Here is a 115,343-nt window from a genome sequence, read left to right as displayed (position 1 = left end):
TGTTTCCTCCATTTTTGGTCGCCGATTCACCGGAGGGCCAGCGACCTTGCCCCTACCCACGCAACGCAATGAACTTGTTGTTCATGCGCCGCGCCTGACTTCGACTAGCGTTTCGTGAAAGCAACCGCGGCCACGATGATCGCGCCCTTGATCACGAGCTGCATCGGCGAGCTCACGCCGAGCAGAACAAGGCCGTTGTTGAGCGTGCCAATGATCAAGCTGCCGAACAGCGTCCCCAGGATGTAGCCGCGCCCGCCGAACAGGCTGCAGCCGCCGAGGATGACCGCGGCGATGACGTCGAGCTCCATGCCCTGCACGACATCCGGCCGCGCGGCATGTGAACGCGCCGACAGCACCAGCGCCGCCAATCCGGCCAGCGTGCCGGTCAGGACAAAGGCCGCAGTCGTGATCCGTTTGGTGTTGATGCCGGAATAGAGCGCCGCGGTCGGGTTGCCGCCGACCGCATAGATGCGCCGGCCGAACACGTTATAGTGCAGCAGCAGGATGCCGACGATCATCGCCGCCAAAGTCCAGGCGATCGGAACCGGTATACCGAGGAACGTGCCTTCGCCAAATATCGCGAAATAGGTCTCGTTGGTGATGATCACCGGCTTGGTGTTGGTCACCATCATCGCGAGTCCCCGCGCCATGCTCAGCGAGCCCAGCGTCACCAGAAACGACGGGATCGATAGCTGCGTGGTCAGGATGCCATTGAGCAGCCCGACCAGCGCACCGGTGCCGAGCCCAGCCACGGCACCCACGACCCAGCTGTTGTTGATCTGGCTCATCGCGAGAGCGGCCGCCATGCCCGACAGCGCCAGCGTCGAGGCAACCGACAGATCGATCTGACGCGCGATGATAACGAAGGTCATGCCGACTGCGATGATCGACACCAGCGTGGTCTGGCGCCCGATGTTCAGGAAATTGTCGACCGAGAGAAACCAGGGCGAAGACAGGCTGAACACGACCAGCAGGATCACGAAGGCGATGTACAGCATGTACGGCCGCTCGCCCCGCAGCAAATTCTGGAGAATCTGGCGGCGGCGATCAGATCGGGTCGACGCGGCGACCACGTTGGGAGCAGTCAGTTCGGTCATGCGGGAAGCTCTTGCAAGTGGCCCGGCCCGGAGGCCTGGTACATCTGGAGGAGATGATGCAGCTCTTCGGCATCATCGATCTCGCCCCGCGACAGCGTACGAGCCACACGCCCGTTGACGATCACGGAGATGCGGTCGCAGAGCTCGATCAATTCGACGAGATCGGACGAGACGACCAGGACCCCGCTGCCGTCGCGGACGGCATTCCGGATCACGGCATAGATTTCCTCGCGTGCGCCCACGTCGACGCCGACCGTCGGTTCATCCAGGAGCAGCACGCGCGGCCGCGGATCATTCCATTTTCCGAATACGACCTTCTGCTGGTTGCCGCCGGAGAGCGTCCTGACCAGGCTGAACGCGTCCGGCGCTTTCACCGAAAGCCTGGCGACCGCGGTTTCCGCACGCCTGGCGGCGGCGCGTTGCTGCATCCAGCCCCAGCGCGAGAAATGGGGAATTCGCGGCAAGGTGACGTTTCGCTCGATCGAATGGTCCAGGACCAGACCCTGCACATGCCGGTCTTCCGGCACCAGCGCGATACCCTGCTCGATCGCATCGGCAGGCCCTCTCGGCAGCCATCGCCGGCCCTCGATCTGGATTGCGCCGCTGTCGAGCGGCCGGAGGCCAAACACCGTCTCCAAAATCTCCGTGCGGCCGCTGCCGATCAATCCGGCGAGGCCGTGGATCTCACCCTTCAGCACGGACAGATCGACGGCGCGAAGCCGGTCGTTGGACACATCGGACAGCGACAGAACCGGCGACGGATCCAATTCACGCTTCGCGGCAGGTTCGGTGCGCGGGCCCGTGGGCGCCGATCGATCGGTTCCGACGATCGCGTTCACCAGCCGCTTCATGTCGGTCTCGGCGGTGACAAACGTGCCTGCGTTAGCGCCATCGCGCAGCACCGTGACGCGCTGCGAGATCTCGAACACCTCATTGAGCCGATGGGTCACATAGATCACGCCGACTCCGCGGCGCGTCGCCTTCCCGATCGCATCGAACAGGATCCGGACCTCATCCGATGTCAGCGAGGAGGTCGGCTCATCGAGGATCAGAAGCCGGACCTCGCCCATCAGCGCCTTGGCGATCTCCGTCATCTGACGATAGGCGAAAGGCAGCGAGCCGACAGCCGCTCTCGTATCCAGGGGAATGCCGAGCTCGTTCAGGAACGCCTCGGCCTTGGCTATAAGCTCGCGCTGCCGGACGAAGCCGAAACGCGCACGCGGCTCACGGCCGAGCAACAGATTGTCCGCAACGCTCAAGGATTCGACGAGGCTGAGATCCTGATAAACGACGGCGATCCCCGCCTCGCGCGACTTCGCCGGGCTGTCGAATTCCACTGGCCTGCCGACGATCTCGATCGTGCCGCTGTCGAGGGCATGAACACCACTGAGAATCTTGATCAGGGTAGATTTTCCCGCGCCGTTCTCGCCCAGTAGCGCATGGACCTCGCCGGCACGAACCTCGAGGTTGACGTCACGCAGCGCTCGCACGCCGCCGAAGCGCTTGTTGATGCCACTGACCATCACAAGCGAGGTCGACGACCGAGGTTCTGCTGCAACCGAACCGGACAGATCCAAACTTTCCTCCCGTCGCCCCGCAAGACGCTGGTACGATGGTGACATGTTGTTATTTTTGCAACTTATCCTGTTATAATTCTATCATCTCCGCCGGCCTGTCAATGGCGGATCACGTCGCGGGACCGGATCTAACCTAGCCCTATCTCGATTTGTGCGGTTGCGAACGGCAGTACAGACAGCCGGGCTTCCCGGCGCGGATCTGTTCAACATCAGGAACGGACCAAAGCTTCACGACGCGCTCCATTCGGTCCTGGCGGCAAGCACCCGATCATCAAGCGACCTTCGGCTAAAGGCCAAGAAGAGAAGCGCGATCTAGCCGCTCGTCGCAGCGCGATAGAGGGCTTCTACCTTGCCCGGGTCTTTTGAGTGAGTGCCCTCTCGGCGGGCGTGGTGTCAGCGAGTGCCGGCAGGATCCGCACAAGCAACGATATCGCGGGGAGATTTTCGAGCCGCTACCTCCGGCGGAGAGAATACTGCCAGGTACCCTCCGTCCCCTGCGAGCTTGTATGTGGCGACCTCGCGATAGCCGACGGCGGTCAATTCGCAGCGCAAGAGCTCAATTGGCGTGCCATGCTTCGGCGTCGGAAGCTCAAGATCGACAATTCCGACCCGCGCGCCCTGCTTCAAGGCGGGCGCGAGATTGTAGAGGAAGGCATAGGGTTGGGCTATCTCGTGATACATGTGCACGAGGATTGCAGCATCCAGCGAGGAAGCGGGCAGACGAGGGTCGTGTGGTTCGCCGAGGGCGAATTGCACGTTCGTCAACTTCAGACGTTCTGTTCGCCTGGCGAGCTCGATGAGGTAATCCCGCGTGACGTCCTGGGCAACGACAGAGCCGGCGGGTCCGACGAGGTACGAGAGTCTGACCGTGTGGTAGCCACTGCCTGCACCAATGTCGCCGACTGTCATGCCAGGTTTCAGTTCAAGAACACGTGCGATCTGGCCGGCCTCATTGAGAGCGTCGCGATGCTCTTCGGCGGCGCGGCGCGGGCTGACGATCCGTGCAACAGGGCGCTGTGGTGAGGGAAACTCGTTTGCAGCGACTCCGGGGGGAGCCAGATAACCTATATCAGCGGCGTATGCGCGAGTTACGGCAAACGCCACGAGTAGCGTCGCTGCATAAACCAGCGCCGTCACGCGCCTACCAAGCTTTCTCAGCCGGTCCAAGCGCAGTCGCTCAGGCTTTGTGAGCTCTAGATGTGCGCCCACCGTCAAGTCAACGAGGTTCAGTGTAGCGGGCAACTCCATCCGTGCGCCTCGCGCTTACGCCCACCTATCGCACCTGAGAGCAAATCCTATCAACCCCAAATCCTGTCAACCCAATCGATCTGCATTGGGTCAAGCCATTAATGTCCGTTGCGGATCAAACTCGGAAGTCGGCGGGTCCATGGTAGATGGTCTGCTCTGCCACTGTGAGCGGACATCGACGGATCCGCGGTTTAGGTCCGCGAAGGGCAGAAGCGGAAGTCGCCGCAAACAAATCAGCGAAAGTGATGGTTCGACCCGACGCGCACGATACGGCCCGGAATTGTCGTCAGTTGAGCTGCGCAAAACAATTGGCACGGCGCGGCTGCGGCGCGATCAAGGGAGACGGGAGGAGTTCGCGACGCCGCAAGTGGAAATAGCGCCCGCTTGCTCATTTCGTAAACGGGCGCTGGCTTCTACTACAACGATGCTAGTTCTTTGCTTCTTTGGGTGCTGGCGGATTCTGCGGAACAAAGGTGTGGGCCTTTGGTCTTCCAGTTCCCGTCAGCTTGTTTAAGCAGGACGCGCAACGTGTGCCCGCTCATCGTCCTTACCTCGCCCCCGCTCTTGACTTGATTCACAGTCCAACTCGACAGGAGGTACGCGAGATTTCCATCGGCGCGGGTCTCAATTATCTCGAAGGTGTGATCCTTGAAGCCCGCTTTGATGGCCCCCTCCCAAAATTGCTTGATTGCCTCAGGCCCAATTGCGACAGGGGAGCCTCCTGGTACCAAGATAGCATCGTCAGTGTACATGGCTGGAAATGCCGCGGTATTTGGAGTGTTAAATGCGTTCAGCCATTGTTGGTTGGAAACTTCCATCGCTGTACGAAGATCATCCGCCCTTGCAGATGAGCCCCACATTAGAAGCGGGAGAAGCAATGCGAAGACCAATGATTTCGCGCTCATTTTCCTCTCCTATTGTCTGCCATTGAGAAAATGAAGTCAGGAAAACAGACAGAGGTTATCCCATGCCGTTGGTTCGCGAAATGCCAGAAATGCGCGGAAGACTCACCCGGTGAAGCTAGTTTATCAGGTGGCGACTTACCGCCCTTGCGACGCTTGTTCAGAACGACGGAGGGCTCGATCTTGCCCGCCATTCTTGATTTTCTAGACCGTGAATATTCCCGCGCGCGCCTCGTCGAGATGTGCAGAAACAGCTGAAATCCGGAAGCCGATGGCAACGTCAGCAGTTCTGACGGAGCTGGTACTCTTACCGGCTTGCTATGTGTCTGCCTGACGGGATTTGCCGTAAGTTCTCCCGCCGCGACCGTCGGGCCGGGAGCGCGTGACTACAGCGATTGCCACAAGCTAATCGTTTTTCTGAATTCGGCGGAGATCGCCACGCGAAGAGCACGTTCCCCCGCTTCGGACACGCGATCTGCAGGACGACGGCGACTTCGGCGGTCGGCCGACGACTTATCCGCCAAATCGCTTGACCAGCTTTGAGCCTTTGGCTGCATCGATCTGCTGGCCAGTCAAGTCGGAGCCGGCGCTCAATCCTATCGTCATGAGGTTCTTGACGCGTTGCGCAGCCTGCTTCTCATTGGAATAGTCGATCTCGACGTGATCGAGGCTCATCAGATGGCCAAGCTCATGAGCCCAGGCGCGTCCGTTGGCGTGGTCATTGCCATACCACTGGACGAAGCTTGCTGGCTCGGGTTGGCTATTGGGGTATGAGCTTCCGCCGGCGGATAGATTTTCAATCGAATTGACGAGGTAGATGTGGATGGCATTATCCGGATCGTGCCGAGAGGCAAGAACACCCAGCAATCGCTGATCATTGCTGCGCGCGCTCTTTGCCATGTCGAGCGGCTTCTCCATCAAGCAATCGCTGATCACGAACGCGATCTTGGCCTTTGACCAGATCGTATTGACCACGTCGAGCGCCTTCTTGGCGGTGTCGCTGCTCCATTGCCCGGGCTCTACGACCCCCCTGTCGGCAAATGGCGTGATGTAGATCCTCAACGGAATGGGCATCAACTCCTCCGAAGTTCGAAATTGCAATCGTATCTCTCTGCGCCGTCTTTCGAAGATGGTCACAGCCGGAAAGACGCTGTCCGGTCCTCAGCTACGGCAACAGCTGCCGGCCAGAGGGCAATCACATATGCGCACTTCGCGTTCCTATGCGCTTTCGCGGCTGCAATCGCGTGAGCGGTCTGTTTGACCCCTTGTTAGCCACAACGGCGACTAACGAGCCACGTTTCGCCCGCCTCGTCGACTGAACGTGGAATCGGGTCAGACGAGCATGTGCCCCTGGTGCGCGGGTCGGCCAATCCGGCTGTAAAATGTATCGCGAAGACCCGTAAATCTCCGCAAGGAGACATTTATCTAGACCCGGGCTTACGCTCAGAATGGCCGATGCAGACTCGAACGGCATGCTTCAGGGCAGGAAGAACATGAATGGCATTCCGCCGCCTTCCGGCTTGTTGCTTGCGCTGGCCTCGGGTCTTGCGGGTCTTGCAGGAGCAGCCTCCCTCTCCCTTCGTTCAACTCTTGCGGACGGGGCCTGACGGACCTTGCGCTTCTCGCATTCATTGCTGTCATTCAGAGAGTAACCCGCAGCGCAGGTAATCTTGACACAGTGATCGCCGTCGCGCTTGAGGCCAGATCCGCAAATCAAAGGACAAACCCGCGCCGACTTGAGCTTGATCGCATCGAGCGCATCGGCGCTCGCGGTCTTGGTATCGAACTTGGTGCCGGCGCTTTGATTGAACAGTTCAAGCGAGCGCCGCGACGCCGCATCCCACTCCCCACTGGCCGATCCCGTCAGGCAGCCGACCCGACGCAATTCGGTTTGAACCGATTTTGCCAGCTCGGCTGGCGAAGGTGGCGGCGCGGGAGCCTGTGGATTGGGGAGCGCTGCCACTTTTGTGTCCGTGTTTGCCTTCGCCTCTTGCGGCTGACTTGTTGCTGATGGTGCAGCGTTCTTCGCGGCAGCTGCCGTTTCAGCCGCGACACGCCTTTGTTCGGCTTGAGCAGCCTGATGCTGCGCGGTTTCCTTGGCGGCCTCGGCGGCGGTCCGAGCCTCCTGCGCTGCTTTCAGATCCGACGCAGCCTTGGCAAGTTGCATCTGCTGTGCGCCCTCGTTGACGAGCCGCGCCTGCTCCTGCTCGGCTTGACGCGCCTTTTCGGCCGCAGCAACACGCTTCTCCTCCGCATCGATTTTGGCGGGCTGAAGCTTTGCGAGACTTGCGTAGTAACCATCCGGATACTGGACGATGAAGAAGTTAAGCGCGTCCTTGTTGCCAACCTGCAGCGCGAGCTCGTAGTCGCGCCGTATTTCGGATCGCAGCGTTGGCGATGGGGCAGCTTCCTTCGCGGCCGCCTTGGCTGGTTCTCCGGCTGGTTCCTTGGTTGGCTCCTTGGCTGTTTCCTTGGCGGGCACCAGCGGCACATCGTCGCCGCCAAGCGTGCCGTAAACATAGGGCTCCTGCCGATTGCCCGTCGCTTTCATGACGTCGTCGCGAACGAAACCGAACACTCTGCGCAAATCCAGACCCGGAGTCCCGATGTACTTGACCAATGCGGCAGCGTAGGGACTGTTCTTGCTGTTGCCGTCCGACGCGGTCGAGCCAGCCTTGGCGGCAAAGGCAACCAGAGTATTCGCCGTCGCCGGCTCAATTCGGGCAAGGCCCCGGCTGATGGACCGCGAGCCGACCGTCCGTTTCATCTTTTCGGAGAAAGGATTGTTGCGGCAAGCATCGAGGATCACAAGTCGCAGCTGCCTTGCCGGTTCGATGGCCAGCATGACGCGATCGAGCGAAAACGCCTCATCGTACACATCCGTATCGCGCTCGAGGGTGGCGTCGACCGGGATCAGATAGTTCGTACCTTCGATCTCCATACCATGACCGGCGTAGTAGATGACGGCCACATCTGCGTCGCGAGCCTGATCGGCAAAATCGCGCAGCGTTCGCCGCATCTCGATCGCCTGAAGATCCCGGCGGGTTTGCACAACGTCAAAACCTGCGTTCGTTAGTGTTGCCTCGACAATCGCAGCGTCATTGACGGGATTCGAAAGTGGCGCCGCGTTTTTGTAGGCAGAATTGCCAATGACGAGTGCGACGCGATTCCCCGCCGATGCCGGCTGACAGAAGAAGAGCAGCAGCACAGGAAGAAGGAACAAGATTCGGCGCAAATTCACGAATCCGTGCAAATCCATGGCAGTACTACTGTTTAATTATGCGCTTTATGATTCGTGTCGCCGCGACAGAATCGGTTCAATGACAACTCGACGATCCGGAAGGTCCGCGGAATGTGGAACCGCATGGGACTGGCTGATGTGGCCGCGCTCGGAGATGTGGCCAGCCAATTGACCTCTCCGGAGGCCTGGCGTCTAGTGAGGCAGATTTTGAGCGAGCGAGATCACTGCTGTGACTGACGCGAAGGTCGGCCAGGAGGCGACAGCCAGGAACCGGATCGCCGGCGGCGTCAATCCCTGGCTGGACTGGACCTCCAGGGTGGCCATCGTGATCGTCTATGGCGGGTCTGCTCTCATTGGCGCCGCCAGCATCCATCGCCTTCCGTTGGGCAGCGTGGACAACCTGCTGATGATCGCAGCCAGTATTGCCAACGTCCTGTTCCTCGGACTCGTTGCACTGACAACCATGACCCGGCTGGTCCCGACAATGAAGTCGAAGGGCGTTGAGATGCGGGTCTCGGCCTTGCTGGGCGCATTTCCGACCGTCGCACTCGCTTTTCTTCCGAAGGCAGAGCTCGGCCCGATCTGGTCAGCTCTGTCCACGACGTTGATCCTGGTGGGGATCTCGCTTTCTATCGTGGTACTCCGCTGGTTGGGCAAATCCTTTAGCATTCTACCGGAGGCGAGGCGCCTTGTGACGGACGGGCCTTATCGAGTCGTCCGGCATCCCCTCTACCTATGTGAGGGGATTGCGCTGGTCGGTGTCACACTTCAGGTCCTTTCACCACTTGCCGTGCTCATCGCCATCGTGGTTGCGATGATTCAGTGCCGACGAATGATCAACGAAGAGCGGATTCTAAGGCTGGCCTTCCCTGAATATGACGTCTATGCCGCGGCAACTCCTTTTCTGATCCCTGCAGGTCTGATCCCCGCGAGACTCGGGCGGCGAGCTCATCAGGCCGGGCCGGAGCTCTCGACCAAGGCGATCGATCCGCACGCCTGACACCGCGCTTCACGTCTCCTCGATGTGCGGCTCAGCGGAACTCAGGTTTGAACCACGCCAGAGGTCTTGTGTTGCGCTGCCACGAGCAGCTCCCAAAAAAAATAAACGTTCTATATCAATATCTTATATTACGATCGCGCCCTCAGCAAAGCACTGGCGTGCGCCTATCATCCACATGAATCGGCGCACAACGCCCGGCGCAATATCTTCCATGCCTTTTGAACGCGTCCGCATTTCGAAACAACACATAGGAATGGATCGGGCTCGAGATTGGTACTGTATGCAGATAGGCAGCCGCCGGTAGCGTACGAACTTCGCGACGTCACCATTCTACGGGCATAGGTTGGGTGTTAGCCATGAGAGTGTACAGACACTTTCGAGTTTTGCTTCTTCTCGCCGCTTCGCTGTTCCTGGCCTCTCAGCCAGCCTGGGCGACAAAGCGCGTGGCTTTGGTGGTCGGCAATGCCAACTATCAAAACGCCCCTCTGCTCCCAAACCCGGCCAACGACGCTGCGGCTATCACCGCGACCTTGAAGGGAGCAGGTTTCGATGTGGTTGACTCGAGACTTAACCTCGCCGCGACCGATATGCGGCGGGCCTTGAGAGAATTCGCCGATCAGGCCCGCAATGCCGACATAGCCCTGGTGTACTACGCTGGCCACGGTATCGAGATCGACGGGACAAACTATCTGATCCCGACCGACGCCAGACTCGAACGTGACACGGACATCTATGACGAAGCATTCTCGCTCGACCGCGTCCTGCTGGCGATTGAGCCTGCGAGGCAACTACGCGTGGTGATCGTCGACGCGTGCCGCAACAATCCGTTTGCCGACTCGATGAAACGTACAGTTGCCTCGCGATCGATCAGCCGCGGGCTGGCCAGGGTCGAACCCACCGTCTCCAACACGCTGATCGCGTTTGCCGCCAAAGCGGGACTGACCGCACTCGATGGCAACAGCCAGAATAGTCCGTACGCGACGGCTCTCGTGAAGTACATCGCAAAGCCGGGGCTCGACCTGCGAAGGGCTTTCGGCTTCGTCCGCGACGATGTCTTGCAAGCCACGGGCAACCGACAGGAGCCCTATGTCTACGGCTCGCTCGGCGGCGAAGACGTTGCGCTTGTTCCGGCTACCAAGGCTGAGGAGCCGATACAGGCGGCCAACCCCCAGTCGGAAATTCGACGTGATTACGAATTGGCCTTGCAGCTCCGCAACAAGCCTGCTCTGAACGCGTTCCTGACCCAACATCCGGACGGATACTACTCAAATCTGGCCAAGCTGCAGCTCAATCAACTCGACGCCGAGGACGCACGCGTCGCGGCCACGGCGAAAGCGCAGGAGGCCGAGCAGCAGCGAGCTCGCCTGATGTCCCAGGGCGCCCAGCGTGCCGACCAGGAGAAGGCGGCCGCGGAACTGAAGGCTGCGGAAGAGGCCCGGATTGCGGCCGAGAAGACGAAGCAAGCGGCGCAGGAGCAGGCCGCAGAGGCGGAACGGAAACGTATTGCATCCGAATCTACAATCGTCGCTGCACTCTCCGGGAATAAGCCGGCTGCTGAGAGTACCGTCGCGGATAACCCCGCGGCCGCTACGCCCGCCGAGGACAGCAAGACGCCCAAGCTTGCCGCGCTGAGCGACGAGCCGCGCCAGACCGATATCGCAAAGGCCGATCTCTCCAAGTCCGTAGATATCGCCAAGTCTGTACAAGGCGAATTGAGCCGCGTCGGCTGCTTCACCGGCGCCGTCAATGGCCAATGGAATGCGGCCTCACAGCGCTCGCTGGCTCTCTTCAACCAGCACGCGGGAACCAAATTCGACGCCAAGCTCGCAAGTCTCGACGCGCTTGACGCAATCAAGCTCAAGCCTTCCCGGGTCTGTCCCCTGATCTGTGATCATGGCTACAAGGCTGACGGTGACCAGTGCAGCAGGATTACCTGTGCCGAGGGTTCGTTCCTCAACGACGACAATGAATGCGAGAAGCGACGCGAGAAGAAACCGGTTGCAAAGCGCAACACCGACGAGCGTCCGTCACGTGCGGATCGTTCGGCACGCGAGAGGCCGGCGCCGGCAGCCGACGTTCCGCGGCGACAAGCAACTGCGAGGTCCGGCGGCGGCGGTGGTCAGGTCGTTTGCGATCAATCTCTGTGCCGTCAGGTTAGAAGCGGCTGCCACCTCGAATACCGTGGCGGCGGCGGCCCCGGGGGCAACGTGGGTAATGTCGAGTCCTGCAACTAGCAACGCGCAAGGCTGCCACGGCGTCATGGAAGGCCAGGAGGCCGCGCGGATCTTGGTGTCGAGAAGGTGTGACGGGCGGCAGAGCTTAACACTGGGTCATCCAGGTCCGTGCCTGGATTGGCCGAAGCGGAGCGACCTGCGTGGTTGCGTGTGAGCTTGAGCAAAAGGACGCCAACGCCTTTCCCGGGCTGACGCTCTTCACGAAGCGACAGGCACCCGGCATGAAGCCGACGGCGGTTTATCTTCCGCCAAAGCACCCAACAGCTGCCACCAAGTTCGATGTCGTGATCTGGCTTCACGGCTTCTATGTCAAAAACCATGAATTCCTCTTCCACAGCGATCCAGCGCGGCTGCGCGAACAGGTCCGGGATTCCGGCAAGGACGTAGTGCTTATCGCGCCGTTCCTGGGCTACGAATATGCCGTTGGCGACACCTTTGCCGGAAACTACAGCGTGTCTGACCTGGCAACCGCGAACTGGGGCGAACGCTATCTCGAGGAGATCCTTGGAGCTCTTGCCAGGTTCCTGGGTCTCTCCTCGACGTCCATTCCTCAGCTCCAGATCGGCAAGCTCATCATCGCATGCCACTCCGGCGGCGGTAACGGCATGCGCAATCTCGTCGGAAGCCTTGGAAAGTATCAGGGCAAGCTGACGTCCTGTTGGGGATTTGACTGCCTCTACGGTGCCAATGCGCGGCCCGACGATGCGACCTTCTGGTACCAATGGCTGTCCGGACAGAGCGGCCGGGCGCTCGAGATCGTGTATGGTCCATCAACTCTGCCGCAATCGGTGAAGCTGGACCTGATCGGGCGTGGGCTGGCGACGACCGATGGCAATCAAACTCAGCCTCAGCGCCCTGCCCTCAAGAACCTCAGCGTAAGCTTGGGTCATTACGACCTATTCCCGGCATTTGGCCAGATGGTCAGGGTCAACGATCTTGACCCGGCTTTCGTGGATCGCTTCATGATACCGCAGGTCGCGGACCAGCCGCGGCATAAGCCAGCGCCGCAGCGCGGGGAATTCCTCCAGCACGCAATTTCCAACGTTCGCAGCGCTTTTCCCTTTCCAAAGGACATTCATTACATGATCGCCCGGGGTGGCTTCTTCAGCCGACTGAGCAAGCTATGACCCAAGCTTCACAGGACTCACTTGATTGAATAAGATTTGACGTCGAACGACCAATTGTTCGTCACGAGCTTTCCGCTGCTGTTGTCCGGCACGCGCAGCTCGCTGGTCCAGGCCGATAGATAGCTCAACGCGTCGTCCTGACCTTCCAGCTTGCGGGGCATGTCCGGCAGATCGAGCAATTGCACGCGTCGCTCGCTCAGGATGGCTATCATCACTGCGGACCCCGTCGGCGGTGCGACGACATATTCAAAACCACGCTGTCGCGCCGCCGGGGCAGGAACAACAAATTCGACACCCGGCTTGACGCGATTGATGTCGCGGTCGTTCGACTGCGCCAATAGCTCGGGGGTTGGAAAGATCTGGGACATCCGCCCTTCCGCGTCGACGTCAACCAAAATGAGATATCCAGTCTTCCTGGCGGTGACGCCGAACGAGACCTTGCCTCCGACGTTGACGGTCTGGCTCGGCAGGATCTGAAGGGACACACTCGCGGTATTGGTCTGCCCGCGCACCGCTTGTGCAGGCCAAAGCCAGCGTGCGTACGTCGTGCCGACATGCAACGACGCCGTCGGCAATGGTGCTGCGGACGCAGCTCCGCTACCCGCCAGTAGCAGCAGGAATGCGAGCCATGGTCGCGCCTGGCGGATCGGCCGGGATGACGGCATGGCCTGCTCCCCCTAGGAGTCAGGGGGCACTGAAGAAGCCGATCGAGGCGATTCGCGCGTCTGCGGGCAAGTAACGCTCGAGACTTTTGATCACTTGCCCCGAGGCGCGACGCCGGTTGAACTGCATCAGGGCTGTTTCGAGATCTACCATGCGTTGCTGCGAGGTCACCGCAACGATCTGCTCCGCACCGAACGGCTCACCGACCCTGAGCGGTAGGCGCAAGCTCGCCGATCGGGCCAGCGCCGCATCAGAACCCACCGGATACAACAATTGGATGGTGCCATCGCCGGACACATTGAACAGCAGCACCGCTCTTGACCCCACATCAGACAGATCAACTTCGACAGTCTGGCCGGCACGCTGTTGGCGATCGTCTGGCCAGATGCGCATGATCTGCGGCGACCGGGTCGCAATGCGTTTCAGTTCACGAATTGCCGCTGTCCGGTCGACTACGGTCGGCAAGTTTGCAACGTCGATCCCATAGGCGACCACGTCGCCCCACGCGATCACGTCGTGCGACACGGGATCCCATATCAGGTCGGGATTGTCCGTCGGTTGAACCGCCTGCACGGGAACATCTTTCGGCTTCACGCTTGCAAAATAGCTCGTCTTGCCGTCGAGCGCCGCCAGCCGGATCGGTGCCGCGAGGCGGAGAGGCCCCGGCGCGTCGCCGGTCGGAAGTTCCTTGGTCGCCGCGGCGGCAAGGGTCGGAACGGTTGGTGCCTTGGCCGTGACAGCCGGCGGAGCGGGCGCCTGTCCCTCGATGGCCCCGGATCCGGCCGGCCCAGAGGCCGCTCTCGCGGCCGGCCCCTGAATCAGCACGACACCCCGCGTCAATCCGAAGGCGAGGTCGGTATCCGGCGTCTGAGCTGGCGATGATATGGTGACGATGTTCTGGCGCTGGTCCGAGAGCTGATAGACCACCTGTCGAACATTGCTGAAAAGCTCCTTCAGCGTCACCTTCCCATCGTGATTGATGTCCGCGCTCCCCTCCACCGCCCGCGCGACCGCATAGCTGAGAGCCCCGCGCAGGCCATCGATGCCAGGGATGCGGACTTCCGGCGCCTTGGTGTAGCGGTCCACCGCAGCCAGGAACGCCGTGTGGTCAAGATCGAGTTCTGACTTCGGATCGTTGCTGTCCGACACCGGCTTCAGTTCGTCGACCAGCAACGTGTAGCGCGGGACCTGCCGGAAGCTCATCTCAGCGGCACGCGGATCGATGTCGCGCACCATACCGCCGCCGTGGCAGGTATCAGCCACGAAGATCACCCTCGCCCCGCGCAGCTCGAACTGCCGGATGAAATGGTTGAACTCACTGCCTAGAACACGTTCAACCGACCCGGTTGGCGTAGTTTCAAAGCCTGGCAGCAAGAACACGTTTTCCATTCCGTCCGGCTCCGAGCCCTTGACACGCTCCGGTTCCTGGGTGCCATGACCGGCGATCGACAGAAAGATGAGGTCGTTGTTCTTGGTCCGCTCCACCAGTGCACTGATCTCGCGCAGGACGCTTGCCCTGTCGGCCTGGGCGTTCGTCAGCTCGACGACGTCGGCAACCCCCATGGACTTCAAGCTGGTCACGATGTCCGTAGCATCAGCGACCGCGCCCTTCAATTTGCGCACGCGCTGGTAGTCGTCGATCCCGATCACGAGCGCGCGCACCGCCGCCCCGTCCGGATTGCTGATCGACAATCCTCCCGCCGCATATGCGTGAGGGGTTATCAGTCCGATCAACGCAGCGAGCCCGATGGTGGCGCTTAGCCGCCTGATCCCGCAATCAAATCCTCTGGGCATCCGCATCGTGATCCACCTCGACATCATGCCTACCCATTTTGTAGCTCCGGCGACACACCGGGTTCAGCGCCTTTTGCTTGCCGTTTTGCGGCCCGCCGGCGATTGTTCGGTCTCCTGATAGGCGCTCGCGGAAACTGCCGCCTGATCGTCCGCGAAGGCTCGAAAACGGACCGGAACGTAGCCGCGCGAAAGCAGGCTCGCCAACGGATAGACGTTGCGGCAGACGCGGCCGTTGCAGCCACCGGTCGAGGATTCCATCACCTCGGCCTTGCGATCAGGCGTGAACCGCAGGAACAACATCACGTGCGAGCCCGGCTTGTTCAGCGCATCGCCGGGCCTCAGGTCCCAGGGATTTGCCACGGGGGCTGCGATCGCGGGGATAGCGGCAGTCGTGTAGTGGACGGAGAGCCCCCACGCGGCGCTGACGAATGCCGAACAGTCGACGCCAGCCACATCCGGCCGTGGCGCATTGCGAGTGCACACATTGCCGGCCAGCGTTCCGCTCTCGATCCGCTGCCGGAAGTTCGCGAGCGAACCGTGGCAGCCCCAGCAATAGGGTACGCCGCGCACCTCCTGGTTCACCTTTCCCTGCAGATACCACGGCCGACGAACACGGCTGAAGCCACTGCATTGGCTGTCGGGATCGTTGCCGTAATTCGCCTGCGTCAGCTTCCACTGGATGCCCTCGAACGCAAACGCTGTCTCGATCGCCTGCTGGCGATTGGACGGTCTCACGGCGGCCGACGCGTCAAATTTGACGTCGGATTGCGGTGCCGGCGCGGCTGCCGTTCGCGACGGTCGCACGTCGATAATCGAAGCGTTGGTCAGAGGCCTGAAGCCCACGCCAACCACTTCAATACCGTCCGGCTTGGTCCGCAGGAAATAGACATCGCCATCGCCCGAGACCGTGACGAACCGCCGGGTCAGCGGCGTATTTTCCAAAGGAAGCTCATAGATTCCTTCGAGACGCCCGTTCGCGGCATAGCGTGCGACGAACGTGGAGGCATTCTTTCCCGATGGCGGAACGTCCTCCGCCAACACATAGAAGCGGTCACTGTTGTCAATCTCGAGAAACTCTACCGTGCCGAGCTGGTTGCGCACCCGCAGGCCGAGCTGGCCGATCGTCTCGTTGGTGACCATGGTCTGGATTTCGACCCGTACGCTGGCATTGCCCTTGTCCGGAATGATGTCGGCGATCACCGAGCCCTTGCTTCGAGTAGCAACATATTGCCGGTCGGGCTGCCGGGTCGTCTTGATGATGGCCGCGCGGGTGTTCTGGTCGAGCAAGTCGGTCGCGCTGCCTGGCGCCTGTGATCCCATCTGGGCAAAAGCCGAGACGGCGACCTGGTCGTCCGCGCCGCGGCTCGAGACCTCTTCAAGTTGGATCACATCACCACCGAGGCCGCGCGTGGATTGCCCCGGCGCCGCCTTCAGCGTCCGTACGCCGCCGTCCCAAACCATGATGTCGTCGTTGTGGACGACGAGATCGGTCGGCTGGACGTCTTTCGGCATCTTGAGGACGTCAGGATCGGAATTTGCCTGTTTCGGGTCAAACTGGAGGATGCGACCGTTGATCTGATCGAGCACAAACAGGTTGCCCTGCCCGTCGGCGCTGAGTGCTTGCGGTCCCGCGAGTTCCACGTCCTCGCTGGCCGGAACGATGCCGACCATGGAAGCAGCCGAACCGCCGGCAAAGCTGCGTACGACAGTATCGTCGGCATACGCCTTGGTTCCAAGAATGCCAGCGCCAACGATGAAGACCCAGATCCAACGATTTGGACGAAGCATGTTCGCCTCAATGTACCCCGAACCGATCGCCGCGTCGGATCGACTAATCCGAGATGCCGTTGATGCGGCGCGTCAATTAGTGGTGAGCAATCTCAATCACGTTCAATCTATCACTGGACGGTGATAGTCCGAAATGTCTTCAGCTTGCGGTGCAAAACATGGCCCGGAATAGATTTGAGCAGGTGAGCGAAGTCCAGCCCGACGCGATCACGCTTGTCCTGAAACGCGACAATGACGGCATCTCCGGATCGATCGTACTGCCGGCCGCCGCGAGCGGGGGACGGCTGACCACCGACCAGGTCAGCGCGCAGTTGCCGGCTCAGGATGCTTTTCGCGGCGCGATCCGGCTGGCAAACGACGTAAAGCTCGCGCTCGTAGTGTGCGATCCAGACGGGGTCTGGAAGTCCGAGTGGGGTGATCTTTATCAGCCGATCGATTGACCCGCATCGGATGGAACCAGCATATGCTGCGACGCCGCATCGAGACCAGCTTGCCGAACGGACCCTCCCCCCGGATACGGGCCTTGATGATCGCGCTGCTGGTTGCGACGGGCTCGCCGGCACGCGCCAACGACTCGGCTGCGGAATTGTCGATCGGTGGGCTCCAGTTCGTACGCACCAATGACGTGGCCATGGAGAGCGAGAACCTTCGTATCGCGCTCGACAGGATTAGCGTTCGCTACCAATTCGCCAACGTCACCGCCAAGCCGGTCACGCTTACAGTTGCCTTTCCGCTGCCCGACATCGACCTGTCGGAGGCTGAGAACATCGCACTGCCGTCAGATGATCCGATCAACTTCGTCGACTTCGAGACCAAGGTCGATGGCAGCCCGGCGCCGCTGACCGTCGATCAGCGCGCCATGGTCGGCAGCAGGGATGTCAGTGCCCTGCTCCGCGAACTCAAATTGCCGCTGCTGCCGATTGGTAGCCGCGAGATCCGGGTGACCGACCTGCCTGAGGCGACCCGGGCCCGGCTCGTGGACGACGGACTTCTGATGCCTGCCGGAATGAGCGACAACGGTCGGAAGCAGTATGCGCCGGGTTGGGTTATCAAGACCTCGGCTGTGCGCCAGCAGGTGTTTCCGCCAATGCGCACCGTCTTGGTCGAACACCAGTACCGGCCGAGCGTAGGCTCCAGTCCCGACACCATCCTGCGCTCCAGCCTGCGCCGCAGCGGCGCACTCGCTCAGGAAGTCGCGCGTTACCGGAAAGAGTATTGCGTCCAGGATACGTTCCTCGCCGAACTCGACAAGCGCGCGGGCAGTAACCAGACCAACAGCGCGAATCTGCAGGAGCGGCGGATATCGTATGTGCTCAAGACTGGCGCGAATTGGGCCGGGCCGATCCGCTCATTCAAACTGACTATCGACCCAGGCGGCAGCGACCGTTTGGTGAGCTTCTGTCCTGGGCGGCTAAAGGCATCGTCTGCTACTGGAAACATGCTTGAATATACGGCAAGCGACTTCAAGCCGGACGCCGACCTGAAAATCCTGGTGATCGGAACATTCTGAGCGTGCCGGTCAATTGGTGAGCAGCACGTAGCGTGCGGCCGCGATGACAGTCACCTTGTTGCGCTGAGCCTCGCTTAGCGCCTGCAGAAAGAACGTGTCGGCAGCCATCGGTCGCGGCTGGCGCAATGAGTCCAGAACCTGCGGAACCGCCACGACCAACAGCAATTGCGGACCGCTCGCGCGCGCTGTCGGGAGCGTAAACGAAAGTGAGTCGATGCCCGGCTTCAGAAGGTAAGAGAGGCTCTGGACTTCGCCGCGGTCCGACACCATGAGCAGCTCGACCACGCGGTTGGCAAAGTTCTCAATGGTCCCATTGAGGGTTTCACCGCCCTTCAGCTCTGTCGCCGACAGGGTGATGCGCGGCATTCGCGCCTGATCGCTCCCGACCTGACTCAAGAACTTGACGGCTGGGCATTGCGCCTGGGTCACTTGCCTGACGCCGACCGAAGCTTCGAAACCCTGCTCACGCCGAAACGCTTTGTCGAAGGTGTCGAATGGGGCGGTCGAGGCACCGAACCCTTCGATGACAGCCGCATTTGGGCTCACAGCAATCGGCAAGACAAAGAAGCAGTCACCGCCAGAATATTGGGCCACGTATTTGCGGATGCGCTCAGCTCGCCCCGGCCCATCGAGTGTCGGAGACGGCGTTGCCGTCGGCTGCGCGGACAACTTCTCTGTCTCTTGGCGTCCGGGCTGTGGTCCAGCGGGCTCGACCTTCGGCGGCACCATTGTTCCAGCGAGTTTCGGAGGTGGCGGCAAGACCGCGGTGCCGGGCGCTGACCAGACCAGCTTGTAGAAGGCATATCCACCACCGCCGACCAGCAGCAACAATGCCGCCACGCCCGCCCCCAGCCAGAGGCCGCGCGCGCTCCGCGCGGTCGACGGCATCCTGTCCTGCGACGCCGGCGCCGCGCCTTCCGGCCGCCGTAGCGGATCGAAGCCATATAACGGCGCGGCCGGTGTCTGGGCCGAACCGGTTGGCGTCCAGCTGGCGACCTCCCCCATGGTCGGGCGCAACGCCGGATCAGGCTGCAGCATCCGCTCCAGCAAAGGCCGGATTCGCATATCAACCGCACCGAGATCGGGCACACGCCGGCGCTTCTCCACCAGCTGAAACTGGCTGCCGCCCATGTCGAGTTTCTGTCCGGTCAGCGCATGGAACAGCACAAGACCGAAGCTGTAGACATCGGATTTCGCTGTCACGTCATTGCCGTACAACCCAACCTGTTCCGGCGATGCGTAATTGTCCTTGCCGGCGAAGCCCGAGCCGATGATGGTCTTGTCACCCATCTGGGTCGACCGCGCGATGCCGAAGTCGATGATCTTGGCCCGCCTGACATCGTCGAGCGGAACGATGATGTTGTCCGGAGAAACGTCGCGATGGATGATGCCGTGCTCATGGGCGGCCTCCAGTCCCGATGCGACGCGCTGCATCAGCCTGATCAGCGCTTCGAAGGCCAACGGCCCATCGTCGAGCATGTTCGAGAGCGAGCGGCCATTCACGAATTCCATCGCGAGATAAGGTCGCTGCAGCACCGGCTCCACGGTAAACAGGAAGTAGCGAACGATCGCGTCATGCGGAAGATTGTGGAGTGCCGCGGCCTCTCGACGGAACAGCGCGAGCGCCGCCTCGTTGTCAACCATGTCGGGCAGCAGCATTTTCACCGCAACGGGCGATCCAGTCTGGATCTCACGGCATTTGTAGACCTCACCCATGCCGCCCGCGCCGATCACCGCTTCGATCTCGTAAATGCCGTTGAGACGGGTGCCGGGCGGCACGCCGTGATAGGACGATCGGAACGGATCGTTCGGGGTCATGGTTGCGGCTCCCGATTGAGCGGAGATCTTGTCGCCTCCTGAGATCGTGGCGTCAGCAGTCGCACGATCACAATCGTCACGTTGTCAAGCCCGCCACGATCAAGAGCCAGCGCGAGCATGTCATCGCAAGCCGCCTGGGCGCGTCGCGTAGCCGCGTGCTGCAGGATCTCGTCGTCCTGCACGTGCCTGGTCAGGCCATCGCTGCAGATCACGAAGATATCCTCCGGCTCGGCCGGGCCTGTCACCACCTCAAATTCCGGATCATCGGCGACACCGACGGCACGAGTAATGGCATTGCTCGGCCAATCGTTCACGTCTTCGCGCGACAACGCGCCTTCGGCGATCAGTTCCTCCAGTTCGCTGTGATCATGCGACACTTGGCTAATTGCGCCACGACTGATCAGGTAGACCCGGCTGTCACCCGCCCATATGCAGGCATAGTAGCTATCGCGAACGAGCAGAACCGCCGCTGTGGTCCCGACGGTGGCACCCTGTCGTTCATGACTTAGCGCCAGTATCTGCTGGTTTGCGCTGAACAGCCGCTCCTCGCATTCCGCCAGCAGGTCTGCGGCTGATTCTGGCGTGCCGATCGCGTCAAGCGACTGCACGACAATGCGGCTGGCGAGATCGCCGGCCTCGTGACCACCCATACCGTCGGCGACCGCCCAAAGGCCGACGTCGGTTCGTACCAAACATGAATCCTCGTTCCGCTCCCGCACCCGTCCGGCATGGGTGACGCTACCAACATCGAACAAGGATGGAATATGCACCATCGCGTGTCACCCATTCCCGGATGCCGCGTGGCCGAGATCACCGGTCAGCAGCGTGATGTAGTGAAACGGATCTGGTAATCCGCGGCAACTCAGCGCCATTGGCGGAAAGCCTTCCCCTCCGGCGGTCCACCAGAAGCTAGCCGCGGCGTAGACCTGTGGGTTGGCGGTGCAAAGTGCTGCAAACGACCCCGCGAAGGCGTCGACCGCCGAAGCCCTGCCCATTGCCGCAGTACCAAGCGACGTGATCGGCGGGCCGCCGGCGATGGTCTCCTGCAGTCGTGGCACCGCAAGCCGATCCAATGCATCGGAGATCTGCTCGAAGGTTGCGGCCCGATCCAGCGTCGAAAGCATGAACGCTTCCACTTGCCCGAACCATTCGTCCTGCGGATCAATGCTCGGCGGCGGCAGCGAGACGGCCTCGCCGGTCACCGCATGCAGGGTCAAGGGATAGTATCGCCCCACCCCGTCGAGCGAGGGCATGATGGCACCCGCCACTGTCGTGCCGCAGATCGCGGCGCCGAGCCAAAACCGCCAGACCGGCGCGGTCAGAAAGGCCTGCTGCCATCCTGGGCCAAGCTGGTGGCGACTTGCTGACAGCGCGGCCTGTACCCACGGCTCCCAGGCTTCCAGGAAGCTGCGCGGGGTCGCGATCGCGATGAAATCGCGCTTGGCGCCGATTTTGCCGAATAGCCCGCAACGCATGGTCATATCCCGGTCGGGCAACGAAACTCGCGCAGCACTGACAGGTTCAGCGGGTTGCGCAACGACCCAGTCGAAATTTGATAGTTGAGCTCGCGCCCCGCGACGATGAAAGTCGCGCTGGCCGTTTCCGCTTTCACAACCAACGAGCCCGCCTCCAGCATCCGAAATAACGACCAGGGACCAATGCGCTCGAGCACGGATGGCGCGCCGGTGTCGTTACTGACTGAAATCGCCGTTCGCGGCGCCGGGCCCGGCCATAGGACGGTCGTTGGCGAGTTGCTCTGTGGCGGTGGTGGCGGTGGCGTCGGTTGCGGACCGCCGAACAAGGACGAAGTGGCCGGTCCGGGAATGGTTGGGCTCGCAATCGTGGTGCCGCCGATCTCGGTCTTGACGGTCACGCCTGGCCCCGGTGCCCCAGGAGGCCGGATCGCGAAAGAAACGGCGGGCACACCGCCGCCCGTCTGGAAGAACGCATCCCGGATATAAGCCGCATTCTGGAATTGTTTGAGCGTGTCGGGCGAGAACGACCGACCAACGGGGCTCTCCTTGCGCCAAGCCCAGTCCGACCGCGACGTGTCGGCATAAGGTGCCAGGTACTGGGTGAAGAACTTGTCCATAACGCCATTCGGACTGAACAATTTGGCAAAATCCGCCAGCGGGACTTCCTGGCCGCTGCTGCGGACAAACGGGTAGCGGTTGGTCACGGTCTGTTGGCAGACCGGCGTGACCTGATCGCGCAACGTTTGCAGGATTTGCCCGGCGGTTGAAGCCGCGATGCTGCCTTCGAACTCCGCGGCTGCTGCGCGCAGCATGTCGGAGAATGGCGGCGGCATGCGCGAGGCATTGTTGCGGAGCGCTGCGACCTGGGTCTGAAGCGCAGCCGTGGCCTGTGCCGTCAGTTGGGGATTCTCGATGATCAACGTCAAGTTCTGCGAGATGTCGTTCAGGTTCGCGATGGTCGAGTCGATCGGCCGGCGGGTGCTCTCGCCTTCGAGCGCCGCGTGGTAAGGTTTGAACTGCGCCTCGATCGTCGCGCCAGGCGGTCCATCCTGGGCATTCGTGAAGAGTGCCGGAGCCGGTGCGGCAGCTGGCGCCGAAGCGTTCGCCGGCTTCGCCCGTTCCTTGGTCAGCATCGTCTCGTCGCGCACCGATTCCAGAATTTGCCGCATCGGCGAGGTCGGCGCCGAAAGCGCCCGCAGCACCTCGTATTTCGGCTTGTCGGCGAGCAACTTCTTCAGGCGCAGGCTCCCGAGCGCCGTTCGCCAGGTCGTCACGAAATCGTTGGAATAGATGTTGAGCAGATCGCCGGCCAGATTGTCGTACTGCTGGTCGATGGCCGACTGCTGGCCTGCATCACCCAAAACCCATCGCTCCCGCTTCATCCGCCCAGACAATCCGGACAGCCGGGCGACGAACTTCTGCTGGAAGCCGTTATACGTGAAGAACTCAGGTACCCGCACCGCATCCAAAGGCTGCCCCGTCGTGGTTTCGAACACGACACCCATGTCGGGTCCGCCATGGCGGCTAGCGATCCAGTCGCCAGCGGTCGATGCGCGAGCCTCCGATTTCAGAAACTCGTAGGCACGTTGCGACACGCTCAGGCGCGCCAGGGAGCTCTGGGCCTGCTTGATCAATCGGCCGTCGAGTTCGACCAGCGGCTGCTGCTCGGTCTCGAGGTCGAACATTGCCACGAGGTTCTCGTCGAGCAGACGCCGCCCTTCCGCGTTGGTGGCGCCAGGATAGAGGTTGTCCGCCCAGTCACGTTGCATCCAGGAGCGGATCAGCTCGCGGTCCGGCGACTGCAGGCCGCCGACCATCAGATAGACCTTGAGCGCCTCGTAGACGAAGGCAGGTTCGTTGATGCGCGCATTGAGCTGCTCCTCGAGGCGATACAGCAGGCGCGGCCGGAACATGCGCTCAAGCGCCGTATGATAGGCCGCCTTCGAGGGCGACAGCAGGCGGGCGTGCTGACTGAGCCCGTAGCGAGCCGACAGCGGCACCGACTCGCCGCGCGATCCGTAGCCTGCCGGGGCGTTGCGCAGCCGGTAGAGTAGCGGCAGCACCTTGTCGAGATCATGATCGGCAATCAGCGTCTGCTTGATAAGTGGTGCGCCGGCGGCCGCATACTCGCTATCCGCTTGCAGGCTTTGCTCGATCAAATCGGAGTTCCGCTTGTAGCTCATCAGCCAAGCTGCGATCAGTCCGATCGAGACCAGGCCGATCAATGACAGGGCCGCGGTTTTCAGGATCAGCGCGCGGCGCACCGCGGCACGGTCGGTCGAGACCCAGTCGGCCTCGCCGATGATGACCTTGGAAATCAGATCGGCGAGGAAGAAGCTCTTGCCCGTGCCCGAATAGGATCCGGAACCGACCTCCTCAGCGCCGAACGTACGTGCCAGCGACCCGATCAATTGATCGATCGGCGTGCCCTGCTGCGTACCCGAGGTAAAGTAGAAGCCGCGCAGGTTCGCGTTCACGTGATAGCGCGTCGGCTCGAAGATCTGGTTGAGGAAGTCGTGGATCTGGGGCTTGAGCCGCGCCATCTGTGCCGGAAAGCCGAACAATTGCACGCGGTGCTGGGGCGTCGGCTCGTCCTGCAGACGGTCGAGCGTCTCCTCGCTCAGGCGCTCCAGCAGACGGTCGAACTCGACCGGGATCTGCCCCACCAGATTCTGGGTCTTGTCTGCGGTCTGGAACGTGGCACCCCAAACCTGGCGGCGGCCGGCCTCCCCGAGATAGGCGAAATACTCGGTGAAGCCGGCAACGAGATCGGCTTTGGTAAATAGCGCGTAGACCGGGAAGCTGACCTTGAGCCTCTGATGCAACTCGAGCAGGCGCATCCTGATGGCATCGGCGTGAAGTGCGAGTTCCTGCTTCGGCAGCGTCAGGATGTCTTCGATGCTGATGGCGACAAGGACGCCGTTGATCGGCTGGCGCGACCGGCTTTTCTTCAGGATGTCCAGGAACGCCAGCCAGCTGTCCTTGTCGGCCTTGCTGTTGGAGTCCTGGGTCGTGTAGCGGCCGGCGGTATCGATCAGCACCGCCTCCTCGGTAAACCACCAATCGCAGTAGCGCGTACCGCCGACCCCCGCGATCGCTGCGGGCGTCGCCCCGCGCGCGAGCGGAAATTTGAGCCCGGAATTGACCAGCGCCGTGGTCTTGCCGGCGCCGGGCGGACCGATGATGACGTACCACGGCAGATCGTAGAGATAGCCCGACTTGTTGCCGCTGGCGGTCTTCAGCGTCGCGAGCGCATCCTTCATGCGCTCCTTGAGCACCGGTTCATCGCTGACGGGCTGGTCGGCACCAGCGATGCCATCGGCAATCTCCTTGGCACTCTTGCGCCGCTTGAACAGATTGAGGCCAACGATGCCTGCCACGACCGTGGTGAGCAGCAGAATAGCGATCTGCCGGACGATATGGTTCTCCAGCGGCCGCCAGTCGCCGAACGCGATGAAGGGACCGGCGAGATAGATCACCGCTCCGAGCGAGCTGAGCCCTACTCCGTAGAGAACGATGCGAAGGATGTCCTTGGCAAGCATCTAACCGTACCTGTCGCAAACCACCTGACCCGGCGGTATCTGCCTATTCGCTGCGTTCGATAAAGATCTCGACGCGCCGGTTCTTGGCGCGTCCCTCGGGTGTCGTGTTGCTGGCGATTGGCGCATCTGCTCCTTTGCCCTCGACGTCGACGCGCGAACCATCGGTCAAGCCAGGCTTCAGTGCCGCGGCAACCGCCTTGGCGCGCTCGACCGACAACTCGAAATTTGTCGGGAAGCGGACTGTGCGGATCGGCGAGCTGTCGGTATGGCCAACGACCCGGATCCGACCCGGCTCCTTGTCGAGGGTTGCTGCGACGCGGAGTGCGATCGGCTTGAAACCGTCGAGGATGGTCGCCTGGCCCGATGCAAACAAGGCCAGATCGCAGACTCTGATCACGATGAAGCTCGGGGTCTGGTCCGCCGTCATGGCACAGGCGGTGTTCTCCTTCGCGAGCGCATTGCGGATGCGTTGCAACTGGGTGATGCGATCCGGCGGTGGTGGAGGCGGCGGCGGCGGGGGTGGTGCAACGACCTGGCGCTTGAGCTCGATCGGGCCGGCTGGATGGAGCGCGAGCGCCACCTCGGCAGCATTCTCTGCCCGGCCGGCGAGGAGCGTCCGCAGGAGGAAATAGGACCCGGTCAGCAACGCGGCGACGACGGCCGCGACGAGCCAGACCGGAACGCGCAGACGCTGCCGGCGCCCCGCCAGCGCCTGCCCGCGCCAGTTGGGCGACAGGTCGCTCATCGTCTTCGGCCGGACCCGGCGCAGCAATTCATAGAGGTTACGCTGGATCAGCTGCAGGTTCGCAAGTCCGCCCCCTGACGTCCGGTGAATGCCCTGAAAACCAAGCGCAAGGCAGGCGTGCTGAAGTTCGAGGACCGGATAGTTGACCAGTGGATCGACCTTCAAATGGTCGAGAATCTCGAAGAAACGGACGCCGCCGACACGCTCGCCGAAGAACCGGCTCAGCATCGAATATTGCGTCCAGACGTGGCGCTCCTCGGTCGGGATGTGCTGCACGATATCGTCGGCGGTGGCACACAGGATGTATTTCGCTGTGTTGGCCTGGTGCTCGGATATGCCCGCGGAACGGATGTCCTTCTCGAAGAACTTGATCGCGTCTGCAACCTGCTCCATCAAACTCGCGAATGACGCGCGCATGAGCGCCACCCGCAGCCGACCAAGCAGCTGCAGCAACGGGCCAGCAGCGCGCATCACTGGATTGGCATTTGGCGCGACGAGATCGTCGACGCGCAACGGCGGTCCGGGCGGTAGCATGGGCTGCTGCGCCTGGGCTTGCGCGGGTGTCGATATCCATTCCTCAGCGGGATGGCTGGCCGGCGCGGAGGCGTAGTTCGAGCCCTGCGGGACAGGAGAAAATGATGGCGGTGGCGCCGGCGCGCCGGGAGAGGGTACCGGTGATGGCGAATAGCCTGGACGTGCCGCAGGGCCCTCGCCCGGCGGAGGCTGAGAGGTCGGCGCCGGCGGCAACTTCCCGCCGGGGTTGGGACGGATGATCGTCCGTTCACCCCGACCGAAAGGATTAACCGGCTTGTCCCTGTCGCTCATGGCCTGTCTTCCAGGATAGCCCAAAGGTACAGCTCAAGCTCCGGCCAGTCGCCGGAGAAGTGCATTCCGATCGAGGCCGCCGTGCTGAACTCGGGCCACAGCGGCGACTTGCGGTCGAGATAGAAATAGACGTGATCCGTGATCGCCCGGATATGCGGGGGCGGCGTCGGCAAATGCGCCAAGGTCAGGCCCGGCAAGTTTGCGTGCACGATCTCGTTCATCTTGGTGTTCGGCCCGACCTTGAACAGGTGCGGGAAATCGTTCTGGATCTCCACGAGCGGCCGCCGTGCGGCAACCTCCAGCACCAGGGTCGCATTTCGGAATAGCGCGCGATCGCGGATCGGCGACACGAACGCATTCTGTGCGCGCTCGATGATCTCCAGGCGGATCGCCCGCCGGCCCAATCGCGCGCTCAAGAAGTCCTGGATGTCGCTCACCAAGGGTGTGAAGACGTTCTCGAGATCGTCGTGATCGTAAGCTGGATAGTTGCGCGCCCTCCGTTCCGCCGTAGAAAATGTCGCAAGTTCACCCGCGAATCTCAGCAATTCCTCGTACAGGCGCTCGGGGTGCACGCTGCCGGAGCGCTGGAAATGAGTCAGGACGGGAATGGTACGGTTCAGCACTTGCAGGACCAGATAGTCGACGCTCTGCAACCCCCCGCCGGATGACGGATCGACCGCGTAACGCGCCAGCTCGTCGAGTTTGGTCTCAACCCAGCCGATGATGCGGTTGAGCCAGCCATCGATGATCGGATGCGCGGCGCAGATCAGGATCGGCGGCACGAATTTATCGTCGAACAGGATGTTCTTGTCGCGCACCTCGAGAATGCGCGCGATGCCGAGGCCCATGTATCCGGGCTTGCTGCTCTTGCGCAGTTCGAACGACAGGCGCGGATAAGCGATGTCGATCTCTTCCTCGATGCGTAGCGCAGAGGTCGAGTCAATGAAGGTTTCCGAAGTACGAACATAACGACTGGCGCTGTCGGTGCGATCCTCGTCGACCTCGCGGGTGTTTGGCGCCGCGACCGGCATCATCAGCCAGACGATCTGGCCTGCGGCCGTCTCCGGCACATCGATCGCTTCGGGAATTTGGCTGTCCGCAGGGATATCGAACGGCGTGCCGTCCGGCATGACGCCGGACGCATTGCGCACCGCGAACTTGCTCTGTTCGGTAAGATCCTTGTCGATCTCTAGCTGGGCAAAGCCCCACGGGTATGGTGTCGTGTAGCGAACGCGCTTTTCCAGCAAGTGTTCGATGTAGCGATCGTTCTGCTGCAGATGATGCGGCCGCAGAAACAGACCTTCCGACCAGAAAACTTTGCTGTACCAAGACATTCCTACATCCACTTAGAAATTGTCGGCAGCCGCCTGGTCGCCGATAGTTTACTTTGAACCGGGCTTGTCACCGCGGTCGTAATAGTCCGAGAAATACAACATGAAGGTTTCGATCGGCGCGCTGTTGTCGCGGCCAAGATGCGCCTTCCAGCGCGTCAAGAACTCGTCCCAGAGTTTGCCCTTGTTCGTGCCGAGCCAGGAGCTTGCTCCACGCTGAAGCTCGAGCTCGCGCGCCATCAGCGTCGGATCTATGCCCGCAATCAGCTCATGGACAGCGTGCTGCATCGCCATGTAGGTCTTCAACTGATGTGACTTGAGATCACTGAAGCCCTGTGCAAAGGCGCGCTGTGCGTCGAGGTAGCTGCGCGTCGGCGGCCCAAAGAGAATGCGCATCGCTTCTTCCGAGGTCGGCGAGAACTTCAGCGGATTATTTTCGACGGCTTGGACGGTGGTTTGGCTGGTGCTACGGGTCAGCTGCTTGGCTTGGGTGCGCGCCTGCAGCAGCGCCATCAGACTATCCACGGTCATACGCAAGATGATGCCAAGCTGTTCGGCGAGTTCGGCATCGGACTTGCTGGCAAAGAAATTGTCCGGCAATCCTGCAGCGCGCGCCACCAGTCGCGCGAACTCAGTCTCGCCGACTGGCTTGGCCGTGACAGGTCCCGCGTCTGCCGCTTGCGCCGGACGCGATGGCGATGCTGGCGGCTGGGCAGCAGCTGGTTCATCATCGATCCATGCCGACGGCCGGCGTGGGGTCGGCATGATGGGCGGGCGCTCGACTTGCGGTTTCGGCGCGTTGGCCGGACCGGCTGCCCAGTTCATGTCGTCGTCCTGCTCGGGCGGTTGGTACGCAGACGCCGACTGTGACCGTCGGAATGGGTCGACACCCGGTGCCGGGACGCTCGCCGCCCAATCCAGGAACCCCGGATTGACGGGCCGCGCCGCCTCGCGTGGCTTCTTCAACAGTTGCGGATCGATCGGCGGCGGAATGTCACGATCGGCTGCCCAAAGCTCTCCGTAGTTGGCATGCTGCTGGACTGAGGGTTCGCGCAGTTGCGCCTCATGGTTTGGGCTGCGCCCGCCAGCCTCATTCTCCAGCGAAACTCCGATGATGTAGTGGCCGATCGTGAGTCGGTCACCGTCACGCAAGCGGTGCGGCCCCCGCATGCGCTGGTCGGCACCATTGAGAAAGGTGCCGTTGGTCGAAACGTCGTGCAGCCAATAGCCACCGTCGCGAAAGTGCACCTCGCAGTGCTTTCCGGAAATCGTCCGCGCCGGATCCGGCAGCGTCCAGTCGAGGTGACGGTCCCGGCCAATATCGACTGAACGCCTGCCGGTGACCGTAAACGACACAGGTCCGCCATCCGGAAGGTTCGGTTCGTTCTCGATATTAAAGCGAAGCACCATCACATCGTCTCGTTAGCGTGGAGGGCGCGGTTCGCCGCGAGCCAATTGAATACCATCCTCTAGGCATGACGTCATTATCCGGTCCCGGGAGTCACGGGGGAGCCGGCAGAGGCCGATCAGCAGTGCGGCACGCACCGCCCGCGCGGCCTGATCTGGCTTGGCTTCCACGGGCGCAAATTCCGGGGGAACCACGCTTCCGCCGGACCAGCCGGCCGCCAGCGCCAGCCATGTCGCTGGCTGCTCAGGATCATTGGCATTGCCGACAGCCAGCGCCTTGTTCCGGGACTGCTCGTCCGGTTGCCGGACCCAGGTCTCCACAATATTCAGCGACCTGGTATCGCTGGCGTCGAAATGGTCGAACATCAGTCGCAGAGAGCGACATCCCCAGGCAACTGCTACGCGCCTGGGAAGCAGATAGGCACAGTAAGACACGGCCGGGTGCCAATTCCGCGCATCGGCGGCCTCCTGAAGGAAGTCCAGCGAAGGCTTGTCAGCGTCGGCTTTGCCGACATCATAACGCGCCAGGGGATAGGCCTGAAACAGATCCTGGACCGTACCGAACCGAACTTGTCCCATGACCGTCAACCAACAAGGGTTGGAGTGCCGTGGGCGACCAGCGGACCACCGGCAGCAAGCGCCATACCGGCCTGCGCCGTCATGGCGATCGTCGGCGCATTGATGACGATGCCCGCCGGGGTCAGGATGATCTGACTAGGACCCACCTGTAGGGTGATGTTGGCATTGGCCATGAGCGTGATGCTGATGCCCGCATTGACAGACTGGTCCATGGCCAAAGTGATGTGCTGACCACCCAACTGGATATCGAGCTTATCATTGCCGTTCTTGAGCGTGGTGTTGCGCGTGTCGCCGCCAAATGCAGCTTCGCCGATGGTACGTGTCTCGGTGTCGCGGACCGTTACGTCGTGGTCCTTCTCGGCATGCACCGTGATCTTCTCGGACCCCTTCTTGTCCTCGAAGTTCCACTCGTTGAAGCCGCCGCCACCTTTGGTGGAATCCGACTTCAATCCCGCAATCGTCTTCTTCGACGGCAGATCGTAGGGCAGCTTGTATTCGTCGTTGTACACGGTGCCGATCACCAGGGGCCGGTCCGGATCCCCCTCCAGGAATTCGATAACGACTTCCTGTCCGACGCGCGGGATGATCTGACCGCCCCAGCGCTTGCCAGACCAAACCTGAGCCACGCGCAACCGGCACGACCGCTTCTTCTTCCGATCCCAGAAAAAGCGGACATAGATTTCGCCCAGGGACTCGACGTCGATTTCCTCGCTCGAATTATCGTCTTTGGTCACCACCTTGGCCGTCTGGATGCCGTTGATCCTTGGCTTCGGCGTCATCATCAGCGCTCGAAACGGCCGATCACTCGGCAAGAACTCGTAGCTGCCGAAATAGACGTGTTGCCCTGCGTCGCTCGGCCCCCCGGTGCGATAGGATTCGATCGAGAACGAGTGCACAGCTCGCACCACGAGGTATTCGACGTTCTGCGAGTCCTTGGAGTGCTTTTCGAGCTTCGTCAGCCCACCGGGGAACAGGTTGACGGCGTCGCCATTGCCGCGGCGACGCCGATCCATCGCTTGCTCTGCCTGGAGCTGGATCTTCGCGTAGCGCTCGCCGTCGGATTTCTCCTTGAACTTCCCGGGATAGTCGTAAAACTCCATCTCCGACCGAGTGTAATGCTCGGAGCCCTTGGCGTCGCTGATCATCTGAGCGTTGGGCTTCTGGTAGTTGTAATCGTTGAGTTCGATCTTGCCGGTACGAAACCGTCGCTCCGATACCCATTCATAGATGTGCTGCTCGCCTCGCCGGTCGGCCCCCGCCAGCGGGATGTAGGGAATCGTAGCAAGACCTTTGATCGGACTGTGCGACGATTTGGAGTCCGCCAACACCAGCGTGTGCTTGCCACCCTCATGCTTGAAGAAGTAGTAGATGCCGTGCTGCTCCATCAGCCGGCATACGAAGTTCATGTCGGTCTCGCGGTACTGAACGCAATATTCGAGCTTCGGACAAGAACCCTCTTCGGTCAGTTTGGATTCATAGTCGGTGAAGCCGCGTTCGTTGAAGACCTCTTTGATGATGTCGGGCGCCTTCTTGTCCTGAAAGATCCGGCAATCGGTGGTCCGCGACAACAGCCATAACCAGGGCCTCAGCACGATCCGGTAGCTGAAATAGTCGTTCTTCACCCCGAGCCACTGGGCCTCCGTCAGGATGCCACTGAACTCGCGCTCCTTTTCATGCAGCTTTATGGTCAGCGTGCACTGCTGACCGATAGCGCGGTCGAAGTCGAGGTCGGCATCCTCACTGAGACACTCGATGCGATACTCGAACAGTTCGCTGAGACCTTCCGAGCCTTCGAATCCGGCAAAAACCAAAACGTCCTTGCCAAGAGGCGTCTTGAGTTCGCAGAGGCGGGTATCCTGAGTAAGCTGGCCCATGTGGGCTTAAACTCCCTCCTTCGATCGAATGACCCGCTGCAAAAAGCTGATCAGACGTTATGCAAGAACGACGGAAATCCTGCGCGCCACCGGCAGTGCCGGCAAGCCCGCCCCAAGGCTGGGCTTCCTGACGTTCCACAACGGGCATCAAGTAGTCGGCTCCAAGAGCTTGCCGGTTCACGCGAAAATGGCATGATCTTCGGGAATGAACCAAGGTCGGCAGGCATCTGACCCATAGGAATGGAATCGGATCATGCGCCCCCGCGCGATCCCCTGGTCGCCACGGGCTCGGCAGCGGGGCCGCGATCGAGCAGATGGACGGTCCTCGTATGCTTGATGTCGCCTCCCTGACGCAGCCCATTGCCGCTGACGATCCCTGCGGGCCGGATCTCGACGCCAGCGGGGACGTCCAATATCTGAACTTCTTCGCAGGTGCGGAATCGCTGCTGCCGATGTCGTTCTTCGAGGTCGTCAATGCCAACGGAGAGCGTGGACGCTTCGATCCAAAGGCAGTCGATTTTGCCGGCCAGTTTGCCGCCGCGCAGCCGATTCTGGCGCGTACCCGCGATCTACGTCTGAACCTGCTGCTGGCCAAGTTTTCAATCCTCAACCGCGATCTCGACGGCTTTCTCTGCTGCCTGAAGGCGACCAACCTGCTGCTGCGCGAGCAGTGGGAAGCGGTGCATCCGAAGGGCGAGGACGGCGACTATGCACTTCGCGCCGTCACAGTCGAGGCAATCGACGTGTTTCCGACCGTGATCAACCCGCTCCAGTTCCTCCCCCTGATCGAGAACCGCAGACACGGCAACCTCAACTACCGTGCCTATCAAATCGCTCAGGGAGAAATTCCCGCCGGCGACGCCGACGCCGACGGGCCTGATCTGGCGGCCATCGAGCGCATCGTCAGCGAGACAGATCTCGACACTCTCAAGGCAACCAGCGGGCGGTGCTCCGCGGTCGCGGCTGAAATCGCGGGTATCAAGCAAACCTGGCACGAGAAGTTGAACGCGGGGCAACCGATCAGCCTCGACAGGCTCTCTGGCTTGGTTAACGGCATGGCTGCCTGGCTTGCGGGTCTCGTCGCGTTGCGCGATCCGGCCGCGATCGCCGCAACCGCGGAAGATGTCGGTCCTGTCGATACACAGGCGCCGTCAGACACGACCGGGATGGTGACTTCATCCGCACAAGCATCTGCAGCGCTTGCAGCGGCCGCGGACTATTTTGCCCGAATGGAACCATCCAACCCGGCACTGTTGCTGGTGCGTCAAGCGCAGGAGATGGTTGGCAAGTCATTTATTGAAGTCATGCGGATGCTGATGCCTGCGCACGTGGAGAGCGCTGCGATCAACATCGGGCGCGACAAGGTCTTCGAGCTGCCGATCGAACGGATGGCGGAACTCGCCACGTCGCCCTCATCGACGGCCGAGAACAACACTCAAGATATTGTATTTTCAGTGGAAAGCAGAGCGCAAGCCTTGGGCCTGCTGACGAAGGTGGCGTCGTTTTTCCGAACCGCAGAGCCGTCCAGCCCCATCCCCTTTTTGGCAGATCGCGCGCGCGACCTCGCGCAACGAGATTTTCTCAGCCTTTTGGATGATGTTCTTCCTGAGGGAGCGCTTAAAACAATCGACAGATCGCATTGAACCCAGCTTTCGCTCGAGGGCACTAAATGGACACAAGGATGTTTGCCGACCGCAGCAACTTGAAGTCCCTAGCCGATCTGCGTCGCGCAAATTCGACGTCTAAAGCGATTTCGTAGTGAGGGAACCATGGCTACAGATAGCGGTCAAAAATTCATTCGTCGAAATCGCGCACCACGCGTGCACATCACATACGAAGATCCTTACGACGCCGAGCGGCTGATCGAACTTCCGTTCGTCATGGGCGTCCTCTCCGACCTTTCCGGCAACAACCCCGGCGTCGAGAAGGCGAAGGTCGAGGAGCGCAAATTCCTCGAGTTCGACATGGACAATTTCGACGGTCGCATGGCGGCAATCCAGCCCGGCGTGACGGCGCGCGTCGCCAATCGTCTCAGCGACGGATCAGACGAAAAACTTTCGGTCAATCTGCGCTTCAACAAGATGGCCGACTTCACTCCCGTGGCCGTCGCCCGCCAGGTGCCGGCTACAGCCAAGCTGCTCGAGGCGCGCGAACAACTTGCCAACCTGCTGCGCTACATGGATGGCAAGGTAGCCGCCGAGGATCAGCTGAAAAAACTTCTGGCCGATCCTCAACTGATGGCAGCGCTTCGGGAACGTGCGATCAGCCAGTCGACCGAACCTGGCACCGAGAGCTAAGGAAGGAACGGGGACCATGGCAAAAGAAGCTGTTCACAAAGAGAGCACCACCCAGGTCAAGACCGTCGAAGCTGACGAGTTTGCCACTCTGCTGAAGCAAAGCTTCAAACCGCGCACCGAACGCGCAGCGACCGAGGTCGACAACGCGGTATCCACGCTCGTTCAAGAGGCATTGAAGGACTCGAGCGTCATCAAGTCGGACGTGCTCGACACGATCGAGGAGATGATCGCGCGGATCGACCAGAAGCTGACCGCGCAGATGAACGAGATCATTCACGCACCCGAATTCCAGGCGATCGAAAGTACCTGGCGGGGCCTCCACTACCTCGTCTTCAACTCGGAGACCGACGCCAACCTCAAGATCCGGGTCATGAACGTCTCGAAGAACGAGCTGTATCGTAATCTGCGGCTTTACCCCGATGCGCGCTGGGACCAGAGCCCATTGTTCAAGCAGATCTACGAATACGAGTTCGGCCAGTTGGGCGGCGAGCCGTTCGGCTGCCTTATCGGCGACTACTATTTCAGCCACCTCCCCACCGACGTGCAGTTGCTGCGCGATCTCAGCAAGATCGCCGGCGCCGCACACGCCCCCTTCTTCAGCGGCGCCGAGCCGACGCTGATGGGAATGGATTCGTGGACCGAATTGTCCAACCCTCGCGATATCGGCAAGGTGTTCGACACGCCGGAATATGCCGCATGGAAGGGACTGCGCGACCAGGACGACTCGCGTTATCTCGGCCTGTGCATGCCGCGTGCGCTGGGTCGCCTCCCCTACGGCGCGAAATCGGAGCCCGTGGAGGAGTTCGCCTTCGAGGAGGAGACCGACGGGCACACCGGCGACAAATACGGCTGGATCAACGCCGCCTATGCGATGGCGGTCAACATCAACCGCGCCTTCAAGGAGTTCGGCTGGTGCACGCGCATCCGCGGTGTGCAATCCGGCGGCGAGGTCATCAATCTGCCGACGCATACATTCCCGACCGACGACGGTGGCGTCGATCTGAAATGCCCGACCGAGATCGCCATCAGCGATCGCCGCGAGCACGAACTTGCAAAGGCGGGCCTCATCCCGCTGATCCATCGCAAGAACACCGACAAGGCCGCCTTCATCGGCGCCCAGTCGCTTTACAAGCCGAAGAAGTATTTCGGCGAGAAGGGCGTGGATGCAACCGCGTCCGACAACCTGTCGTCACGTCTGCCCTACATGTTCGCAGTGTCCCGCTTTGCGCACTATCTGAAGTGCATGGTTCGCGACAAGATCGGATCCATGAAGGAGAAGGATGAGCTGACGGTCTGGCTGCAAACCTGGATCAACGAGTACGTTGATGCCAACCCAGCCCTGTCGTCAGAAGCTCAGAAAGCGCGCAAGCCGCTGGCCGCTGCGAAGGTAGAGGTCATAGCAAACGAGGAGAACCCGGGATATTACAACGCGCGCTTCTTTCTTCGTCCGCACTTTCAATTGGAAGCGATGGATGTCGGCCTCAGTCTGGTTTCACGCCTGCCAGGTCCCAGTTCCTGACGCTGCAGCATCGCAACCGTACACACAGAAATTTGAGAGGACCATGCTATGGCTGTCGACATCTTCCTGAAGCTCGATCCGATCAAGGGCGAGTCGCTGGACGACAAGCACAAGGACGAAATCGATATTTTGAGCTGGTCGTTTGGCGAGAGCCAGACCGGCACCTTCCACAGCGGATCGGGCGGCGGCGCCGGCAAGGTCAGCGTGCAGGATCTCCACTTCACGCACTTCGTTGACAAGGCCACGCCGGAACTTTTCAAGGTCTGCGCAAACGGCAAGCATATCGACAGCGCGATCCTGACGGTCCGCAAGGCCGGCGAAAACCCGCTGGAATATCTCAAGATCGAGATGAAGCAGGTTCTCGTCACCAGCGTATCGACAGGCGGATCGCACGGCGAAGATCGCCTTACCGAAAATGTGAGTCTGAACTTCGCGAAGGTCAAGATGATCTACAAGACCCAGACGGAGAAGGGTGGCGCCGGAGCTTCCCCGACGTTCGGCTGGGATGTCCCTGCCAACAAGGAATGGGCCTGATTGTCGGCCCCTCGCCTGGCGCCGGTTGCGAATGGCGAACCGGCGCCAAGCGGTGCGATTTTGATCGCACCTCTCGTCCGGCCCGGTTGCGGGCCCGAAAGCCTGCTGGGCGACGTCAAGTCGGACACCAACGAGCGCCCCCGAGATTGCATGCGAGTTGGGCGTCATGGGGACCGTGAATGACCATTGCACCAAAGAAGGATCGGCTCTCTCCCCCATTGATGCTGGCATTTCGCTCGGCCCATGAAGCGCGCGACGCACGCAAGAAGCTCAATCTGCGCGATGAGTCTGGCGAGCGGGTCATTGCAGGGCGGCGGAGCGCGGGCCGTTTTCCAATCTCGGAAACGTTGCTCCGGCGCGAGGTCTCCCATGACCTCGAAACGCTCCTCAATACCATTGCCCTGGAATCGACCCTGGATCTGAACGGCCGCGATTGCGTCCGAACCTCAATCCTGAACTTTGGCTTCCCTGATATTGCCCATCGTTCGATCGACGAGGTCGCCGACGACGAGCTCACCGACGCGTTGCGCGCGACGCTCACGACCTATGAACCGAGGCTTGATCGCAACACCATCCGGGTCCGACGCGACGGTTCGGTCGGCCCCGAGCAACTCAAGCTGCGCTTCATCGTTCACGCCGACCTGAAGGCCGAACCGCTCAACGTCCCCGTGGAGTTCGTCGCCGACGTCGACCTCGACAGCGGCGATATCCAGATCAACCGACTTTAGCATGAACCGCGAATTCCTGGATTTTTACAATCGTGAACTGTCACTGCTCTACGAGCAGGCCGGGGATTTCGCCGAAGAGTATCCCGGCATCGCGGAACGCCTCGGTGGGCTGATCCGGGATCGCTCGGATCCCATGATCGCAGGATTGCTGGAAGGTGCTGCATTTCTCGCCGCTCGCGTTCAGCTCAAGCTCAAGCACGAGTTCCCGGAATTCACTGCAAACCTGCTCGAGCAACTGGTTCCGAATTACCTTGCCCCGACTCCGTCGGCCATGCTGGTCACGGCACGCCCCCCCTATGCCGACCCAGCGCTACGCGATGGCAAGAAGATCGCGCGCGGCGCCTATTTCGATGCCACCTACCGCGAGAGAGAACGAAGTCTTTCCTGCCGATTTCGACTTTGCCGCGATGTCGCTCTTTGGCCATTTGACGTCACCGGCGCCGAATACTTCTCGACGGCAGGCGCGCTGCAGGCGCTCGGGATTCCCGTCGGCGGCGACGTCATCGCGGGGCTCAGGCTGTCGTTGACTCACCGTACCGCGGCCCGGCTCGATGAGGAGCTGCCGGACGCAGAGGCCAGGGCCAAGCCGGAAACCTGGTTTGCAGGCTGCCGCACGAGCGAGCTTCCGATCTACCTTTCAGGCGCGGAATCCGACGCCATCGCGCTTTACGAGCAATTGATCTCGAACTGCAGGGGCGTCTACTTCCGGCATCTCGATGATTTCGGCGATCCGGTGGTGACTCGTGCGCCCCATGACTGCGTGCAGCAGATTGGTTTCGACGAGAACGAGTCGCTGTTTCCCAACGACAACCGGGTCTTTCGCGGCTCGGAGCTGCTGCGGGAATATTTCATGTTTCCACGCAAGTTCCTCGGCTTCAACCTGACGGGACTTCGCAGCGTGATGCCACGGCTGCGCAGCAAGTCGATCGATATCGTCTTCGCGTTCGATGAACACAATTCACGGCTTGCCGCCGCGGTGCGTCCCGATACCTTCAGGCTCTATACCGCGCCGGCGATCAACCTGTTCGAGAAGACGAGCGATCGCATCCCCGTCAAGTCGAATACGCACGAGTACCATGTGGTGCCCGATCGCAGCCGCTATCTGGAATACGAACCGCACCAGGTGCTCGAAGTCTACGCGCACTTTCCGGCCGACAAGGACAAGCGGCCGGTGCGCCCGCTGTATTCGGCCGCCGTCGACCGGACCAGCGGATCGGTCGAGGGGCTTTATTTCACCGTTCGACGGTTGCCCCGGCGCCGCACGGTGGGAGAAAAGACCTATGGCGCATCCTCGGACTACACAGGGACGGATATGTTCCTGTCACTGCTAGAGCCCGGTGAACTTAGCGGCGAAGGCGCGGTCGCCGAACTCAGCGTCCGGGCGCTGTGCTCCAACCGGCATCTCACGGAACACTTGCCGGTCGGCCAGGGCGGCGCCGACTTCCGCCTGCTGGACGATACTTCCCTTGATCTGATGTGCGTCGCCGGTCCCACCCGACCACGCGAACCGATCGTGGCCCAGATGCGCAGCCGCAGCGAGATCGCGAACAGCGGAATCGTCAGCTGGCGGCTGATCAACATGCTGAGCCTGAACTATCTAGGCCTCGTCGAGCGCGGTGGCGGCAAGAACGCCGGAGCCCTGCGCGAAATGCTGTCCTTGTTCGCCGACCAATTCGACGACGCCACGGAACGCAAGATCCGCGGCGTGCGCAGCATAGAAAGCCGGCCCGTCGTACGGCGGGTGCGCGAGCGCACCGGCAGCGGCGCAGCGCGCGGCCTGGAGATTACTATCACGCTCGACGAGAAGGCATTCGAGGGCAGCGGCGTGTTCTTGCTCGGAGCCGTGCTGGAGCGCTTCTTCGCCGACTATTCGGGCTTCAATACCTTCACACAGACGGTCGTCTCGACGCCGGAGCGCGGCGAGATCATGCGTTGGCCGCCGCGCATGGGCACGCGGAGACCTCTATGACGCTGATCGACCAGATGAAGGCGGAGCCCTGGCGGTTCGATTTCTTTAATGCGCTGCGCCAGCTCGAGCGCGCCAACTCGGATCGACCGCGGATCGGTGACAGTGCTGCACGCCGCGAGGAGTATATCGACCTCGGCCAAGTGCCCTATCTGGAGTTCCCCGCCTCCAACCTTGCGGCGGTCGACGACCCGGGTGGCCGGCTCAGGATACTCGTCAAATTTCTCGGTCTCCTGGGGCCGCAGGGCGCGCTGCCGCTTGCCACCACCGACGAAAGCCTCAGTTGGTGGCTGATGCGGGATGACGCCTTCCCGCGCTTTCTCGATCTGCTCAACGGGCGCTTCCTGCAACTCTTCTTTCGCGCCTGGGCCGATGCGCGGCCGATCGCTCAGCACGACCGTCCGGCGGATGATCGCTTCATTGCCTATGTCGGCTCCTTTGCCGGCCTCGGCTCCGACGTTTTCGCCGGTCGAGACACCGTACCGGACATGGCGAAGCTCAGCTTTGCCGGACTGATCTCCCCCAGAGCGAAGTGTGCGTCACGGTTGACGCGGTTCCTGCAGGGGCTGTTCGACGTCAAGGTCGAGATCGACGAATTTGTCGGCACCTGGCTGTCATTCGACCCAGGTCATTGCAGCCGGCTTGGCGGAACCCATGCCAGGCTCGGCCGGGACGCTCTTCTGGGCTCACGCGTATTCAGCGTCGAGGACAAGATCAGGGTGCGAGTCTTCGTCAAGAATTTCAGCCAGTACGAACAGTTCTTGCCGACCGAAGCGCGCAACTTGTCGGAGCCTCTGGCGGACGCCGTGTTCTTCTATATCGGCGACGAATTGGAATGGGAGGTGGAGCTCGCCATTCCGGCGGGAGAGGTCGTCCCGGTCAGGCTCGGACAGAGCGGACGACTTGGATGGACCACCTGGGTCTCGCCGAACTGGACTTCCACGGAAGAATATCGCCGCGATGCCCGCTTTCAGCTCGGCGAGCGCTTGAGCGCCCGTCGGGTCGCCGCAGCCGATGCCCCGGCGATTTGAACCTATCCGCAGCGCCGATTGCCTAAAGCTATGGGATTCGATGAAATTTCCGCTTGATGCCAGGCATCCGCGGATGGATTAAGCAGGAGGATCCGCCGTGACCGACATCAGCATCGAGGCTGTAACGGGCAAGCTGAACCGGGCCGGCTATGATGCCTTCATACAGGCCCTGCGCCACGCAAAGAGCGCCGGCAATCGCAACGTCGAGCTAGCGCACTGGCTGTTTCATATCCTGCAGCAGGAACGCAACGATCTCAGCCTTTCGGTCGATCATTACAAGCTCGACCGGGCACGCTTGTTGTCGGATCTTGCCGGCGTGATCAATGGCTTTCGTAAGAACGAAACCGACATGCCGGGCGTCGCCAATCCGGTCATCGATCTGCTCGATCGGGGCTGGCACTATGCCACGCTGTTCTTTGGCGAGACCCAGATCCGCACCGGTCATCTGCTCGTGGCGGGCCTGAAATCGAACGATATTCGTCGCACGCTGAACAACCTCTCGCAGGAATTCGCCAAGGTCAACGTCGACGCACTCGCCGCGGAGCGCCGCAACGTCTGGGCCGGCTCCGACGAGGAGACCATGCGGCCGATGGACGGTTCGGGCCTGGTCGGCGCGGGCACGGAAGGCGCGGCCCAAGCGGGTCCCAAGGGGACGACGCCGCTCGACCGGTTCTCGCAGGATCTCACCGCCAAGGCCAAATCGGGTGAGATGGATCCGATCCTTGGCCGGGACGAAGAAATCCGCCAACTGATCGACGTGTTGATGCGACGGCGGCAGAACAATCCAATTCTTACCGGCGAGGCTGGCGTCGGCAAGACCGCAGTTGTCGAGGGATTCGCCCAGCGGATCGCCGCCGGCGACGTGCCGCCACCGCTCCGCGGTGTAAGGCTTTGTGCGCTCGACATCGGCCTGATGCAGGCCGGTGCTTCCATGAAGGGCGAGTTTGAGCAGCGCTTGCGCTCGGTGATCGACGAGGTCCAGAGCTCACCCACCCCCATCATCCTGTTCATCGATGAAGCCCACACATTGATCGGCGCCGGCGGCGCGGCCGGCACCGGTGATGCGGCCAATCTCCTGAAACCTCCCCTTGCCCGTGGCACGCTGCGCACGATCGCTGCCACCACATGGGCGGAATATCGTCAGTATATCGAGAAAGATCCCGCGCTCACACGACGCTTCCAGCCGATCCAGATCGATGAACCGGAAGTGGAGACCTGCTGCATCATGCTGCGCGGACTTCTCGGTCCGATGGAAAAGCACCACGGCGTTCGCATCTCGGATGCTGCGATCGTCGCAGCGGTCAACCTGTCCCACCGCTACATTCCTTCACGGCAGTTGCCGGACAAGGCGGTCAGCCTGCTTGATACCGCCTCGGCGCGCGTGGCCATCAGCCAGAGCGCGACGCCAGCCCTGATCGAGGATGCACGCGTTGCGATTACCGCTCGTGAAGCTGAAAAATCGGCACTCGTCAGCGACAGCGATCTTGGGCTTAAGGACAGCGACCGCATCACGGCGATCGACAACGACATTGCGGCACTGAAGGACAAGCTGACGAACCTCGAAGCCGATTGGGCCGCAGAGCAGGAACTCGTCAAGGACATCCGGAGCATCCGAGAGATTCTGTCCCAGCCCAAAGAAGGCGAAGATCCGGCTGTCAGGCGCGCGGAGTTGCGCGGCAAGTTCGACATACTTGAGAGCATCCATCCGGAGAAGCGGATGGTCTATGCCCATGTAGACCAGCAATCGGTGGCGTCCGTTGTCTCTGACTGGACCGGCATCCCGGTCGGCCGGATGATGCGCGACGAGATCGAAACCGTGCTGAAGCTACCGGAGATCCTCAACCGCCGCGTCGTCGGCCAGTCTCATGGGCTGACGATGATCGCCAAGCGAATCGAGACCAGCCGCGCCAAACTGGACAACCCTTCGAAGCCGATCGGCGTGTTCATGCTGGCTGGTCCATCCGGCGTGGGCAAGACTGAAACCGCCCTGGCGCTTGCCGAGACCCTTTACGGCGGCGAGCAGAACATGATCACGATCAACATGTCGGAGTTCCAGGAAGCGCACACCGTCTCGACCTTGAAGGGTGCACCTCCCGGCTATGTCGGTTATGGCGAAGGTGGACGCCTCACCGAGGCTGTCCGGCGCAAGCCCTACAGCGTCATCCTGCTCGACGAGGTGGAGAAGGCTCATCCCGACGTCCACGAGATCTTCTTTCAGGTGTTCGACAAGGGAACCATGGAGGACGGCAACGGGCGACGGATCGACTTCAAGAACACCCTGATCATCCTTACTACCAACGTCGGCACCGATCTGATCATGGGCCTCTCGCGCGATCCACGGTATCGCAGCGAGCCGGAAGAGCTCGCCAAGTTGCTGAGGCCGGAATTGCTGAAGGTGTTTCCCGCAGCACTGCTCGGACGCATCGTCTCGATACCGTACTTCCCGCTATCCGACGAGATGCTCGCCGGGATCGTTCGGTTACAGCTCGACCGGATCGGACGACGCCTCCGCGACAATCATAACGCGTCCTTCGACTACGATGACGCGGTCGTGGAGCACATTGTGTCACGTTGCAACGACCCGGATTCCGGCGGGCGAATGATTGACAACATCATCACCAACACCCTGCTCCCGGAGCTGTCGCGCGAGTTCCTCAGCAAGTCGCTTGCCAAGGAAGAAATCAAGCAAGCGCGGGTCTCGATTGAGAACGACAAATTCGCATATTCGTGGAATTGAGAGCGATGAACATTCAAACCGAGCATCGCCACCCGAACACTGGTCCCACGCCATACGACGAGGTCTACTACCCCGGCCACGTTTACGGGCTCACTCATCCGAACCATCTTGCTACCATTGCCGCCGTTTACGGCATGCAGTCAGCACCGGTCGAGCGTTGCCGGGTGCTGGAGCTTGGCTGCGGCGTTGGCGGCAACCTGTTGCCGATGGCCTTTCAATATCCAAACAGCGAATTCGTCGGTGTCGACCTGAGCGGCGTCACGATCGAGCGCGGCCAGCGAAATATCGCCACATTGGGCCTGAGCAACATCAAGCTCCTCCATTGCGACATCATGAATGTCGACGCAGGCTTCGGGGAATTCGACTACATCTTAGCGCACGGCGTGTATTCCTGGGTGCCGCCGGCGGTGCGCGAGAAGATGATGATGATCTTCAAGCAGAACCTGGCTCCCCGCGGCGTTTGCTACGTCAGCTACAATGCGCACCCGTTCTCGCATCTTCGCGACATGGTCCGCGACATGATGCGGTATCACACCCGCCGTCTCACCGGCATGAAGGAGAAGGTCGGACAGGCCCGCGCGATCCTGAAGTTCCTGAGCGACGGCTCGAAGGCCAACTCGGTGCACGGCGCGGTCATGCGCGACCAGTACAACCGCGTCCTCAAGTCCCCCGACGAGCTTCTGTTTCACGACGATCTCGATGATGGCGCCGAGGCATTCCTGCTGCATGAGGTCGCCGAGGACGCAAGCCGCCACGGCCTGCAATATCTGGGCGATGCTGATTTCTCACGACGCTATCTTGCCGGCTATTCCGAGGAGGTTCGCGCAACGCTGCAGCGCTTCCCGGAAAGCGAGTTCATGGCGCGCGATCAATATCAGGACTTCATCGACGGCAACGGCTTTCGGCGCACCTTGCTCTGCCACGACGGCATTTCGCTATCCCGCCAGATCGACCTCGATTTCGTCACCAGGTTCCATTTGCTGAGCACGACCAACCCGGTCGACCCCGACGCCTGCGTGACCGACGATTCCGCGGTGGAATTCGAGAACCAGGACGGCAGCAGGGTCACGGTGACCAATCCGCTCTTGAAGGCCGCGTATCTATGTCTCGGCCGGGCCTGGCCGCGAGCACTATCATTCGACGAGCTGCTCGATGGCGCCCGCGCGCTGCGGGGCGACCCGCAGACGGATGATGACCAAAAAGTGTTGACTGAGGCGATGTTCATCCTGGCTTGCAGCGGCGAGGTTTCGTTCCTGCTGTCGCGTCCCTTTTTGTTGAAGGAAGCTACCGAGCATCCGCAGGCGAGCCTGCTCGCGCGAAGACAAGCGCAAACAGGTCCGCTCGTTACCAACCTCCTCCACCAAACGGTGCAGTTGGAGGACGACCGGACCAGGGATTTCCTGCAATTGCTCGACGGAGCGCGGACCATCGACCAGATCACGGCCGAAATGACCGAAAAATTCGGCCCGACCATCCGGATAGACCAGAAGGATAGTGCCGGGCAGCCTGCCGAGCCGTTACTGCTGTCAACGCGAGAAAGCGTTCAACGCTCGCTTGCGATGGTCGGCAAGCTGGGACTGCTGGTCGCGTGACGCGCTAAAGCGCATCGGCCACTGTGGAGGGAGTGGCGGACAGGAGCCCGAAGCTCTGCCATTTCCTGAAGTGGACGCGGCCCCCAGCACTCAACCATCGTGGGTGTACTGTTGGCCAAGCAGCCATCCAGTGACAATACCCGCGGGTCCGCTGGTATAGACCGGATGAAAACCTACACCGGCGCGCAGCATCCGCCATTCACTCTCGCCGACCCAGGGAATTCCAGGATCACCCTTTTGGTATTGCGACAGCAACGTTTTGGCGACCTCGGCGGCATTGGCGTAAATCGGGCCGTTCGCCCAGCGCGGCCGCGGGAGGCCAGTCATGCGGCAATAGAGCGCCGTGCAGACATACGCGGACGCCTCTTCGGCATTGGCGTCAAGGCCGGTACGCAACAGATCGTAGGCTGCATGCAGGCTCTCATGGACGATATAGGCCTCGTCCATCCGCCCCGCTGCCGACACGACCTCCAGCGTGTTCGCCGCAACCGCCGTGCCGTCCGCCCTGGTCCTAGCGACATCGTTGTATTGTGCAGCAACGCCTGCCGCGAGATCCGTCGGAGGTCTGACGGTGACCTGCCCCAACCGGATCGCGCGGGCGACGTGATGGAACGTTTGCGGCGCAATCGTCACATGGCTGCCGCGGATCGGAAACCGGAAGCGCATGCGAGCGACCGCCGGGCCATTGAGTACGTCCAATACCCTGCTCCGCAGTGACATTTGATCGTCCTCGTTGTTCGCACTACCCCACGGATGGTGGTCGCCGTTTCCGATCAGCAGGTTCAAACAGTCATTGCACCGGCGCGACAGGAATTCGAATGACTTGCGCCGGGCGGCAGCTTGATCGAACGAGCCGGCATTGAACCCAAACCCGTCCGGGCGAGACCAATTTGGGGCGAGGATTGCCTCGGAGTGCGCCCCATGACGACGACCGATCCGACGACGACCGACACTTACCGGAAGATCGCGGCGCGACTGACCATGCTGCGGCCGCAGATCGATCTGAAGAATTATTTTGCCGGCCCCAACCCGGATGTACGCCTTTATGACGAGAAGCCCTACATCCGGCACCAGCTCGAGAAGTATGGTGTCGCTGCCGCGACGACCACGCTCGACGGCGTCACCTTCCTGCCCAAGGACTGGGAAGAGCTGATCAAGAAGCTGCGCATTGCCAAGACGACGGACGGATTCGACGCCTTCGCCGAAGGGCAAAGCCCGGAGAAAGCGTCGCATTGGGCCCTCGATCTGTCGATGGCGGCAACGATCGGCAAGGGATTTCGGGAGATCTGGCGCCCAAAGCTGTCGGACAGGCCGCTCTCAACGCGGGATCTCCCGGGGCGCCACGGCTTCGGGCTCGGGCGCGATCGCGGACAATGGAGCGACGCCTACAGCTCGCAATTCGGCAAGGACCCGCAGCCCCAGGACATCACATCGCTGCATTTCGCCGTAGCACCTGATCGGGTGAACGTGCACATCGACGAAACGGGCTTCGTGTTCGAGGGCGTGGACAGTGCGCTTACGGTCGGACCGAACTTCGTGCACCACGCCGGCAACGAGCTGTTCTGGAAGAGCAACAAGCATATACCGCAATGGGCCGCAGAGCACATCGATCTGATCCTGCCGAACAGCGCGAACGACTTTTCGCGCGTGGGCATTTCGGTCGACATGTACCAGCGCAAAGACTTGCGCGTTACGGTCACCGGCTCCTGCGGAATTTTCGGCGGTTTCGAGTGCTCCGGAACCGTGAGCATCAGCGGCACGCATGACCTGCTCGGCTCGAAGTCAAAAGGCCGGCGCTAAAGCGGATATCGTCGTTCCACATTGCTCCGTGTCTACCCCTCCTACCTACGAATGAGGCTCTTCGATTTGCCGCTACCAGCTGGTGGTCCGAATGAATGGAACCATCGAACCGCCTCGAGGCAGTGACGACGAATAAGTATTGGTGGCGAGAACGCGTAGTTCCGCAGGAATCAGTAGGGGAGGTCTTACATTGCCGAACCAGGAAAGGCCCTTGAAGCCTGTCGTCGAAAGCTATGTACCGCCCGCGGGAATCCGGCATGCGGTGACGGCCGGCGAGACCTGGATATCCCTCGCCAAGCGGATCGGCATCGACCCCTGGGACCTCATCGAGTTCAATTTTCCGGGCATCAAGCTCGTCAAGCAGCGCGATTTCCAACAAGCCACACGGCAGGTGAACTGGTACCTGGCCGAGTATGTAGGCTGCCGCGCAATGTCGCCAGACCGGCAGAATTTTGCGTTTTCCTCCGGTACGACCGGCGGGAGAGGTGGATGGCGAGGGGGATTCATCTATCTGCCGCCAGGTACGCCGCCTCCCCCGCCGATTGCGCCCACTCCACCGATTGCGCCCACCCCAGCGGCTCCCACCCCGCCGGAATGTGAGGGAAGCCGACCCGACTTCGCGCGCGTGCTGGACGTGAGCGAACGTGATTTCGCGCGCACCGTTTTTGGCCCGACGCTGCCGCCGTGGGAGACAATTGCGATTACCAATGGCCTGGGAGCAGGCGGAAGACCGTGGACGAACGATGGACCGTTCTTCAGGGGAAGCAATCCCATGGTGCCGAGCATGCGGTATGCCATCAATCTTGGCAATGTCGCGTTCAGTAACCTGGCATCGCCCAGCCCCACCTTCGGCCTCTTGTGCGACAACTTCGGTCGCATTTGCGACCTCTTCGTGCACGAAATGACCCATGTGTGGCAGGCGTTCAACGATTCAAACTGGACGATGGCGCGCTCCTTCTGGGCGCAGACAATCGGTTCCGGCTACGAGTACACCCCGGGCGATTCCTGGGACTCATACAACGTCGAGCAACAGGCACACATCGTTGAAGATTGGCACAAATACAAAATCAGTTCTCCGATGCTTGCCGAGGACCGCTATCCGTACGTCCGGCTCGTGATCCGCTCTGGACGCCTCACTTTTCCTCGCGGGCTGGATCTGGTGGCATTGAAAAAGGACCTTCAAGACCTGCGCGCAAGGCACCTGGACTAGAACCCGCTGCAAGGAAGTGGTCGGGAGTCTACTTGACTGGAGCACCAACACGCCGAGAATTCGACGCGGCGGGGTAGCGCATTCTTCCTCTCAAGAGCATTTTTCCGACTTGTCCAGCCTCTGGTCAGCTTCGCAGCGCAAGCACACGGAGAAGAATTGCGCGGCCGCCATGCGACAGGCGATCGTGAAACAGTTCGGAGAGCCGGTCCCCACGCTTCCGCACCGAAAACCTTTTCCGGAGCTCATGGGCGCGAGACAGCGAGCAATAGAGAAAATCACGACGTAGCCGGCGCAGGCGGCTGCCATACCCTTTGACATCGGCGCTCGCGTAGGCCTCCATCAGGGTGCGCATCAAATAGTCATCGCTCGGATCAACATAAGTTTCGTGGGAAACGCTCGATGACCGCATGGACACGGGTTCATCGCTCGACAGAAATAAGTTCCTGCGGGTCAGCCCATCCGATACGCCCGTCGCTTCTTTAGTGAAATGTCCATAGTTCACAAAAGGCAGCGCAGCGAGTTGCCGGCGCAGATTTTCGAGCGTCGCCGACGGGATCCGGACGCCGTTGCCCGCGCTGGTGTCGAGCCTATTGGCGCGCACCGTGGCGTAGAGGTCGCCCCAGAATTTGTCCCAGGGGGCGGTGCCGTTGCGGTTAGACGACGGATTCTTGCGAACGCTATATGTGGTTTGAGTGAGGTAGGCCGCCAGTTCGCCCATGTGGCGCGTAACAGCGCCGTCAGGATCATAGACGTCGATCATGGCGTGGACGCACTCATGCAGGAGCAGCGCCCGATCGCTATCATTTGCGGGCGGCGACTTCTTCTGCGTCAACAGAACATCCGTAACCTGATCGTAGAAGGCGAGATCCTGAGTGCCGCCCTTCACCAATATATTGCCGGCACGAATGTGATCGCGAACTGTCGTCAAGTATTCGCCCTTGATATGGATCTTGTCGACGTAGAACTCGATGCCAAGCGCTACCGAGTCACTGAGTGTGTCCAGGACGTCGCCTTCGGTCAGTGGCATGAGCTACCTTCCTTGCGTGGTCGAGCAATAGTAGTCCGGCTAGGCTCCGGCAAAAGAAACGGCAGGGGAAGTCTCGCAAGCGCTGAAACGCTGTACTGCACTGATAGGAGCCGCCCGACCCTCCGTTCGCGTTGGGAAGGTGGCTAGATCGTCCCGCCGCCGGCGAAGATTTCGACGACCACAGCGCGATTGGCGGCCCTGTTCATCGCGGTCGTGTTGTCCTTCAGATACTCGTAGTGTGAAGCGGCCTTGACAGAGAAGACACGCGAGCGGGCGCTTGGGCCGAACAGGTGAAAGACGTTCTTGGCCCGGCCCGTGCGCAGGAAGATGTTGTTCCGTTCGCCGCCGGTGCTGTCACTGTATCCGACGATCTGGAACTGCAACGACTTGTCGGTCTCGAATCGGATGAGCTGCGCTGCCAACAGCGGATCGCGCTTGGCGATGGTCTTGAGATGCCGCCAGTCGACGCCGAAATCCCAGATGATGAGATATTGGCAGGTGCCGGCCGGCGGGACCAGACTGACGTCCACACCGAGATGGCCGACCTCAGTGCGGGACGTCGCGACTTCATTGGCCAGGTAGGGAAAGACGGCGGCGCTGTGAACCTTGGCAAGCGGCGAGCACTGCGGTTGCGTCGCCATATTCGGCATCTGTTCCACCGGGCCCGGCGGCGTGTATTGCGGCAGTGGCTGCGGCGCGCGTCCCATGGCAATTTCTCCCGTTGCTGGCGTGGCCTGCCGAAAGCTGCGCACTGGAGGGAGCGTCGGCTCCCACCACGGCTATGACTAGTAGTGACGTGAGCGGTCGGGGAAGTTCAAAGGCGAGCTGCGGGCGCCCTCAACAGTCATCCCGGGGCATCGCGCAGGAGGTCAGCTAAGGCCATTAGCGGACATTGATGGGCCTTCCGCGTTCTCCGGAAAGCGGGGTAGGCTACGCCTGCTGCCGTCCGTGCCCAATTGTTGCGGAGGGACCGGCCATGAAACTTCGCCGCCGAAATTTTCTGCATCTCGCCGCGGGGGCCGGCCAGATTGTGGTCCCGTCGCCGAAGAAGCCTCTCATTTCCGTGTGCAAAATTTCGCGTTAACGGACCGAACCAAGACAGGAGAACCAGACATGGCCGCCTTCCAAGAGGTTTTCCGCCGCTCCGGCATCGATGAGCGCCGCAGCCCGCCGGGCATGGTGGTGGCGTTCGGCGGCTCCAACATCGTGGCGCTGATCGATCCCGGAAGAAAGCTCAAAGTCGATCCTAACGCCCATGCCCTCGGGATCAAGGAGATCGATGGCGCCGATACCCTTAGGCGCGTCATGCAAGCCCGAGACACCTTCTCCGAACCCGATATCGATCCGCAGCTCAGGGCCGCATCACTTCCCGCCACCTTCAATGGCGATGCACGGTTTTTCGAAATCAATGGCCGGATTAAGCCGATCGGCTTTCCCGGCCTGGAGGTGGTGGCCCGGTCGGCCGGCCGGAAGATCGAAGCCAAGCTCCATGTCGTCGTGCTGCCAGAAATCAAGATCAAGGTGGCGTTCCGCAATGTCATGGTTCCGGGGAGTGGTGGCGCTCCGGCGTTTCACGCCAAGAAGCCCTGCAACGAGCAAGATGAATTGCTGACGATGAACAATATATGGAGGCCGCAGGCCAACATCCGCTTCGAGCGGGTGCCAAGCGACTGGCTGGTCATCGACGACTCGCAGGCTGCCGTCAAACAAGAGATCGCCAATGCAACTGGCATGAAGGATGCGAGCCTAGCGACCTTTCCCGATGTGATCGACGTCGAAAAACTGAAGGGCTTCTTCGTCAAACACAAAGTTCAGGGCGCCCATCTAACCATTTTCTGCGTCGATAAGGTTTGGTCCAATGGCGGCCCCGCCAATGGCACGTTTGCTCGAGGGCTGGACCTTGCCTTCATCGGCTCGCAACGCGGGCCTAACACCTCTGCCCATGAATCCGGCCATTTTCTCGGCTACTACTCGAAGAGCGCGAGCAAACCTTGGGACAGCCAAGGCCACACGCTGGAGACCGATCCGAAAACCGGAAAAGAGAACAGGGCGGAAGACATCAAGATGCTGATGCGCGGGGGAGGCGCCGGATGGAAAATTCCGTTTAATCTCGTCAAGGAGTTCCGCGACTTCCCCGGCTAGCATCGGTCGACGGACTGACTCCGTTTTGCATGAGACATAGTCAGTCGATCAATTGCCCTCGCTTTATTACTTATATCCCGGCTGGCCTACTTGATCTGCGGCGAGACCGTCGCAGGTTCGCCAAGACAACTATCGCCCTCCCCCACGCCCGCCAGCGCGGCGACGCCAAGCGCAGCCAACAAGGCGTGCATCACGTAGCCAAGTATCACCCCGGCGTTCGCGCGAAGCGCCGCCGGGCGCCCCGCCGTTGGCGCACCTCGCGCTATGTCCGAGTTGGGCCAATTCCGGTCGCATGCACTGCAACAAACAGAACTCTTGGTCTGCCCCTCGTCGGTGGGCAAAGCGGCGTTGTTGCAGGCGGGGCGCTGAGAGGCGCTCAAGCCGACCGGGAACCCTGCCGCGCGAGTCTGGATTCCCGCGATGGTTGGGGTAAGGTTACGCTGCCTGCGCAGAAAAATTGCAAACGACATCCGGGAGGAAGTGATGCTCGACACCACGCTTAGCGCGCGCGTCCAGGTTTTCCTCGACAAGTTTGAACTTGCGGCGGGCGATCTCGACGCCGTCGTAGGGATGTTCGCTCCGGAATGCTACTGGCGCGACCTCGTTGCCTTCACCTGGAACATCAAGACCATGGAAGGCCGCGATCAAGTCCGCGACATGCTCGCGCATTGCCTCGCGCATGTGAAGCCGCACAACTGGAAAGCCGCCGAGGGTGAAACGCCAACCGAGGCCGGCGGCGTGACCGAATCTTGGATCACGTTCGAGACCGATGTCGCGCGCGGATATGGGCTCATCCGCCTGCAGAATGGTCAGATCTGGACACTCTTGACGACCATGGCCGAACTGAAGGCCCATGAGGAAAAGGCCGGCTTCAGCCGACCGCTCGGCGCCAGGCACGGCGTCAATCCCGGCGCCAAGACCTGGAAGGAACTGCGTGACGAGGAAGTCGAGCAACTCGGCTTCAAGACCCAGCCCTACGTGCTTGTCATCGGCGGCGGACAGGGCGGCATTGCGCTCGGGGCGCGGCTGCGCCAGCTCGGTGTGCCGACGATCATCGTCGAAAAGAACGCACGCGCCGGCGATTCCTGGCGCAACCGCTACAAGTCGCTCTGCCTGCACGACCCCGTCTGGTACGATCACTTGCCCTACATCGATTTCCCCAAGAACTGGCCCGTGTTCTCGCCCAAGGACAAGATCGGCGATTGGCTGGAAATGTACACCAAGGTCATGGAGCTGAACTACTGGACGAACACCGTGGCCAAACGCGCCAGTTGGGACGATACCAAGAAGGAATGGACCGTCATCGTCGAACGCGATGGCAAGGAGATTACTCTGCGGCCCAGGCAGCTTGTGTTCGCGACCGGCATGTCGGCCAAGCCGAACATGCCGAAAATCAAGGGCATGGAAACGTTCAAGGGCGAGCAGCACCATTCCTCACGCCATCCCGGCTCCGGCGGCTACAAAGGCAAGAAGGTGGTGGTGATCGGCTCGAACAATTCGGCCCATGACATCTGCGCTGCGCTGTACGAGGCCGGCATCGACGTAACGATGGTGCAGCGCTCGACGACCCACATCGTGCGCTCGGATTCGCTGATGGAAAGTATCAGCGATCTTTATTCCGAACGCGCCGTCCGCGGCGGAACGACGACGGCAAAGGCCGATCTGATCTTCGCTTCACTGCCCTACCGGATATTGAATCAGTTTCAGAAGCCGGTCTACGACAAGATCCGCCAGGATGACGCCGCTTTCTATGCGGGGCTGGAAAAGGCCGGGTTCAGGCTCGACTTCGGTGACGACGATTCCGGGCTATTCATGAAATATCTGCGCCGCGGCTCGGGCTATTATATCGACGTCGGCGCCTCACAGCTTATCATCGACGGCAAAATCAAACTGTTCGCTGGACAGGTCGAGGAAATCACGCCCAACGGCGTCAGGCTCGACAACGGCAAGGAATTGCCAGCGGACGTGATCGTCTATGCCACCGGCTACAGCTCGATGAACGGCTTTGTCGCCGATCTCGTGAGTCCGGAGATGGCCGGCAAAGTCGGCAAGGTCTGGGGCCTTGGCTCGAATACGACAAAGGACCCCGGCCCATGGGAAGGTGAGCAGCGCAACATGTGGAAGCCGACGCAGCAGGAAGGCCTATGGTTCCACGGCGGCAATCTGCATCAGTCGCGACATTACTCGCAATTCCTTTCCCTGCAGTTGAAGGCGCGCTACGAGAGCATTCCGACGCCGGTCTACGGCCTGCAGACTGTCCATCACACGGTCTGAAATTGCAGAGTGCACGGCGGGGCTCGCGGATTGCGAGCCCCATGCTATTTCCGGGTCTCGGCACTCGCCAACGCAATGTCCGCCTTGTCTCGTTGAGCCGACATCGCTGACTTGATCCGCCACGTCGGAAAGGGCCGACATCGGACATTGCTGTTCATCGTAGTTATTGAACTTGTATCCACCTCGGGAAGTCGAACGCCCAAAACGTTGCACGCATCTGGCGAAGCTGGGGTGGATGACACCGATCTCATCCCTGTCTGATTTGCCGCTCCAAGCGCAGCGTATGCTCACGCAGGGAATCGTAAATCGGCGCATTACCCAGCAGCATGGGCAGGAGCATCGCCATGAAGCAAGCGCCCAGCATCGGCAGCAGCATCGTCACGTTACCGGTCATTTCAGCGACGAGAACGATGCCGGTCACCGGCGCGCGCACAACGCCGGTGAAGAGAGCGGCCATGCCCACCAATGCAAATGCTTCCGGCTGGATAGAGAGCGCCGGGAATGCAAGACGGCAAGCCGCCCCGAACAGCAACCCAGACTGGGCTCCCAGCACGAGCAAGGGTGCGAACAGGCCGCCGGGCGTGCCGGCAGCGTATGAGAAAGCGCCGAGCCCGAATCGGATCAAGAATGCGCCCCCCAGGATCCCCACACTCTCGTGGCCGATCAGCGCCCGCTGCGTGATCTGATCTCCGCCACCAACCAGTTCGGGCGCGAACCAGGCCAGCATGCCGACGCTTGCGCCGATCAATCCGGCGCGTAGCTCGATCGGTAGCCCTCCAAATCGGTCGCGAACTGCGATGGTCGCGAGCAGGGTGCGATTGTATGCGACGGCCAGCAGGCCTGCGATGCCACCCAGAATAAGGAACAACGGGGCGGACACAGCGCTCGGATAGTTCAGCGGCCCGACGTGAAAGTCAGGCGCGTCACCGAGAAGCAGCCTTGCGACCGGGATCGCCGTCGCCAGTGCTGCAAGGGCGGCGATGGCAACACGGTGTTCGAACCTCTGCACCAGCTCCTCCAGCACGAACACGAGCCCGGCAATCGGCGCATTGAAGGCCGTTGCAAGGCCGGCGCCGGCGCCGGCCGCCAGAAGCACGCGCGAGTCCGCCCAACACAACCGGCAGATGCGCGCAGCGAAAACCGCGATACCAGCGCCCATCTGGACGGTCGGCCCCTCACGGCCCAGCGCCAGCCCGGAGCCGATCGCCAGTATCCCGCCGAAGAATTTCACTGGCACCAGGCGAAACGGAGCCGGTGGGATCTCTTCGCGCAGAACAGCCTCGACATGCGGAATGCCGCTGCCCGAAGCGTGTGGCGAGAATTGCCGCACCATCCACGCGGCAACCAGCGTCGCGACACCACACGCGCCGACGACAGTCAAGAACCCCCAGATTGCGTGGCCATGGGCCCAGGCGATCATCGCATCGCGCAGACGATCGGCGTGCGCGAGCAAAAGCCGGAAGATCGCCCCAACACACCCGGTCGCCGCTCCTATGATGAGGGCCATCGCCGCGAGCCCCAGCAGGCTGCGACGTTCGTCTGCGACTTGCCGGTCGTCGTCAGGGTTATGGTTCACGGCTGGTCGATGATCCAGAGGCCTTCGCGAGGCATGATCTTTGCCAGCGCTTCCGCGAGTGAGTCAATCAGTCTGTCATCGTGATAGGGTGTCGGCGTAATGCGCAGCCGCTCGGTACCGGGCGGGACGGTCGGATAGTTGATCGGCTGGACATAGATGCCGTGCTCGGCGAGCAGGAGATCGCTCGCTTCCTTGCACTGCTCCGGATTGCTGGCGAAGAACGGATTGCCGCCTGTCTTCTCGTGCACCAGACGAGACAGGGGGCCGGCGCGATCCGGCGCGCACTGCAACGCGTCGGAAATCATCCGGATCACATCCTTGAGCCGAAGCGGCGCCAAAACGATTTCCTGCAATCGTCCGTGTAGCTGGCGCTATAGGTGCAATATTTGCGACGCTACAGATTTTTGACATGCCCGTGGGGATGGAAACTAGGATCATCCGCTGGGGACAGTCGCTCTTGGACCGAATAGCCGAGCAGCGAGGAATCAGGTCTAAATTGGACAGATACACTATCGAACGATCTGGCCTGATGCTGAGGCGAGCGAAGCCGCTAATGCTCAATTAATACGTGAGTTGAGTTAGAGCAAAGCGAAACACATCAAGGTCTCGTCCGACAGCGCGATGGCCTCCGCAGGCGCACCACCCATCCAACGTACTGCGAGTGGATTTGCAGGTGGCCAATTGCTTTGAATGATTGTTGAAAGCTCCGACGAGCTGCTCACTAATGCCGCTGTTAGCGTCGCACCTGCTTTTCTGCTTCAGCTGAAATATCCGCTGAAACCATTGATCATGGTCCCCACGCCAACTAGGCATGGACCGATCACATTCGCAAGAACATGGTCGTCGATGCCAGCCCTCCGCTCCTCCTTCGTGACGGCCTCACTGAATTCCTCTGAATGGGAAAACACGGCGCGCGTTATCCATTCAAAAGGTCCGACTCTCAGAACATTCCGAGACATCGCGAGAACTCCGATAAAGGCCAGCGTCCCTCCACAAGCAGCAACTTTGGTGGATAACGGATATGCGGCAGGCGTAAGCAGAAACGGCAACGCAACAACCACCAATGCCAAAAGAAAATACAGGGCTGCTTTTTGTTCTGACATCCTTAGGTTCTCCCGCAGCTTACGTCCTAGTTCGAAGATTATAAATTCGGCTGATGTTCTCGGTTGTAATTTTGGAAGTCAACAACTTATCCTCCATCAGGACGGATTGCACCCAATGCGTCATGCGCTTGAGCCATGTTCTCGCGCCTGAGAGAATTGTGCTGAGGGTGTAAACGCTTGAATATTTGGTAGCGGGAGACCGCTACAGCCCGAAACCCACTTTTGAGGGTAGTGGGTCACGCTTGGTAGCGGGGGTCCGCTACATCGCGAAACCCACTATTTCCGAAGTCCTGTTTTCCTACCGAAGGGCAGCCCTTGCTAGTTCGTCAAAAGCCGCCGTTCGCACGCAATTCCTCGCCGGGCGAGAAATGGTCCCGGAGTAGGTGGTCAAAATGAGCGACCGCTATCGGCGACGAGAGCCTTCGACTTCGGAGAGAGGCTCGGTGACTGACGCCGAGATCGTATTGCTAGAGATCGAACAAATCCGTGCAAGGCGATGCCGCCGGAGGCTCAAGTGCACAAGGACTTCAGCTCCGGCGGCGGGGCGCCCTTCCCCTCGAGCATCCCCAGCGCTAGCGCGGCCTCCACCCGCACGCTCGGATCCTCATCGCCCGCTAGCTGTCGGAGGGGGTGGAGGGCTTGTTCGATCCCCGGGAAGGCCGGACCGAGGCGACCGAGGTGCCAGGCCGCCAGGCTGCGGACGAAGGCAAGCTCGTTGCCCAACTCCGCGACGAGGACGGTGATCGACTCTCCACCTGACGGCACCACCCGGGCCGAGGCCGCCGCCGCCCAGACGCGCACGAACGCAACCGGGTCCTGGAGGGTAGCGGCGAGGTCGGACATAGCCTCGGTTGCCGCCGGGCCGATCTCGCCCAGCGCATATGCACCGAGGCGACGCTGGAGTGGATCGCTGCTCGAAAGCTGCCTCACCCAGTCTGGAACGGAAGTCCCTAGGTAGGCGATCTGCGCGCTCATGGCCCGCCCCCCACTCAAGGTCCCACGCCCAGCCGGCGGTCCAGGTTGAACGCGGCGCTTATCAACCCGATGTGAGTAAATGCCTGCGGGAAGTTGCCCAGCGCTTCGCCACGCGGACCCGTCTCCTCGGCGTACAGGCCGAGGTGGTTGGCGTAGGTCAGCATCTTCTCGAAGATGAAGCGGGCCTCCTCGGCGCGGCCCGCCCGGGCCAGCGCTTCCACCAGCCAGAACGTACACATATTGAACGTCCCCTCGCTCCCGGTCAGGCCGTCGCCAGCTCCTCTGCCGATCTCGTAGCGGTGTACCAAGCTGTCGGAAACCAGCTCCGCCATGATCCGATCCAGCGTCCCGCGCATGCGGGGGTCGGTCGGCGACAGGAAGAAGACGAGCGGCATGATCAGATTGGACGCATCCACCGCGTCAGTGGCGAAGTGCTGCACGAACGTCTGCCGCTCGGTGTTCCAGCCGTGCGTCATGATAGTCTCGTAGATGCGGTCCCGCTCCGCAGCCAGGCGGGCGCGATCCAGCGGCAGACTCCTCTTCTGCGCAAGGCGGATCGCTCGGTCCAACGCCACCCAGCACTGCACCTTGGAGTACACGAACTGCTGTTGTCCACCGCGTACCTCCCAGATGCCATCGTCGGCTCGCTCCCAGTTGCTCGTCACCCAGTCCAGCATCTTGCGCACGTGACGCCAGGAGTCATAGGCGATCGGCGTCCCGTACTTGTCGTACAGGTAGACCGCATCCATCAGCTCGCCATAGATGTCCAGCTGCAGCTGGTCGGCAGCGGCGTTGCCGACTCGCACTGGACGCGACCCGCGGTAGCCATCGAGGTGGCCGAGGATCTCCTCGGGCAGTTCGCGCCCGCCGTCGATACGATACATAGTCTGCAAAGGGTCGCCCCGGGCACCCTCGACGGCCCGCTGCCCCAACCAGGCCATGAACTGCTCCGCCTCCGACGTGAGCCCCAGGCGTAGGAAGGCGTAATTGGTGAAGGCGGCGTCGCGCACCCAAGTATAGCGATAGTCCCAGTTGCGCACCCCGCCGATCTCTTCCGGCAGACCGCAGGTCGGCGCCGCCACGATCGCGCCGGTCGGCGCGAACGTCAGCAGCTTCAACACCAGCGCCGAGCGGTGGACCATCTCGCGCCAGCGACCCGAATAGTTGCACTTCCTCAGCCACTGCCGCCAAAAGGCCAGGGTCTGCGTCAGGGCCTCCGTGCCGACCAGCCGCGCCTCGAGCAGGACCCCATCATGAACGCTGTCTTGGCTGGTCTCCTCCACCTGGCGGAGGATGAACGTGGTCGTCTCGCCGGGGTTAAGGACGAACTCGGCAGCGACGCCATCGCCCTGCCGACCAAGCGGGAAGCGGCTGACTAGCGAGACTTTCATGCCTCGTGCCTCGAAGATCGCTCCCCGGCCCTCCAGGACGACCTGGTGGGGCCGGCGCGCGAAGTCGAAGGCCGGCCGGCAGTCGAGGCGGAAGCGGACCGACCCGCGCACCGCCCGCACTACCCGGACGATCTGGTGGATCTTTCTGATCTCGCGCGCGCCTTGGATCGGCATGAAGTCCACGACCTCACCGACGCCCTGGTCGCTAAGAAAGCGCGTCACCAGGACGTTGCTGTCAGGCATGTACATCTGTTTGCACTGCGCCTCGTAGAGGCTGGCGATGCGGAATGAGCCTCCTTTCTGGTCGTCGAGAATTGCCGCGAAGACGCTCGGCGAGTCAAAGTGCGGCAGGCAACACCAGTCGATGGACCCGTCAATGCCAACCAAGGCAACGGTGTGCAGGTCGCCGATGACGCCGTAGGATTCGATCGGCTTGTAGCCCATGATCTCGTCTCCTCCGCTCGACGCTGATCGAGCCCCAAGATAGGCGTAGCGTCAATGCAACCTTTTGGCTCGCAACCTCGCTCATCTCGCCCGCGGCCGGTCATTTACACCAAGGAACACGTCAACACCGCTGTCGCACACGTGTTCGCGCGAAATTTCCCACCGCTACAGTGCTTGCCGTTGCTTGGTTGAAGAAGTCGGACTACGCTTTCGATCCCGCCACAGCGCGGCGTGCTGCGATGCCCGCGATAGATATCGCTTAGCCACGAAGTGTTCCGAGTTCATCGACGCTATGCACCGAAAGCCTCGACTGAAGGGGCGAGACCATGAACGCCGTCCTTCCGATCATTTGCCTTGCAAGGCATGGCGAGACGGCGTGGAGCCTCTCGGGCCAGCATACTGGCCTCACAGATTTGCCTCTCACCGAGCGCGGCGAACTCAATGCGCAAAGTTTGCGCGCGCGGTTGCTAGGCTTCACTTTCGCAAAAGTGTTCACGAGCCCCCTGAAGCGAGCGGTCCAGACATGCGAGCTGGCTGGCTTCAGCGTCGAAGCGGAACCCGACCGCGATCTGCTGGAATGGAATTACGGCCAGTACGAGGGGCGTCGCACAACCGAGATCCATGAAGAACGTCCGGGCTGGCAATTGTTTCGCGACGGCTGTCCGGGAGGAGAAGCACCGAATCAAGTCGGTGCCCGGGCCGATCGCATCGTGGAGCGCGTTCGCAACATCCCAGGTAACGTGTTGTTGTTTTCGAGCGGGCATTTTCTCCGGGTTCTGGCGGCACGCTGGTTAGGCCTCGATGCGGAGGCCGGACGACTCTTCACACTCGACACTGCAAGCCTGAGCATGCTCGGGTACGAACACGATCAGTCAGAACCAGCGATCCGGCTGTGGAATGACATCGGGCACGTCGAAGGTCGGTTCGCACCGAGCTTCGCGCACTGAGCGCTAGTCGGAGTAACATAGTCTTGAAATGTCCGTGCGTGTTACGCGCGTACGATGAGCATATCGCAGAGAGTTGCGTAAGGGTAAGGCCGATGAACCAGGTCGTCTTTCTGGTCGATGTCGACAATACACTTCTCGATAACGACCGCATCCAGGCCGACATCAAAGCCTACCTCGAGCGCCGGTACGGTGCCCCTTGTCGCGATCGGTACTGGGCAATTCTGGAGGAGCTGTTCCAAGAACTGGGGTATCGAGACTATCTCGGTGCACTCCAGCGGTACCGTGTCGAACACCCGCAGGACATGCACCTATTGTCCATGTCGTCATTCCTGGTCGATTACCCGTTCGCCAACCGTTTGTATCCGGGGTCCCTGGATGTGCTCGAACGACTACGTCAGTGGGGCCCAACCGTCCTTCTCACCGATGGCGACGTCGTCTTTCAACCCCGCAAGGTTGAGCGCTCGGGACTTTCGGAGGCAGTCAACTCACACGTGCTGATCTACATCCACAAGGAACTCGCGCTCGATGATGTCGAGGCCCGCTATCCGGCGCTGCACTACGTTCTGGTTGATGACAAGCCGCGTATCCTTGCCGCGGTCAAGGAGGCCTGGGGCAACCGCGTCACCACCGTTCTTCCCCGACAAGGACAATACGCACACGACGTGAACGCCCTGTCCTCCTTCGCCACACCCGACGTGACTGTGGACCGGATCGGAGACCTACTCGACTACGATCTGGGTCGCCTGCTTGCGGCAGCCCCACCGCTCGAAGCTGCGGAGGTGAAACGATGAATGCAACGCAAAAGCTCCATGAACTCGGACAGAGCGTTTGGCTCGACAACATCAGCCGCGACCTGCTGACCAGCGGCACTTTGAGGCGCTACATCGCCGACTTCTCGCTGACGGGACTCACATCGAACCCGACAATCTTCGACCAAGCGATCAAGAACAGCTCTCACTATGATTCAGCGATCCGCAGCAAGCTCACCGAGGGAAAGTCGGGCGAGACGCTATTCTTCGAGCTCGCAATCGAAGATCTTGTCCAGGCAGCAGACCTGTTCCGCCCGATTTGGGACCGCACCAACGGTGTAGACGGGTGGGTCTCGCTCGAGGTCTCGCCACTTCTCACGCATGACACGGCCAGCACAATCGCGGCGGCTAAGGAGTTGCATGCGCAGGCGAAACGCCCCAACCTCTTCATCAAGATACCCGGTACACGAGAAGGGTTGCCCGCCATCGAAGAGTCGATCTTTGCCGGCGTGCCCGTGAATGTGACGCTTTTGTTCAGCCGGGAGCACTATCTCGCTGCCGCCGAGGCATACCTGCGCGGCATCGAGCGTCGGATTGCGGCCGGTCTAAGTCCAAATGTTGGATCCGTTGCGTCGGTCTTCGTCAGCCGCTGGGATGCCGCCGTAGCGAAAGAAGTGCCCGCCCAATTGCGCAATCAACTTGGTATTGCAATCGCGAAACGAACCTACAAGTCGGCTTGCGAGTTGCTCTCCTCGGCCCGTTCGCGGCGCATCTACAACGAGGGTGGGCGGCCACAGCGCCTGTTATGGGCGAGCACAGGAACCAAGGACCCTGCAGCGTCTGACGTTTTATACATCAAGGCGTTGGCCGCGCCGCTTACGGTGAACACCATGCCGGAAAGCACGGTGAAGGCCGTGGCCGATCACGGCGAAATTGGAGAGATTTTGTCGTCCGACGGCGGCGATTCCGAAGTCGTACTCTCGCAATTCGCGAAGGCCGGCGTCGACATCGAAGCGCTAGCAGCGACATTGCAGGATGAGGGCGCCAAATCGTTTGTCAAATCCTGGAATGAGCTGATGAGTGTCATCTCCGCCAAGACCGAGGTGCTCAAGAAGGCAAGCTAAATTCCAATCGAGACAAAGGTCTTCCATGAACATACTGGTCGTTGACGTGGGCGGCACCCACGTCAAGATCCTTGCCTCCGGCGAAAAAGTTAAACGAGAAATTGACTCCGGGCCGACCCTAACGGCCCGGCAGATGGTATCGAGCGTGAAAAAGCTGGCCGATGGCTGGGAGTATGACCTCGTCTCGATTGGCTATCCCGGCCCGGTTGTGCATGACCGGCCTATGGCGGAACCTCACAATCTGGGAAAGGGCTGGATGGGCTTCAACTTCGCTGCGGCATTCAAACTGCCGACGAAAGTCATCAACGATGCGGCGATGCAGGCGCTCGGCAGCTACCGGGGCGGCAAAATGCTGTTTCTCGGGCTCGGGACGGGACTCGGCTCGGCGATGATCGTCGATGGCATCGTGGAGCCGATGGAGCTTGCGCACTTAGCCTACAAGAAGCGGACCTACGAAGACTATGTCGGCGCCCGCGCGCTGGAGGAATTTGGCAGGAAAGCATGGCGGAAGCACGTCGAAGATGTCGTTGAATCTTTGGTTGCGGCTCTCCAACCCGAGGACGTCGTGTTGGGCGGCGGCAACGCGACAAAGTTGAAAACACTGCCACCACTATGCCGTCTTGGCGATAATGCCAACGCGTTCAAGGGCGGCTTCAGGATGTGGGAAGGTCCGCCGAAGGGAACGATCACTCGCTCGCGCAAACAGACTGCGCAAGCCGCCATGGCGCGTCAAAAGGAGCGATAATGGCAACTACCACGAAAACGGTCACCGAGCTTCCAGCCTGGAAGGCCTTGTCCGCCCATTTTCAGAAGATCGATCGCTTGCATCTGCGCGAGCTCTTTGCTCAAGACCCCAAACGCGGCGAGCGCCTGACGGTCGAAGCAGCCGGACTCTACCTCGACTACTCGAAGCACCGCATTACCGGCGAAACGCTGGCTCTGCTGTTGGAACTGGCCCAACAGTCCGGGCTCCGCGCGCGGATCGATGCGATGTTCGCAGGCGAGAAGATCAACGTTTCCGAAAAGCGGGCCGTCCTGCATGTCGCGCTCCGCGCGCCGAAGGGGCAATCGATCCCGGCCGACGGCGAGGACGTTGTGCCCGAGGTCCATTCGGTGCTCGACCGCATGGCCGATTTTTCCAATCGCGTACGCGGCGGTGCGTGGCGCGGCCACACCGGAAAGCCAATCCGTAACATCGTCAACATCGGCATCGGCGGCTCCGATCTGGGGCCGGTGATGGCCTACGAGGCGCTCAAGCATTACAGCGATCGCGCCATGACGTTCCGGTTCGTCTCCAACGTGGACGGCACCGATTTTGCGGAAACGACCCGCGATCTCGATCCAGCGGAGACGCTCTTCGTTATCTCTTCCAAGACCTTCACAACCCTCGAGACCATGACCAACGCCGGGAGCGCGCGCAACTGGTCGCTCGCGGGGCTTGGGGGCGACGAGGAGGCGGTCGCGAAGCATTTCGTCGCGGTGTCGACAAATACGAAAGAAGTGACGAAGTTCGGCATCGACACCGCCAACATGTTTGGCTTCTGGGACTGGGTTGGCGGTCGATACTCCATGGATTCGGCGATCGGACTTTCGACGATGCTTGCTATCGGTCCCGACAACTTTCGCGCCATGCTCGGCGGCTTCCATGAAATTGACGAGCATTTCCGCACCGCGCCCTTCGAGCGCAACATGCCGGTACTAATGGGGCTGCTTGCCATCTGGAATAATAATTTCTTCGGCGCGCCGACCGTAGCGGTGCTACCTTATGAGCAGTACCTGAAACGGTTCCCGGCATACCTCCAGCAGCTAACGATGGAGAGTAACGGCAAGCACGTCACGCTCGATGGTAATCCTCTCACCTACGACACCGGTCCGATCTATTGGGGTGAGCCCGGGACCAACGGTCAGCACTCGTTCTACCAGCTCATCCATCAGGGCACCCGTCTCATTCCCTGCGACTTCATCGCCTTTCACAAGACACTCAACCGACTTGGACAACAGCACGACATGTTGCTCGCGAACGTCTTCGCGCAGGGCGAAGCGTTAGCGTTTGGCAAGACACCTGACGAAGTAAGCGCAGAGGGATCGGCCGATTGGCTCGTTCCGCATCGCGTATTCGAGGGAAACCGACCGTCCAATACGATACTGATGGAACAGCTGACACCCGCGGCGCTGGGCAAACTCGTCGCACTGTACGAGCACAACGTCTTCACTCAAGGCGCAATTTGGCAAGTCGATTCATTCGACCAATGGGGTGTCGAACTCGGCAAGGTGCTGGCGCAACGCATCATCCCCGAACTGACCAACGAAGCCGAACCCAAATTCGCCCACGACAGCTCGACCAACGCCTTGATCCGCCGACATCGCAGGTTCAGGGACAGGTTGCACTAGACACTGATTTCGAAACGCCAGGTTACCAGCGCACGGGGAGATAATAACGCCGCAGCTTAAAAACAGGAGCCACTCATGCAACTCGGAATGATCGGCCTCGGCCGAATGGGCGCCAATATGGTGCGAAGACTTGTCCGGCATGGTCACCAATGTGTCGTCTTCGACATGTCGCCGAATGCCGTTGCGGAACTGGTGAAAGACAACGCGACAGGAAGCTCCTCGCTGAAGGATTTCGCGAAGAAGCTCGAAAAGCCGCGCGCGATCTGGTTGATGGTTCCTGCGGCCGTCGTGGATACATCGATCCGCGATCTGCTGCCGCTGCTTGAAGCCGGCGACATTCTGATCGACGGCGGCAACTCGTACTACATCGATGACATCAGGCGCTCCAAGGAACTGGCTCAGAAGGGCATTAATTATGTAGATGTCGGCACCAGTGGCGGTGTGTGGGGTCTCGAGCGCGGCTACTGCATGATGATCGGTGGTCCTGACCAGGCAGTGCAGCGGCTGGATCCGGTCTTCAAGACGCTTGCTCCGGGCGTCGGCGAAATCCCGCGCACGCCGGGACGAGAGCACGCCGCCGCCGGCACCTGCGAGCATGGCTATCTCCACTGCGGGCAGAGCGGAGCCGGTCATTTCGTCAAGATGGTCCATAACGGTATCGAGTACGGGCTGATGGCGGCGTATGCCGAGGGGCTTGGTATCCTGCGCGCCGCGAACATTGGCAAGCAGACGCACGCGGCGGACGCCGAAACAACGCCGCTTCGCGTTCCCGAGCACTACCAGTATGACCTGAATCTGCCCGAAATCGCAGAAGTGTGGCGGCGCGGCAGCGTGGTCGCGTCGTGGCTTCTAGACTTGACGGCAACGGCATTGCTGGAAGATCCGGCGCTTTCCAAATTCGCTGGGCGCGTATCCGACTCCGGCGAAGGACGCTGGACCATCGCAGCAGCGATCGACGAGGCAGTGCCCGCCCCGGTTCTGACGACGGCGCTTTACGAACGCTTCAGTTCTCGCGGCGAGGCCGATTTCCAGAACAGGCTGCTTTCGGCGATGCGCTACGAGTTCGGTGGACACTTGGAAAAAGGCAGCCAGTGAGAGACCCAGATGGCCTTGAGCGAACCCAGATCCGACGCATTGGTATTTTTCGGCGCAACCGGCGATCTTGCCTACAAGAAGATTTTTCCGTCGCTGCAAGCCATGCTGAAGCGGGGCCACCTCGATGTGCCCGTCATCGGCGTCGCGAAGGCCGGCTGGACCCTCGACCAGCTCAAGGCCCGAGTACGAGATAGCCTCGAAAAGCACGGCGGCCTCGACGCCGCTGCGTTTGACAAGCTAGCCGGTCTTTTACGTTACGTAGACGGCGACTATGCCGATCCCACTACGTTCGACGCCCTTCGCAAGCAGCTCGGTTCGGCGCAGCGGCCGGCACATTATTTGGCGATCCCACCCGCCTTGTTTGCAACCGTAGTGGAGCATCTCGACACTGCCAATTGCACAAACGGCGCGCGTGTCATTGTGGAGAAGCCATTCGGGCATGATCTCGCCTCCGCACGGAACCTCAACAGGATCCTGCTCGCCAGGTTCGACGAAGATCACATCTTCCGCATCGACCACTATCTCGGAAAACGACCTGTTCACAACATGGTCTTCTTTCGCTTCGCAAACGCCTTCCTGGAGTCGTTCTGGGACCGCAAGTTCGTGAGCAGCGTGCAGATCACGATGGCGGAGAATTTCGGCGTGCAGGGTCGCGGCGCCTTCTATGACCAAACCGGCACAATTCGCGACGTTATCCAAAATCATCTGTTTCAGGTGTTGGCGAATCTCGCGATGGAGCCGCCGGCCCGATCCGACAGCGAATCGCTGCGTGACGAGAAAGCCAAGGTTCTGAGATCGATTCCGCCGATCGCTGAGAACGAATTGGTGCGCGGACAGTTTCGCGGCTACCGGCAGGAGCCAGGCGTTGCTCCGGAGTCGCAGGTGGAGACGTTCGCCGCGCTCCGGCTGGAGATCGACTCCTGGCGCTGGCAGGGAGTGCCATTTTACATCCGAGCCGGAAAATTGCTTCCCGTGACTTGCACGGAGGTAATCGTACGCCTTCGTGAGGCGCCGCGGATATTCCCCCATAGCGCCGCGATACCGAATTACTTGCGGTTTCGCATCAATCCCGACATGGCCATTGCTCTCGGCACGATGGTGATGGATGAGGATGATCGAGAAATCGGGGAGCCTGTCGAGTTGCTGGCCAGCCGGCGCCCTGGCCCAGAGGAGATGGATGCATATGAACGCGTGCTCGGCGACGCGATGAACGGCGATCGGACGCTGTTTGCACGACAGGACTACGTCGAAGAAGCCTGGCGGATTGTCGATCCGGTCTTGAGAAAGACGACACCCGTCTACGAATACCATGCAGGAAGCTGGGGGCCTCACGAAGTGGACAAGAATGTCACACCGCCGGGCGGCTGGCTCAACCCAACGGTCGTGTGACGCACTCGATGGCGGCAGCCTATCGCTGACGGCGCGCCAGCGGCCATGTTATCGACACCCGCGGGAGGGAATCAGCCATGACGGACGCCGAACTCGACCAACTCGCGATCAACACCATCCGCACACTGTCGATTGACGCAGTTCAGGCCGCGAACTCCGGCCATCCGGGCACGCCGATGGCGCTTGCTCCACTTGTCTATACGCTATGGAATCGAGTCATGCAGTTCGATCCGCAAGATCCGATCTGGCCCGGTCGCGACCGCTTCGTGCTGTCGAACGGCCACGCGTCGATGCTGCTGTGGTCCGTGCTTTACCTTACCCGCACGCAGGCCGTGAATGCCGACTACGAGACGTTGGGAAGGCCTGCTGTTACCCTCGACGATATCCGCCGCTTTCGCCAGCTTGGGAGTCACGCGCCAGGACATCCCGAATACCATCTGGTATCCGGCGTCGAGACCACCACCGGCCCGCTCGGACAAGGTATCGCGACCAGCGTCGGTATGGCGATCGCGCAGCGCTGGCTCGCTGCGCGATACAACAAGCCGGACTTTACCATCTTCGACTACGATATTTACGCCGTATGCGGCGACGGCTGCCTGATGGAAGGCATCAGCTCGGAAGCGGCGTCGCTGGCCGGCCACCTCGGCCTTGATAACCTGTGCTGGATCTACGACAACAATCATATCACGATAGAAGGCAGCACACGGCTGGCCTTCACGGAAGATGTAGCCGTCCGTTTCACCGGCTACGGCTGGAACATCCTGTACGTTAGTGATGCCAACGATACCGCGGGCATCGAACGGGCCTTGACGACGTTCCGGGATACGAAAGGCCGGCCGACGCTGGTGATACTCAGTAGTCACATCGGATATGGCTCGCCACACCGCCACGATACTGCTGCGGCACATGGCGAACCGCTCGGTGTTGAAGAAGTCGAGCTCACCAAGCGCGCCTACGGTTGGCCGGAAAACTCAGATTTCCTCGTGCCAGACGGCGTTCGCGAACATTTTGCCGCCGGCGTTGGCGTGCGAGGCGCTGAGGCTCGTCGTAGATGGGAGGACCTATTCGCTGGTTACCGTGCGAAGTATGCGGCACTGGCAACCGAGATCGACCAGATGCAACAACGGATACTTCCGGAAGGTTGGGACCGCAACCTGCCGATATTCCAAGCGGATTCGAAGGGCGTCGCGGGTCGTGAAGCTTCGGGAAAGGTCTTGAATGTTCTGGCGCAGAACGTTCCCTGGTTAATCGGCGGTTCGGCCGATCTGGGTCCATCGACCAAGACGCTTTTGACCTATGAAGGCGCAGGAGATGTCCAGGCCGCCACACCGGGTGGCAAGAATTTGCATTTCGGCATCCGCGAGCATGCGATGGCAGCAATCCTGAACGGTCTCGCACTGTCGAAATTGCGGCCGTTCGGCGCGACATTCCTGATCTTCAGCGATTACGCTCGGCCCGCGATGCGACTCGCTGCACTGATGGAATTACCGGTCGTTTTTGTTTTCACCCATGATGCGATGGGCGATGGCGAAGATGGCCCAACGCACCAGCCGATCGAGCAGCTCGCCTCAATGCGAGCAATGCCAGGTCTGACGCTGTTCCGGCCGGGTGATGCCAACGAAGTGGTCGAGGCCTATCGCTACGTCATGCAGCTTCGTCATCGGCCAGCCCTGCTGGCGCTGTCTCGCCAACCGTTACCGATCCTCGATCGCAGCAAGTATGCATCGGCATCCGGGGTGGCGCGAGGCGCCTATGTGCTTGCCGACCCCCCTCAGGGCACGCCAGACATCATCTTGATTGCCACCGGCAGCGAGTTGAGTCTCGCGGCCGACGCTCATGAGAGACTTAGCTTCGATGGTATCCGTTCGCGCGTGGTCTCGATGCCGTCCTGGGATGTCTTCGAACGCGAGACCCAGGAATACCGCGATGACGTCTTGCCACCTGAGATCACAGCCCGCGTTGCGATCGAGCAGGCGTCCACATTCGGCTGGGAGCGGTACGTCGGGAGAACTGGCCGAATCATTGGCATGCACACATTTGGCGGTTCCGCTCCGCTGAAGGCGTTGCAGCAGGAGTTCGGATTCACCGTCGATCATATCGTCGCGACGGTTAAGGCGCTGTTGCAACCCTCGAAAGCCGCATAGCATGGACGATGTCGGGCAACGTCGCCCCCGTTCGGCTGAGCATGCAAGGCTTGCCGACTCCTCGCCCGATACTCCCGGCGACTGGAAAGCGATCGGGCCTTACGTTAGTGAGCGGGCTTGGGGCACCGTGCGCGAAGACTACAGTGCCGATGGCAAAGTCTGGCAATACTTCCCATACGAACACGCGCGCTCGCGCGCCTATCGGTGGAACGAGGACGGTCTTGCCGGCCTTTGCGATCAATCGCAGCGCCTGTGTTTTGCTCTCTCCTTTTGGAATGGACGTGACCCCTTCCTGAAGGAACGTATCTTCGGTCTCGGTGGTCCAGAAGGAAATCACGGCGAGGACGCCAAAGAGTGCTGGTGGTATATCGACGCAACACCGACCAGCTCGTGGCTTCGTTGGCGTTACCACTATCCCCAGCTAGAGTTTCCCTACGCGTTGCTTCGGCAGGAGAACGCAAGGCGCAACAAGGACGAGCCCGAATTTGAACTCCTGGATACCGGTGTTTTCGAAGGGGATCGTTACTGGCAGATCACGGCGGATTGCGCCAAAGCATCACCCGACGACGTATGCGTGCGCATCAGCGTTCGAAACGCCGGATCCGACGCAGCTGAGCTTCAGGTGCTTCCGACACTGTGGTTCCGCAACCGTTGGTCCTGGGAGGCTGGCATCGCGCGGCCGATTATCCAGGCGACGACTGAGACCGGCAACGTCGGCGCGATCGCTGAAGAAGAACTGCTGGGCCGCTGGCGCTTCACTGCCGGGGCGGACCCAGCCGGAAGGCCGCCGCCGTTGCTGTTCTGTGAAAACGAAACCAATGCCCGATACCTGTATGGCGTCACCACCGAGCAGACGCCCTATCCGAAGGACGGCATCAACGACCATGTCGTTCACGGTGCGGCGACCGTAAATCCTGCGAGGCGGGGTACAAAAATGGCCTGCTGGTATCGCCTCAAAGTCGCTGCCGGCGAAACGGTCGAGCTCAGGCTTCGCCTGGCACGTGATGGACGCGACCAGGCTGCGAACCTCGGAGCAGACTTCGAGCGAATCCATGCCGAGCGTAGGCGCGAAGCAGACGAGTACTATGCAGCGCTGACCCCTGACGGCGCGAGCGACGATGAGGCCGCCGTGATGCGACAAGCGTTCGCTGGCATGCTGTGGAGCCAGCAGTTCTACCACTACGACGTCGCGCGCTGGCTCGACGGCGACACCATACGTCCGCCCGACGCTCGCGCGTCTGGTCGCAACGCGGACTGGCGCCATCTCAACAACCACGACATCATCGCCATGCCCGACAAATGGGAGTATCCATGGTATGCCTCCTGGGACCTCGCCTTCCATTGCGTGGTGCTGGCGCACATCGACCCCTCAGCAGCGAAGCATCAAATGCTGCTGCTGGCGCGCGAATGGTACATGCACCCGAACGGCCAGTTGCCGGCGTATGAATGGAATTTCGGAGACGTAAATCCGCCAGTTCAGGCGTGGGCCACGCTTGCGGTGTTCCGGATCGATGGCGGCACCGATTTCGACTTTCTAGCTCGCGCGTTTCAAAAGCTCCTGATCAACTTCACCTGGTGGGTAAATCGAGAGGACGCGTGTGGCGACAACGTATTCGAGGGCGGCTTTCTCGGTCTCGACAACATCGGCCCGTTCGACCGCTCGCAAATGCACCCTGATGGCGATGTCCTGGAGCAGTCGGATGGCACCGCCTGGATGGCTAAGTTCTGTCTCAACATGCTGGAGATGGCTCTCCTGCTTGCCAACCACCAGCCTAGCTACGAGGACGTCGCGGTAAAGTTCTTCGAGCATTTCGCCTTAATCGCGACCGCTATGAACAAGCTGTGGGATGACAAAGACGGCTTTTTCTACGATCGGCTTCGCAAGCGCGACGGCTCGACTTTCACGGTGCGCGCACGTTCTATGGTGGGACTGTTGCCAATCTTTGCGGCGGTACAGCTCGATGCGACGCTGTGGGACCGACTGCCGATGTTCCGCAAGCGCGCGCGCTGGTACATCGAAAACAAGCCTGGCCTTGCAGAATTCCTGCACACACCTGCGACCAATGAACGCCCTCGGCTGATCTCGCTGGTGGGCAAGTCGCGCATGAAGCGGATTCTCGCGTGTATGCTCGACGAATCAGAATTTTTGTCGTCTTACGGGCTGCGATCCTTGTCGCGTTACCACCGCGAACATCCACTTATCGTCAACATGGATGGACATGTTGCCCGTCTTGACTATGAGCCTGGCGAATCTCGAACAGGGCTGTTCGGCGGCAATTCAAACTGGCGCGGACCGATTTGGTTTCCGCTCAATTTTCTTGCGATCGAGTCGCTACGACATCTTCATACCAACCTTGGCGAAGACTTTACGGTTGAATTGCCTACAGGATCGCGTCGGCAAGCAAGTCTCGAGCAAGTGGCCGAAGAACTCGAGCGCCGATTGCTCAGATTATTCCTCCGAGACTCAGACGGCCGGCGACCAGCACTGGGATCGGATTCACGCTTCCAGCGCGATGGGGCATGGCGCGATTCTTTGCTCTTCTACGAATACTTTCACGGCGATACCGGCGAAGGACTTGGCGCCTCGCATCAGACCGGATGGACGGCTCTGGCCGGCGCACTGGTGGCAAATCGGCGGTTCCGAAGTGCTCAGAAGTAATGGACGCCAGCAGGCATACGTCAGCTTCTTGGCGCATGATAGCATCCAAGGTGACGAGTCGCAGCCAGCCAACCTCGCTGGCGCATTACAGGGATACGGTACGCGCTGTAATCCCACGGACATGAGCACGACCGCACACGATGCCCAACGACCATGGCTATTTGCGCTGTACCGAGACTGTGACGGCGATGCGTTGAGCAGCTTAAGGTTTTTGCTCATGAACCCCCGAACCGACAATCCGGTTCTGGTTCTGCAGCAAGCCGTACCCTGCGGCGACGGGCAGAACAGATTGTCCGTTTTGCTCGCCCTAATATCCTATTCTACGATGAGCATGTGATCGATCTGTACCATCGGATCAGCGCGCCGTATCGAATGGGGTGGAGATAAAGAAAGAAAGGAAAAGTCGCCCAGCAATCCGGCCGGGCGACGTGCGACCACAAAAAACGTCGCACGAGACCCGTTTCGTTCTCGGCGGACCTCCTCGCAATTTATTGAAGAAGAAGGCCTTTTATTTGGTGGGCGCACCAGGGCTCGAACCTGGGACCCCCTGATTAAGAGTCGGCCACGGGTTGAGAGCAATCAATGACTTGCCGGTCGCACCCCTGGGCTTGTCCGGCCGAAAATGGGCATTCGTCGCACGATCACAGTCGACCGTTATACTGGCCGTTATCCGAAGCGGTCGGGACATTTGTCCCCGGGGGAATCTTGTCATTTAATGCTGGGCGACTGCGTCGCGAACGGGCGGATCTCGCCCTCAACGTTTGATCTCCAATCGTTTTCGTGGCCTCGATACCTCCACTCGAAACTGGAAGCACGGCATTTGCGCAGAAGCGTAACAGCTGCCTGACTCTTCACCACGCATAACGGACGACGCCCTTGCCGGCGTAGCTGCGCGTGCTGGTCGAGAACTCCCCTTCAAAGGTCGCCGCCGCGGACCAGCCGTTCGCCCACTTCAGCTCGGCGGATGCCGTGGTGAGCGCGGAGTCGGACGCCTGCGCCGCACCGTTGACGACGAAGCTTGCGCCCGGCAGCGCCTGGAAGGTCGCCGCGACCGCGCGGTCCGGATTGTAGTCATGCGCCCAGGCAAAGCGGCTACGCAGCGTCAACACGCCGTTCTGCATCGCGAACGACTTGTCGGAGCGAATGCCCAGTTCGCTGCGCGTGTCGGTCACGCCCTTCGCGCCATAGGCCACCGCAAACGCCGACGCACCGGACACGACCTGTTCGGCGTAGGCAGGAAGGTCAAGCGCCGTGACTTGCGCCGCGGCGTAGGGGGTGATGCCGACACCACCCGCCACAGGTGCGACGAAGCGATACCCACCCTCGAGGCGCCCGGACCAGGCATTGGCATTGAACTCGGCGCGCAGGTGATCGATGCCCGCGACCGTCACCACGCGGTTGGTGGTGATGTCCTGCCAGCCATAGGCGAGCGCGGCGGAGACATATGCCGGGCCGTTGCTATGCCGCACATAGGCGCCGGCCTGGAACAGGTCGGAACGGCCGGAGCCGAGACCATTCACGCCAAAGTTCGTGCCGCCGCCGGCGAGCGCGAAGCCGGCAAGCGTGTTCGGAGCGACCAGATAGTCGGCACCCACAGCGGTGCCGTAAATGCTGCTGGTCGTGTTGTTCGACCCGGTGACCGCATTGCCGTCAGTCGATTGTGAACCGCCGAAGCCCTCCGCCCACACGCTCCAGTGCGACTCGAAGCTGCGCGGCGGCGCCTTGGTGAACATCGCAAACGCATCGGTCGCCTTGCGCGCCGCATACGCGCTCGCGCCCTGCTCGTCTGCAAAGCCGGTCGCGTCGCTCGTTGCGCCCGGCCCGCCAGCGCGTCCCGCGAAGGGATCGGTGAGAAGGCCCATGAACTGGCCCATCGCAACGAACGTCCCCTGCTGCACGGTTGTGCCAAGCTCGCCGGAGGCTTGCGTCAATCCCGCCCCGTTCAGCGCGCCATAGACCAGCGGAATGCCGCCGTTGCTGTTGAAGGAATTGATGAACGCATTGGCGACCGCCTGCTGATTGCGGGAGAGGCCGCCGCCATAGCTCAGCGCCGACGGGCCCGGCGTGAAGTTCAGCGCCAGATTGAGATAGGCGTTGTTGGCATCGTAGCTGAGGCTGGTGTGGAAATTCGCCGGAAGATTGGTGTTCGCGACCGTCGACGCGAAGGTCCCGGACACGCCACCACTCGTGGTGAGGATGTTGTATTTCTTCTCGATATAGCTGCCATTGGCGAATACCGCATTGACCGCGGCGCCGCCGAGCGTCGCCGTGCCCGTGACTAGGGTGTTCGCCGCAGCCGACGGGGTCACCTGCATCAGGTACATGGCGCCGGACTGGAGCACGAGATTGCCGCTGATGTTCAGCGAGCCGGTCGGGCTTGCCGCATTGCCCGGCGCGAGCGTGCCACCGCTCATGATGGTGGTCGCGCCGAGACGGCCCGTGCCGGACAACGTGCCGGCCGTGTTCACCGTGACGGCCGATGCGCCCGCGATCGAGCCATCCACCTCCAGCGTGCCGCCATTGACCGTCGTGGCCCCGGTATAGCTATTGGCGCCCGCGAGGGTGACGACGCCGTTCGTCGTCTTGGTCAGCCCGCTCGATCCCGCCAGGACACCATTCACGGTGCCAGCCTGCATATCGAAGGCCGTCGATGCGTTGATGGTTGCCGACGAGTCCAGCGTGCCACGCGTCATCTGGTAGGTGGTGGTGTTCAGCGTCCCGTTCTGGATCGTGCCGCCGGCCTGGGTGACGCCACCGTTCTGGGTTTGCGTGGTGCCATAGAGTTTGAGTATGCCGCCATTCACCGCCAGACTGTTGGCCGTGTCGCCTAAGCTCGCCCCGGATTGAATGCCGAGGGTGCCGCCGTTGACGATCGTCCCGCCGGTGTAGGTATTGGCGCCCGTGAGGAAGACGGCGCCGTTCGTCGTCTTGGTCAGCCCGCCCGATCCCGCCAGGATACCGCTCACGCCGCCCGCCTGCATATCGAAGGCCGTCGATGCGTTGACGGATATGTCCAGCTGGCCGCCCGTCATTCGGTAGGTAGTGGTGCTCAGCGCCGCCGCTATACCCTGGATCCTGCCGCCGGTCTGGGTAACGCCACCATTCTGGGTTTCCGTTACGCGGTAGAGTTGGAGTATGCCGCCATTCACTGCCAGACTGTTGGCCGTGTTGCCCAAGGCCCCAGCGGAACAAACGCAGAACTTGCCATCATTGACGATCGTCCCGCCGGTGTAGGAGTTGGAACTGGAGAAGCCGACCGTACCGGGGCCGGAGATCGTCACGGATCCGGCGCCGCTAACTGTCCCGATTACCCCGAACGACGCGCTGGTCGACGCCGTCGTGATCACCGTGTTCGAATTGAGTTGAAGGTTAGCCGCCACGTCGGGCGGATTGACCCCGGTGGACTGGGTTTGCACATTGATCGCTGCAGACCCCGTGCTGGCCTGCATGATCAGCACGCCGCCCACAGCGAACTGGAAGCCGCTGCGGGCGGCAATGGCGGCGGCGGTGGCGTTGACATTGAGGGTGCCCACCGTAAACGGGCCGCCCCCAACATTAACGATGGAGATCCCTCCGACAGAATTGGTCGCGTTGAATGTCGCGACCGCATCGACTGCGTTCGGCACGGTCCCGGGCGTCCACTTGGTGCTGTCCCCCCAACTATCGCCGTTGCCGCCATTCCAGGTCTGTGCTTTCGCATCGCCTGCCGAGACGATCGCCGCCGTCCCGACCGCGATCAGCGCCGTCGTGCCAAGCAGCGCGTGCCGTATCCCAGCAGCCGATGATTTCAACCCTCGCGTCAAAGTCGCAACGATCACCGTCGGCACCGCCGGCCGCATTCCAAGAACGCTCATGTCCACCCCAACAGCGCCGGCAGCCCGAAGGCCGCGAACCCACTTCCAAAAGCCGACTCGCGATGAGCGACTCACCCCAAGCCTGCTTACCCTCCCTCACGTCGAATTTGTCGGGGAATGCCATTGCGCGTTGTAAATGCATGTAAGGACGATGCGCGCGTTCGTGGTCAGGATGGCTTTGCTACCAAGGCGCACCGACGCGTTTGGCCGATCCTGACGTACCAACAAAGAGCCGCGCCGCAATCAGCGACGCGATCGACGCGCCGCTCGGAAACATCTGCGCTGCATCAACACCGGGAAGATGTTAAGGACCGCTGCTCGCAACGTTCCGCCCGGCTCCCATCCCATGTCGATCACTTCTGACTGCATCCGCTCCCCATACGTTAAGGGCGCGCACTCTTGACGGCGGCTGTTCTGGCACACCGCGCCGCTCTGAGGCGCCGCATGGCGGTCTGCGTGCTCGCGCTGACGGTTCTGCTGGCGGGACTGACGCTGCCCAGTGGTTTCGCAGCGGCCGGTAAGGATGACGTGGATCTGGCGCGCGTCGCGGATCACCTGTTGCTCGTGCAATCTTTGTCGCTCCTGGAAGACCGCGACGGCCGGCTCTCCGCCGAAGAGGTGCTCAGGCATCCGGGGTGGAGTCCAGCGTCGCCCCGAGCGTTGACCCGGGGATTCACCAGTTCTGCCTTCTGGCTGCGCGGGACGTTCTATAACAGCAGCGATCAACCGGTCACGCGGTGGCTGTCCGTCGGAGTCGTGCGGCTGGAGGACGTGCGCTATTTCCGGTTTGCGCCCGGCGAGGACAAGCCTTCCGAAACATTGCTCGCCGGCAACCGGATGCCCCTCGAAAGCCGTCCGGTCAGAGCGGCCCGGTCCGTGTTTCCCGTTACGCTCGCGCCGGGGGAGCGGATCGTCGTCGTGCTGCGCGTGCAAAGTCGCTCTTCAATCAGCATCGAGACCAGCGTGTGGAGCCCCGCCACGTTCCAGGAGGCGGAGGCGCCAGACGCACTCATCGAGATGTTGTTGATCGGATCGATGTCGACTATCGCGATCCTCGCTTTGGTGCCGGGCTTGCTCCGGCGTGATCGAGTCTTCCTGGCGCTTGGCGCCGGGGCCATAGCCGAAATCGTCTACGACATAGCCTTCCAGGGGTTTTTGTACCGCTACTTCCTCACGGGCGGCGGGGATATCGTCCTGCGCGCACCGGGTGTCCTCGGTCCGATCGCGCATGTGCTTCTTTGCACGATGGGAATAATGTTCATCGGAACGGATCGCATCGCGGTTTGGCAGAGAATTCTTGGCGCATTCAGCGGCATAATGTTGGCGGGATCGCTGTGGGCCGCCTTCGGCGACTACCGAACCGCCGCCTCTGTGCTCACTATCCTGCATGTCGTCTATGAGGTCGTATGGATCGTCGCCGTCCTCGATAGCTGGCGCCGCGGCTTTGGCAATGCCCGGCTGGTCTTGCTCGCAAGCAGCCCCGGGGCCCTCAGGTTTTTCCTGTATCTCGGACACATTCTCGGCATGTGGCCGGCCTCCTGGTCCGTAGGCTCGGAAATCGCCTGGAACAATCTGACCGTCATGCTGCTGCTGATGTTGGTTGCGGTCGGGCGTCTCCGCGAGGTGCAAAACGCGAGAGCACAAGCCCAGCAGGAATTGATGGACATCAAGGAGCACGAACGGGAGCGTTTGCAGCAAGCGGTCGACGAGCGCACTCGCGAGCTTCAGGCCGCGCTGGTTGCAGCGGACGAAGCCAATCGCGCCAAGTCGGATTTTCTGACTGTGATGAGCCACGAGATCCGCACGCCGATGAACGGCATGCTCGGTGCCATCCATCTGCTGAAATCCATGCCCCTGGCGGGCAAGGTGCGCACCGCGGTCGATGTCGCCGAGCGGACGGGCGCTGCAATGCTGGCGACCATCGGCGACATCCTGGATTTTGCGAGGATCTCCGACGACAGGCTGGAAACCAATTACGCGCCCTTCGACCTTCATGCATTGCTTGCAGATGTCCAAGCGATCATGAGCCTGCGCGCCGAGCAGAAGCATCTGCTGCTCACGGTCACCGCCGATCCGGCATTGCCGGCGGCGGTGATGGGCGACGTCGACCGGCTCCGGCAGGTGCTGCTGAACCTCGTCGGCAACGCCGTGAAGTTCACCGAGACCGGCGAGATTTTCCTGTCCGCGGCGCCGGACGCCGACCAAGCCGACTGGATCCGGTTGGAGGTGATGGACACCGGCATCGGCATCCCACAAGAGAGACACGACCGGCTATTCGAGCCCTTCACGCAGGCCGACGCATCGATTGCCCGGCGATTTGGCGGCACCGGACTTGGCCTTGCGATCTGCCGGCGACTGACTGAAGCCATGGGGGGCAGCATCAAGGCGGACAGTCCACCAGGACTGGGCAGCACCTTTCAAGTCCGATTACCGCTCCCGCCGGCTGAAGCAGACGACATCGCAGCCCCGGCCCCCGATGAACGAGGCGATGCCGTGCGGAAGTCGCGCAGCGTACTCGTCGTGGACGATGACGAAAACAATCGATTTGTTCTCTCCGGCTTGCTCGGCGTGATGGGACACCGTGTGATGGAAGCTGATGATGGTACGCAGGCGCTCGCACGATTGGCTGAGCAGCCGGTTGATGTGGTGTTGGCTGATCTCCAGATGCCCGGCATGGATGGAACGGAGCTGGTCCGTCGCATCCGCACCCTGCCGGGGGACCGCGCAACCGTTCCGATTGTTGCCGTTACCGCCAATGTCGCGTCGGGCGTGGTCGAACGCTGCTTGGAAGCGGGCATGGATGGCTATCTGTCCAAGCCGGTGATGCCCGACGACCTGCAACGCGCGATCGACGCAGTCTGCGCCGGCCGGCCGCTCGCGCGGGTCGGCGCACAGGCGCACGAGAGGGACTTTCTGGCTTCGCTGAAGCAAGCACTCGGCGTAGAGGCCGCCCGTCGACTGGTCGGGCAAGCCTTGGCGGCAGTCGAACAGGGCGCGGCGGAGATCGACGCCTCCCTGCAACGCGGCGACCACGAGCGCGCGCGCCAAGCCGCACACCGGGTGGCCGGCTCAGCGGGGCTTGCCGGACTAACAAGGCTAAGCACGGCCGCGGCAACCCTGGAGGATCGCCTCGCCCAATCGGGGACGGACGGGATCGACACGGAGGTCAGCGCCATGCTTGCTCTGGCAGGACGCTCCGCCGAAGAGCTCCGGCGCATCTATTCCGGTCTGGCGCAGAACCGGTAGCCGATGCCGGGTACGGTGACGATCAATCGGGGCATGCGCGCCGGATCGCCCAGCTTGCGGCGCAGACTGCTGACGATGACGTCCACCACACGCGACGAGGTACCGATGCTGTCTGACGCGATGGCATCCAGCAGCTGCGCGCGCGACACGGTGCGTCCTGCCGCGGCCACCAGGGCCGCCAGCACGTCGAATTCAGATGGAGGCAGCGGAATGGGCTGTCCCTGCGTATTCGTCAGAACGCGTGCGGCGGGATCGAACGACCACCCCTCGAATCGGATCGCCGCACCCTTCTCGCTGTTCCGGCGGCCGAGCAAGGCCATCAGGCTTGCGACGAGCTGCCGCGGGTGGAACGGCTTGACCAGATAGTCGTCGACGCCGAGCTCCGCCGCGACGGCGCGGCTGCCTGCGGAGTCGTCCCGCGTCGTGATGCAGATCGGCACGTCCAACCGCGTTCGCAACTGCCGGACGAGAGCGAGCCCCTCCTCGTCGGGAAGACCGAGGTCGAGGGCGATGGCATCGACGGGCTGATCCGGCAAACGCAACGCGGCACGCATTTCCGCTGCCGTGGATGCGACCGTCACCGCGACACCTTCCTTCTCCAGATAAGCCGCCAGAAGCGTCTGCACAAAAACCTCATCCTCAACGAGGAGGACCGACGGAAGACGTCCTGCCATGGTTCTATGAATCCATTCTGTTGTCAGATCGAGCAGTGCTCTTTTTGGCGCGCTTTGGGCCATCGAACAAGGATCAGGCACCGCGAAAACGAGGTGGGGACGCACGGCCTTCGGACCGCGGCGATGGAAATCGTGGGGTGGGGGAGCGAGTCGCCCACCGCAGCGAACAATCCGATTCTGGTTCTGGAGAAGACGGCACCCAAACCGAGGGGCAGAACGGATCGTCCGTTTGCTCGCCCGAATATCCTATTCTACGACGAGCACGTGATCGGCCTGTATCATCGCGTCTGCGCGCTGTATCGAATGGAGTGAGGATAGGGAAACAAAGGATAAGTTGCACAGCAATCCGGCGTGCGACGTCCGACCAAAACAAACATCGCACGAGACCCGTTTTGTTCTCGGCCACTATCGCGCGATAATATTGAAAAGGAAGGACTTTTACTTGGTGGGCGCACCAGGGCTCGAACCCGGGACTCGCTGATTGAGAGGCGTGTGATTTAGTTGCTGGATCAATTCCCATTCCGACAAGTAAGCCGCTTTTCGTGCATTGAACCTGCAGCGGGATTTCTCATTGTCGGAATGACGCACCTTGGATCGGGGTCCCCCTCTGCGTCATCCGTGACTGGTCGTTCGCGAGGAATCCGCCAGGGTCAAGGCATGCGCCTCCGCCACGCCATGAACTTTGGGCCGATCGCGAAGCCACGATGGGCCGGAGAAGGAATGGCGGAATCAAAACCTGCTTGATTATTCAACGATTTCAAAGCGCATTTGGAAAAAAGGCTAGGTTGGCAGCCAAATGAAGAAGCGAACCTCGCAGGTCGGATCAGCTCCGACGCGTTGTCGCTGATCGCTAGCGACGCGGCGACTCGTATTGAAAGCTCCATCAAGGATTGACGAGCTTCCTGCGAACGGCGTAGCGGACCAGCTCGGCCGTCGATGACATTCTGAGCTTGCGCATCGCTGACGCGCGGTGAGTCTCGACGGTCTTTACGCTCAACTTCAGGATGACGCCGATCGACTTATTTGTGTGTCCCTCTGCAATAAGCTGGACAACGCCCTGCTCGCGCGCGGTGAGCAGCATGTCGGACGTATTTTGCTTGCCGGCCTGGTATTCGTGGAGCAACTTCTCCAACAGAACGCCCGTAAAGTAAGGTCTTCCATCGAGCAAGGCCTCGATCGCGAAGATCAGGTGCCTACTGGCGTCCGATTTGAACAGGAAGCCGCGAACGCCAGCCAGGATGGCTTCAGTCAGCAATTCCTCATTCTCGTGCATCGTCAGGATCAATACTTCGGTGCGCAGGTGCATCGACTTGAGGCGGCGGCTGACCTCAAGTCCGTTCATCAGCGGCATCGAATAGTCGGCTATCACGACGTCCGGACGTGTCTCCATCGCCAAAGCCACGGCCTGCTCGCCGTTGGTCGCCTCTCCGCTCACGATCCAGTCCGAGCGGCTCTCAACGATCGCTCGGAGCCCGGAACGTACGACTTCATGATCATCCGCAACCACGATGCGTTTCACGGCGTCGTTCCCGTATGCGGGCCCAGAACCTGTCGGGCAATCGATGGAGATTTCCAGCAGTCAGGTTTGCCAATCTACCGATTATCCCTCAATGGGTTATCCTACAAAACCCTGATATCTCCGGGCGGATGTACCAAGGATCAGCGTTTCCGATCAGACATCGACCGGCCTTGCCCGCGCGCACCCCAAATCGGACCGCGACACGATCATCGTCGATCAGCCTTCGTTTCATGGAGGGAACTCCGGGAACCGACGGACAGAGACTGCCTGCCCTCGGAGTCCCTGATCTCCGTCATTCCGTGCACACGCTGGCTTATGATTTCAGTGACGCGCGCCGGCTGCGCCTTTTGGTCATGAGACCATGCGGGAACACCGCGCACAGCGTCGTGCCGGAGTGTCGCGGTGCAGGATCGGACCGGATCTCGAACGTGCCCCCAAGCTGCTTAAGTCTCGCTCTCATGGCGGGAATGCCGACACCGGGCGATATCGCACCGTTGCCACGTTTGGTGTGATCGACCGGAAAACCGCGCCCGTTGTCGCTGATCGTCAGATGGAAGTGCCCCTCGATCGCCTCGACGACGATTCTGACCTCCGTCGCCTTCGCGTGGCGGAATATGTTCGTGAGCGCCTCCTGAATGACCCGCAGCACCGAGAGCTGGCTCGCGTAAGGTAGCTTATCGACGGCGGCGGGTATCCTCGTGCTCACCCGCAACGACGTACGTGCACCAAACCCCAAGGCATGCTGCTCGATCGTCGCCTTGAGTCCCCGGTCCGTCAGATCCTGGGGGTGGAGCAGATAGGTCAGGGAGCGGATTTCCTTGAGTGCCGCGTCGATCGACGCGTCGATATCATCGCAAAGCCGCTCGACGCCGCGCGGGTTATCGAGGCAAGTGCGGACACGCATCACACCAAGACTGGCGGCAACCAGCTCCTGGCATGTCGAATCATGAAGCTCCGATGCGATCCGCTGGTGGATGTCCTCGCGGATGGACATCAGGCTGACGTCCCCGTGAAGGAAAGCAGCCTCTTCAGTCATACAGTCGAGACCCTCCTTGTGGAGTAACCGATGACCGCCAATCAACCGGGCCGCATTGCCGGCCATGGGATGGAGGATCGGAACAACGGTTGTCTCGACATCCCGCAGCAAGCCGCCGAGCATCAGACTGTGGTGGATTTTGGCCTCGGTTCCTTCCGCAAGACATCCCTTGAGGATTTCACAGAGACGCTCGGCGTCTTCCTTGGCAAGACATTCGAAGACGTCCAGCTCTCGGACCTCCTGCTGCGACATTCCAAGGAGAGCCTCGAAGGCCTGATTGATTGCCTCGTACACGAAGCGCCCGCCCCGTGAGGGGCGGACCGCAAAAAGGAGCTCTTCGGAGTGTGTCCAATATGAGCGATCGCCAATTGCGTCCGGGCCAATCAGGTGACCGTCGATAAAGGGACGCGTCGGCTCGCAAGCAGGAGTACTGTTTGGCTTCACGGTACGCACCCAACTTTCCGGGTCGTTTTCGAGGTCGAACTCAACGCTCAATCTCGAAGCTCCCCCTCTCCAGTCGTCCCAGCATCGATCACTGGACTACAGGAAACGCCCTAGGGGAGAGACCGGATTATACGCTCGATCTTACCCTCAGCCAGCAGGTTGTATTGTCCGAAGACCAAAACCTCGCATAACTGACATGAATTCCGGCATATGACTATGCAGTTCGTGCCACGCAAATATGGCGACGACACCCAAGACGCGACGATACGGGACGCAGCGCACAAGTGGTGGGATTGTGAGCCATTTCGATTTCACGCACCCGTCCCTATCCTGAGATCGCTTTCTGCGCTGCAGGATGATGTTGAGCCGACCGAGCGGCGATGCAACTGCGCTGCGGTACAACCGAAATGGCACAATCTCGCCGAAAATTTCGACCTTCGATGGAGCCGGCTTGCGATCGCCGAAATCAAGCGCAAAACTCGATGTGCCCTGAACGTGCCAACAGGAGGCTTGCGTGCGAACATTCCGAGCGCTTTGTGGCGTTGCATCAATCGCAATATTTGCCGGTCCGTCTTTGGCGCAGACACCCGTCAGTCAGGAGCAGAAACCTTCCATGGAAGAGTTGATGCGCCGCCTCGATGCGCTGCAAGCCCGCGCGACAGAAGGTGACAAGCTGATCAGCGCGCTGCGCCATCGCGTCGACGAACTCGAAACGCGCGATAAGCATTCGAAGTCCCAGGCCGCCACCGCACGTCGTGACGTTGTCGCGCCGACCGCCGGGCAAAAGCCGCCGGCGATTCCGGTTGCGTCGACTGAGCCGCGAATGACTGCGAATGCTGCGGTCCCGCCACAAGCCGCGGCGGCGCCCATTCCGGGCCTGCGTCCGCCCGAACCGATGGGCAGTCAGTTCGACGGCGAAGGCGAGGACGCGCTGCGTTCTGATCTCCCGGGTTTGTCCTTGCGCATCCCGGGTTCGCAGTCCGAGGTACGATTCTACGGTTTCGCGAACGTCCATGGCTACCACGACTTCAATGGCCGCAATCAGTCCGATGCGCCGACAGTGCAAACCATTCCGCTTTCCGGAAGCCCCGCCGACATCCAGGGAGGCGATACCGGATTGTCCGCCCGGTTCAGCCGCATCGGTATGGATACGCGCACGGCGACCGCCTGGGGCACTCTGGAAACCCGCTTGGAAGGCGACTTCGGCGGGGGCACGGCAGCCTCACCCAATGCGGTCTTTCGGCTCCGTCAGGCCTGGGGCGAGGTCGGCAGCGAACAGTTTCGTGTCCTGGCCGGCTGGGCGAACAGCCTGTGGAACGAGGGCGTCTATGAAACCGTGAACTTCTCGACCAATCTCAACCAGTCATTCGTGCGCCAGGCGCAGGTTCGGGCGACCGCAACATTGGCTCCGGGATTGACCGGGCACGTTTCGATCGAGATGCCGGATACGCAGTACACGTCCGCGGCAGGCGTATTCACGCAGATCAGCACCCCGGCTGGCTTTGGTGGATTGAGTCCGTCATTTGCCTCCGTGCCCGATCTACTCGGCCGGCTCGAATACCGGAACGATGGCCTGGGCCTCGACCTGCGCGGCCTGCTGCGCGATCTCACCATCCGCACGGCTGGTACGGCGGCGGCGCCGCCAGCGGTCGAGCGCAACACCGCCGGTTGGGGTGTCGCAGGTAGCGGTCGCTTCCCAATGCGATGGCTGTCACCAGCTTTCGGTCCGGACGAGTTGGTTGGCATGGCCTATTACGGCCAAGGCATCGGGCGCTATTTCGGCGGCAATACCTTCGGCCAGGATGCGCTGTCCAACATCGGCCTGCCCGGCGTTGTCGATCCCAGCCTCGACGCCCTGCCGACCTATGGCGCGAGCGCAGGCTACCGCCGCTTCTGGACACCGCAATGGCGCAGCAATTTCGTCTACTCCTACGCATGGCAGCAATATCCGTCCTATGCGCAATTGTTCGTGCCGGGATCTGCCTCGGCGACGTCGTTGAACAGCACCATGCAGCAGGGGATCGTCAATTTGATCTGGAGCCCGTTCGCCGAGCTTCGTGGCAACAGCGTCGGGACCGGATGGCTCGACGTCGGTCTTGAATATGTCTACTCCCATCGGGACGTGTACGGCGGCACCGCAGCAACAGCCCCGGTCAGCACCGGCTCTGGTACCGCCAATCGCATCCTTGGCTCGGCCACTGTGCGGTTCTGAAGACAGCCTTGTTGCTTCGCAGGCAGACATGGAAGCCTTGCTGACACAGACGTTCGTTCGGGTCGGTAATTGCCCCGGAACAATCTAGGCGCATTCGGTATTCAGCCGGATTTTGATGCGCCTTATTGATTGTTCGTAAGGCAGCGTGTGAACGGACAGATCGCGAAAGGATGAGCGATCCTCTCCCGAGAGGCCACCGTGTCTCCATGGTCCTTTCAGATCGTCGCCGCACTCGCGGCGATGACGCTGGCATCTTCGTCAGAGGAGTAGCGGGGTCGTCGCGTTGATTACGAGATCAGCGGTTTCGAGCGCGCATTGGCGTCCGATCCCTCCTCGCTGTTCTCATGGCATGGATCATCATGGTACCAGCGCTGCTCCAGCCGTCGCTAATGGAGCGGGAGGATTTCCGACATGAGCGCGCGCAGTGACGCCACGAACACGCCGCCATCGAAGACGATGACGCAAAGAGCCCTCGACACTGTCGAACGTGTCGGAAACAGCGTCCCGCACCCGGTCGTGATATTTCTGATCCTCATCGCCATCGTGTTGGTGCTGTCTCACTTGCTCTACATGTTGGGGGCAAGCGTCACCTATCAGGCCATCAATCCGGATACTCACAAGATCGAGACCGCGACCTCTGCCGCCAATAGCCTGCTGACGGCGGATGGAATTCGTCATATTTACACCCGGCTCGTGCCAAACCTCATGGGTTTCACCGCGGTTGGGCTGTTGATCGTCGCCATGATGGGCGTCGGCGTCGCCGAGGAAGCCGGCCTGGTCAACGCGTTGATCAGAAAACTCGTGGCCGTCTCTCCGAGCTGGGCACTCGTTTACATCGTCGCGTTCGTCGGCATCTTGTCCAGCATCGCCGCAGACGCCGGCTATGTGGTGTTGATCCCGTTGGCCGGCGCCGCCTTCTTGAGCGTTGGCCGGCATCCTCTCGCCGGGCTCGCTGTGGGATTTGCCGCAGTCGCCGGTGCATTCACCGTGAACATGATCATCAAGCCGCTTGATGCCGTTCTGACGGAAATCACCAACGACGCAATCCACATGGTCAATCCCACCACGTCGCTGGATCTGACCGCCAACGTCTCGTTCTCGATCGCCTCCGTTGTTGTCCTGACCATCGTCATCGCGCTCATCAACAACCGTATCATCGAGCCACGGCTGGGCGCTTACCAGGCCGAGAAGACCGCCAACACTCAGCCGGAGGCGAACGGAGGGCAGCTTTCCGCCGACGAGTCGCGTGGGCTGAGGTACAGCGGCTTTGCTCTGCTCGGGGTCGTGATCCTCTTCCTTCTGTTGACGGTTCCGTCGGGCGCGCCCCTGCGCAATCCGACGACGGGCGTCCTGATCGGCAACTCACCATTCATGAACGGCCTGATCGGGGTCATCATGGTGCTGTTCCTTGCAACCGGGATCGCATACGGCATCGGCGCGCGAACGGTGAATAGCTCCACGGCCGTCATCGGGGCCATGACCAAGGCGGTGGCTTCGCTGAGCGGCACCATCCTCCTCTTCGTCGTCATCAGCCAGTTCGTCGATTACTTCAACTATAGCAACATTCCAACGTTGATGGCCTTGACGATGGCCGATGTCTTGAAGAGCGCGAATATCGGCACGCTGTGGCTGCTGGTTGGCTTCATCATTGTCGTCATGATCCTGGACTTCGTGTTCACGCCGGCGATCGCCAAATGGGCCATCTTCGCGCCGGTCTTCGTACCGGTGTTCGTGCAGCTTAACGTCGATCCCGCAGCCGTCCTGGCCGCCTACCGCGTCGGCGACTCGCCGATCAACGCGATTACCCCCCTCAATGCCTACTTTGCCATGGTGGTCGGATTTGCCCAGATTTACGACAAGAAAGCGGGCGTCGGGACGGTTGTCGCGCTGATGTTGCCGTACACTCTCTGGATGGCCATCATTTGGACCGTGCTGTTCGTTGCGTGGTACCTGCTGGGCTTGCCTTGGGGATTGTGAGGCGCAAGGCAGCCTAACCCGGAAAAACCCCGAGATGTCCGGGTAAATGGCCTGATTGTTCAACAAGGAAAACCAACGTTAGATGGCGGTCCGTTGGACCTCGTTAAAGGCAGTGAACGAAAACGGCGAGTGAGGAGGGTTTGACCCGACACATGTCGGGGCTCCCTCGGTGCTTCTCATTATGGAGGCTTGGAACGCGCAATGAATGCGAACGCCGATGCCGAGAACAACTATTCCTATGTATCAACCGGGCACCTGCCGGCCGAAGCCGAAGTCATCTCGCTGATCGACGAGGTGTACGCGCGCTACAAATCAAATACGGACGGCAAGAACTCTCAAGTTTATCCCGCGCTCGCCGAAGTGCCGAGCGACCTGTTCGGCGTTTGCGTGGTCGGCACCAACGGCGCGGTATACGCCGTAGGGGCGGCCGAATACGAATTCTCCATCATGAGCGTTTCCAAGCCGTTCATCTTTGCATTGGCCTGTCAGGCCCTGGGGCCCGAGCAGGCACGCCAAAGGCTTGGAGCGAATGCGACCGGCCTTCCGTTCAACTCGCTCGCCGCCGTCGAACGAAGTCCCGATGGCAGGACAAATCCGATGGTGAATGCGGGCGCGATTGCAACGACAAGCCTCGTACCGGGAACGACGGTTGATGCGAAATGGAAGTTCATCTACGACGGATTAACACAGTTCGCCGGCCGCCCGCTTGCGCTTAACGACGAGGTTTATGCCTCGGCGACGGAGACCAACTTCCGAAACCAGAGCATCGCCCGCCTGCTCCAGAGTTTCGAACGGATTTACTGCGATCCGGCTGAGGCGACCGATCTTTACACCAGACAATGCGCGCTGAATGTGAGTGCCAAGGATCTGGCGGTAATGGGTGCGACTTTAGCGGACGGTGGCGTGAACCCCATCACGAAAGTGCGCGTGGTCGATCCGTCGGTCTGCCACTACGCACTGGCCGTCATGACTACTGCCGGAATGTACGAGACATCAGGCGATTGGCTTTACGATGTCGGGCTCCCCGGCAAGAGCGGCATCGGCGGCGGGATCGTCACGGTCTCCCCGGGAAAGGGCGGTCTGGGGACTTTTGCGCCGCCGCTCGACAGCGCCGGAAACAGCGTCAAGGGACAGCTTGTAGCGAAGTATCTGTCGCAGCGGCTGGGCATGGATTTATTCATGTCCAACCCGGAAGCGTAGGTTTGCAATTTTCGGAGATTCAGCCCGCACCGACTTTGGCCGGACTTCAGAAGGAATGACAGGGGACACGCCATGACGATGGCATCTGCGACGACGGTTCACTCCGTTGAAGAAGAGAATGCATCCTGGGTGCCGATGATCACCATCGCCCTCGGCCAGATGATCATGTCGTTCAACGTCGCCTCCTTGCCAGTTGCGCTGGGAGGGATGGTCAACAGTTTTGGCGTTCCGCCCACGACTGTCGCCACCGGTATCGTGGCTTATTCGATGCTTGTTGCCGGCTTCGTCATGCTCGGTGCGAAGCTGACACAGCGCTACGGGGCGACGCACGTATTCCGCGTTGCCGTTGCCGTGTTCGGCGCCGCGCAGGTATTGATGACGTTCAGTCCAAACGCGGATCTCATGATTACTGCGCAGTCCTTGTCCGGCGCGGCTGGTGCGGTGATCGTACCGTCGTTGGTCGCGCTTATCGCGGAAAACTACAAGGGGCGGCAACAGGCAACGGCCGTTGGCGCATTGGGTTCCGCGCGCGCCGCTGCGGGCGTTCTGGCGTTTGTCATCGGCGGTACTCTAGGCACATTCATCGGATGGCGCCCTGCGTTCGGGATTCTGATCGCCGTGTCGGCTGTGGTTTTCCTTTTGAGCTTTCGTCTCAAGCCCGATGAGGCGCGTCCGGAGGTCCGGATCGATTTCGTAGGTGTCATTCTCGCTGCCGCAGCCATCATTCTGATCAGCTTCGGTTTCAACAACCTCAATCGGTGGGGGCTGGGATTGGCGGGGCCCAATGCGCCATTCGACCTCTTTGGCGTATCTCCCGCCCCGATCATGATCGTGGTGGGTATCGTGCTCGGTCAGGGCTTTCTGAGTTGGACCCACAGACAGCAGGCTGCAGGGAAGACGCCGCTTCTTGCGCTCGAGGTGATCGACTCCCCGCAGGAGCGGGCGGCGGTGTATGCGATGTTTGCTGTCGTAGCGCTGGAAGCGATGCTCAATTTCTCGGTTCCATTATACATCCAGATCGTGCAGGGGCGCACGCCGCTGGCGACAACAATCGCCATGATGCCCTTCAACCTCACCGTCTTCTTCGCGGCGATGCTGATCGTGCGGTTCTATGGTCGGTTCACGCCGAGGCAGATCGGACGCTATGGCTTCATACTCTGCACGGTGGCGCTCCTTTGGCTCGCCTTTGTCGTGAGGAATGATTGGAGCGCCGTCCCGGTTCTCCTTGGGCTGGTGATTTTCGGCATTGGACAGGGATCGCTGGTCACACTGTTGTTCAACGTGCTGGTCACGGCTTCGCCGAAAGAACTCGCGGGCGACGTCGGCTCGCTGCGCGGCACGACCAACAATCTCGCCGCGGCCGTCGGCACAGCGGTGGCCGGGGCACTCCTCGTCGGCCTGTTAAGCGCGGCTGTTTTGCGGACCGTCGCCGAAAATCCAAAATTGCCGCCTGAGATACAGGCGCAGCTGGACCTGGATAACATCACCTTCATCAGCAATGACCGGCTGCAGAGCGTGATGGAGCAAACCACGGCCTCTCCGGCTCAAGTGGCGGAAGCGGTGCGCGTCAACACTGTCGTGCGATTACGCGCTTTGAAAATTGGCCTCATCATCATGGCTGGCGTTGCCTTGCTTGCGATTTTCCCGGCAGGAAAGCTCCCCAACTTCCTGCCAGGCGAAATTCCCGACCCGGCGCCGCGTAAGCGCGGAAGGAACGAATAGCAATCGTAACCTCGCGGCAAGGAACAGCCTTTGCGACAACGGACGATGTGGCGATCGCGCGCGTACTGACCAACGGCTCAGACGATCCTCCGGAGGGCTCCATGACCAAGCTCGATGATGTCCTGTCCAACGTCGACGCAAATCTCGATGCGGCTCTCGAGCGTCTGTTCGCGATCCTGCGCATCAAGTCGATTTCGACCGATCCGGCTTACAAGGCCGAATGTATGGCCAATGCCGAATGGCACGTGGCCGACCTCAAGAGCATTGGCTTCGACGCCTCGGTGCGCCCGACACCGGGGCACCCGATGGTCGTGGCGCATGACCGCAACGTGCCCGGCCCCTCGGCGCTGTTCTACGGCCATTACGATGTGCAGCCGGTCGATCCTCTCGAGCTCTGGGATCGCGATCCCTTTGACCCGTCTATCCAGACGATGCCCGATGGCGCGAAGATCATCACTGGCCGCGGCTCCGCCGACGACAAAGGCCAACTCATGGCCTTTGTCGAGGCCTGCCGCGCCTGGAAGGCGGTCACCGGCAAACTGCCGATTCCGGTTTCGATCCTGCTGGAGGGCGAAGAGGAATCCGGTGGCGTGAACCTGCCGGGCTTTCTCGATGCCCATGCCGCAGAGCTGCGCGCAGATATCGGCCTGATCTGCGACACTAACATGTGGGACCATGAGACGCCGGCGATCCAGACCATGCTGCGCGGACTCTGCGGTGAAGAGGTCATCATACACGCCGCCGACCGCGACCTGCACTCGGGCTTCTATGGTTCGGCCGCGGCCAATCCGAACCGCATCCTCGCCCGCATCCTCTCTGACCTGCACGACGACAACGGACGCGTCACGCTGCGCGGCTTCTATGACGGCGTACCGGAACTTCCCAAGGCGCTGCGCGAGCAATGGGACAGCCTGAACTTCAGCGCAAAGTCCTTCCTCGGCGCCATCGGGCTTTCGATTCCCGCCGGCGAGAAGGGCCGCGACGCGCTGGAGATGGTCTGGTCGCGCCCGACCTGCGAAATCAACGGCATGGGCGGCGGCTACCAGGGGGCCGGATTCAAGACCGTGATTCCCGCCATGGCATCGGCAAAGGTGTCTTTCCGTCTGGTTTTCGATCAGGACCCCCATGCCATCCGCAAAGCCTTCCGGGAGCATGTGCATGCACGCGTCCCGGCCGATTGCCGTGTGGAATTCCTGGAGCATGGCGCGGGTCAGGCGATCCGCTTCCCGATCGAGGCGCCGGCCTTCGGCAAGGCGCGCGACGCACTGACGGCCGAATGGGGCAAGCCCGCAGTCTTCATCGGCGGTGGCGGCTCCATTCCCGTGACCCATCAGCTCAAACAATCGCTGGGCATGGACGTGGTGCTTGCGGGCTTCGGCCTCGAGGATGACCGCATCCACAGCCCGAACGAGAAGTACAATCTCAAGAGCTTCCATAAGGGCATCCGCTCCTGGGCACGTATTCTGGAAGCGCTGTCGCGGTAGAGCGGCACGGGCAAGCAGCGCTGGCTCCGGGCCAGACCGCCCTCGCGAGGTGCGATGACGCCGCATATACTCATTACCTTCGCCATCATCGCCACGATGGTGCTGCTGTTCGTCTCGAACTGGGTGCCAGTCGCGGTCGTGGCGCTAAGTGCGACACTCGTGCTTTACGCGACCGGTATTCTGGAGCTCTCCGAAGCGCTGGCAGGTTTCGGCGACACCACGATACTCTTCATTGCTTCACTCTTCGTGGTGAGTGCCAGCCTGGATTCGTCCGGCGTCACCACGTGGGCAGGCCAGGTGCTGATCCGTTACGCCGGCGAAAGCCGGACACGCCTGTTGGCGCTGTCGATGCTGCTCGTGGCCTTTCTCACGGCGCTGATCGGCTCGGGTGGCGCAGTGGCTGCCCTGCTGCCCGTGCTGGTGATCGTCTCCGTCCGGCTCAAGCGCCCGCCTGCGCAACTCATGATGCCTCTCGCCTTCGCCTCCTATTCGGGTTCGATGCTGGTACTGACCGGAAGCCTTGTGAACGTGCTGCTTTCCGACGCGGCGAGCGATGTCGGCCTCGCGCCCTTCGGCTTTTTCGAGATGACGGTGATCGGCGTACCGCTCCTGGCAGGCACCGTGGCCATCGTGATTCTTTTCGGCGATACGCTGCTACCGGTGCGCACTAGCCGGGAAATGCCGGAGGATCTGAGCCACCATTCGCGCATGCTGACCGAGCAATACAAGCTGTTTGACCAAGTGCACCAGCTCGAGATCACCGCCGCCTCGCCCTATCTCGGCACGTTGCAGGCAGTGCTGGAATCGCGGCTGGAGCGCGAGAACCACCCGGAGCTCAGCTTCATCGCTATTCGCCCTCGCCGCCAGAACAGCATCTCGTGGCAACATTCTCTCGTGGAAGGCGATCGGCTCATCATGCGCGGTGAGCAGGCAGCGATGGACGCGTTCGCGGAGCAGCATGGCCTGACGCCCTGCCAGGAGACAATCGGCAAAATGCGGGAGGCACTGTTCAACGATAGCCACGGCTTTTCCGAGGTGGTGCTGCCGCCCCGCTCTCGTCTGATCGGAGAGACCGTCTTCCCCGGCATGGTCACCGAAAGTGGCGATCTGATTATCCTGGGAGTTCAACGCGGCGGCGAGAATCTCGGACCGGGCGAAACCGTTCTTGCGGCGGGTGACACGCTGTTGCTGCAAGGCCGTTGGGAAGCGCTTGAGGAGTACGGGCGCGATCCCAACGTGCTCGTCGTTGCTGCTCCTGACATGATCCGCAGCCAGGCCAGGCCTCTGGGCACTGGCTCCATACGCGCCATTGTCATTCTCGCGGTCATGGTTACGCTGCTAGCGACGGGCGTCGTGCCAAGAGTCGTCGCTGGATTGGCGGCGGCCTGCGCGGTGATCCTGTTGCGCGTACTCAAGATCGAACGAGCCTATCGGGCGATCAACTGGAACGTGCTGATCATGATCGCTTCACTGATCCCGCTCTCGACCGCCATGTACAAGACGGGTGCAGCCTATCTCATCGCCGATACACTCGTTGCCATTGTCGGCAATGCGAGCCCGTACGCGCTGCTGGCGGGGCTGTTCTTGCTCACGGCGCTAATCGGCCAGCTGATCAGCAGCACAGCGACGACACTCATCGTCATTCCGATAGCCATTGCCTCCGCGGAAGCTGTCGGTGTCTCGCCGCGCACCGCGCTGGTGACTGTGGCGGTGGCTGCGGCCGCTTCCTTTCTTACGCCAATCGCCGCCTCAGCGAGCCTCATGGTGCAGCGCCCCGGCGGCTACCGATTTGGCGATTTCTGGAGGATGGGTCTACCGTTGCTGCTCTGGTTCTTCCTGGTAGGCACGTTTGTCGTGCCCATCTTCTGGCCATTCGCAGGATGAGCAGTTTGCGCAGGATGATTGGTTTGCGTCCTAACCGACCGGGTATTTCCGTATGAACACCAATCTTGCTTTGGTTCTTCTGCTGCTTGCGGCCGCGATCGTGATGTTCATGGCCAATCGCCCGCGCATGGATGCGGTCGCGCTGCTGATGATCGTGATCATGCCATTTACTGGGGTGATTACCATCAACGAGGCGCTGGCAGGGTTCAGCGATCCCAGCGTCGTGCTGATCGCAGGCCTCTTCGTGATCGGAGAAGGGCTGGTGCGCACCGGCGTGGCGCGTCGCCTCGGCGACTGGCTGAATGCGACTGCCGGCAGCAGCGAGACGCGCATGCTGGTGCTGCTGATGCTCGCGGTCAGCGGGCTCGGTGCATTCATGAGCTCGACCGCCGTGGTGGCCATCTTCATCCCGGTCGTGCTGCGCATCTGTCAGAACACGGGTGCCGCGCCGAGCCAGCTGATGATGCCTTTGAGCTTTGCGGCCCTGATCAGCGGCATGCTCACCCTCGTCGCGACGGCGCCGAATCTCGTGGTCAACGCCGAGCTGATCCGCCAGGGTGCGGCAGGCTTCGGCTTTTTCAGCTTCACGCCCTTTGGGCTCACATTCCTGGCGCTCGGCATTGCTTATATGTTGTTCGCTCGGCGGTTTCTGCCCGTCTCGGCCAAGCGTGTGGACGGCGAGCGCCGTCAGCCGAACTTGCTTGATTGGGTAACGCAGTATGGCCTCACCGATCGCGCCTTGCGCGTACGCGTGCTGACTGAATCGCCACTGGTCGGCAAGCGCCTGGAAGAGCTCCCGCTCCGGAACAGTGGCGTGAATTTGCTCGCCATCGAGCTTCCCGGCCGCTTCGGGTCCGAGGCGATCCGCCCGAACGCAAGGACCGAGCTCGCCGCCGGGCAGATCTTGCTGCTCGACGTCATCGCGTCCCCTGCCGAAACCAACCGGATGCTGAATGACTATATGGTCGAAAAGCTCCCTTTGGGCGATTGCGGCTATTTCACCGATCGTTCGCAGGAGATCGGCATGGTCGAAGTCATCGTCCCGGCGGAGTCCAAGCTGATTGGCCAGAGCATCTTGCAAGCGCGGGTGCGCAGCGAAATGGGATTGACGGTGCTGGGGTTGCGGCACGGTCGCGAGGTCGTGAGCCAAGGGCTGCTCGATGAGACCTTGAAGGTCGGTGACACCCTTCTGCTGACCGGCTTCTGGTCTGACATCCGCAAGCTGCAATCCGAATTCTCGGATCTTGTCGTCCTGAACCTACCGACCGAGCACAAAGACGTTCTGCCGGCCGCGAACCTCGCACCTCAGGCTCTGGCGGTGCTGGCTTTGACGGTCGGTATGATGGTGAGCGGTGTGGTGCCGAACGTGCACGCGGTTCTGATCGGCTGCTTGCTAATGGGGTTGCTGGGCTGCGTGGATTTCAACAGCGCCTATGCCTCGATCAATTGGAAGAGCCTGGTTCTTATTGTCGGCATGCTGCCCTTTTCGCTGGCACTGCAACGAACCGGTGGCGTCGATCTCGCCGCCGACGCGGTGACGCATCTTGCGGGCGAGGCATCACCGCGATTCCTGTTGGCGCTGCTCTTCGTGATCACGGCTGCCCTTGGCCTGTTCATCTCGAATACGGCGACCGCGGTGCTCATGGCGCCAGTAGCGCTCGCTGTCGCGAAGGACATCGGCGCCTCGCCGTATCCCTTCGCGATGACTATCGCCATCGCGGCCTCGGCCGCCTTCATGACGCCTGTGTCTTCGCCGGTGAACACCTTGGTGGTCGGACCGGGCAATTACGGATTCGGCGATTTCTTGAAGATTGGTGTCCCTTTTACCCTCGTCGTGATGGTAACGACCCTGGCGCTGGTGCCTTGGCTGCTCCGATTTTAGCGGCCGTCAGGCCGGGCGCGATCCCGCAGACGGCTGTTCTTTCTCGTCCCGCGCAAACCAGGCCACATACAGCGTCGGCAGGAAGACCAGCGTCAGAACGGTGGCGACCAGGAGCCCGCCCATGATCGCGAATGCCATCGGTCCCCAGAATACTGTTGGCGCGATTGGAATCATCCCGAGAACAGTCGATACGGCCGTCAACATGATCGGTCGAAAACGGGAGCTGCTGGCATCCACCGCAGCGTCCCAGGCCGTCTTGCCCAAAGCGCGTTCGGCGTCGATCTGACCGATCAGAATGACCGCGTTCTTGCTGATCATGCCGAGCAGCGCGAGCACGCCGAGAATGGCGACAAAACCCAGGGGCCTGCCGGACAGCATCAACGCTGCAACCACGCCGATAAGGCCGAGCGGCGCCACGCTGAGCACCATGAACAGTCTTGGAAAGCTCTGGAGCTGCACCATGAGGACGGTAAACATGACGAACAGCATCACCGGCACCACCGCCAGCACAGACGCCTGCGACTTCTGACTTTCCTCTACGGTGCCACCTATGACGACGCTGTACCCCGAAGGAAGGCTCTTTCTGAAGTTCTCGATCGCCATCGAGAGCGACGTAACCACGCTCTCCGGCAGTTTGTCGCCGGCAATTGCAGCCTGAACCGTCAGGGTCGGAATGCGGTCGCGCCGCCAGACGAGCGGAAACTCCTGGTCATATTCAAAGGAGGCGAACTGGCTGAGAGGAACAGTCTGCCCACCCGGCAGCGCCACCTGCAAGTTGCGCAGACCGTCCAGCGAGCCCCTCTGCTCGTTGGTCGCGCGCGCCACCACATTGACCAGATAGATATCGTCGCGAACCTGGGTAACGGGTGTGCCGGATATGACCGTATTCAGGACTGTCGCGATCGCTTGCGAACTGAGGCCGAGAAGGCGAGCCTCATTCTGGTCCACGCGAATACGCACTTGGCGATTGGGTTCCATCCAATCGAAATTCACCTGTTTGGTGTCCGGACTGGAGGCTACGATCTGTCCGACTTTGAGCGCGATTTCGCGCACCCGTTCCACGTCGGGCCCACTGACCCGATACTGCACCGGCCATCCAACCGGCGGTCCGAGCTCAAGCGGAGAAACGAACGCAATCGCGTTAGGAAACTCCTGCGCGAGTAGCTTTTCAAGCTTGGAATGCAGGCGCTCGCGTGCAGCGACATCCTTGGCGATCACCACGGCCTGCGTGAAGAAATCGTTCGGGAGCTGAACATTAAGAGGCAAATAGAAGCGGATGGCGCCGCGCCCGACATAGGTGCTCCACCGCGCCACATCGGCATCGGTCGAAAGGGCAGCATCCAGGCGCTTTGCCGCAGCCTCGCTCGCGTGGATTGACGAGTTCTGCGGCAAACTCAGGTCCACGAGCAATTCAGGACGGTCCGACGATGGAAAGAACTGTCGCGGGATGAGCGGCAGCGCAAGCACCGAACAAACGAAGAGCGCCAAGGAGATCGCGATCGTCAGCCATTTCGCGCGCATCGCGAAAGTCAGGAAACTCCGATACATGCGGAAGATCCTGCCCGGATCCGCCGTACTTGTCTGCTTCGGCGGAACAAGGATCGCTGCTCCGAGCAGTGGCGTGAAAATGACCGCAACGAACCAGGAAACCAGCAGTGCGATCGTGACCACGGCGAAGAGCGAGAACGTGTATTCACCGGCCGAACTCGCGGCAAAGCCGACCGGTATAAAGCCCGCTATCGTCACCAGCGTGCCCGCGAGCATCGCCATTGCATGGGTCCGATATGCGAAAGTTGCCGCCTCGATCTTACTGGCGCCCTCTGCGAGCCGACTGAGCGTCGCATCGGTCGTGGTCATCGCATCGTCGACCAGCAATGCGAGCGCAATGATGAGCGCGCCAAGCGATATTCGCTGCATATCGATGCTGAGAAGTCCCATGATCGGAAACACGATCGCCAGCGTGAACGGTATGGCCAGCGCGATGATCAGGCCGGGTCGTACGCCCAGGCTGATGAAACTCACCACCATGATGATGCCGATCGCCTGCATCAGCGAGACCGTGAACTCGCGGATCGCCTGGTCGACGACAACGGGCTGGTCGGCGACCAGGCTGGGCTCGATTCCAATGGGGAGATCCGCGGTGATCTGCGCCATTGCCTTTCTGATATTGGCGCCGAGCGCGAGAATGTCGCCGCCATCCCGCATGGCGATTGCAAGGCCTATTGCCGGTTTGCCATTGATCCGAAACATCGGCTGGGGCGGATCCGTGTAGCCACGTCGCACCTGCGCAATATCGCTCAGGCGAAGCATGCGGCCGCCGGCCGAAAAATTGATGTTGGCGATGTCCTGCTCCGACTGGAAGCTGCCTGATACCCGAATCGAGATGCTTTCCAAGCCGGTCTGAATCGTTCCCGCCGGACGCACGATGTTTTGCGACTGAAGCGCCGCAATAAGAGCGGACCGATCAATTCCGAGGGCCGCGAGCTCCTTCGTGGAGAACTCGACGAAGATCACTTCATCCTGTTCGCCCAGAAGCTCGATCTTTGACACGTCAGGTACGAGAAGCAGCCTTGAGCGGATGTCCTCGACCCGATCGCGCAACTCACGCTGAGTGAAGCCGTCACTGGTAAAGCCATAGATGATGCCGAATGTATCACCGAATTCGTCATTAAAACCCGGCCCGATCACGCCTGCGGGGAGTGTATGACGCATGTCTCCGATCGTCTTTCGTACGTGGTACCAGGTGTCGGCCACCTGTTTCGCATTCGCGCTCCCCTTCAGATTCACAAAGACGGTCGCGACACCGGCCCTTGTGAAGCTTCGCAGGAAGTCCAGATGCGGCGTTTCCTGTAAGTGACGTTCGAGGCGCTCAGTCACCTGCTTCATCGTCTCTTCCACGGTTGCGCCAGGCCACGCGGCCTGGACGACCATGGTCTTGATGATGAAGGCGGGATCTTCGTTGCGCCCCAACCGGAAATAGGACAGCGCCCCCCCGACCACCGCAATCATCATCATATAGACGACCAGCGAACGGTGTTTCAGAGCCCAGTCGGAAAGATTAATTCCGCTCATGGCTCGGATCCAAGAATCCGGACCTTCTGACCCGGATGTAACGCCTGAACGCCGGCGGTGACAACTATTTCGCCGATGTCGAGCCCCTGGGAAATGATGGCCTGCGCTTCGTCGAACCGCAGCACGTCCACATTGCGCACCGCGACCGTGGCGGTGGCCCGGTCGACGACCCATACGGCGGGCTGCTCGTTCATCCTGGTCAGCGCGGAAGATGGAATATCGATCATCGGCCCTGCAGTGGTACTCGCTCGCCCTATCACTGACGCACCCAACCGCATCGCGGCTGGCGGATCCGTCAGGCCGACCTTGACCTCGAAGGTTCGGGTCACCGCACTGGCCTGTGCAGCGACTTCGCGAATGCGCCCTTGCGCCGTTATCGACGGATCGTCAGCCAAGCTGACAGTAATCTCTGGATCGGTGGAGGCCGACCTGATCAATTGAGCGGGGACATCGAAGATCGCATCGCGACCGTCCTGCCGTGCGATCCTGGCGATCATCTGCCCGACCTGGACGACCTCGCCGGCGACCGGACCTGTGGCAGTTATCACACCGGGTGCATCGGCCTTGAGTTCGGTGAAACCAACGAGGTCGTGCGCAGAACTCAGTTGCGCTTCGGCCGCATCGACTTGCGATTGCGCGGTTTGCCGTGCCTGGGTTGCGGCATCATAGTTGGCGCGCGTGGTCCACCCCTGCGCCAACAGCGTCTCCTGGCGATCGAAGTGATTACGCGCCTGGGTCAATTGCCCCTGAGCGGCGGCAAGGGACGCCTGCGCCTGCCGCAACGTGCTTAGCTCATTCTGCGACTCCAATCGGGCCAGCACCTGGCCTGCTTTGACCCGGTCGCCGATCTTGGTGTCATTGGTCAACAGGCGTCCCGAGATCCGGAAGGCAACATTTACCTCGTCTTCCGCCTCGACCCGGCCGGAGAACGTCAGCGGCGTTGTGACCTTGCGTTTTTCCACAGTCGTTGTGCGTACGATCCGCGGTGGAGATGCGTCCTTGGTTTCGGTTTCCCGACCGCATCCTGCCAGCATCAGCGAGAACGCAGCTACCAGCGTCGATGTGAGGATGTTTCGAGGCGCGGATCGGCTGCCGTGCATGAACATGACCTGTTCCGTTCCGGGAGTGAGATCTTGCCGGGAGGATTGCTCAGTCCGCAGTCGCATTTTCCCCGGTACCGCCATCCGCATTTTTGTCGAAGGAGTCCGCCGTCAACATCGGTAAATCTACTCGGTGGCGCCGGATGGAATCCGTGCCCGGCCATCAGCAGATTCCTGAGGCATGATCAGGCAATCACCCGATGTCGCCGGTTCCGTCCACGACGCATGATGCAATCGTCAGGTGAAGCAGTCGCGCGGGGCAACGCCGCCGCGCGCGACAAACATCCGCCGTTTGAATTCTCGTCTGGGGCGCGCAAAAGCGCGCTTCCTCAAAACACGGCAGAGCCGGACGACACAACCCGGGAACAACCGAGGAAACCGGCATGACAGGGTCCTCAGGTGATCGATATGGGCGTGCCGTCGTCGCGGTTGGAGGATCGTGGCGAACTGCGACTTTAAGAGCCGCATTTTTCCTTTGCCTCTGGCTCGTGCTTGCCGGCGCCAATCCGGCAGATATTCCTGCCGCGGCGGCAGCAATCGCAGCAGCAACCTGGACAAGCCTGCACCTGCTGGAGCCGAGCAGATCCCGGCGGTCAATTCCCGCCATCGTCCGCCTGGCGCTGCTTTTCCTATACCAATCGGTGGTCGCCGGCGTAGACGTCGCACGCCGCGCGCTCGATCCCCGGCTGCCGCTGCGGCCGGGATTTGTGTTCTATCCGACCGGCCTCTCACGCGGGGTGCGACGTAACGTGTTCACGACACTCACCAGCCTTTTGCCTGGCACTGTGCCAACCGGGGAGGAGAACGGGCAGCTCGTCTATCACTGTCTCGACGTCGAGCAACCGGTCGTTGCCGAACTTGCCGCGGAGGAAGCGGCGTTGGTTCGGGCCCTCTACAATGACTGAATTCCTCACTGCCGCAGTCGGCTTGATCCTGGCGATGCTGGGGCTTGGGCTGGTCTCCATCTTGCGTGGCCCGACAGATGCCGACCGGATGATGGCGGCGCAACTGATCGGGACTGCCGGCATTGCCGTCTTGCTGCTGCTCGGCACCGTGACAGGCGTGCCGGCGGCCGTCGACGTGGCATTGATACTGGCACTGCTCGCCACTTTCGCATCCATCGCATTCGTCAAGAAGGGGCTCTCCCGCCTCGAAACCGATGGGGCCGATCCGGGGGAGGACAGATGAACGTCGCACGCGACATCATCACGGTTGCGGGAGTGTCGGCAGGCGTATTCTTCTTTTTCGCCGGTACCGTCGGCCTTCTTCGCTTTCCCGACACCCTGACTCGTCTACACGCGCTCAGCAAGGCCGATAACCTCGGCCTGGGTTTCGTCGTGCTCGGGCTGCTCCCCGAAACAGGAGGCCTGCGCGACGGACTGAAGCTGATCAGCATATGGATGTTCGTGCTGCTCGCGGGCGCCACCGTCTCCCAATTGATCGCGCGCACGGCACGTCAGAGCGGGTCAGGCAAATGAACATCGCAACAGTGTTCGAGATCGCGCTCGCCGCCGTGGTGCTGGGCCTCGCCATCTGGACGATCGCCGTCCCCGACACCTATTCGGCCACGGTCGGTTTTATCGCCTACGGACTGCTGGTTGCGCTGATCTGGGTCCGCCTTGACGCCGTCGATGTCGCGCTGACCGAGGCTGCAATTGGCGGAGGCCTCGGCGGCGTCTTGCTGTTGGGTGCGGCGGCCCGGCTGCGCGATACCGAGGCGATGACAACGGAAGGGCCCAGCCTGATCGTGCGCTTGAGCGCAGCCATACTGTCCGCGTCGATCGCAGCAGCGCTGGCCGTCACGATCCTACTGCTGCCCGATCCGGCGCCAACGCTCGCGCCCGCCGTCGTCGCGAATGCCGGGGCGACCGGAATGACCAACCCCGTCACCAACGTGCTCATGGCATTCCGCGGAATGGACACCATGCTCGAGAAGGTCGTGCTCCTGCTCGCCATCGTCGGTGTCTGGTCGCTTGCGTCGGACCAGGCCTGGGGCGGTCGTCCCGGACCACGCCACCAGGCTGATCCAAATGGTGTTCTCGCCTTTCTTGCGCGCCTGTTGCCACCCGCCGGCATCGTCGTCGGCATTTACATCCTGTGGACGGGCGCTGATCACCCCGGCGGAGCATTTCAGGGCGGCGCGGTTCTCGCGTCGATGTGGCTGCTGGTGATCATGGCCGGGTTGGTGGATACCCCGCCCGTGCGCAGTCGATGGCTACGGCTCATCCTGGTGGCCGGCCCCGGCCTATTCCTTGCCGTCGGCCTCGGCGGGCTCTGTTTTGGGTCGGCGTTCCTTGCCTATCCCGTTGCGTTCGCCAAGCCGCTAATTCTGAGCATTGAGGTCGCGATGCTCCTGACGATCGCGACGACGCTCGGCCTGCTGCTCGCCGGTGCACCTGAAAGGAGCGCTGAGCGATGAGCGCCGTGACGGTGTTCGGACTATGCGCCGCCGCGGCGGTCGGGCTCGGGCTCTACGGCCTGATTGCCAATCCGCAACCGCTTCGCAAGATCATCGCATTCAACCTGCTCGGCAGCGGCGTGTTTCTTATGTTCGGCATCGTCGGGCGGCGAGGCGCCGCAGCGGGCTTTGGCAACGACCCGGTGCCGCAGGCCCTGGTGATCACAGGAGTCGTGGTCGCGTTTTCCGCAACGGCTCTGGCGATCGCCTTGTTGCTGCGGCTTTTTCAGATCGCAGGCTCCACGACGCTCAACAGTCGGGCGGCGGCGAGCGCGCGCTCCGATCCGTCCGGTCACTGATGCTGCCCCCCGCCCCCGCGCTGGTGACCACCGCCGGCGGCTTCCTGCTGGTGCTGTCGATCGTCGTGCCGGTTGCGGGCGTCTTGCTGGCGTTCGTTCTCGGCGAGCGCTACGTCCGGCAGGTTGCCTCCACGGTCGTACCGGTCGGGTTGGCGATTGCTTTCGCCGTTCTCGTGCTCTTGCCGCGGAGCGACGGCCACCTCGTCTACCTACTCGGCGCCTGGCCACCACCGCTCGGCGTAGCCCTCCGCGCGGACGGATTGTCGGCGGTCATGCTCGCGACGACGGCAGTCGTGATCTGCGCGGTCGCCATTTTTGCCGCAACCGATTTTCGTCCCCAATCTGTCGAAGCGCGCGCACCTTTCGCATTCTGGATCCTGCTTCTGGCAATCTGGGGCGCGCTGAACACGATCTTCATCGCGGGAGATCTCTTCACGCTGTATGTTGCGCTGGAATTGCTGACGTTCGCCGCGGTGCCTCTGGTCTCTCTCGACGGTCGCGCGGAGACGCTTCGGGCTGCGTTGCGGTATCTGCTCTTCGCACTGCTCGGCTCGGTCCTCTACCTGATGGGCACCGCGCTGCTCTATGGTCTCTACGGCACCCTTGATATCGCGTTGTTGTCGCATCGCGTGAACGCGGACTCCGGCGTGCTCATCGCGGCAGCCTTGATGACGACCGGTCTCCTCGCAAAAACTGCACTCTTTCCGTTGCACCTCTGGCTGCCGCCCGCTCACGCCGGCGCACCGGCCGCAGCTAGCGCGATCCTGTCCGCCTTGGTCGTGAAGGGATCGTTCTTCATCCTTGTGCGGCTCTGGTTCGACGTCATGCCGGGCTTGCCCGGCTTGGCTGCCGCACAATTGCTCGCGGCGCTGGGAGCCGGAGCGATCTTGTTCGGAAGCGTTGTCGCTCTCCGGCAAGAGCGCCTCAAGCTCCTGATTGCGTATTCGACGCTGGCTCAGATCGGATATCTCTTCCTGATGTTTCCTCTTGCGTTCGGCGCATCCGGGAAGCTCGAAAGTGACCAGGCCCTGGCGGGCGGCCTGTTGCAGGCAGTTTCCCATGCGACTGCCAAGGCGGCGATGTTCATGGCCGTCGGATCAATCTACGCCGGGCTCGGCCACGATCGCATCACCGGGCTGTGCGGTGTCGCGCGCGCCCTGCCCTTGAGCGTCCTGGCATTCGCAATTGGCGGCATCGCCTTGATGGGTGTTCAACCGAGCGGCGCGTCATTCGCGAAGGAACTATTGCTCCAGGAGACCGCGAGGACCGGACAATGGTGGTGGGCCATAGTGCTCCAGGCGGGCGGAATGTTCACGACCGCCTATGTCGTGCTGGTCCTGTCCCATGCGCTCGCGCCATCGGACCAGCCGATTGTTCTCGTCGGCCCAGCCCCGCTCAGCCGCGACCTCGCGGCACTTGTCTTGGCCCTCTGTTCTTTGTTCCTTGGCTTGCTGCCCTGGGATTCGTATTTACCGGCCCCGTCTGATGCGGCATCCAAGCTGTTCGGCATCGACGCGCTATCCAAATTGCTCCTGCCGGTGCTGGGAGGGGCGGCGCTCGCGATCCTGCTCAGCCCGTGGCCACACCCGCTCGGCTCATCCGCAGCCTGGAAAGCGCTCATGAGAGTGGTCGGTCCGCTCCGGCGCGGCTGTCTTAGATTCGGCAGCCTTATCGAAAGAGGCGACGAAGTTCTCCGTCAATGGTCCGCCGCGGGCATCTCCCTGCTCCTGGTGTCGCTGCTGCTTGCCGCGTCGATGCTCGCAGCAAATTGAAGACTCAGAACAGCCGGATCGCGCAGATCGGGCCGAGGGATTCCCCTGCTCTAATGATCCGGAACATTCTCTCCCGCGCCCAAGGGTTTTCTCGGATGTCGAGCTTGCAATTCGCCGTTTAGTCTCCGCGCCATGCAGTTGGCATCAGTCTTCCCGCGGTCCCTGCGGGAATGCCCAGGAGGTCTCCATGTCTGATCTGGTTGCGATCGTATACCCGACCGAAGCAAAGGCCGAAGAAGTCCGAACTCGGCTGCTCAAACTGCAAAAGGAATATTTGATCACCATCAGTGACGCCGTGATCGCCGTCAAGGCCGAGAACGGCAACATCAAGCTCAACCAGCTCGTCAACACCACGGCGACGGGCGCGATTACCGGCAGCTTCTGGGGACTCCTGGTCGGCGTGCTCTTCCTCAATCCGATCATCGGTGTCGCGGTCGGCGCTGCGTCCGGCGCGCTTGGAGGCGCCTTGTCCGATTTCGGCATCAACGATTCCTTCATGAAGGAGCTGTCCGCTTCGCTCCACCCCGGTAACGCCGCGCTCTTCGTCCTGATCAAGAACATGACGGCAGACAAGGTGTTGAACGAAATCAAGGATGCCGGCGGAGTCGTATTGAAAACGTCCCTGGACGAGACCAAGGAAAAGATCCTGCGCGATGCGCTCGCCAGCGCGGCGGAGCGGCCGGCGGCCTGAAGCCGCCTACCGCCTACCGCCGAGCAGGCGCAGCAGCATCATGAACAGATTGAGGAAGTTGAGGTAGAGCGACAGTGCCGCGATCACCGACTTGCGGCCTGCCGTCGTCGCATCGTCCCTGCTCTCGTACATCGCCTTGATCCGCTGCGTATCATAGGCCGTGAGTCCCGCAAAGACGCCTACGCCGACGATCGAGATCAACCAATCGAGCCCCGTCGACCTCAGGAAGATATTGACCAGGCTTGCGACGATGATGCCGATCAGGCCCATGAACAGGAAGCTGCCGACCGCGGACAGGTCGCGCCTCGTGGTGTAGCCGAAGACGCTGAGTGCCCCGAACATCGCGGCCGCGATGAAGAACACGCGCGTGATCGAGGTGCTGGTGTAGATGTGCAGCAGCGTCGAGAGCGAGACGCCGACCAGCGCGGCATAGACGAAGAAAAGAATGCGCGCTGTTTCCGCCGACAGCGTATTGATGCGCGCCCCGATGAAGAACACCAGCCCGAGTGGCGCCAGGATGAAAACCCACATCAACGGGCTCTCGAGCAATGCGGGACCCATGAGCTGATACGTCAGCCACGCCACAATTGCGGTCAGGCCCACGCCCGCGGCCATATAATTGTAGATGCGCAGCATGTAGGCGCGCAATCCGGGATCGATCGCAAGCGCGCCGCCACCAGTGCCTGAGGCAGTCAGATTCGGATCATAGTTCGACATCGCTTGCCTCCACGGATTGGTTCGCATGAACAAACGAAGCTAGCGGTCCGGCCCCTGCGGGGGCATCGGATGATCACCCGAGCGCCGGAAGATATATCACCCTATCTCGGGATACCCGTATCTGCCAGAGCGACTTACCGAAACCGACCATGACGCCGCCGTTCTGCACGCCAGGCATATCGCGACTGAACTCGCTAAGGCGGGCGAGTTGTTCCGCGCGAGCTTCGTGCTGGTCGCCCCGGCCGCTGCGCCCGGGTCGGCAAGTCCTCATTAGAAACGGTCGACCGATTTCCTGCCTCGCCCTCTACATAGAATCCCTGATGTGTCGACCGAGATGCTGCCTCTAGTCTCTTAACCGAGGGTGGTCGGCCTACCCCGTTCAAATTCGACCCTTCCGCCCACCTCATCTCCGGGGTTGAGGGCTCGCTGCACGCGTCCGCGTCTATGCGTTGGCCGTCGGCGCTATCTCGATCTGAAGTGTTGTGGGTCAGTTGGAGACAAGCATGAATGTCCGGACCATTTGCGGTGCCTTGATCCTTGCCGGATCGATTGCGACCGCGCAGTCGACCAGTTCCCAGGCGCAGACGACCGATCCGGCCGCATCCGTGCCAAAGCAGGTCACGACACCTGCCCCAAGCACCGCCGCGCCAAATACGAATACCAACCCCACCAAGCATCGCTACTGGCGTCATCGCGGCGGCTCGCATCCCCATTATGGCAGCCGCCGTGTTCGCACCTGAGCCCCGGCGCGACAGTTCGTCATTGCAATCCGCCGCCGAGACACCCCAATCGATGAGCGATGTGAGGACAGGACAAGAGCAACAGCGCGAGGCCGTGGTCCGCGATCCTCCAGACCAGGGCACCGACAGGCGGCGCGGCTTTCTCGCAACGGGTCTCGCCCTGCTCGCCATTTGCGTTGCTCTCTTCCTCGTATGGCAAACCGCCTCGAGTCTTCTCATCATCTTCGCAGGCGTGCTGTTTGCTGCCTTTCTGGATGCCGCCGCACGCGCATTGGCGCTACTAATTCCACTCAATCGCGTCTGGCGGCTGACATTCGTGCTTCTGCTGTTCACCACCATGGTCGGACTAGGCCTCGCCTGGGGAGGCGGCAAGCTGCCGCAGCAAACACGCATCCTGCTGGAGGTAATGGACATCCAATTCGACGTCTTGCAGCAACGCCTTTTGACCTACGGCGTCGATCTGCTTGGTCCGGAATCGGGGCGCGATTTTGCGCAATGGCTGCTGTCCGATCAAGGCCGGTTCTTCAGCCACGCCCAGCTCGTCCTTGGCAGAGCGTCGAGCTTCCTGACCGGTGTGCTGGTGATCGCGTTCCTCGGTATCCTCTTCGCCTTTGATCCCACCAGCCATCGCGAGAGTCTGGTGATGCTGGCGAAGCCTTCCTATCGCGCCCGAACACGCGCCGTAATGAACGAGATGGGAAACGTCCTGCGGCTGTGGTTCGTCGGACAGCTGATCCGCATCATCCTGATGACACTGTGCGTGTGGGTCGCGCTCTATCTGATCGGGCTTCCCGGTCCCTTCGTGCTTGGGCTGCAGGCGGGCCTTTCCAACTTCGTTCCGTATCTGGGGCCCATCCTTGCCGCGATCCCGATCGCGCTCGTCGCGATGCCGCTCGGCGCATCGCTACTGATCTGGGCCGTCGTCATCTACACAATCATTCAATCGATCGAGGGCTATGTGATCGGCCCGTTGATCCAGCGCCAGGCGGTCGAAATTCCTCCCGCATGGACATTGGTCGCGATCGTGCTGTTGGGCGCAATGCTGGGCGTGATGGGTATCGCACTCGCCATGCCGCTGGTCGCGGTCGGCCGGGTCGCGATCATTAGATTCTACGTCGAGGATTACCTCGGCGATAGCAGCGGGCGCATGTCCAACAAGGGACCATCGCAAATGGGAGCGCCATGAGCGAGATTCGAGCCGAACGGAACAATGGAATGGAGCCATCCCCGGCGCACGCGCGGATGACACGTTTTCTGTGGCAGCAACTTCCCTACATCATTGCACTGGTGCTCGCCGTCGCGGGCGTCGCCTATACCAACGCCTCTCACCAGCCTCTCGTTGGCTATTGGGAGTTTCTCGCGCTCGCCATCGGCGTTGTGTGCGTCATCAACAAATGGCCGGAGGTCGATGGCAAGGAGGCCCGGTGGCGACTGATCTGGACCCAGGCGCTGCACTGGGTTGCCGTCCTGGTCACGATGAACATCATGCTGGTGTCAGGCGTTCAGCAATTGTTGCCGACGCCGGCAACCAGCCTCGTTCTTCTCACATTACTTGCGCTCGGCACCTTCCTCGCGGGCGTCAGTCTTCTGTCGCCGCAAATTGCCTTCCTCGGCCTTGCGATGGGCGTCACGGTTCCGGCGATATCCTGGTTACAGCAATCCATCATCTTCTTCCTGTTGGGCGCCGTCCTGCTGATCGGCCTCGGCATCACGTTCTGGCTTCGCCAGGATCGCAGCCCAGGGAGTTCGCCAACCGACACCGGAAGTCAAATGGAGGCCTGAATGCGCATTAACCTGCTTCTTGCGATCATCTGCGGATCCGCCTTGATGTGCGCCGACGCTCTGCCCGCACGCGCCGAGGCCTTCAGGGTCGGCCGGCTCGTATGCACCAGCACTCCGCGCGTTGGGCTGGTGCTCGGCTCCGCGCAGGAGCTTCGTTGCGTATTCATCACGAGACGCCCGACCCGGCAGTACGTCTACGACGGACGGATCAGGCGCGTTGGTCTCGACATCGGCGTGACCAGCGCAGGAACCCTCTCATGGGCCGTCCTCGCCAGGAACTCGCGCGTCGGCCCCGGCACGCTGCGCGGGAGCTACGTGGGGGCGAGCGGCAATGTCGCGTTCGGCCCCGGTCTCGGAGCGAACGTTCTGATCGGAGGCTCTCGCCGGACGATTGCGCTCCAGCCTCTGTCGATCGAACGATCGATCGGATTGAACCTTGCGGCGGGAGTTACGAACCTGACACTCGGCTCGCGCGGACCGGGATAGCGGCTTGTCCCGAACGCCGGAGCAAGGAGCGGACAATGGACCTTGCGGACGTCTCGGTCAGGATGCTGGCGGCGGGCTTCCTGACATTCATCGCTGGCGGCACGGGCTGGACACAGCCAGTCGCAGGCCCTCCGCCCGCTGTCGGCATCGTGGAAGCGATCAGACGACCGATCACCGAGACCAACGAATTCCTCGGGCGGATCGAGGCGGTCAATCGCGTCAATGTCGTGGCTCGCGTCACCGCATTCCTGGAGCAACGGTTGTTCGTCGAGGGTGCCGAGCTCAAGAAGGGCGCCCCGCTTTACCGGCTCGAGCGCGGTCCGTTCGAGGCCGATCTCGCGTCAAAGCAGGCGCAGGTGGCCCAGCTCCGAGCGATGCTCGAGAACGCCAAGCTGACGACCGACCGGGCGCGTACGCTGCTCAGCGGGCCGGCCGGTCAGCAATCGACCTACGACGCGGCGATCGCCAACCAACGCAGCCTGGAAGCCCAGGTCCAGGCCGCGCAGGCACAAGTCGATGCGTCACAGATCAACCTCGATTACACCATGATCAGCGCGCCGATCGACGGCAAGATCGGACGTACGTCCGTGACCGAAGGCAATGTCGTCGGTCCCAGCTCGGGCGTACTGACCACGATCGTCAGCCAGGATCCGATGTACGTCACCTTCCCGGTGCCGTTGCGCCAGGGGCTCGAACTACGCGAACGCTATGGTCCGCAGGGAGGCTTGGAAGCCGTGGTGATCCGGCTGCGGCTGCCCAATGGCCGCATGTATGGCAAGTCCGGCAAGCTCGATTTTGTCGACAACACCATCGCCCAGAACACGGACACGATCACCGTGCGCGGCGAGATCGCAAACCCGATCCTGCGCGCGCCGTCCGCCGCGGGCGTAACCGTTCACGAACTGACTGACGGCGAATTCGTCACGGTCTTGCTGGAAGGTGTCCAGCCCATCGAAGTGTTGGCGGTCCCGCGTTCGGCGGTGCTGTCCGATCAGCAGGGTGACTATGTCCTCACCGTTGGCGCCGGCGATAAGGCCGAACAACGCCGCGTCAAGCTGGGGCAATCGACGCCCACCATAGCCTCCGTCATCAGCGGCCTCGCGGCAGGCGACAAGGTCATCGTCGAAGGCCTGCAAAGAGTTCGTCCAGGTCAGGCGGTTTCTCCGGGCCCGGCGAGCGCGCTGATCCAGTCGAGCATGAATGCCGGCACAGGCGACGCGCCTTCGCAGCCAGACCATGGCGGTTCAACTGGTCCGCGCCCGGAGGACAAAAAGCCATGATGTCCGCCGTGTTCATCGATCGCCCGCGACTTGCGATGGTCGTGGCCTTCATCATCACCATTGCAGGTGCGCTCGCGCTGACACGGATCCCGGTGGCGCAATTTCCGGACATTGTGCCACCGCAGGTCACGGTCGCCGGGACCTTTCCCGGCGCGTCTGCCGAGGTCGTGGAGGCCAGCGTCGCTCAACCGCTCGAAGCGCAAGTGATCGGCGTCGACCGAGCTCTCTATATGAAATCGACGAGCGGCAACGACGGCAGCTACACCTTGACGGTGTCATTTGCACTTGGCACCGATCCCGATATCAACACCGTCAATGTTAACAACCGGGTGCAGAGCGCGCTGTCGCAATTGCCCACCGAGGTGCAGCAGCAGGGCGTGACCGTGCAAAAGAAATCGTCGGCGATCCTGCAATTTCTGGTGCTTTACAGTGCCGACGGCCAGCAAGATCCGCTGTTCATCACCAACTACGCGATCATCAACATACTCGACGCGATCTCCAGCACGCCCGGTGTCGGCCAAGCTCACCTGTTCGCCAAGATGAACTACTCGATGCGGATCTGGTTCGATACGCAGCGGCTGACCAGCCTCAATCTCACGCCCTCGGACGTGATCGCGGCAATTCGAACGCAAAGCGTTCAGGCGCCGGTCGGCCGCATCGGCGCGCGTCCAATCAGCGACGACCAGCAATTCCAGTTCAACGTCCAGACCCTCGGGCGGCTCGCGACAGTCGACCAGTTCGCCAATATCGTGCTGCGCGCCAACCCGGATGGTTCGACGCTGCTCGTCAAGGACGTCGCCCGGGTCGAGATGGGCGCGCAGAACCTCGACAGCGAAGCGCGGATCGACGGGCGCGCCGCGGTGCCTCTCGCGATCTATCTGGCGCCGGGCGCCAATGCCGTGACGACGGCGCAGGCGGTCGCGGCGACGATGCAGCGGCTATCGAAGCGATTCCCGACGGGGTTGAGCTATCTCGTGCAGTACGATTCCACGAGCTTCGTACGGGACACCATCTCGGAGGTTCTGCGGACGCTGGGAGAGGCCTTCGTCCTGGTCGTGATCGTGGTTTATTTGTTCCTCGGTAACCTTCGGGCCACGGTCATACCAGCCATTGCCGTACCGGTCAGCCTGGTCGGCACCTTCGCGGTGCTGCTGATGCTTGGCTATTCCGCGAATACCGTGTCACTGCTCGCAATGGTGCTCGCCATCGGCATCGTCGTGGATGACGCCATCGTCGTCGTGGAGAACGTCGAGCGAGTGATGGAGGAGGAACCGGATCTTTCGCCAGTCGAGGCAAGCAAGAAGGCGATGACGCAGATCACGGCACCGATCATCGCGATCACGTTGGTGCTGCTCTCCGTCTTTGTTCCGATCGCCTTCATTCCCGGCATTTCCGGCACGCTGTTTCGGCAATTTGCGGTGACGATCAGCGCCGCCATGATGATTTCGGCACTGAATGCGCTGACCTTGTCGCCCGCCTTGTGCGCGCTGTTCCTGCGGCATACTGGACCCCGGCGCGGCACGATCGGCCACGTTCTTGGTGGCATTGACTGGATCCGCGATCGCTATAGCGGCGGCGTACGACGGCTGCTGCGCGTGGCCAGTCTCTCGCTCATCCTGGTCGCCGTGTTCGCAGCCGGCATTTTCGGGATGTCGCACCTGACGCCGACAGGGTTCCTCCCCGAGGAAGACCAGGGCGCTTTCTTCACTTCGGTGCAGTTGCCGGACGGTGCATCCGTTGCGCGGACCAGTGAAGTCACCAAACAGATCGAGGACGTCCTGAACGAGATGCCGGCCGTCGACCATGTTCTGGCCATCATCGGCTTTTCCCTGCTTGACGGGGCGTCCGAGCCCAACAGCGCGCTGGTGGTGACGCGCCTCAAGCCGTTTGCCGATCGCAAGGCGGTCGCGGATTCGGCGCAGGCGTTGATCCGGCAGACTTACGCAGCCGGCGCGCAAATCCGGCAGGCCAATGTACTGCCGTTCAATATGCCGCCGATCATCGGACTCTCCACCTCAGGCGGGTTCGAGTACCAGCTCCAGGCGCTGGAAGGACAGAGCCCCGCCGCGATCTCCAGTGTCACGGGTGCGTTGATCGGAGCGGCCAATGCCGATCCGCGGCTGACGCGAGTGTTCTCGACCTTCACCGCGACAAATCCATCGATCTATCTCGACATCGATCGACGCAAGGCGCAGGCGCTTGGCGTGACCATCAGCGATATCTTCACGGCTCTTCAGGCGACGCTGGGCGGCATCTACGTCAACAACTTCAACCTCTATGGACGCACCTGGCAGGTCAACGTGCAGGGGGAGGCGCTCGATCGCGCCGACCTTTCCGATATCTGGCGCATCTATGTCCGCAATAGCACCGGTCAGATGGTTCCGATGCGGTCGCTCGCCGGCATCAAGATCGTAACCGGGCCTCAGGTCATTACCCGCTACAACAATTATCGTTCAGTGACGGTGAACGGCAGCCCGGCGCCAGCCGTCTCGTCCGGCACCGCGATGGCAGCGATGGCAGAGATCTCCAACAACGTGCTGCCTGCAGGCTACAGTTTCGAGTGGACCGGCACCGCCTATCAGGAGCAACAGGCAGCAGGACAAACCGGGGTGGTGCTCGCGCTCGCCGTGCTGTTCGCCTATCTGTTCCTGGTGGCGCTGTATGAGAGCACGGTGATCCCGATCCCGGTGCTGCTCTCCGTCGTTGTCGGCGTTCTAGGCTCATATATCGGTATTAAAATCGCCGGCCTCAATCTCGATCTGTACGGCCAGATTGGCCTCGTGGTGCTGATCGCGCTTGCCGCCAAGAACGGCATCCTGATCGTGGAATTCGCCAAGGAACGACGGGAAGCCGGCACAGAGCTTGCGGAGGCCGCGATCCAGGGGGCGCATATGCGGTTCCGCGCGGTGATGATGACCTCAGTTGCCTTCATTCTCGGACTCCTCCCGCTCGTGCTCGCAACCGGCGCCGCCGAGCTGAGCCGCAGGGCGGTCGGGACCGCTGTCTTTGCCGGCATGCTCGCCGCAAGCTCAATCGGGATTTTTATGGTGCCTATGCTCTACGTCACGTTTCAGCGCCTGCGCGAACGCACGAAGGCACGACCGGTCCCGGCGCGAACCACATGACCCGAGTATCCAGGACGGCGGGAATACTCCGAGCCTATTGCTCAGGGTTTCGTCGGATGCCGGCGTTGCCGTTCCCCGCTACCGTAGTCCGCACTCGAAACTGCGTGACAAGAAGAGAAGAGAAGGACAATGAACGCTCCCACACGTCGTGCCTTCCTTGGTTTTGCGCAGGGCGCCGTCGCCGCCGCAGCGGTCGGCGCAATCGGCGCTCGTTTCATTGCGACAGCGGAGGCTATGCCGGTCGCCGCAAATCTGGGACGGGCGGCGATAACCACGGATCTCGCGACGCAGGCGCAGTGGGGTCCTCCGCATGGCCCCGGTTGGGGGCGGCCGCGACCGCGCAGGCGCCGTTGGGTTTGCTGGTGGCATCGCGGTCGCCGCCATTGCGGGTGGCGGTGGAGGTGACCGTCCGTGACCCTTCGCGGACGACGAAGGATAGAGCTGTGCTTCCGCAGCGATCAGCTCCGCTTCACCGCCGCGATCGGTTGCAAAGCGCGGCGGGCCGGCAGCCGCCGATTTCGTTCACTCTTCAATCAACTTAGCTCTGATCGCGTAGCGGACCAGTCCAGCTATCGAATTGACCCCCAGTTTTCCCATGGCCGACGCCCGATGCGTTTCCGTGGTTTTCACGCTTGAGCTCAGCATCGCGCTGATACCCTTGTTGCTGTATCCCTCGGCCACGAGCTTGACAACGAGCCGCTCTCGCGGAGACAATCTCATATGCCCCTCGCCAGCTTCGTCTTCTCGACCCGACTGACCACAAAATCGTCCGCCAAGGAATGGCTTACGTGCCATTAGCGCTTCAACGGCAGCCAACAGCAGCTTGTTTGCGTCCGACTTGACCAGGAACGCGCGCGCACCCGCCTGAAGCGCCTCTTGAGCCAGCACTCCGGATTCGTGCGCGGTAAAGATCAGCACCTCAGTTTCGCGGAGATGCTTTTTTATTCCTCGAGTTATTTCCAGTCCCGTCATGCGCGGCATGAAGAAGTCGACGATCGCAACATCGGGCCGCTCTTTGAGAGCGGCCTCAAATGCCGATTTTCCGTCGGACGCCTCGGCGACAATCATCCAACCCGGCCGCTGCTCGAGGACCGCCCGTAGCCCGGATCGAACAGCATCATGATCATCAGCAATGAGAATTCGTTTCATGAGAGGGCTGCCTCGATGATCTTGTCGCAAGAGAACCTGGACGAGCTATGGGCTCTGCGTTTCAGCAGCATCTCCAACCGGGCCATCTCACTCGCGCGCAAGAGCGCATGGAAAGGTCGCGCGCAGGATGGTTCCGCGCCGCAGCGTTGTGGGTGCCGATAATATCTCAAGCCGCCCTCCCATCTCTTGCAATCGAGCCCGCATGATACGGATTCCCGCTCCGGGTGCCCACGGACGAAAGCGGCATGCGCCATCTGCAGCGACCATGCCTTGTCCGTCGTCTCGAACCTCGAGCTTGAACTTCCTGTCCCTCGCCCCGATAGTTATGGCGACCTGTGTCGCCTTGGCGTGGCGGTAAACGTTCGTCAGGGCCTCCTGAACAATTCTCAGCAACGCTCGCTGCGCCCCGTATGGCAGGCCGTCGACCGCGGACGATATCGAGACCTCAATATTCAGCGGCGTTCGGGCTACGAACCCTTCTGCGAATTGCTCGATTGTCGTCCTGAGCCCTCCTTCAAGCAGATCCTGAGGGTGAAGCAGATATGTGAGAGACCGCAATTCCTTCATCGCGCGACCGATCGAGATGTCGAGCTGATCGCAATGTCTCGTCGCCTTCAGAGGATCGCCTAGCGCACTCCTTACTTGCATCAGAATGAGGCTCGCCGCCACCAAATGCTGGCACGTTGAATCGTGAAGCTCCGACGCAATTTGACGATGAACTTTTTCCTGCAGAGCGAGCTGTTCGGAATTCGCCTTGCGCGCATGCCTCGATCCTCCGGAGGCATTTCGAACATGTCGGCTGACCTGTGTCTCCTGAAGGGACATGATACACTCGCCTTCCTGCAGTGCTAACTTTCGAACTGCTAGTTTCCTGGCATATGCAGACAACTCTCCGATAAATTTAGCCTACCGCCGCGACACACCGACCACACAATCAGTATAAGCCACTACGTAGAAATCCCCTAGGCAGCCGGTCCCCTCGTGTGCCGAGCATCCCAAATTTGGCGCGATGCTCCCTGATTCAAATCAAGGAGCTGCAGGCAAGGAGCAGCATGCGGGTCGTCGAAAACGCGATTGTGAAGGCGCGTCCGTCAATCTGCGCGCTCTGGCATCGACCGCTTGACGGCGGCGCGGCAGCTATCGAGCGGCCCGGCGAGGGTGTTGCGCCGCAGAACAGTCCGCTGTTTAGGTAAGACGTCTTTCCATATTCCGCCCCGAGGCGATCTCCTTGAAATTCCGTAATTCGGAAATCAACAGAGGCAGCAACGCCAAAAGTCCAGCTCGCGACCGAGCCGAATGTTTTCAGATTGCCTCCAATCCTTCTAGTGGATGCCCAAACGCATGAAGCATCGAGTGTCGACCGATGCTCTCTCCATATCTGATGGCGGAGTGCCAAATTAGGCAGAAGCCGCCCGCCAAATCGGAAGGCAAGCATGCCGACGATCGCGCCCCAGAGGCATGCCGACAAAAGCCCGCCGATTTGCCCGCGTGATCGTCACAGTGCAGCAACGCTAGCGCTCAAGGAAGTGTCGTCGAGCCTCATGAACCTGCTGCCGACGTTTGATCAGGTAGGGATCTGGGCACCGATCGCGCTGGTCGCGTTGCGACTAATCCAGGGGTTGGGAGCCGGAGCGGAATACGGTGGCGCAGCGCTTCTGCTCGCAGAGCAGAGCCCCAGCCGCCGTGGATTCTATGGTGCGTTCGCGGCATCCGGTGTCGTCATCGGCATTGCGCTCTCTCTCGGCGTCTTTCAGTCTTGTGACCAGCACCACTCCGCGGGAGGCACTTCTAAGCTGGGGCTGGCGCGTGCCGTATCTTCTCAGCATCGTTGCCGTCAGCGTCGGCCTCTACTTGCGTCTCACAATGCCGGAGACACCGGAATTCGCTCGCGACGTCCAGGATCGGCGCGCGGAGATCAGCGTCCCGCTCTGGGAGGCTCGATGGCGAGACCGTCAAGTTTTATGCCGAAGCAGAGGACGTCTTGAGCCATCTGCCCAAGCTTGGTGTCCAGATGATCATGCGCCGGATTGAAAAGGGGGAGCGCAAGGGCCACGCCAAAGTGTGGTGCTACCCTGGCATGGAAAAAGTGGTGCAGCAGATGCGCAAGAAGGTCGACGGCGTGACGACGTCAATCCCGCGGGTCTGTCGCGGAAACGCCGAGCAGCTTGCAACCGAATTCGACGCCGCCCGAAACGCGCCGGACGCGATCCGTCGGGTTTTCATTGTAACTTCGTCTCTAAGCCGTAAAGCTGTCGAAGACGTATTCGCAAACATCGCGACGGGTCACGCTCCTGATCCTTATTTTGTACAATTGTACTGGCCATTGCTCTCATTCTTCTCGGCCTGCACCGAGATGAACGCAGTCGGCTATGTTGTGTGTCAGGAATAGCCTAGGCCTTTGCCCTCCGAAGGCAAGTGTCAAGCCGGCTGGTACGAAAAGTTAGGAAGAAAGAGTATTGTAGTGCAAAGGCTTGCGAGGGTTGCGCGCTGAGGGGTTAACTCATACGCAAAATCTGCGTAAGCAGTAAGCACCCGTAGCTCAGCTGGATAGAGCGTCGCCCTCCGAAGGCGAAGGCCTCACGTTCGAATCGGGTCGGGTGCGCCATTTCATTGCAAGGCTTAGCTCCAAGGTTCGAGAGCTTAGCCCGGCTCCCTTGTAACGACGTCACACCAAGCAAGCAAAAAGAAGCCGGGACTCGTTAGAGCCCCGGGCAGTCACGGGAGGAAACGCATGTGGCGTTTGCTACCATTTACTAGCCCTTCGGGCCTGGCCACTGACAGCGGGCGGAACTGCTCACTTCATCAGCGGGATCGAGAACTCCGCACCTTCCTTGACGCCTGACGGCCAGCGCGAGGTCACCGTCTTGGTCTTGGTGTAGAAGCGGACCGAGTCCGGGCCGTGCTGGTTGAGATCGCC

The 115,343-nt window shown here is 61.3% G+C and carries 82 protein-coding genes, 2 tRNA genes and 1 pseudogene; 49 read left to right on the top strand and 36 right to left on the bottom strand.

What is annotated here, in order from left to right:
* Positions 1-104: 104 nt before the first annotated feature.
* From AC5ZFO_RS27595 to AC5ZFO_RS27570, 6 genes are all read right to left on the bottom strand, one after another.
* Positions 105-1,097 (bottom strand): ABC transporter permease, encoded by a 993-nt coding sequence (locus tag AC5ZFO_RS27595; RefSeq protein WP_282523545.1) that lies wholly within the window; start codon positions 1,095-1,097, stop codon positions 105-107.
* Positions 1,094-2,719 (bottom strand): sugar ABC transporter ATP-binding protein, encoded by a 1,626-nt coding sequence (locus AC5ZFO_RS27590; RefSeq protein WP_404979843.1) that lies wholly within the window; start codon positions 2,717-2,719, stop codon positions 1,094-1,096. The genes AC5ZFO_RS27595 and AC5ZFO_RS27590 overlap by 4 nt, the downstream gene beginning before the upstream one ends.
* Before the next feature lie 348 nt (positions 2,720-3,067).
* Positions 3,068-3,811, bottom strand: a complete 744-nt coding sequence (locus tag AC5ZFO_RS27585; protein WP_282523547.1) for a methyltransferase domain-containing protein — start codon at positions 3,809-3,811, stop codon at positions 3,068-3,070.
* Positions 3,812-4,338: 527 nt separating this feature from the next.
* Positions 4,339-4,827 carry a YybH family protein gene (locus tag AC5ZFO_RS27580; protein WP_496122829.1) on the bottom strand — a complete coding sequence of 163 codons (489 nt, stop codon included), beginning with the start codon at positions 4,825-4,827 and terminating at the stop codon, positions 4,339-4,341.
* A 510-nt stretch (positions 4,828-5,337) separates the two neighbouring features.
* A complete protein-coding gene (locus AC5ZFO_RS27575; protein WP_282523549.1) occupies positions 5,338-5,961 on the bottom strand; it encodes a hypothetical protein in 624 nt (207 codons plus the stop codon).
* Between the two features lie 340 nt (positions 5,962-6,301).
* Positions 6,302-8,083 (bottom strand): caspase family protein, encoded by a 1,782-nt coding sequence (locus tag AC5ZFO_RS27570; protein WP_496122828.1) that lies wholly within the window; start codon positions 8,081-8,083, stop codon positions 6,302-6,304.
* Between the two features lie 211 nt (positions 8,084-8,294).
* Between AC5ZFO_RS27570 and AC5ZFO_RS27565 the strand changes: the two genes are divergently transcribed.
* The 3 genes from AC5ZFO_RS27565 (at position 8,295) to AC5ZFO_RS27555 (ending at position 12,426) form a co-directional block, all read left to right on the top strand.
* Entirely contained in the window at positions 8,295-9,065 is a 771-nt protein-coding gene (locus AC5ZFO_RS27565; RefSeq protein WP_282523551.1) for a methyltransferase family protein, read from the top strand.
* A gap of 356 nt (positions 9,066-9,421) precedes the next feature.
* Positions 9,422-11,299, top strand: coding sequence for a caspase family protein (locus AC5ZFO_RS27560; RefSeq protein ID WP_282523552.1), 1,878 nt, complete (start codon positions 9,422-9,424; stop codon positions 11,297-11,299).
* Between the two features lie 140 nt (positions 11,300-11,439).
* A complete protein-coding gene (locus AC5ZFO_RS27555) occupies positions 11,440-12,426 on the top strand; it encodes an alpha/beta hydrolase family protein (RefSeq protein ID WP_282523553.1) in 987 nt (328 codons plus the stop codon).
* Between the two features lie 17 nt (positions 12,427-12,443).
* Here the strand turns inward: AC5ZFO_RS27555 and AC5ZFO_RS27550 are convergent, their stop codons facing one another.
* From AC5ZFO_RS27550 to AC5ZFO_RS27540, 3 genes are all read right to left on the bottom strand, one after another.
* Positions 12,444-12,986, bottom strand: coding sequence for a DUF4384 domain-containing protein (locus AC5ZFO_RS27550; RefSeq protein ID WP_496122827.1), 543 nt, complete (start codon positions 12,984-12,986; stop codon positions 12,444-12,446).
* 124 nt (positions 12,987-13,110) lie between these two features.
* The gene (locus AC5ZFO_RS27545) at positions 13,111-14,889 is read right to left on the bottom strand and encodes a caspase family protein (protein ID WP_282523555.1); all 1,779 of its coding nucleotides are present in this window, start codon (positions 14,887-14,889) and stop codon (positions 13,111-13,113) included.
* 57 nt (positions 14,890-14,946) lie between these two features.
* Positions 14,947-16,671, bottom strand: a complete 1,725-nt coding sequence (locus tag AC5ZFO_RS27540; RefSeq protein WP_282523556.1) for an NHL repeat-containing protein — start codon at positions 16,669-16,671, stop codon at positions 14,947-14,949.
* Positions 16,672-16,829: 158 nt separating this feature from the next.
* Between AC5ZFO_RS27540 and AC5ZFO_RS27535 the strand changes: the two genes are divergently transcribed.
* Both AC5ZFO_RS27535 and AC5ZFO_RS27530 read left to right on the top strand, forming a co-directional pair.
* Entirely contained in the window at positions 16,830-17,111 is a 282-nt protein-coding gene (locus AC5ZFO_RS27535; protein WP_028156828.1) for a hypothetical protein, read from the top strand.
* Between the two features lie 86 nt (positions 17,112-17,197).
* Entirely contained in the window at positions 17,198-18,181 is a 984-nt protein-coding gene (locus AC5ZFO_RS27530; protein ID WP_282523557.1) for a DUF4424 domain-containing protein, read from the top strand.
* A gap of 9 nt (positions 18,182-18,190) precedes the next feature.
* Here the strand turns inward: AC5ZFO_RS27530 and AC5ZFO_RS27525 are convergent, their stop codons facing one another.
* Genes AC5ZFO_RS27525 through AC5ZFO_RS27485 form a run of 9 tightly spaced genes read right to left on the bottom strand, consistent with a single transcriptional unit; the run spans position 18,191 to position 31,777 of the window.
* A complete protein-coding gene (locus AC5ZFO_RS27525) occupies positions 18,191-19,999 on the bottom strand; it encodes a serine/threonine-protein kinase (protein ID WP_306664568.1) in 1,809 nt (602 codons plus the stop codon).
* Entirely contained in the window at positions 19,996-20,772 is a 777-nt protein-coding gene (locus AC5ZFO_RS27520; protein WP_014493500.1) for a PP2C family protein-serine/threonine phosphatase, read from the bottom strand. The genes AC5ZFO_RS27525 and AC5ZFO_RS27520 overlap by 4 nt, the downstream gene beginning before the upstream one ends.
* 6 nt (positions 20,773-20,778) lie before the next feature.
* A complete protein-coding gene (gene tagF / locus AC5ZFO_RS27515; protein ID WP_306664578.1) occupies positions 20,779-21,480 on the bottom strand; it encodes a type VI secretion system-associated protein TagF in 702 nt (233 codons plus the stop codon).
* Entirely contained in the window at positions 21,477-25,016 is a 3,540-nt protein-coding gene (gene tssM / locus AC5ZFO_RS27510; RefSeq protein ID WP_282523560.1) for a type VI secretion system membrane subunit TssM, read from the bottom strand. Before tssM ends, tagF begins: the two co-directional genes overlap by 4 nt.
* A gap of 43 nt (positions 25,017-25,059) precedes the next feature.
* On the bottom strand, positions 25,060-26,586 hold the full coding sequence (gene tssL / locus AC5ZFO_RS27505; protein WP_282523561.1) for a type VI secretion system protein TssL, long form: 1,527 nt from the start codon (positions 26,584-26,586) through the stop codon (positions 25,060-25,062).
* A complete protein-coding gene (tssK, locus tag AC5ZFO_RS27500) occupies positions 26,583-27,920 on the bottom strand; it encodes a type VI secretion system baseplate subunit TssK (protein ID WP_282523562.1) in 1,338 nt (445 codons plus the stop codon). The genes tssL and tssK overlap by 4 nt, the downstream gene beginning before the upstream one ends.
* Before the next feature lie 48 nt (positions 27,921-27,968).
* Positions 27,969-29,327 (bottom strand): type VI secretion system-associated FHA domain protein TagH, encoded by a 1,359-nt coding sequence (gene tagH / locus AC5ZFO_RS27495; protein WP_282523563.1) that lies wholly within the window; start codon positions 29,325-29,327, stop codon positions 27,969-27,971.
* Positions 29,328-29,339: 12 nt separating this feature from the next.
* Entirely contained in the window at positions 29,340-29,903 is a 564-nt protein-coding gene (locus tag AC5ZFO_RS27490; RefSeq protein ID WP_038935432.1) for a DUF6931 family protein, read from the bottom strand.
* A gap of 5 nt (positions 29,904-29,908) precedes the next feature.
* A complete protein-coding gene (locus AC5ZFO_RS27485; RefSeq protein WP_282523564.1) occupies positions 29,909-31,777 on the bottom strand; it encodes a type VI secretion system Vgr family protein in 1,869 nt (622 codons plus the stop codon).
* A 329-nt stretch (positions 31,778-32,106) separates the two neighbouring features.
* Here AC5ZFO_RS27485 and AC5ZFO_RS27480 point away from each other — a divergent pair, with 329 nt between their 5' ends.
* The 9 genes from AC5ZFO_RS27480 (at position 32,107) to AC5ZFO_RS27440 (ending at position 44,181) form a co-directional block, all read left to right on the top strand.
* Positions 32,107-33,420 carry a type VI secretion system protein TssA gene (locus AC5ZFO_RS27480; protein WP_282523565.1) on the top strand — a complete coding sequence of 438 codons (1,314 nt, stop codon included), beginning with the start codon at positions 32,107-32,109 and terminating at the stop codon, positions 33,418-33,420.
* Positions 33,421-33,546: 126 nt separating this feature from the next.
* On the top strand, positions 33,547-34,074 hold the full coding sequence (tssB, locus tag AC5ZFO_RS27475) for a type VI secretion system contractile sheath small subunit (protein WP_282523566.1): 528 nt from the start codon (positions 33,547-33,549) through the stop codon (positions 34,072-34,074).
* A 16-nt stretch (positions 34,075-34,090) separates the two neighbouring features.
* The gene (tssC, locus tag AC5ZFO_RS27470; RefSeq protein WP_028150765.1) at positions 34,091-35,593 is read left to right on the top strand and encodes a type VI secretion system contractile sheath large subunit; all 1,503 of its coding nucleotides are present in this window, start codon (positions 34,091-34,093) and stop codon (positions 35,591-35,593) included.
* A gap of 48 nt (positions 35,594-35,641) precedes the next feature.
* The gene (locus AC5ZFO_RS27465; protein WP_014493489.1) at positions 35,642-36,127 is read left to right on the top strand and encodes an Hcp family type VI secretion system effector; all 486 of its coding nucleotides are present in this window, start codon (positions 35,642-35,644) and stop codon (positions 36,125-36,127) included.
* 179 nt (positions 36,128-36,306) lie between these two features.
* On the top strand, positions 36,307-36,855 hold the full coding sequence (gene tssE / locus AC5ZFO_RS27460) for a type VI secretion system baseplate subunit TssE (protein WP_282523567.1): 549 nt from the start codon (positions 36,307-36,309) through the stop codon (positions 36,853-36,855).
* A 1-nt stretch (position 36,856) separates the two neighbouring features.
* Positions 36,857-38,824 (top strand): type VI secretion system baseplate subunit TssF, encoded by a 1,968-nt coding sequence (gene tssF, locus AC5ZFO_RS27455; protein WP_282523568.1) that lies wholly within the window; start codon positions 36,857-36,859, stop codon positions 38,822-38,824.
* Complete coding sequence (gene tssG / locus AC5ZFO_RS27450) at positions 38,788-39,852, top strand: type VI secretion system baseplate subunit TssG (RefSeq protein WP_282523569.1); 1,065 nt, start codon at positions 38,788-38,790, stop codon at positions 39,850-39,852. The genes tssF and tssG overlap by 37 nt, the downstream gene beginning before the upstream one ends.
* A gap of 97 nt (positions 39,853-39,949) precedes the next feature.
* Complete coding sequence (gene tssH / locus AC5ZFO_RS27445) at positions 39,950-42,589, top strand: type VI secretion system ATPase TssH (protein ID WP_282523570.1); 2,640 nt, start codon at positions 39,950-39,952, stop codon at positions 42,587-42,589.
* A gap of 5 nt (positions 42,590-42,594) precedes the next feature.
* Positions 42,595-44,181, top strand: a complete 1,587-nt coding sequence (locus AC5ZFO_RS27440) for a methyltransferase regulatory domain-containing protein (RefSeq protein WP_282523571.1) — start codon at positions 42,595-42,597, stop codon at positions 44,179-44,181.
* 90 nt (positions 44,182-44,271) lie between these two features.
* On the opposite strand, the gene AC5ZFO_RS27435 is transcribed toward AC5ZFO_RS27440, so the two are convergent.
* On the bottom strand, positions 44,272-44,967 hold the full coding sequence (locus tag AC5ZFO_RS27435) for a hypothetical protein (RefSeq protein ID WP_282523572.1): 696 nt from the start codon (positions 44,965-44,967) through the stop codon (positions 44,272-44,274).
* A 135-nt stretch (positions 44,968-45,102) separates the two neighbouring features.
* On the opposite strand from AC5ZFO_RS27435, the gene AC5ZFO_RS27430 reads away from it, so the two are divergent.
* Positions 45,103-45,981 carry a hypothetical protein gene (locus AC5ZFO_RS27430; protein ID WP_282523573.1) on the top strand — a complete coding sequence of 293 codons (879 nt, stop codon included), beginning with the start codon at positions 45,103-45,105 and terminating at the stop codon, positions 45,979-45,981.
* Positions 45,982-46,192: 211 nt separating this feature from the next.
* Entirely contained in the window at positions 46,193-47,191 is a 999-nt protein-coding gene (locus AC5ZFO_RS27425; RefSeq protein WP_282523574.1) for a hypothetical protein, read from the top strand.
* A 124-nt stretch (positions 47,192-47,315) separates the two neighbouring features.
* Here AC5ZFO_RS27425 and AC5ZFO_RS27420 read toward each other — a convergent pair whose 3' ends face one another.
* Both AC5ZFO_RS27420 and AC5ZFO_RS27415 read right to left on the bottom strand, forming a co-directional pair.
* Positions 47,316-48,218: a hypothetical protein gene (locus AC5ZFO_RS27420; protein WP_282523575.1), complete on the bottom strand. Its 903-nt coding sequence runs from the start codon at positions 48,216-48,218 to the stop codon at positions 47,316-47,318.
* A gap of 143 nt (positions 48,219-48,361) precedes the next feature.
* Entirely contained in the window at positions 48,362-48,925 is a 564-nt protein-coding gene (locus AC5ZFO_RS27415; RefSeq protein ID WP_282523576.1) for an OmpA family protein, read from the bottom strand.
* Positions 48,926-49,331: 406 nt separating this feature from the next.
* Between AC5ZFO_RS27415 and AC5ZFO_RS27410 the strand changes: the two genes are divergently transcribed.
* Together AC5ZFO_RS27410 and AC5ZFO_RS27405 are read left to right on the top strand one after the other, a co-directional pair.
* Positions 49,332-50,360, top strand: coding sequence for a hypothetical protein (locus AC5ZFO_RS27410; protein ID WP_282523577.1), 1,029 nt, complete (start codon positions 49,332-49,334; stop codon positions 50,358-50,360).
* Positions 50,361-50,843: 483 nt separating this feature from the next.
* Positions 50,844-52,634 (top strand): NAD(P)/FAD-dependent oxidoreductase, encoded by a 1,791-nt coding sequence (locus AC5ZFO_RS27405; protein WP_496122826.1) that lies wholly within the window; start codon positions 50,844-50,846, stop codon positions 52,632-52,634.
* A gap of 247 nt (positions 52,635-52,881) precedes the next feature.
* Here AC5ZFO_RS27405 and clcA read toward each other — a convergent pair whose 3' ends face one another.
* From clcA to AC5ZFO_RS27380, 5 genes and pseudogenes are all read right to left on the bottom strand, one after another.
* Positions 52,882-54,210: a H(+)/Cl(-) exchange transporter ClcA gene (gene clcA, locus AC5ZFO_RS27400; protein ID WP_496122825.1), complete on the bottom strand. Its 1,329-nt coding sequence runs from the start codon at positions 54,208-54,210 to the stop codon at positions 52,882-52,884.
* A pseudogene (locus AC5ZFO_RS27395) lies at positions 54,207-54,434 on the bottom strand (aminotransferase class I/II-fold pyridoxal phosphate-dependent enzyme); the annotation flags it as partial. The gene clcA and the pseudogene AC5ZFO_RS27395, both read right to left, overlap by 4 nt.
* A 534-nt stretch (positions 54,435-54,968) precedes the next feature.
* Positions 54,969-55,313, bottom strand: a complete 345-nt coding sequence (locus AC5ZFO_RS27390; RefSeq protein WP_282523580.1) for a hypothetical protein — start codon at positions 55,311-55,313, stop codon at positions 54,969-54,971.
* 510 nt (positions 55,314-55,823) lie between these two features.
* Positions 55,824-56,288, bottom strand: coding sequence for a HEAT repeat domain-containing protein (locus AC5ZFO_RS27385; protein WP_282523581.1), 465 nt, complete (start codon positions 56,286-56,288; stop codon positions 55,824-55,826).
* Between the two features lie 14 nt (positions 56,289-56,302).
* A complete protein-coding gene (locus tag AC5ZFO_RS27380; protein WP_282523582.1) occupies positions 56,303-58,123 on the bottom strand; it encodes a glycoside hydrolase family 15 protein in 1,821 nt (606 codons plus the stop codon).
* A 326-nt stretch (positions 58,124-58,449) separates the two neighbouring features.
* On the opposite strand from AC5ZFO_RS27380, the gene AC5ZFO_RS27375 reads away from it, so the two are divergent.
* The 9 genes from AC5ZFO_RS27375 to AC5ZFO_RS27335 all read left to right on the top strand — a co-directional run bounded on the left by AC5ZFO_RS27375 (position 58,450) and on the right by AC5ZFO_RS27335 (position 70,621).
* A complete protein-coding gene (locus AC5ZFO_RS27375) occupies positions 58,450-59,070 on the top strand; it encodes a histidine phosphatase family protein (RefSeq protein ID WP_282523583.1) in 621 nt (206 codons plus the stop codon).
* A gap of 92 nt (positions 59,071-59,162) precedes the next feature.
* On the top strand, positions 59,163-59,861 hold the full coding sequence (locus tag AC5ZFO_RS27370; protein ID WP_282523584.1) for an HAD family hydrolase: 699 nt from the start codon (positions 59,163-59,165) through the stop codon (positions 59,859-59,861).
* A complete protein-coding gene (tal, locus tag AC5ZFO_RS27365) occupies positions 59,858-60,943 on the top strand; it encodes a transaldolase (protein WP_282523585.1) in 1,086 nt (361 codons plus the stop codon). The genes AC5ZFO_RS27370 and tal overlap by 4 nt, the downstream gene beginning before the upstream one ends.
* Positions 60,944-60,968: 25 nt before the next feature.
* Positions 60,969-61,688: an ROK family protein gene (locus AC5ZFO_RS27360; RefSeq protein WP_282523586.1), complete on the top strand. Its 720-nt coding sequence runs from the start codon at positions 60,969-60,971 to the stop codon at positions 61,686-61,688.
* Positions 61,688-63,334 carry a glucose-6-phosphate isomerase gene (gene pgi, locus AC5ZFO_RS27355; protein WP_496122824.1) on the top strand — a complete coding sequence of 549 codons (1,647 nt, stop codon included), beginning with the start codon at positions 61,688-61,690 and terminating at the stop codon, positions 63,332-63,334. Before AC5ZFO_RS27360 ends, pgi begins: the two co-directional genes overlap by 1 nt.
* A gap of 75 nt (positions 63,335-63,409) precedes the next feature.
* Positions 63,410-64,429, top strand: coding sequence for a phosphogluconate dehydrogenase (NAD(+)-dependent, decarboxylating) (gene gnd, locus AC5ZFO_RS27350; RefSeq protein WP_282523588.1), 1,020 nt, complete (start codon positions 63,410-63,412; stop codon positions 64,427-64,429).
* Positions 64,430-64,444: 15 nt separating this feature from the next.
* On the top strand, positions 64,445-65,818 hold the full coding sequence (gene zwf / locus AC5ZFO_RS27345; protein ID WP_282523620.1) for a glucose-6-phosphate dehydrogenase: 1,374 nt from the start codon (positions 64,445-64,447) through the stop codon (positions 65,816-65,818).
* 77 nt (positions 65,819-65,895) lie between these two features.
* A complete protein-coding gene (gene tkt / locus AC5ZFO_RS27340) occupies positions 65,896-67,962 on the top strand; it encodes a transketolase (protein ID WP_282523589.1) in 2,067 nt (688 codons plus the stop codon).
* A gap of 1 nt (position 67,963) precedes the next feature.
* Positions 67,964-70,621, top strand: a complete 2,658-nt coding sequence (locus AC5ZFO_RS27335) for an MGH1-like glycoside hydrolase domain-containing protein (protein WP_282523590.1) — start codon at positions 67,964-67,966, stop codon at positions 70,619-70,621.
* Positions 70,622-71,134: 513 nt separating this feature from the next.
* On the opposite strand, the gene AC5ZFO_RS27330 is transcribed toward AC5ZFO_RS27335, so the two are convergent.
* Positions 71,135-71,223, bottom strand: a tRNA-OTHER gene (locus AC5ZFO_RS27330).
* Positions 71,224-71,472: 249 nt separating this feature from the next.
* The gene (locus AC5ZFO_RS27325; RefSeq protein WP_496122823.1) at positions 71,473-74,460 is read right to left on the bottom strand and encodes an autotransporter outer membrane beta-barrel domain-containing protein; all 2,988 of its coding nucleotides are present in this window, start codon (positions 74,458-74,460) and stop codon (positions 71,473-71,475) included.
* A gap of 459 nt (positions 74,461-74,919) precedes the next feature.
* On the opposite strand from AC5ZFO_RS27325, the gene AC5ZFO_RS27320 reads away from it, so the two are divergent.
* Positions 74,920-77,721 carry a hybrid sensor histidine kinase/response regulator gene (locus tag AC5ZFO_RS27320; protein ID WP_282523592.1) on the top strand — a complete coding sequence of 934 codons (2,802 nt, stop codon included), beginning with the start codon at positions 74,920-74,922 and terminating at the stop codon, positions 77,719-77,721.
* Here AC5ZFO_RS27320 and AC5ZFO_RS27315 read toward each other — a convergent pair.
* From AC5ZFO_RS27315 to AC5ZFO_RS27305, 3 genes are all read right to left on the bottom strand, one after another.
* Positions 77,694-78,395 carry a response regulator transcription factor gene (locus AC5ZFO_RS27315; RefSeq protein WP_282523593.1) on the bottom strand — a complete coding sequence of 234 codons (702 nt, stop codon included), beginning with the start codon at positions 78,393-78,395 and terminating at the stop codon, positions 77,694-77,696. The genes AC5ZFO_RS27320 and AC5ZFO_RS27315 overlap by 28 nt on opposite strands.
* 883 nt (positions 78,396-79,278) lie before the next feature.
* Positions 79,279-79,914 carry a response regulator transcription factor gene (locus AC5ZFO_RS27310; RefSeq protein WP_282523594.1) on the bottom strand — a complete coding sequence of 212 codons (636 nt, stop codon included), beginning with the start codon at positions 79,912-79,914 and terminating at the stop codon, positions 79,279-79,281.
* Between the two features lie 313 nt (positions 79,915-80,227).
* Positions 80,228-81,445: a sensor histidine kinase gene (locus AC5ZFO_RS27305; protein WP_282523595.1), complete on the bottom strand. Its 1,218-nt coding sequence runs from the start codon at positions 81,443-81,445 to the stop codon at positions 80,228-80,230.
* A gap of 562 nt (positions 81,446-82,007) precedes the next feature.
* Here AC5ZFO_RS27305 and AC5ZFO_RS27300 point away from each other — a divergent pair.
* The 7 genes from AC5ZFO_RS27300 to AC5ZFO_RS27270 all read left to right on the top strand — a co-directional run bounded on the left by AC5ZFO_RS27300 (position 82,008) and on the right by AC5ZFO_RS27270 (position 93,755).
* A complete protein-coding gene (locus tag AC5ZFO_RS27300) occupies positions 82,008-83,606 on the top strand; it encodes a DcaP family trimeric outer membrane transporter (RefSeq protein WP_496122822.1) in 1,599 nt (532 codons plus the stop codon).
* Between the two features lie 411 nt (positions 83,607-84,017).
* Entirely contained in the window at positions 84,018-85,583 is a 1,566-nt protein-coding gene (locus tag AC5ZFO_RS27295) for an AbgT family transporter (protein WP_496122821.1), read from the top strand.
* A 201-nt stretch (positions 85,584-85,784) separates the two neighbouring features.
* Entirely contained in the window at positions 85,785-86,783 is a 999-nt protein-coding gene (gene glsA / locus AC5ZFO_RS27290) for a glutaminase A (protein WP_282523598.1), read from the top strand.
* 72 nt (positions 86,784-86,855) lie between these two features.
* The gene (locus AC5ZFO_RS27285; protein WP_282523599.1) at positions 86,856-88,505 is read left to right on the top strand and encodes an MFS transporter; all 1,650 of its coding nucleotides are present in this window, start codon (positions 86,856-86,858) and stop codon (positions 88,503-88,505) included.
* A 101-nt stretch (positions 88,506-88,606) separates the two neighbouring features.
* A complete protein-coding gene (locus tag AC5ZFO_RS27280) occupies positions 88,607-89,989 on the top strand; it encodes a M20/M25/M40 family metallo-hydrolase (RefSeq protein ID WP_282523600.1) in 1,383 nt (460 codons plus the stop codon).
* A gap of 54 nt (positions 89,990-90,043) precedes the next feature.
* On the top strand, positions 90,044-91,873 hold the full coding sequence (locus AC5ZFO_RS27275) for an SLC13 family permease (RefSeq protein WP_282523601.1): 1,830 nt from the start codon (positions 90,044-90,046) through the stop codon (positions 91,871-91,873).
* A gap of 52 nt (positions 91,874-91,925) precedes the next feature.
* Positions 91,926-93,755: an SLC13 family permease gene (locus AC5ZFO_RS27270; RefSeq protein WP_282523602.1), complete on the top strand. Its 1,830-nt coding sequence runs from the start codon at positions 91,926-91,928 to the stop codon at positions 93,753-93,755.
* Positions 93,756-93,761: 6 nt separating this feature from the next.
* On the opposite strand, the gene AC5ZFO_RS27265 is transcribed toward AC5ZFO_RS27270, so the two are convergent.
* Positions 93,762-96,827 (bottom strand): efflux RND transporter permease subunit, encoded by a 3,066-nt coding sequence (locus AC5ZFO_RS27265; protein ID WP_282523603.1) that lies wholly within the window; start codon positions 96,825-96,827, stop codon positions 93,762-93,764.
* Positions 96,824-97,927, bottom strand: coding sequence for an efflux RND transporter periplasmic adaptor subunit (locus tag AC5ZFO_RS27260; protein WP_282523621.1), 1,104 nt, complete (start codon positions 97,925-97,927; stop codon positions 96,824-96,826). The genes AC5ZFO_RS27265 and AC5ZFO_RS27260 overlap by 4 nt, the downstream gene beginning before the upstream one ends.
* A gap of 383 nt (positions 97,928-98,310) precedes the next feature.
* Here AC5ZFO_RS27260 and AC5ZFO_RS27255 point away from each other — a divergent pair, with 383 nt between their 5' ends.
* The 7 genes from AC5ZFO_RS27255 (at position 98,311) to AC5ZFO_RS27225 (ending at position 103,147) form a co-directional block, all read left to right on the top strand.
* Positions 98,311-98,832 carry a Na+/H+ antiporter subunit E gene (locus tag AC5ZFO_RS27255; RefSeq protein ID WP_282523604.1) on the top strand — a complete coding sequence of 174 codons (522 nt, stop codon included), beginning with the start codon at positions 98,311-98,313 and terminating at the stop codon, positions 98,830-98,832.
* The gene (locus AC5ZFO_RS27250; protein WP_071911305.1) at positions 98,825-99,115 is read left to right on the top strand and encodes an MrpF/PhaF family protein; all 291 of its coding nucleotides are present in this window, start codon (positions 98,825-98,827) and stop codon (positions 99,113-99,115) included. Before AC5ZFO_RS27255 ends, AC5ZFO_RS27250 begins: the two co-directional genes overlap by 8 nt.
* A complete protein-coding gene (locus AC5ZFO_RS27245) occupies positions 99,112-99,405 on the top strand; it encodes a cation:proton antiporter (protein WP_496122820.1) in 294 nt (97 codons plus the stop codon). The genes AC5ZFO_RS27250 and AC5ZFO_RS27245 overlap by 4 nt, the downstream gene beginning before the upstream one ends.
* Positions 99,406-99,416: 11 nt before the next feature.
* The gene (locus tag AC5ZFO_RS27240; protein WP_282523606.1) at positions 99,417-100,346 is read left to right on the top strand and encodes an MnhB domain-containing protein; all 930 of its coding nucleotides are present in this window, start codon (positions 99,417-99,419) and stop codon (positions 100,344-100,346) included.
* Complete coding sequence (locus AC5ZFO_RS27235) at positions 100,343-100,684, top strand: NADH-quinone oxidoreductase subunit K (RefSeq protein WP_282523607.1); 342 nt, start codon at positions 100,343-100,345, stop codon at positions 100,682-100,684. Before AC5ZFO_RS27240 ends, AC5ZFO_RS27235 begins: the two co-directional genes overlap by 4 nt.
* Positions 100,684-102,456, top strand: coding sequence for a complex I subunit 5 family protein (locus AC5ZFO_RS27230; protein ID WP_282523608.1), 1,773 nt, complete (start codon positions 100,684-100,686; stop codon positions 102,454-102,456). Before AC5ZFO_RS27235 ends, AC5ZFO_RS27230 begins: the two co-directional genes overlap by 1 nt.
* Before the next feature lie 187 nt (positions 102,457-102,643).
* Positions 102,644-103,147: a DUF1269 domain-containing protein gene (locus tag AC5ZFO_RS27225; RefSeq protein ID WP_282523609.1), complete on the top strand. Its 504-nt coding sequence runs from the start codon at positions 102,644-102,646 to the stop codon at positions 103,145-103,147.
* Positions 103,148-103,153: 6 nt separating this feature from the next.
* Here AC5ZFO_RS27225 and AC5ZFO_RS27220 read toward each other — a convergent pair whose 3' ends face one another.
* Positions 103,154-103,864: a Bax inhibitor-1/YccA family protein gene (locus AC5ZFO_RS27220; protein ID WP_282523610.1), complete on the bottom strand. Its 711-nt coding sequence runs from the start codon at positions 103,862-103,864 to the stop codon at positions 103,154-103,156.
* Between the two features lie 792 nt (positions 103,865-104,656).
* On the opposite strand from AC5ZFO_RS27220, the gene AC5ZFO_RS27215 reads away from it, so the two are divergent.
* From AC5ZFO_RS27215 to AC5ZFO_RS27195, 5 genes are read left to right on the top strand one after another with little or no spacing between them, the layout of a single operon-like run.
* A complete protein-coding gene (locus tag AC5ZFO_RS27215) occupies positions 104,657-105,790 on the top strand; it encodes an AI-2E family transporter (protein ID WP_282523622.1) in 1,134 nt (377 codons plus the stop codon).
* Entirely contained in the window at positions 105,787-106,386 is a 600-nt protein-coding gene (locus AC5ZFO_RS27210) for a hypothetical protein (protein WP_282523611.1), read from the top strand. The genes AC5ZFO_RS27215 and AC5ZFO_RS27210 overlap by 4 nt, the downstream gene beginning before the upstream one ends.
* Complete coding sequence (locus AC5ZFO_RS27205) at positions 106,387-106,872, top strand: DUF992 domain-containing protein (protein ID WP_282523612.1); 486 nt, start codon at positions 106,387-106,389, stop codon at positions 106,870-106,872.
* A 35-nt stretch (positions 106,873-106,907) separates the two neighbouring features.
* A complete protein-coding gene (locus AC5ZFO_RS27200; RefSeq protein ID WP_282523613.1) occupies positions 106,908-108,152 on the top strand; it encodes an efflux RND transporter periplasmic adaptor subunit in 1,245 nt (414 codons plus the stop codon).
* On the top strand, positions 108,149-111,277 hold the full coding sequence (locus AC5ZFO_RS27195) for an efflux RND transporter permease subunit (protein WP_282523614.1): 3,129 nt from the start codon (positions 108,149-108,151) through the stop codon (positions 111,275-111,277). The genes AC5ZFO_RS27200 and AC5ZFO_RS27195 overlap by 4 nt, the downstream gene beginning before the upstream one ends.
* A gap of 522 nt (positions 111,278-111,799) precedes the next feature.
* On the opposite strand, the gene AC5ZFO_RS27190 is transcribed toward AC5ZFO_RS27195, so the two are convergent.
* Positions 111,800-112,426, bottom strand: a complete 627-nt coding sequence (locus tag AC5ZFO_RS27190) for a response regulator (protein WP_282523615.1) — start codon at positions 112,424-112,426, stop codon at positions 111,800-111,802.
* Between the two features lie 87 nt (positions 112,427-112,513).
* Entirely contained in the window at positions 112,514-113,251 is a 738-nt protein-coding gene (locus AC5ZFO_RS27185; protein ID WP_282523616.1) for a sensor histidine kinase, read from the bottom strand.
* A gap of 1,156 nt (positions 113,252-114,407) precedes the next feature.
* Here AC5ZFO_RS27185 and AC5ZFO_RS27180 point away from each other — a divergent pair.
* Together AC5ZFO_RS27180 and AC5ZFO_RS27175 are read left to right on the top strand one after the other, a co-directional pair.
* Positions 114,408-114,815, top strand: coding sequence for a hypothetical protein (locus AC5ZFO_RS27180; protein WP_282523617.1), 408 nt, complete (start codon positions 114,408-114,410; stop codon positions 114,813-114,815).
* A 139-nt stretch (positions 114,816-114,954) separates the two neighbouring features.
* Positions 114,955-115,031 (top strand) — tRNA-Arg (locus AC5ZFO_RS27175).
* Positions 115,032-115,343 lie beyond the last annotated feature (312 nt).

It is taken from the genome of Bradyrhizobium sp. Unk1 (genome assembly GCF_059512345.1).
Note: the sequence above shows the minus strand (reverse complement) of the source record. Positions and strands in the feature narration are given on the sequence as shown.

Coding starts and splice junctions, on each gene's coding strand:
- AC5ZFO_RS27405 (WP_496122826.1), top strand. CDS start 50,844: ATGCTCGACACCACGCTTAGCGCGCGCGTCCAGGTTTTCCTCGACAAG.
- AC5ZFO_RS27525 (WP_306664568.1), bottom strand. CDS start 19,999: ATGACCCCGAACGATCCGTTCCGATCGTCCTATCACGGCGTGCCGCCC.
- AC5ZFO_RS27225 (WP_282523609.1), top strand. CDS start 102,644: ATGTCTGATCTGGTTGCGATCGTATACCCGACCGAAGCAAAGGCCGAA.
- tssL (WP_282523561.1), bottom strand. CDS start 26,586: ATGAGCGACAGGGACAAGCCGGTTAATCCTTTCGGTCGGGGTGAACGG.
- tssK (WP_282523562.1), bottom strand. CDS start 27,920: ATGTCTTGGTACAGCAAAGTTTTCTGGTCGGAAGGTCTGTTTCTGCGG.
- AC5ZFO_RS27275 (WP_282523601.1), top strand. CDS start 90,044: ATGACGCCGCATATACTCATTACCTTCGCCATCATCGCCACGATGGTG.
- AC5ZFO_RS27205 (WP_282523612.1), top strand. CDS start 106,387: ATGCGCATTAACCTGCTTCTTGCGATCATCTGCGGATCCGCCTTGATG.
- AC5ZFO_RS27490 (WP_038935432.1), bottom strand. CDS start 29,903: ATGGGACAAGTTCGGTTCGGTACGGTCCAGGATCTGTTTCAGGCCTAT.
- AC5ZFO_RS27215 (WP_282523622.1), top strand. CDS start 104,657: ATGAGCGATGTGAGGACAGGACAAGAGCAACAGCGCGAGGCCGTGGTC.
- AC5ZFO_RS27580 (WP_496122829.1), bottom strand. CDS start 4,827: ATGAGCGCGAAATCATTGGTCTTCGCATTGCTTCTCCCGCTTCTAATG.
- AC5ZFO_RS27375 (WP_282523583.1), top strand. CDS start 58,450: ATGAACGCCGTCCTTCCGATCATTTGCCTTGCAAGGCATGGCGAGACG.
- AC5ZFO_RS27265 (WP_282523603.1), bottom strand. CDS start 96,827: ATGAGCGGAATTAATCTTTCCGACTGGGCTCTGAAACACCGTTCGCTG.
- AC5ZFO_RS27595 (WP_282523545.1), bottom strand. CDS start 1,097: ATGACCGAACTGACTGCTCCCAACGTGGTCGCCGCGTCGACCCGATCT.
- tssC (WP_028150765.1), top strand. CDS start 34,091: ATGGCAAAAGAAGCTGTTCACAAAGAGAGCACCACCCAGGTCAAGACC.
- AC5ZFO_RS27325 (WP_496122823.1), bottom strand. CDS start 74,460: ATGCGGCCGGCGGTGCCGACGGTGATCGTTGCGACTTTGACGCGAGGG.
- AC5ZFO_RS27370 (WP_282523584.1), top strand. CDS start 59,163: ATGAACCAGGTCGTCTTTCTGGTCGATGTCGACAATACACTTCTCGAT.
- tssB (WP_282523566.1), top strand. CDS start 33,547: ATGGCTACAGATAGCGGTCAAAAATTCATTCGTCGAAATCGCGCACCA.
- AC5ZFO_RS27300 (WP_496122822.1), top strand. CDS start 82,008: ATGGAAGAGTTGATGCGCCGCCTCGATGCGCTGCAAGCCCGCGCGACA.
- tkt (WP_282523589.1), top strand. CDS start 65,896: ATGACGGACGCCGAACTCGACCAACTCGCGATCAACACCATCCGCACA.
- AC5ZFO_RS27220 (WP_282523610.1), bottom strand. CDS start 103,864: ATGTCGAACTATGATCCGAATCTGACTGCCTCAGGCACTGGTGGCGGC.
- AC5ZFO_RS27560 (WP_282523552.1), top strand. CDS start 9,422: ATGAGAGTGTACAGACACTTTCGAGTTTTGCTTCTTCTCGCCGCTTCG.
- AC5ZFO_RS27410 (WP_282523577.1), top strand. CDS start 49,332: ATGGCCGCCTTCCAAGAGGTTTTCCGCCGCTCCGGCATCGATGAGCGC.
- tagH (WP_282523563.1), bottom strand. CDS start 29,327: ATGGTGCTTCGCTTTAATATCGAGAACGAACCGAACCTTCCGGATGGC.
- pgi (WP_496122824.1), top strand. CDS start 61,688: ATGGCAACTACCACGAAAACGGTCACCGAGCTTCCAGCCTGGAAGGCC.
- AC5ZFO_RS27285 (WP_282523599.1), top strand. CDS start 86,856: ATGACGATGGCATCTGCGACGACGGTTCACTCCGTTGAAGAAGAGAAT.
- AC5ZFO_RS27360 (WP_282523586.1), top strand. CDS start 60,969: ATGAACATACTGGTCGTTGACGTGGGCGGCACCCACGTCAAGATCCTT.
- gnd (WP_282523588.1), top strand. CDS start 63,410: ATGCAACTCGGAATGATCGGCCTCGGCCGAATGGGCGCCAATATGGTG.
- AC5ZFO_RS27200 (WP_282523613.1), top strand. CDS start 106,908: ATGGACCTTGCGGACGTCTCGGTCAGGATGCTGGCGGCGGGCTTCCTG.
- tssE (WP_282523567.1), top strand. CDS start 36,307: ATGACCATTGCACCAAAGAAGGATCGGCTCTCTCCCCCATTGATGCTG.
- tagF (WP_306664578.1), bottom strand. CDS start 21,480: ATGACCATGCGTTGCGGGCTATTCGGCAAAATCGGCGCCAAGCGCGAT.
- AC5ZFO_RS27590 (WP_404979843.1), bottom strand. CDS start 2,719: ATGTCACCATCGTACCAGCGTCTTGCGGGGCGACGGGAGGAAAGTTTG.
- AC5ZFO_RS27255 (WP_282523604.1), top strand. CDS start 98,311: ATGACAGGGTCCTCAGGTGATCGATATGGGCGTGCCGTCGTCGCGGTT.
- AC5ZFO_RS27415 (WP_282523576.1), bottom strand. CDS start 48,925: ATGGGACGCGCGCCGCAGCCACTGCCGCAATACACGCCGCCGGGCCCG.
- AC5ZFO_RS27235 (WP_282523607.1), top strand. CDS start 100,343: ATGAGCGCCGTGACGGTGTTCGGACTATGCGCCGCCGCGGCGGTCGGG.
- tal (WP_282523585.1), top strand. CDS start 59,858: ATGAATGCAACGCAAAAGCTCCATGAACTCGGACAGAGCGTTTGGCTC.
- AC5ZFO_RS27420 (WP_282523575.1), bottom strand. CDS start 48,218: ATGCCACTGACCGAAGGCGACGTCCTGGACACACTCAGTGACTCGGTA.
- AC5ZFO_RS27260 (WP_282523621.1), bottom strand. CDS start 97,927: ATGCACGGCAGCCGATCCGCGCCTCGAAACATCCTCACATCGACGCTG.
- AC5ZFO_RS27280 (WP_282523600.1), top strand. CDS start 88,607: ATGACCAAGCTCGATGATGTCCTGTCCAACGTCGACGCAAATCTCGAT.
- AC5ZFO_RS27485 (WP_282523564.1), bottom strand. CDS start 31,777: ATGGGCCAGCTTACTCAGGATACCCGCCTCTGCGAACTCAAGACGCCT.
- AC5ZFO_RS27190 (WP_282523615.1), bottom strand. CDS start 112,426: ATGAAACGAATTCTCATTGCTGATGATCATGATGCTGTTCGATCCGGG.
- AC5ZFO_RS27570 (WP_496122828.1), bottom strand. CDS start 8,083: ATGGATTTGCACGGATTCGTGAATTTGCGCCGAATCTTGTTCCTTCTT.
- AC5ZFO_RS27465 (WP_014493489.1), top strand. CDS start 35,642: ATGGCTGTCGACATCTTCCTGAAGCTCGATCCGATCAAGGGCGAGTCG.
- AC5ZFO_RS27295 (WP_496122821.1), top strand. CDS start 84,018: ATGAGCGCGCGCAGTGACGCCACGAACACGCCGCCATCGAAGACGATG.
- AC5ZFO_RS27440 (WP_282523571.1), top strand. CDS start 42,595: ATGAACATTCAAACCGAGCATCGCCACCCGAACACTGGTCCCACGCCA.
- AC5ZFO_RS27245 (WP_496122820.1), top strand. CDS start 99,112: ATGAACGTCGCACGCGACATCATCACGGTTGCGGGAGTGTCGGCAGGC.
- AC5ZFO_RS27270 (WP_282523602.1), top strand. CDS start 91,926: ATGAACACCAATCTTGCTTTGGTTCTTCTGCTGCTTGCGGCCGCGATC.
- AC5ZFO_RS27320 (WP_282523592.1), top strand. CDS start 74,920: ATGGCGGTCTGCGTGCTCGCGCTGACGGTTCTGCTGGCGGGACTGACG.
- AC5ZFO_RS27540 (WP_282523556.1), bottom strand. CDS start 16,671: ATGCTTCGTCCAAATCGTTGGATCTGGGTCTTCATCGTTGGCGCTGGC.
- AC5ZFO_RS27380 (WP_282523582.1), bottom strand. CDS start 58,123: ATGGGCTACAAGCCGATCGAATCCTACGGCGTCATCGGCGACCTGCAC.
- glsA (WP_282523598.1), top strand. CDS start 85,785: ATGAATGCGAACGCCGATGCCGAGAACAACTATTCCTATGTATCAACC.
- AC5ZFO_RS27545 (WP_282523555.1), bottom strand. CDS start 14,889: ATGCGGATGCCCAGAGGATTTGATTGCGGGATCAGGCGGCTAAGCGCC.
- AC5ZFO_RS27520 (WP_014493500.1), bottom strand. CDS start 20,772: ATGGTGCATATTCCATCCTTGTTCGATGTTGGTAGCGTCACCCATGCC.
- tssF (WP_282523568.1), top strand. CDS start 36,857: ATGAACCGCGAATTCCTGGATTTTTACAATCGTGAACTGTCACTGCTC.
- AC5ZFO_RS27335 (WP_282523590.1), top strand. CDS start 67,964: ATGGACGATGTCGGGCAACGTCGCCCCCGTTCGGCTGAGCATGCAAGG.
- tssM (WP_282523560.1), bottom strand. CDS start 25,016: ATGCTTGCCAAGGACATCCTTCGCATCGTTCTCTACGGAGTAGGGCTC.
- AC5ZFO_RS27480 (WP_282523565.1), top strand. CDS start 32,107: ATGCTTGATGTCGCCTCCCTGACGCAGCCCATTGCCGCTGACGATCCC.
- AC5ZFO_RS27250 (WP_071911305.1), top strand. CDS start 98,825: ATGACTGAATTCCTCACTGCCGCAGTCGGCTTGATCCTGGCGATGCTG.
- AC5ZFO_RS27530 (WP_282523557.1), top strand. CDS start 17,198: ATGATCGCGCTGCTGGTTGCGACGGGCTCGCCGGCACGCGCCAACGAC.
- AC5ZFO_RS27195 (WP_282523614.1), top strand. CDS start 108,149: ATGATGTCCGCCGTGTTCATCGATCGCCCGCGACTTGCGATGGTCGTG.
- AC5ZFO_RS27385 (WP_282523581.1), bottom strand. CDS start 56,288: ATGAGCGCGCAGATCGCCTACCTAGGGACTTCCGTTCCAGACTGGGTG.
- AC5ZFO_RS27430 (WP_282523573.1), top strand. CDS start 45,103: ATGACGACGACCGATCCGACGACGACCGACACTTACCGGAAGATCGCG.
- AC5ZFO_RS27315 (WP_282523593.1), bottom strand. CDS start 78,395: ATGGCAGGACGTCTTCCGTCGGTCCTCCTCGTTGAGGATGAGGTTTTT.
- AC5ZFO_RS27390 (WP_282523580.1), bottom strand. CDS start 55,313: ATGTCAGAACAAAAAGCAGCCCTGTATTTTCTTTTGGCATTGGTGGTT.
- AC5ZFO_RS27230 (WP_282523608.1), top strand. CDS start 100,684: ATGCTGCCCCCCGCCCCCGCGCTGGTGACCACCGCCGGCGGCTTCCTG.
- AC5ZFO_RS27185 (WP_282523616.1), bottom strand. CDS start 113,251: ATGTCCCTTCAGGAGACACAGGTCAGCCGACATGTTCGAAATGCCTCC.
- AC5ZFO_RS27535 (WP_028156828.1), top strand. CDS start 16,830: ATGGCCCGGAATAGATTTGAGCAGGTGAGCGAAGTCCAGCCCGACGCG.
- AC5ZFO_RS27210 (WP_282523611.1), top strand. CDS start 105,787: ATGAGCGAGATTCGAGCCGAACGGAACAATGGAATGGAGCCATCCCCG.